Below are 115343 nucleotides of genomic sequence, written 5' to 3' on the forward strand. Positions count from 1 at the left end.
TTGTATCGCTTTACATTAACAAAGTTAATGTGGCAGTTTCACTCGTTGTTCAGTTTTCAAAGAACAATTTCTCTTACTTGCGTTTCGTTCGTGTCTGCCGTATGTCTCAGCGGCGACTCATATAATATATCACGGGTGCCTATACCATTGCAAGTGTTTTTTTCAAAAAATATCATTTCTTTTTTAAATAGTATTTTTTCATGTTGATGAAAGCCCTGAATCCCTTATATATAAAGGGATAAAGCCGCCCAGAGCTAACTCTGGGCGGCTTTATTTTACTATTACATTTACGTTTTGACGACCTATACTCTCAATGATAGTAGCTTTATAAGGCTTAATCTATCCCGTCTCTACTTAGGATGGAATAACCTCATTGATATGCAGATGCCGCTCTACCGTTAAGTTAATAATAGATCCTTCAATAGAAACCCATGGTCTGGTTGGATGCACATGATCAGAAAACACGATCTCTCCTACCCGTTCATCACTAAGCCTAACCTTTGTTCCATTATGGAACTGCGTAACCTTCTCAACAAACACTCGAACATAAGTCGGATCAAGCTTGCCGAAAGCGTCGCTTTGGATCTGCTCTAGAACTAGATAAGGCGAGACCGCCTTACGATAAGACTTGTTCAAGGTCATAGCGTGAAAAATATCAGCAATAGCTACAATCTTCCCGTATGGATGGATTTTAGCCGCATCAATGCCAAGCGGGTATCCTGTTCCGTCTACCCGCTCATGATGCTGAAGAGCTGCCAGCTTGGCACCATCGTTCAGAGATGCTACATTTTTGAGCATTTGGTAGCCCAGCACGGTATGTCGTTTCATCTCTTCCAGCTCTTCTACCGTTAGCGCAGTCGGTTTGGAAAGAATTGAGCGATCAATACGCGTATTCCCAAAATCATGAAGCAAGCCGCCCAGAGCAACTTGCATCCATTCTTTTTGAGGAAAGCCGTTCCACTGCGCAATAAGATAAGAGGTGAGCGCACAAGCAATGCTATTATGAAGCAAATAATCACGCTCCATAAAACTGCGCGGCACAAACGTCAAAATCTGATAGTTCTTAATATGCTGCAGCAAATTCTCCATCTGATTGCGAATATCCATAATAGGAATGCCTTGCGGCGCTGCATGATCGTTAAAGACTTGTCTCAGCAGCACCAGCATCTTGTCATATTCATCATGCAGGGAAGAAGCAGCAACCGGCTTATCGTCCACTTGTTTCGAGGCAGCGCCTGCTTTGGCATCCTCTGACGGTTTAACAGGAGCTGCTGGTCCATCAACGGCCACGCTTGAAATAATGAATGCTCTCAAAATTTCAAGCTCGCGGCCAGTAATAACCTTGCCTTTTTGAAGTAGTACCCTTCCTAAAGGGGTAAGGACATCTTCACTAATCTTATCGCCTAACTTCACTTGTGATAAAGTCACCGTTGGCACAACGGTTCCCTCCCCATGTCCTGGATTCCCCTGATATTAAAACTATTCGTTCTCTTCGCTGTCTGAAGGCTGTGCAGCATCAAACTCAGTTGCTTCGCCTTCTTCAAGGTCATCGCTCACTTCTTCACTACGGGCAATACGAGTAACCGTTGCTACTGTATCTTCATCGCGGGTATTAATCAATTTAACGCCCTGCGTGTTGCGTCCCATCGTAGAGATGCCTTCCATGCTTGTGCGAATCAATGTTCCTGATGCGGTCATAATCATCAGATCCTCATCATTTACAACGACCTTCAAGCTGACGATTGGCCCGTTCTTATCCGTAACGTTAAGCGTCTTAATCCCTTTACCGCCACGATTTTGAATGCGATATTCGCTCATTGGCGTCCGTTTGCCATAGCCCTTGGACGTAACGATCAGCACATCATTATCATTCATGACGATATCCATATCAATAACAGCATCGCTGTCGTCAAGCTGGATACCCTTCACGCCTGTTGCCGAACGGCCCATAGAGCGCACATCATTTTCAGAGAAACGAATCGACATGCCTTCCGCCGTTCCCATAACAATCTCCTGTTGACCGTCTGTCAGCTTGACGCCAATCAGATCATCGTCTTCACGCAGCGAGATGGCAATGAGGCCAACTTTGCGAATGTTGATATAGTCATCGAGAGGCGTTTTCTTCACGACACCTTGACGGGTTGCGAAGAACAGATAATGGTTCGGGTCAAAATCCTGTACAGGAATTACCGCATTAATCGTCTCGCCCTGCTCAATTTGAATTAAGTTAATAATCGGCGTACCGCGGGCTGTCCGGCTGAGATCAGGAATCTCATAAGCTTTCAGCTTGTATACCTTGCCCTTATTGGTGAAGAAGAGCAAGTAGTGATGCGTATTGGATACAAAAAGATGCTCGACGAAGTCATTATCCTTCGTATCCATGCCAACGACACCTTTACCGCCCCGCTTCTGGCTCCGATAAGTCGTAACTGGCAGGCGCTTAATATAGCCGCTGTGTGTGATGGAAATAATAACATCCTCACGAGGAATCAAATCCTCATCCAGAATTTCCTCATCACTAGCCGTGATTTCCGTACGACGCTCATCGCCAAAACGATCTCTAATCTCATTGAGCTCTGTGCTAATAATTGCAAGCACCAGTTGCTCATCAGCGAGAATCGCTTTGAACTCGGCAATTTTCTGTAGAAGCTCTGTATATTCTGCTTCGATCTTATCGCGTTCCAAACCTGTCAGGCGCTGCAAACGCATATCGAGAATCGCCTGTGCCTGCTCGTGGCTAAGATCGAATCGAGTGATCAAGCCTTCACGAGCAATTTCAGCTGTTTGGGAACCGCGAATTAACGCAATAACCTCATCCAGATGATCCAGCGCAATCCGATAGCCCTCCAAAATATGAGCGCGAGCTTCGGCTTTCTTCAAATCGTATTCTGTACGACGACGGATAACCTCGATTTGATGCTGCAAATAATGATAGAGTACTTCGCGCAAATTCAGCGTCTTCGGCTCGCCATTAACGAGAGCCAGCATATTAATGCCGAAGTTGGACTGCATTTGCGTCTGTTTGTATAAGTTGTTAAGCACAACGCTAGGATTCACATCACGGCGAAGCTCGATAACAACCCGCATGCCTGTACGGTCAGACTCATCACGCAAATCCGTAATGCCGTCAATCTTCTTCTCCCGAACGAGCTCGGCAATTTTCTCAACGAGACGGGCTTTATTTACTTGATAAGGCAGCTCATACACGATAATACGCGCTTTGTTGCCATTCTCTTCAATCGTTGCCCGCGCACGCATGGTCACCGTTCCACGACCCGTCAAATAAGCCTGACGAATGCCGCTTAATCCCATAACAATACCTGCCGTCGGGAAATCAGGACCTTTTACATAATCGATCAATTCAAGCGGTGTAATATCCGGATTAGCAATAAGCGCCTGAACACCGTCAATGACTTCCCCCAAATTATGTGGAGGAATATTCGTTGCCATACCTACAGCTATCCCTGTTACACCATTGACTAGCAAGTTAGGAAAACGCGCCGGTAATACCGCAGGCTCCTTCTCTTCACCGTCATAGTTCGGAATGAAATTCACGGTTTCCTTGTTAAGGTCACGCAGCAGCTCCATTGCAATCTTCGATAGACGAGCTTCCGTGTAACGCATGGCTGCTGCCATGTCACCATCAACCGAACCGAAGTTGCCGTGTCCATCTACCATCATGTACCTCATTGAGAAATCCTGTGCCATACGCACCATGGACTCATACACAGCCGAATCACCATGAGGATGATACTTACCGATAACTTCGCCTACAATCCTTGCGGATTTTTTGTGAGGCTTGTCCGGTGACATCCCAAGCTCCGACATTGCGAATAAAATCCGGCGATGAACAGGCTTGAGTCCATCCCTTACATCGGGCAATGCGCGACTTACGATAATACTCATCGCATAGTCCATAAAGGAATCGCGCATTTCCGTGCCAATATCACGGTCTTTAATCTGCGAATATTGTTCTTCCGCCATGCTTTACCTCCCTGACGTCTATCTGCACACCTGTAAACATCATTGTCTCTCTAGTTCTTTCTTAAATAAGACGATACTAAACCTAAATTCCACGAACATAGACGAAAAATAGGTTAAACACCGTATTCCGTTACGCTCCGATTGCCATAAACTAAACAAATCCAACTTTTATTATACCACTCATTCTAAACTCTGTCTCCTGCCGGAATAAGAATCAATAGGCTCAGGCAGCGATTCAAAGAAAGGGGAATTAAGCTTGTCGATACAGCGCGTTACCAGCAAATGGGCTAAAACGCAGGTGCTCCTGCGCTCCGAACATTTGCGTGAATACATGCCTGCTACCGGGCTGTTCAGCAAAGAAAAGCTGCTCACAATGCTCACTGAGTACAGCATGGTTTATGTTAAGCCCGTTAACGGCACCTTTGGAAAAGGGGTCATTCGGGTCGAGAAGTACGCCGCTCCTGGCCGAGGCTTCCGTTACCAGATCGAGACCAGCGTTCGCACGTTCGCTAGCTTCGACCAATTGTATAACAGCCTATATCGCTATCAAGTAGGAAAACGCTACCTCATACAAAGGGGGATATTCCTGCTCCGCCATCAGAAACGGCGCTTTGATATCCGCGTAATGGTTCAGAAAAATCCGCAAGGCAGCTGGGAAGCGACGGGCATCATTGGCCGTCTCGCCCATCCTGCAAAAATCGTCACCAACTACCATAGCGGAGGCACGCCAATGCCATTCGAACAGCTTATGAATGGTCATTTGTCAGCATCTGAACAGCAAGCGTATAGACAGCGTTTGAACAAGCTAAGCCTATCCATTGTCCATCAGCTGCAGCAGGCTTATCCCAGAATTAAGGAAATCGGTGTCGATATCGCAATCGATACGAGGCTGCGGCCATGGATACTAGAGGTCAATACTTGTCCCGACCCGTTTATTTTTCGCAAGCTTCCCGACAAGTCCGTGTTTCGTAAAATATATCGATACGCCGTTGCCTATGGACGGTACAAAAGAAAATAGCCGCCACTAGTGCATATCCTCATACTGCGCACATGGCCAAGTATAAAAACGCATTCTAGAAACGGCTATTTATCAATTCAAGCGGCAAGCTATGCCGCTGTACTTAAAAGATTCAGCGAGTAATGAATCAAAGAAAAATTAAATATCGAGATTTTTAACGCTTAAAGCATATTGCTGGATGAAGTTGCGACGCGGCTCAACGTTGTCGCCCATCAGCGTATCAAAAATCGTATCAGCTTCAATCGCATCATCAATCGTTACTTGAAGCATAGAACGGCTTTCCGGATCCATCGTGGTTTCCCAGAGCTGGACAGCATCCATCTCGCCCAAGCCTTTGTAGCGCTGAATGGTAATTTTGCCGGTTTGGCCGAACTCAGCAATAATTTCATCACGTTCCTTCTCGTTCTGCGCGTAACGAATGACCTTGTTACGCTCGACCTTATAGAGCGGCGGCTGGGCAATATAAATATAGCCTGCTTCGAGAATTTTGCGCATGTAGCGATAGAAGAACGTCAGCAGCAGCGTACGAATATGCGCGCCATCAACGTCGGCATCGGTCATGATAATGACCTTGTGATATCGCGCCTTCCCCAAATCGAAGTCCTCGCTGATGCCTGTTCCGAGCGCCGTAATAATCGCCCGAATTTCTGCATTTCCGAGAATCCGGTCGAGTCTTGCGCGCTCAACGTTCAGGATTTTACCACGCAGCGGCAAAATCGCTTGGAAGTGACGGTCACGGCCTTGCTTAGCCGAACCACCGGCCGAGTCACCTTCTACGATGTAAAGCTCGCTGATCGCCGCATCCTTGGAGGAGCAATCCGCCAGCTTACCTGGCAGCGAGCTGACTTCAAGCGCACTCTTACGGCGCGTCAGTTCACGCGCTTTGCGCGCTGCTTCCCGTGCTCTGGCAGCTTGAAGGCCTTTTTCTACAATTTTGCGAGATACAGCCGGGTTCTCATCGAGAAACTCCTGAAGCTTCTCTGCAAGCAGCGATTCGACGATACCACGAACCTCGCTGTTTCCTAGCTTTGTCTTCGTTTGTCCTTCGAATTGCGGCTCAGGAATTTTGACCGAAATAATCGCTGTCAAGCCTTCGCGCACATCATCGCCGGAAAAATTGGAATCATTGTCCTTCAGCAAGTTCGTTTTGCGGGCGTAGTCGTTAATAACCCGCGTGAGCGCACTTTTGAAGCCGGACTCATGCGTTCCGCCCTCATGGGTATTAATATTATTCGCGAACGAATAAATGTTTTCACTATAGCCGTCGTTATACTGGAGACCAAGCTCAACCTGAATATGATCCTTGGAGCCCTCCACATAAATCGGCGCTTCATGCAGCGCTTCTTTATTGCGGTTCAAAAACTGGACGAATTCATTGAGGCCGCCTTCGTATCTGAACGTATTGGTCATCCCTGTACGCTCATCCGTCAGCGAAATCTGAATTCCTTTATTTAGAAAAGCAAGCTCCCGAATCCGGGACTGCAAAATATCGTATTCATAAACTGTCGTCTCCGTAAAAATCTCTGGATCCGGCTTAAAGTTAATCGTCGTTCCTGTATCTTCTGGCGATGTCTCGCCAATGACATGAATGTCCGATTCTGGGGCTCCGCGGCGATACGCCTGCTGATGGATCTTCCCTTTAAGCTTGACGGTTGCTACTACGCGCTCCGACAAAGCATTTACGACAGACACGCCAACCCCGTGCAAACCTCCGGAAACTTTATAGCCTTCTCCGCCAAATTTACCACCGGCATGAAGCACGGTCATGACGACTTCAAGCGTCGACTTCTTCAGCTTGGCATTCTCGCCGACAGGGATACCACGTCCATTGTCGACTACGGTAATGCTGTTATCTTCATGAATCGTGACATCAATTTGATTACAATAGCCAGCAAGCGCCTCGTCGATACTGTTATCGACAACCTCCCATACGAGATGGTGGAGTCCCTTGCTGCTTGTGGAGCCAATATACATACCAGGGCGCTTGCGGACGGCTTCCAGTCCCTCTAGCACCTGGATCTGACTCTCGTCATACGTATGCTGCGGATTCAAAGACATTAATGCTCACTGCTCCTCTCAACTGCTCTTGCTACACGTTATTCTGGCCCTTGTCAGCCATTCGCTACAAAATGATGAGCCCGCTTCTTCAAGGTGGAGGATGAAATTGGCGAATAATAGATTTTCTGCTTCGTCACAACGATGGATTTCGGCTCCTCTTCGCCAATCGTCTCCACGTCCTTGCGCTTGCGAGCGCCTGCAACGAACTGCTTGGATAACTTGGAGGATTGCTCTATGGATATATCGAAAATGGCCACCAGCTCGGCAGCCCGAATAATTTTCTCGCCGCCCAAATGGATATACATGCTCCCCCGCCTCCCGATCGTTTGCGCTTACCCGCGCGTCACTTGGCCTTCACGCACATTATAGATACAAGCGTCCTGCAGCTTGCTAATATTGACGCTCTCAAGCCCGGTTGTCGTGATGAACGTCTGCACCTTGCTCTGAAATGTTTCTATGAGCTGCGTCTGCCGGTGCTGGTCAAGCTCAGACAGAACATCATCAAGAAGCAGCAGCGGATATTCCCCAATCTCCTCAGCAATCAGCTCAATTTCTGCCAGCTTTAGCGAGAGTGCGGTTGTGCGCTGCTGTCCCTGGGAACCATATACAGATGCCTCTTTGCCGTTAATAAAAAAGGCCAAATCATCGCGATGAGGCCCGACGAGCGACATCCCTCTGCGAATCTCCTGCTCTTTCACTTGTGTTAACTTTATCATAAATTGCTCAAATAAAACAGATTCATCTTCCGGCTCGCCGCTGCCGAGCGATGGACGGTAGGTAATTGTGAGCTGTTCGCTGCCAGCTGTAATGCCAGAATGGATCTGCTCAGCCCAGCGCTGCAGTTTATGTATGAAGTGTTCCCTTTTTTTCATAATTTTAACACCTAGCTCGGCGAGCTGTGTATTCCATACATCCAGCATCGTCTGCTGCATGGAGCCAGGAGAAGCTGACTTCAGGTAGTTATTGCGTTGTACAAGCACCTTGCCGTATTGCTGAAGGGTATGCAAATAACCGGGCTGCACCTGACCGATTTCCATATCCAGAAACCGTCTGCGTACACCCGGCGTGCCTTTTACAATTTCGAGATCCTCCGGCGCGAACATGACCACATTCAGCGACCCGATGAAGTTGCTCAGCTTGCGCTGCTCGAGCCCGTTAATTTTCGCTTTCTTCCCCTGCGACGACAGCAGCAGCTCAAGCTGCGCCGTACCATAGCGCTTATCTACCATGCCTTGCAGGCGAGCTGAATCCGCTTCCCAGCCAATCAGCTCCTTGTCCTTGGACGTGCGGTGCGATTTGGTGAGGGCAAGCGCAAATATCGCTTCCAGCAAATTCGTCTTGCCCTGAGCGTTCGGACCTACGAACAGATTGACCTGATTACTCGTCTCCAGCTCAAGCTGTCCGTAGTTGCGGTAATTTTGCAAATGAATATTTTTTAAAAACACGTCTGCTGCCCCTCCCGGTCCTTAGCTAATCGTTATGAACCGGTAACAGTAAAGACGCCAAAGCCTTCTACTTCGACACGGTCCCCGACATACAGCTTGCGTCCACGTCTGTTATCCGTCTCGCCGTTGATCGTAATCTTGTTCTCCTGCAGAAAAAATTTAGCTTGTCCACCTGTGGATATACAATCCGATAGCTTTAAAAACTGCCCCAACGGAATATATTCGGTGCGAATGGCAACTTCCTTCATCGTGGCTTGCCCACCTTCCTCTTCTCGAGCTCTATCCAAATCTTTCGCTAGCCTTCTCGCGAGGCTGCTACGTTGTTGTCCGGTAAGGCAAAATAACGTACATGTTGTACGAGTGATCGGTTGGCTTAATGATAATCGGGCTCATAGCACCTGTAAAGCCGATGAAAATTTGCTCGCTGTCGATTACTTTGAGCACATCGAGCATGAACTTGGAGTTGAAGGAAATGCGCAGCGGCTCCCCTTCAAATTTCTTGGCATCAATCTGCTCGGTTACGCGGCCAAGCTCGGTCGAGCTTGAAGAAATTTCGATCGAATTGTCATCAAGCGTAATCAGGCGCACGATGTTCGTCTTCTCTTCACGCGACATCAAATAAGCACGGTCGATCGCATCCATCAAGTTTTTGGTATCGACGACAAGTTCTGTTTTGTACGTTTGCGGAATAATCTTGGAAGTGTCCGGGTACATGCCATCAAGCATACGTGTATAGAACAGCACATTGCCAAGCTTGAACATGACCTGGTTGTCGGCGACGACAATATCCACGAGGGCATTTTGCTCAGGGACAAGCTTGGACAGCTCGACTAGTGTTTTTGCAGCAATAATGACATTGGAGAAGCGATATTCCGGATCGGTTTCGGTATGCGCATTGCGACTTGCCAGACGGTGGCGATCTGTTGCTATAAATTTCAGCTGCTGATTGTTAAGCGTCCATAATACGCCCGTCAATACGGCGGTTTGCTCATTGGTAGAAGCGGCTAGTACCGTTTGGCGGATCATCGTTTTCAACAAATCGCCTGGCATTTGAAATAAGCCATTTTCTTCAATAGACGGCAAAATGGGAAATTCCTCAGGATCAAGACCGACCATTTGGATGTCGGAGGAGCCGGAGCGGATCATCGTCTGGAACTGAGCGCCAACCTGAATTTCAACATTATCGGAAGGCAGCTTTTTAATAATTTCAACAAAAAATTTAGCAGGGAGAACGACACTTCCCGGTTTATCCACATGTGCAATAAATAAATTATCACGTTCTACCGGGATGAAGCTTTGAATAGATATTTCAGTATCGCTTGCTGTTAGGGTTACACCTTGGTGGGTGACATCTATTTTGATTCCACCGAGAATCGGAATGGCTGGTCTGGAGGAGATTGCTTTCGCTACCTGCTGGATCGCATCGTTTAATTCATTTTTTGAAATCGTTAATTTCATAATTTCTCTCCTATATCCGCAGGGAGACATAGCGAATCATAGTAGATGTTCCGCGACTGTCTTATTCCGCTTATGGATGATGTTTTTTTAAAGATTTTTAGTAGTCGTAGTAGTAGGGGCCCTGAATATGTGGATAAGCGGGACAAGTGCTGATAGATCAAGCCTATCCACATGTGTATAGACTGTGCATAGGCTTGTGTTCGTTTTCCGTATAAAAGTGGATAACTTTTCAGCGCAAATGGTCCTGCTTAACGGCTTACGTATGATTTTTGATTTTTTCAGTCAGGTTTTGCAAAATTTTGTACAAGTCCTGATCAATTTTAAGCTGCTGTGTAATTTTCTCATGGGCATGAATGACCGTCGTATGGTCCCGTCCGCCAAATGCTTCGCCAATCTTCGGCAGCGAGTGGTCCGTCAGCTCGCGAGAGAGGTACATGGCGATTTGCCGCGGATAGGCCACAGCTTTCGTCCGTTTGCGCGCTTTAAACTCCTCAAGCCGCAATCCATAAAACTCCCCGACTTTCTGCTGGATCTCGTTGATGGTAATCAGCTTCGGCCGGCTCGAAGGAATAATATCTTTCAGCGCTTCAGCTGCCAAATGGGAGGAAATATCCTGATTAATGAGCGAGGAGTAGGCGACAACCCTGATCAGGGCACCTTCCAGCTCACGGATATTCGTATCGATCTGGTTAGCGATATAAACCATCGCTTCATTGGGAATATCGAGATTTTCGGCCTTCGCCTTTTTGCGCAAAATGGCAATTCGCGTCTCCAGGTCAGGCGCTTGGATGTCGGTAATTAGACCCCATTCAAAGCGGGAACGAAGGCGTTCCTCCAGGGTCGGAATTTCCTTAGGCGTGCGGTCGCTGGAGATGACGATCTGCTTGCGCTCTTCATGAAGCGCATTGAAGGTATGGAAAAACTCCTCCTGCGTCCCGTCTTTACCAGCCAAAAATTGAATATCATCAATAAGCAGAACGTCGATATTCCGGTATTTATTGCGAAAGCTTTCCCCACGGTTGTCACGTATCGCGTTAATAAATTCATTGGTGAATTTCTCCGACGAGATGTACATGATCTTCGTATTGGGGTTGTGATCCTTAATATAGTGGCCGATCGCATGCATCAAATGCGTTTTTCCAAGGCCAACGCCGCCGTAGAGAAACAGCGGATTGTAAGCTTTGGCCGGTGCCTCGGCCACCGCAAGCGATGCCGCATGGGCAAAGCGATTGTTGGCGCCGATAACGAATGTCTCGAACGTATATTTGGAGTTCAGCACATGCGTATGGCTTTCTTCCTGTACGACGGGCGCATCCATTGCTCTGGGCGGCATCATAGCTGCCGGCTCAGCACTTCGCGCCTCTTCAATGGAAAAACGCACATCGACCTGTCTGCCCAGAAATTCAAACAGGGTTGTGCGAATTAGTTTTGTATAACGGCCTTCCAGCCATTCAGCTGCAAATGTTGTCGGTGCCGTAACTTCAAGCAAAGTATCATTCACGAACGAAGCTTTAGTTGCCTTAAACCAAGTATCAAAACTTGGCTTGCTCAGCTTCGTCTGAATAATTGACAACACTTGCTGCCATATATCATAAGCATGGCTGTCCACAGACGTCACTCCTTATCAAAATCGCCGAAACGGCGCAATTAAGCCATATTCTGTCGAATGAATGTCATTTTTCCAAGGAAAACATCCACAATATGAAGAAATGAAAACGGTTGAGTTATAAATAGGGGATTAACTTGTTCACATTTTTATCCACAGGCTGTTAATAAGATTGAGGATAAAGGGAAGGTATCCACATATAAAACATATCCATCATAGCAAAAGATCCCTTGTATTTCAACGGATTCGAAGATTTTATCCACATATTCAATAGCTTGTGTATAAAAGTTGCACACAACACTAGATATTGTTTATATCTTGTTAAGATTTCGACAAAGTTCGTAAGACGGCTGAAAAAGTTGTGCACAGCTTATTCATTTTCTGCAAAATCGGTGATTTCATTCATTTATCCACAGCTTTCGATTTCTTGTCTGAAAGGCGCAGGGTGAGTTGACTTTCCGAAGGGTACGTGCTTTAATTGAACTACCTGTTTTTTTTAAGAAGAAGTACGGGAGGTGCAGAGTAAATGAGACCTACATTTAGACCGAATGTTAGCAAACGTAAAAAAGTGCATGGATTCCGCAAACGGATGAGCACGAAAAACGGACGTAAAGTTTTGGCGGCGCGTCGTCAAAGAGGCAGAAAAGTTCTTAGCGCATAAGCAAAAGACCACGTCGGGTGGTCTTTTTTTTTGCCTTGTCGGCAATACTTTTGAACATAATAAGGAAAGAACGGTGAAATGGAGTCGTGCAAAGAAGATTGCGTCTGCGTAACCGTAGCGACTTTGGCCGGGTCTACCGGGGAGGCAAATCGTTCGCCAACGGGCAGTTCGTCGTATATTGGTCGAAGCAGCCTGTGGCGGAGCCTTTCCGACTGGGCATTTCAGCAAGCAAAAAAATCGGCAATGCGGTTGTTCGCAACCGGATGCGCCGTGTCATTAAAGAAATCATCAGGTTGAATGAGGCACGGATCGTTCCAAAGGTCGACTTCATTATTATTGTAAGAAAGCCTGCGGTAGCGATGGAGACGAGCCAACTGGAAAAAAGCATTATGCATGTGCTAAGGAAGGCCGGGCTCCTTAAACGCTAAGCGTAGAGGGAGTTATTGTCCTTTGGAAACCGTCCGTTTTGCGTAGAAAAAGAAGCTCCTGAATAATAGAAATGGTTATCCCTGAAGATATTGAAAAAACGGTTACATAGGTACCGAAAATACCTCACGCCATTCCTTTCTTTTGTCCTACCAATTATGGTATAGTTTAAAGGATGAGAAGGTATAAGAAATATGTCTGTAACGATGCAGATTTATCTCATGCGAAACTGCGTAGTTTGTGCTGAATGGCGACGAAACCGTTTATGCTGGATAGGCGAAGCATCGGCTCTCAAGAGAGGAGTTTTCATGTTGTTTCGGAAAGAAAACCGTAAATGGCTTTTTGTTTTAGGCATGCTAATGGCAGTGGTAGTCATTGCAGGCTGCGGTTCGCAGGTAGCTCAAACGACGAGTACAGAGGATTTGCTTAAGGGAAACTTCTGGCAGAAAAATGTCGTTTATTATTTTGCGCTTACGCTTGATACGTTCGCAGATTGGTTCGGCGGTGCTTATGGCGTAGCCATTCTGCTCATTACCATTATTGTAAGAACAGCCATTTTGCCGCTGACGATTAAGCAATATCGCAGTTCGAAGGCTATGCAGGCTTTGCAGCCGCAAATCGCTGAGATGAAGAAGAAATACAAGGATGACCCGAAAAAGCAGCAGGAAGAGACAATGAAGCTGTTCCAGGCCAATCAGGTAAATCCGATGGCAGGATGCTTGCCGCTCATTGTACAGATGCCTGTATTTATCGCGCTCTATAATGCGATATACATGAACCCTGAGGTGCGTACGCATGCTTTCTTGTGGTTGCAGCTAGGGGAGAAGGACCCTTATTACATTCTTCCCGTTATCGCCGCGGCGACAACTTTCATCCAATCAAAGATGATGCAGAAGCAGCAGACGCAAACAATGCCTGGTATGGGAGCGATGCTTGCCATTTTCCCAGTGTTGATTTTCGTCATGGCGATTAATTTCCCAGCAGCTCTGCCGCTTTACTGGATTTACAGCAACATTTACACAATCATTCAGAACTATTTCTTGTATGTGCGCAATGCTGACAAAAAAGGCAATGACGATACAGGCACCAACGATAAACAATCTAAAGGTAAGGGTAAACGTAAGGGGGCCCTCGCGAAATGAAGAAAATCGTTGCATCAGGGAAAACGGTAGAAGAGGCTGTACAAAGTGGTTTGACACAATTAAATGTGGCTGAGGATCGTGTGAGGGTAGCTGTTCTTGAGCAGCCGTCCAAAGGATTCCTCGGTTTGATCGGCGTGAAAGAAGCGAAAGTAGAACTGGAGCTTATTCCTGATCCAACAAGTGAAGCTGAGCAGTTCCTTCTGGAAGTGGCGAGCACAATGGGATTAGATGTATCCATTGAACGCAAGCAGACGAGGGAAGGCACGCAGCTTTCGATTTCAGGCGGGGGAGATCTCGGCATGTTAATCGGAAGGCGCGGGCAGACGCTCGATGCATTGCAGTACTTGGTTAATATTGTGGCAAACCGCTATTCGGACAGTCATCTTCGTATCGTACTTGATGCAGAGGATTTTCGCGAGCGCCGGCGCAAGACGCTGGAAGAGCTGTCAGAGCGCCTTGCGGGCAGAGTGATTCGCACGAAAAAAGAGGTAGTGCTGGAGCCGATGTCTTCCCATGAGCGGAAGGTTATTCATTCCCAACTGCAAAATCATCCTCGTGTGAAAACATACAGTAAAGGTGATGAGCCGCATCGGCGGATTGTCATTGCACTGAAGTGATAAAGGTAGAACAGATTCGCAGCAATGGCTCCCATGGTCATTGCTGTTTTTCCATTTGAGAGGTGCTGAACACAATGATACAAGATACGATAGCCGCGATTTCAACCGCTGTTGGAGAGGGCGGCATTGCCATTATCCGCATTAGCGGCCCGAATGCTATTGCGGGGACAGCTGCGCTATTTCAGAGCCGAACGGATCTGCGTGAAGCAGACAGCCATACCGTGCATTATGGGCATATCGTTCACCCGGCTACTGGCGAGCAGATTGAAGAGGTGCTGGTGACGCTTATGCGTGGGCCGCGTTCTTTTACAGCCGAGGATGTTGTGGAAATCAATGCTCATGGCGGCGTAGTGGCGGTTAAGAAGGTGCTTGATGTCGTGCTGATGCAGGAAGATATGCGATTAGCTGAGCCTGGCGAGTTTACAAAGCGGGCCTTTCTGAACGGGCGCATCGATTTAATGCAGGCGGAAGCGGTCATCGATCTTATTCGTTCAAAGTCGGATCGCGCTTTCTCCATTGCGCGAAAGCAAGCGGAAGGCTTGCTTTCGAAGCGGATTAAAGCGCTCCGGCAGACGGTCATTGAGCTGCTGGCGCATATTGAAGTAAATATCGATTACCCCGAGCATGATGTCGAGGAAATGACGACTGCTTATATTCGTGATCAAAGCCAAATTGCGCTGGACGAAATCGCTAAGCTTTTAAAAACAGCAAATGAAGGCAAAATATTAAGAGAAGGTATTATGACGGCAATCGTCGGCAGGCCGAACGTAGGCAAGTCATCATTGCTTAATATGCTGGCACAGGAAAATAAAGCGATTGTGACCGATATTCCCGGCACAACGCGTGATGTCATAGAGGAATATGTCACGCTTAATAACATTCCACTGCGGCTGCTTGATACGGCGGGCATTCGCGAGACGAGCGATCTCGTCGAGCAGCTTGGGGTGGAGCGGTCGCATACGGCGCTTGCGGAAGCCGATCTTATTTTATTCGTGCTGAATTATAATGAGCCACTGCATGCCGATGACCGTGAGCTGTTGGGCCGTATGGCGGGACGCCAAGTGGTATTGGTCATTAATAAAACCGACCTGCCCGGCAAGCTCGACATGGAAGAAATCGAGAAGCGTTTCAGCCCAGAAGCGATTGTCCGCATGTCGGTCCTGCAGGAAGCGGGCCTGGATCATTTGGAGAAGGCGATCAGCGGAATGTTTTTCGAAGGCAAGCTGGATTCCGGCGACTTGACCTATGTCAGCAATGTGCGGCATATTGCTTTATTGAAGCGGGCGCAGCGTTCGCTGCTTGATGGTATTGAGGCAGCGGAGTCAGGCATTCCAATTGATGTAATGCAAATTGATGTGCGCTCTGCTTGGGAGTCACTCGGTGAGATACTCGGAGATGCAGCCAACGATTCATTGATTGATCAAATCTTTTCACAATTTTGTTTGGGCAAATAATAAGCGATCAATAGCCTCTGGACGAACATCCATCAGGCTAGCAGCGCTTTGGGAGGTACTTGGAATGGGATACGAAGCAGGGCAATATGACGTTATCGTCATCGGTGCGGGGCATGCGGGCAGCGAAGCTGCGCTTGCGGCAGCACGTATGGGCTGTGAGACGCTATTGCTGACGATTAATTTGGATATGGTGGCCTTCATGCCATGCAATCCGTCGATTGGCGGACCGGCGAAAGGGCATGTCGTACGTGAACTGGATGCTTTAGGCGGAGAAATGGGCCGCAATATCGACAAAACCTTTATTCAAATGCGGATGCTGAATACAGGCAAAGGGCCTGCGGTTCACGCGCTTCGCGCACAGGCGGATAAGTTCGCCTACCAGCATGAAATGAAGAAGACGATTGAGGAGACGCCAAAGCTGACACTGCGCCAAGGAATGGCAGAGGAACTGATGGTAGAGGAAGGCAAAATTGTAGGGCTTGTTACGAAAACAGGTGCGATCTATCGGTCGAAGACGATCGTGTTGACAACAGGCACCTATTTGCGCGGCAAAATCATTATGGGCGAGCTGATGTATGAGAGCGGCCCGAATAATCAGCAGCCTTCGCTGAAGCTGTCTGCAAGCCTGAAGGAGCATGGCTTCGAGCTGGTGCGATTCAAAACCGGCACGCCGCCACGGGTGCACAAGGATACGATTGATTTTACAAAGACAGAAATTCAACCGGGCGATGAGCAGCCGAAATTTTTCTCACATGAGACGGTTTCTTCTGATAATGAGCAGCTTCCATGCTGGCTGACCTATACGTCAGAGCAAACACACAAAATCATTAACGATAATTTGCATCGTGCGCCGATGTTCTCGGGAGCAATTGAAGGCACAGGCCCAAGATATTGCCCATCGATCGAGGATAAAATTGTACGTTTTGCCGATAAGCCAAAGCATCAAATTTTTCTGGAGCCGGAAGGTCTGCATACGTCGGAGTATTATGTACAAGGACTTTCCACAAGCATGCCGGAGGATGTCCAATTGGGCATTTTACGATCAATCCCAGGTTTGGAAAAAGTTGAAATGATGCGCAATGGCTATGCGATTGAATATGATGCAGTCGTGCCAACGCAGCTTTGGCCTTCATTGGAGACAAAAGTCATTGACGGGTTATTCACAGCTGGACAAATTAACGGAACTTCCGGTTATGAGGAAGCGGCTGGTCAAGGTGTTATTGCAGGCATAAACGCTGCTCGTAAAGTACAAGGGAAAGAACCGGTCATTATTGCACGCTCCCAAGGCTATATTGGCGTAATGATCGACGACCTTGTCACGAAGGGGACGAATGATCCTTATCGGTTGCTGACCTCCCGTGCAGAATATCGCTTGCTGCTTCGCCACGACAACGCTGACCTGCGTCTGACGCCAATCGGCTATGAGATTGGTTTGATTTCGGAAGAGCGTTATGAAAGCTTTTTGAATAAAAAAGCATTGGTTGAACAAGAAATTGAAAGATTGCGCACGACAAAAGTGAAACCAGAAGAAGCGCTACCCGTATTAAAAGCTGCGGAATCAGCTGAAATTCCGTTTACGGTAGATGCGTTGTCGCTGCTGCGCCGTCCGGAAATTACGTATGCGATGCTGGAAAGCATTACGCCTTCAGAGCTTGCTTTGACAGAGGAAATGAAGGAGCAGGTTGAAATTCAAATTAAATATGCCGGATACATTGAGAAGCAGCTGTTGCAGGTTGAACGACTGAGCAAAATGGAGAAAAAACGGATACCGGATGATATCGACTATTTTGACGTGCAGGGGCTTGCTTCTGAAGCGAAGCAAAAGCTTTCGGACATCAGGCCGTTGTCTATCGGTCAGGCTTCCAGGGTAGCTGGCGTAACGCCGGCCGATATTTCCATACTGCTCGTTTATTTGGAGCATTATAACCGCGTTGTAGCGGCGAGAGGATAGAAGAACAAACGATGGAACAGACGATACAGTGGTTTCCAAAGCTGATGCAGGAGCGGGGGATAGCCTTATCCCAGCATCAGCTCGATCAGTTTGATACGTATTATCGCTTATTGGTCGAATGGAATGAACGCATGAATTTGACCGGTATAACAGAGCGTGAAGCCGTATATGAAAAGCATTTTTATGATTCGGTTTCCCTTTCTTTTTTTATCGATATGAAAGCAGTCAGCAAAATAGCGGATATCGGGTCCGGTGCAGGCTTTCCGAGCATTCCGCTTAAAATTTGCTTCCCGCATTTGAAAATAGTGATCGTTGATTCCTTGAATAAACGGATACAGTTTCTTAATGCTTTGGCAGAGGAGTTGGGTATTGCTGATGATGTGAGTTGTGTTCATGGGCGTGCCGAGGATATCGGCAGACTGCAAGGTCATCGGGATGCCTATGACTTAGTAACAGCAAGAGCTGTTGCCAGGCTGAATGTACTGAATGAGTTTTGTTTGCCCTTTGTACGCAAGGGCGGTCTGTTCGCAGCGATGAAGGGTTCACAAAGTGAGGAAGAGGTTCGGGAAGCGGGGGCAAGCTTGAAGGAGTTGAAAGCTGCTGTCCGTTCCGAGCACAGCTTCACATTACCATTCGAACAATCCGAACGGCATATTGTGCTGATTGAGAAACGTGAAGCAACTCCGCGCAAATATCCCCGTAAAGCGGGAACACCGCTAAAACAACCTATTTTATAAAGAAGATTTAAATGATCCATTTTATAGATTTTAAGATTGAGGCAGATAAATGGAAATGGTAAGTTTAGGATGTTTCACGTGAAACATTTCTCACTATTTCCAAATTTCTGCTTGTATTTTTATTTGGCATTCAAGTCTGTCAAGCAGGAAAAACTTAGGGTGAAGTAGAAATAATAGAGAGAACAAAAATAGAAGGCGGCGCTGTATTTTTGCAGAGCAACACACATTTATTAGAAAATAAGCAGGTATAAGGTTTTGCTATATGCTGCTATATTTCTCGGGATGAAACGCGTCATGCTTCCAAAGGGTGGAGCCAGCCGTATCACCTTAACCCTCGAAACGGTAGCTTTGCTGTCAGGGGACGGCGATAGCCGTTTAAGGTTGTATTCAAAATCATTTGTAGCCTTCTGTAACCATTTCCGATAGTCTCTATTGAAGTGGAACAGAATACAAGCAAGACTGTTATTGGGCAGCACATCTTTGAAGCTGGCTCTGCTAATGTTATGGAGCCGTTTCTTGATCGGGTGGTAGTGGATAAATGAAAGAACAACTTTCTCGTTTGTTTGGTTTGAATGACCAACGCAGCAACAACAATGAAGAGGTTAAACAAATTCCGGTTAATGAAATCGACACGAGTCCATTTCAACCAAGGTCGATATTTGATGATGAACGAATTGATGAGTTATGCCAGACGATTAAGACCCATGGCATTATTCAGCCTATCGTCGTGCGGATGCGGAATAACCGCTATGAAATTATTGCGGGAGAACGCCGCTGGCGTGCTGTAACGAAGCTTGGTTATGATACGATACCAGGTATTATTCGCGAGTTTAATGACTCGCAAACGGCATCAATCGCGTTAATTGAAAATTTGCAGCGGGAAAATCTAACGGCTATTGAAGAGGCTGTTGCTTATCAGAAGCTGATTGAGCTTCATCAATTGACGCAGGAAAGCTTGGCACAGCGATTAGGGAAAAGCCAATCAACGATTGCCAATAAGCTAAGATTGCTGGCCCTTAATGAGGTAGTTAAAAGCGCGTTAATGGAACGGAAAATTACTGAGCGTCACGCACGGGCATTGTTGGCTCTGCCAACTGAAGAGCTTCAGCTTCAAGTGCTGGAAGAGATTATTTCCAAAGAACTCAATGTAAAGCAAACGGAAATTCGGATTGCATTTCTGAATGAAACGGTTAAAGCAAAAAAAGCGAAGCGAGTATCTTTTACGAAAGATGTTCGGCTTGCTCTTAATACGATAAGACAGTCTATTGAGATGGTGTCAGGCTCTGGCTTGCAAATTAAGACAAATGAGAAGGATCATGAGGATCATTATGAAATAGTGATTCACATTCCTAAACGTTAAGCGTATGATTCGTTAAAGGGACTCGTAAATCCTCATTTGCATGTAGATACTATTAAATGCGATAATAGATTTAACTGCTGCCGTCCTCGCTGCTTGCTGAGGGCGGCGAATCCATTTATGCTAATATTACTACTAGGCGATGTCCCGCTACTGGACGTTTACCGCTTGTATTGCTTCTTGGTTAATAGCTTTTACACAGAGTATAGAGGTGAAAGACTTGTCTAAAATTATAGCAATAGCGAATCAGAAGGGTGGCGTCGGCAAAACGACGACATCCGTTAATTTGGGTGCTTGTCTGGCGACGCTTGGCAGACGAGTGCTGCTTGTTGATATTGATCCGCAAGGCAATACGACTAGCGGAGTAGGTATTAATAAGGCAGATGTTGAAAGCTGTATTTATGATGTGCTTGTTAATGATATTGATCCACATGAAGCGATGGCGGATACGAAAATTCCTGGTTTGAAAATTATCCCTGCTACCATTCAACTTGCTGGGGCAGAGATTGAATTAGTCCCAACCATTTCCAGAGAAGTTCGATTAAAGAAAGCGCTGCATTTATTAAAGGATCAGTTTGATTATATATTAATCGACTGCCCGCCATCTTTGGGGTTATTAACGATTAATTCCTTGACTGCTGCTGATTCGGTCATTATTCCAATTCAATGTGAATATTACGCCCTGGAGGGCTTGAGTCAACTGTTGAATACGGTGAGATTGGTGCAGAAGCATTTAAACACAACGCTGCAAATTGAGGGCGTTTTGCTTACGATGCTTGATGCCAGAACGAATCTAGGTATTCAGGTTATTGAAGAAGTGAAGAAATACTTTCAACAGAAGGTATACCAGACGATTATTCCCCGTAATGTACGCTTAAGCGAAGCACCTTCTCATGGACAGGCGATCATTACGTATGATCCCAAATCGAAGGGTGCAGAAGTATATCTTGAACTGGCGAAGGAAGTGATTACGTATGAGCAAGCGGCTAGGTAGAGGTCTGGATGCGCTTATTCCATCGCTTTCGGTGAACGATGATGATAAAGTCATTGAGGTTGCAATTGCGCAATTGCGACCAAACCCTTACCAACCACGGAAAACATTTGATGAGCAGTCGATAAAAGAATTGGCCGAATCGATTAAGCAGCATGGTGTCATTCAGCCGATTATTGTTCGTACTGTAATGAAGGGCTACGAGATTATTGCGGGTGAACGTCGATTCAGAGCATCACAGCTTTGTGGCAATACGACCGTTCCGGCAGTTGTCAGATCTTTCTCAGATCAACAAGTTATGGAAATTGCGCTGATTGAAAATTTGCAGCGTGAAGACCTGAATGCAATAGAAGTGGCGATAGCTTATCAGAACCTCATGGACAAGTTCAAGCTGACCCAAGAAGAGCTTTCTATGAAAGTAGGTAAGTCCAGATCGCATATTGCTAACTTCGTGAGATTGCTAGCATTGCCAGAGTCGATTAAAGACAATGTTTCACGTGGAACAATTTCCATGGGACATGCCCGTGCGCTCGCGGGCATTAAAGATTTAAAGGTGCAGCTGGAATTGGCCGAACTCATTATTAATCAGGGCTGGAGCGTACGTGAGCTGGAGGAAGCGATTCAGAAACTGGAGTCGATTAAAGATGAGGACAGCAACGACGGCAAACAGGCCAAAGGCAAAACGAAGAAACGTGATCCTTATATTGAAAGCTTAGAGGAGTCGCTCAGAGAACGATTCAAAACAACGGTGAAAATTAAGCAGCAAAAGGATAAAGGGAAAATCGAGCTTCAATATTATAATAAACAGGACTTGGAACGGCTTCTGGAGATGCTTCAATACATGGCGTAGTCTTGATAAGATAGCATACCCGAGGTGTAATCTTTGATCCTGAAGATTAAACTAAGGTATGCTATTGTTATGAGAAGATTCGTTTGTGATGGTGGGAGTGGATGGATAATGAATACTAATGGTGAAAAAGTCATTTACTTAGATCATGCTGCAACTTCATGGCCGAAGCCTAACTCGGTTATTGATGCAGTGCATCATGCTATGCTGCATGATGCTGCTAATCCGGGGAGGGGCAGTCATCGCATGGCTGTTCGTGCGAGTCGTGTGTTGTTTGATACACGAAAGCAGCTAGCTAAGTTATTTAAGGTGAGAAACCCTAATGATATTGCTTTTGCAGGGAATACAACAGGCGCTTTGAATATGGCGATAAAAGGGTATATAAAAGAAGGCGATCATGTAGTTGCTACTGGGATTGAACATAATTCCGTAAGACGGCCGTTGGAATTTTTGAAGCAGTCTCTCGGGATAAAGGTTACCTATGTTGAGGCTGATGAACAGGGGAATATAACGGTTGATCAAGTGCGGGATGCGCTTATACCACAGACGACGCTGGTTATTGTAAGTCATAGTTCAAACTTGCTTGGAACCATTGTTCCTTTAGCTGAGATCGGCGAGCTAACCCGCCAAAGAGGTGTGAAGCTGCTAGTGGATGCTGCTCAAAGTGCGGGGATTTTGGAAATTGATGTTGAAGCAATGGGAATTGATATGCTGGCTTTCCCTGGACATAAAGGATTGCTCGGCCCACAGGGCACAGGGGGCTTGTACATCCATCCAGAGCTGGACCTTGTCCCAATGCTGCATGGAGGCACCGGAAGCCAATCTGAGGCAGCTGAGCAGCCTAGTGTGCGTCCAGATCGTTATGAAGCGGGGACTCAAAACACACCCGGTCTGGCAGGCTTGAAGGCAGGCGTAGAGTATGTTCTGAATGAGACGATTCATAAAATCCATACTAAGGAATGGGCACTTACCCAACAGATGATGGAGGGGTTATCCACGGTAGAAGGAATCAGGCTGCTTGGGCCGAAGCTTGGCGAGCAGCGGACCGGCATGGTTTCTTTTGTGGCGGATGGCGTGGATCCTTCGGAGATGTCTTTTATTTTAGACCAGCATTACCAGATTGCTGTACGTGCGGGTTTTCATTGTACGCCGCTTGCCCATGCAAGCGCAGGTACGATGGCAACAGGAGCGGTTAGAGCGAGTGTGGGTTATTTTACAACGGAGGCGGAAGTGAGTGCTCTCGTTGATGCGGTGCGTGAAATACGGACTCAATATAAAATTTGATTTGTTTCTGGGGGCGGAAAGGTTTACATGAATGATTGGATGAACAACCCTTTATATGGTTTATTGGCATTGCTGGTACTGCTGCTTTTTATTATTTTAATTTGGGTCATTTCTCTGGGGAGAAGGCTTAAAAAACTACGCAAGCAGTACGTTGAGGTTATGGGTAATACAGGTGTGGCGAATATTGAAGAAGTCGTTATTGGGTTGAAGCAGGAGATAGCCGAGCATGCAAGGCATTCGAGAGCAGTAGAGGCGCAACTGGAACAACTGGAACGGCGCCAGCTTGAGGAGAAGGGACGCTTAGGTGTTATTCGCTATAATGCGTTCTCGGAGCAAGGAAGCGACCTTAGCTTCTCCATTGCGATTGTAAATGCGGCGCAAGACGGAGTCGTCGTGTCGAGTATTCATAGCAGGGATAGCGCTTATGTGTATGCCAAGCCGTTAGAGGGTGGACAATCAGCATATCCGTTAACACCGGAAGAGCTGCAGGCAATTGCGAAAGCGAAATAATAAGGATGAGCATAAAGCTGAAGGTTGCATCATTCGGCTGAAGCGGCTTGCTCTCTAGCCTGAAGCATGACACGATTGCTGCCCATTATAGCCGAGAAAAGCCCGAAGGCAATAAGGTCAGCCATCTTGATAACAAGATGCAGCCGGGTATTTTGCAGCACGAAATATTCCATAAAACCACCCACATTCACGATGCCGGTAATATGCATATCACCGACTGGTGGGAGCTCCTTATTAACACCGGCCCCAGGGCGTACCGGACCTGTCCCGATATGAACGGAGCCAATGCTGGATACTTGTCCTAAACAAGCATCAATGCCAATGATAAATGGGTTGTAATGGTTTTGATGAATAAGTGCCAGCGTATCGGTTAGGTTCATCGCGTGAACAGGCTCTTCCAGCGTGCCGTATAAAGCAAAGTAAGGGCTGTTGTATTTTGCGAGAGAGGTCCCGATGATGGGGCCAAGCGAATCGCCCGTTGAGCGGTCGGTGCCCACGCATACGATGATGAGCGGTCTGGTGCCTGAGAGCTCATTGAGCATAAGGGAGAGGCGGTTTACGATTAACGTCATGGCGTTGGTATCGGTATGCGGAACTTTCAACGGTACATCTTTCATAAAAGAAAGTTTCATAGAATCCCTCCGTTATAGCTAATATGTTATCTAGTATATGGATAGGACAACCATTTTATACGTCATAAACCCACTGATTACGTTGTGTAAAAAGAGGGAGAGGAGAAAAGTGACTTATGTTGATTGCTTTTGATTCCACACAGCAGGCGTTGCGCGCTGAAATGCTGCTCGAATATGCGGAGATTGAAATAGATATTTGTCCGACCCCTAAAGAGATTACGGCAGGCTGCGCCTTGTCCATTCATTTTCCAGAGGATGATTTGGAGATGGTGCAGCAGGTCATTGTGTCTGAGAAGGTTGAAATTAGAGGGATTTTTAAACCTATTCATTCGGGATATGAACAAGTGAATCTGTAGGAGGAAATAGCTCTTGAAAACACTAAACATGTACAAAAACTTCATGGAGTGGTTGACGAATGTAGAGACATGGCAGCGTTTTGGCGAATCAGCGATTCGGATAGCGCTCATTATTGTTATTACGCATTTGCTTATATGGATTGTCAATAAATCAATTGATCGTATATTATCTAACAAACAAACGAGTCGGTTGCCGATGCAGGCTAGAAGGATGGTTACGGTAGGACGGCTGCTTAAAAATATCGTTATGTACGCCTGCTATCTAATTGGCGGCATGCTGTTGATGTCGGAGCTGGGCATTCAGTTGGGGCCGCTGCTCGCAGGTGCCGGAATCGTCGGTTTGGCTATTGGGTTTGGCGCACAAAGCTTAGTGAAGGACATTATTACGGGCTTCTTTATTATTTTGGAGGATCAGTTTGCCGTAGGCGATGTCATTCAAGCCGGACAGTTTAAAGGGACGGTCGAAGTTATCGGATTGCGTACAACAAGGCTGCTGAGCTGGACAGGGGAAATATTCATCATTCCAAACGGTATGATAAATGAGGTAACGAACTTCTCCTTGCGCAACTCTGTAGCTGTCGTGGACGTTGCGATCGGCTATGAGGAAGATGTAGATCGGGCGACGAGCATTATTCAAGCAACGGTAGATAAGCTGGAGGATGAAAATCTTGCGAAGCCGCCGGAGGTGCTCGGCATTCAGTTGATGGGCGCAACGGAAGTGAAAATTCGTATTATAGCGGAATGCTTGCCTAATACCCAGCATGCGCTGGCCAGGAAGATTAATTTGCAGGTGAAGAAGGCGCTGGTTGAGAACGGTATGGATACGCCGTATCCACGCATGGTTACCTATCATCGCGATGAGAGGAGCGGAGAAAGAAATGGAGCGTAAGCAATTTGAGCTTGGTGATGTTGTCCAGATGAAGAAGCAGCATCCTTGCGGTTCGAATGAAATGGAAATAATTCGAATGGGTATGGATATTCGTATTAAATGCGTAGGCTGCAAGCACAGTGTATTAATACCTCGGGCGAAGTTTGAGAAAAATATGAAAAAAGTACTTCGTTCCACCGTTTCTGCTGATGGCGGGCAAGCGCCGGCCCAGACTGAGCTGGACCCCATTTAAGATCGTTAAAGAGATGAATGATAAAAGGAATGAATGACCTCCAGCCTTATCGTTAAGGGCGATGGAGGTTTTTTGTTGTTTTCCGCCATTTTCATTGTTTACAGCTTGGAAACAAGGTGAACGTCTTTCGGATACTTTTGCTCCGTATAGTATGTTTTGACATTAGAAATACTATGTCTTAGCATCAGGAGAGAGTGGAGGAAAGAAGCCGATGTGTGGAATTTCCGGAATCATCCGATATGGCAATGGAAGTGATCCAACGGATAGGGAGATCAGCAGCATGATGGAGCAGATGGGACATCGAGGTCCTAACCAATCCGGCATACAGCTTATGGATAGAGCGGCATTAGGCTTTAACAGGCTTTCAATTGTAGATATTGAAGATGGCTCCCAGCCGATGACCAATGAAAATGGACAGGTTTGGCTTATTTTTAATGGAGAAATATATAATTATAAAGAGCTGAGACTCATGCTGCAGAGCAAGGGCCATCAGTTTCGCAATCGTAGCGATTCAGAGATCATCGTGCATCTCTATGAGGAATACGGTATAGACTGCGTGCACCATTTGAGAGGCATGTTCAGCTTTGCCATTTGGGATAGGGCGGAGCAGCGCCTGTTTGCTGCGCGGGACCATTTTGGGATAAAGCCGTTTTATTATGCGCAGGAGGAGCACCAGTTTCTTTTTTCTTCGGAATTAAAAGGGCTCCTGGCTGTAAGCGGGCAAGCGCCGAATGTGGATTATGCCAGTATGATGCACTATTTGACCTTTCAGTACGTCCCGCAGCCACAGACGATGTTTGAAGGGATTCAGAAGCTGGAGCCGGGACATTTTATGCTTGTCGATCGGGAGGGCAGGGTAACCAAGCGGCGATATTGGGAGCCTGCTTTTGAACCGGAGCAGCGGCCGATAGGCACGTTTATCGAGGAAATCAGAGCCGTGCTGTGCGATTCGGTGAAGCTGCATCGCCAAGGGGATGTACCGCTCGGCAGCTTTTTATCAGGGGGAATTGACTCGTCGGCGATTGCAGCGTTATCGATGCAGGAGCAGTTAACGAAAACGTTCTCGGTAGGCTTTGCAGGAGAGCGTAATGAAAATGAGTATGCTCGGGCAGCGGCAAACACGATTGGGTCCAAGCATTATGAGGAGGAAATCACGCCTGAGCAATTTTTTGCAAATACGCAGAAGGCCGTATGGCATATGGATGAGCCCGTTGCCGATCCATCAGCCATTGCGTTATACAGTCTTTCTCAGCTGGCCGGAAATCACGTAACGGTCGTGATGTCAGGGGAGGGGGCGGATGAGCTGTTCGGCGGTTATGGCATCTATGGCGAGCCACGCTCGTTGCGCCCAGTATCGTGGCTCCCAAACGGCATGAAGTCTCGGCTGCATCGCATGGTAGAGCGGGTTCCGCTCGCTTTTCGCGGGAAAAACTATTTGCTGCGGGGGTTCTCGCCGATTGAACAGCGTTTTTATGGAAATGCAAAGCTGTTCAATGAAGCGGACAAGCGACAAATCGCGCTGCTTAGTCCCGAGCTTTTGGAGTCGATGCAGCCCTCGGCTTCACTGACAAGCGACGTTTATTATAACAGCCGCCATCTGGATGATCTGACTCGTATGCAGCTGATTGATATGAACTTCTGGCTGCCGGGCGATATTTTGATGAAGGCGGATAAAATGAGTATGGCGCATTCGCTGGAGCTGCGCGTTCCTTTTCTCGATAAAGAGGTGTTTGAGGTGGCCCGCAAAATTCCAGCCGAGTACAAGCTGGCAAACGGCACGACCAAATACGTACTGAGGGAGGCGATGCGAGGCATTCTTCCAGAGCCGTTATTGCAGCGGCCTAAGCTCGGTTTTCCGATCCCGCTGCGCAAGTGGCTGCATGGCAAGATCGGGGATCAAATGCTGGAGCAAATTAGCCTTGTGCCGCAATGGTTTGATGTCCATGCTGCCCGTCTCATGCTGATGCAGCACCGGGAGGGCAAGGGCGATTATTCACGGAAGCTGTGGGCGCTTTATATTTTCGCAGTGTGGCACTCCACCTTTATTGGTGAATATCGCTATGGGCAAGCACACTCGCAGCCAATGAAAATAGGATCGAATCGGCTGCATGCAAACGGCATAAAAATATAAGAGGCTTTAGTTGCATCGGGTCGGCAAATATGATATGATCTTCTTATATGCGGAGAGGTACCCAAGAGGCCCAAGGGGGCTGACTCGAAATCAGCTAGGCGTGTCAAAGCGTGCGTGGGTTCGAATCCCACCTTCTCCGCCATTCTCGCACATATGCGCTGTTACGGCGATTGTAATACTATAGTGTTACCTAAGAACAAGCTGATTCCTGCTTCAAACGGGAATCAGCTTTTTTTGTTGTGCTTATTATGAAATGAAGCCAGTCACTTAAGGAGCTGGCTTCGCTTCCATCGTTTTTTTTGACAGAATAATAATGATTGCAGCTGTTACGGATAACAGGGTACAGCACGTAAACATGGCAGGGTAGGAGCTGCTTTGCAGTAGAATGCCCATGGCGAATCCGCCAAGGGAAAAACCGAGATCGTAGGACGATAAAAAAATCGCCATCAGCACATAGCGGCTTTTCTCTGGCAAAATAAAGGAAAGATAGGTCGTCAGCGTTGGATAGAGCAGCGCAACGGCGAAGCCATTAAATACGGCAGATACGTATACAAGAGCACCTACGATGTCCAGCATAGCGAGCAATTGACTCCCAAGCGCAGCAGACAGCAGCATCCCAGCCATGAGCCATGTATTCCAGCTGCCATTGGACGGGATTCTTTTGCGCAAAACAAAGCGGCAGGTGATGACGACCAGACCCTGTATCGTTAAATATACACCGGCATCCCCTGAGCCGGCTGCTAACATAAACAGCGGAAGAAAGGTCGCGGTTGCCCCAAACACGCAGGAGGCCAGCAGCATAATGATGCTGCTAATGAGCAAGGGTGGACTCGTCCAAATCGTGCCCATGGAAGCAGCCATATCGCGAAGCGTATAGGTTTTATCCTGTACAGTTCGTTCCGGAAGCGCCGCGCGGTAGAAGACGAGCAGGGGACCGACAGCTAGCACGATCATCAGCAGGGCGAATAGCAGTTGGCTGTTGCTTTGCCATATTTGTAAAGCGGCGATCGGAATAACGAGTGACGGGACCATTGTAAACAAGGTGTACATGGACAACCCCTGAGCCCGATCTTTATTATCCAAAGATTCAACAATTCCTACCTGCATGGTCATGGAGAAAAAAGCCGTGATAGCCCCCTGCAGCGCTCTGAGCCAAATGTATTGCTCCGTTCCGCTAACGGTATAAATGAGAAGAAGGACAGCATGGGCACAAAGCAGCCATTTCATAACGGAAAGAGGGCCAAAACGGCCAATTAGCTGTGCGGCAAAAGGTCTGAGGAGCATGCATGTAAACATATAGGCTCCCATAATGAAGCCGATCTCCGCCTGATTCATGAGGGCCGCCTCGCTTCGGAGCGGCAAAATAATCGTTAAAGCTGAATTGGCGGCGAAAAAGAAAAAGGCCAAAACATACAAGCGAATAAAGGAAGCAGAGGAAGGATGCTGCTTCGCCGTTGCAGAATGCAAGATAATACCCACCTTTGTGCAAATCAATTGCTGTCAATTTTAATTCAAACCCTAAATGCTAAACCTTAATTTCATACGACATACTTGATTACTTTACCATGTAACGAGAATTTTTTTTAATGAAAAAAATAAGAATACAAAAAAGGAGCTCTCGCGAGCTCCTTTTTCGGACGGTGTTTGATCGATTGAGTACATTTTCACACTACTTTGCAACAGAAACATGGGAGCAATCACTGTTCAATCAGTACCAACGTTTCCGCTGCTGCGTATTCGTTAACTGACCTGTCCATTCTTTTGGCAGGCGGCATATACCGCTTTACTTTTGGAGATGGACAAGTGTGCGTGTGTTACGGACATTGTCTTTGGCACAACCCTCCGCTTCTAAAGCTCAGTGGACAAATTCCTCTTGTAGCAGCCCTTGCACTATGAAGTCCAACGGAACCACACCTCTCTTCACACCGTCATAAATTAGAATGCCCACGCTGAGCGAAAGCTATACATGCGGCTTGAAATTTAGTGGCCCATTCGCTTCCATTTGCGTTCATGGTTCGTGTTGTCCGGGAAGCGCTCGCCTTTGCTTAGCTTCACCTTCTGCGGATTTTGAATGCCTTGGTGAAAGGAATTGACGCCATCCTCGATGTATGTGCCATCATTCGGCGCCTTATCGCCAGCGGAAAACAACGTTCCTTCGCCCATCGTAAATTACCTCCTGTATATGATGTAGATTGCCACTTAAGCAGTTATGCTGTAATGGCATAAGCCTGCAAGCAGAATTAGTTCAGCTGCCCGCTACCTTAATATGAGCCGGGGGACGGACGTTCATGAACACCAGATAACGGGAGGAAATAGAAGCTTGTTTTTGGACTATATATTTGGTATAGTTAGAGGATGCGAGTAAGAACCTCGCTCCTTGCTCCATTTATGGGGCCGTTAGTCCAAAAGGAGGTGAAACATAATGCGCAAATACGAAGTGATGTACATTGTTCGTCCTGATGTTGAGCAAGAAGCTCTTCAAGCTGTCGTTGAGAAATTTAATGGCATCATCTCCAATGGTGGAGAAGTTACGAAACAAGATGTTAGCGGTAAACGCCGTCTTGCGTATGAGATCAACAAGATTCGTGAGGGATACTACGTTCTGGTTCATTTCAACGGAACTACGGAAGTCGTTAACGAACTTGACCGTATCCTGAAGATTACGGATGAAATTATCCGCTTCTTGGTCGTCAGAGACGTAGCTTAGTTGAAGCCAAGGATTGATCGATTGGGAGGTCAGAGACGATGTTGAATCGTGTAATACTTATTGGTAGATTGACGAGAGATCCAGAATTGCGTTACACGCCTGCTGGCGTTGCAGTAGCGCAATTTACAATAGCAGTTGACCGTCCATTTACGAGCGGTCAGGGCGAGCGTGAAGCGGATTTCATTCCGGTAGTCACGTGGCGTCAGCTAGCCGAGACATGCGCCAACTACTTGCGCAAAGGCCGCTTAACGGCGGTTGAAGGTCGCATTCAGGTTCGGAACTACGAGAACAACGAAGGCAAGCGCGTCTATGTGACGGAAGTAATCGCTGACAACGTCCGTTTCTTGGAATCCAACAAGGATGCGGGCGGAGCGCGTGAAGAGAGCGGTGCCATGGGCGGCGGAGGCGGTTCTTTCGGAGGCGGTTCTTCCTACGGTAACGGTGGAGGAGGCGGAGGCGGCTATAACAGCAACAACAACAGTAATAACAATAGCGGCCGCTCCAGTAACAACTCACGTAACGACAACCGTGATCCGTTCTCGGATGATGGTCGACCGATCGATATATCTGAGGATGATTTGCCATTTTAATTGAAAGGATGGATTCGAATGAGCTTTAAGCCAAGAGATGGCGGAGACGGAGAGCGTCCAGAACGCAAATTCGGCGGCCGCAAAGGCGGACGTAACAAACGCCGTAAAGTTTGCTTCTTCACCGTGAACAAAATCACTAAAGTTGATTATAAAGACACGGACCTGCTTAAAAAGTTTATCAGCGAGCGCGGCAAAATTTTGCCACGTCGTGTAACTGGAACAAGCGCGAAGTACCAACGCCTGCTGACTGTTGCGATCAAACGTTCGCGTCAAGTAGCATTGCTGCCGTACACTACAGAATAGATTTTTCTATTCGAAAGAAGCCTGCCCGAGATTCGTCTCGGCAGGCTTTTTTTTATGCTTATTTACGATTACTGATTCGAGCAAGTTGAAAAACAACAAAAAATAGACCCACAGCGTGGGTCTAAACATTTATATTAATTAAAAGGGGGGTTGAGTACTAGTATAGAGGTTGTTTATTAAAGCAAGATGAAGAGAACTTTGCAAATACATTACTAATCATTGCAAGTCATTTCACTTCAACTCAAGTCTGTGGAGTGACACTAGGAACGGATGCTGGCTCGCGGTTGCTGGTCAGCTTGCGTGAAAGGACTATCAGAATCACAGCGAGCATCACGCCGAATGCGCCAATCCACGTAATGCTAGGCAAGGAAACTTTGGCGACGATTAGTCCGCCTGCGCTTGCCCCAACTGCCATAGCGAGCTGCAGCACAGAAGTGTTCAGGCTCAGCATAATGCTCGATGCGTTTGGAGCAAGCGTCAGCAAATTGTATTGCTGTGTAGGCCCGGATGACCAAGCAGCAAATGACCACAGCATAAGCAGCGGGAAAACAATCGCCGAGGAGCTGGCACTGAAGGAAATGAGCAGCAGGGCAGCGGTATGAACGAGCATGCCTCCCATTAACGTACGCTTCACGCCCCATTTATCTGTGCTGTAGCCGCCTAGCTTGGAGCCGATCAGGCTGGCTATCCCAAATCCGAATAAGGCAATGCTTAGTGTATTTTCGCTCATAGTGGTCACTTGCAGGAGGTAGGGCGATATATACGTATAGGGAATAGAGTAGCCAACTATCCATAGAAAAGTGACGCCTAAAGCAGCAGCAATTTTTGGTGTTTTGAGCAAGGCTAGCTGCTCTCGCAGCGGTACAGAAGGCTCGCCATCGTATCGCGGAATGGCAAACACAATCATGATGATGGCAAGCAGTCCGAGCACGCCAATGCCACCGAAGACGCTTTTCCAGTCATAAGAAGCGGCTACCATACGGCCGATCGGAATACCGATGATAAGCGCGGCAGTAAACCCGGTGACGACAGTGGCGATCGCACTGGCCTGTTTGCCGGGCGCGGCCATTTTTGCAGCAAGCGTTAGTGAGGTTACGACGACGACGCCTGCTCCAAGCGCCATAATGATGCGCGCAGCGACGAACAAGCCGAAGCCTGGCAGAGCAATGGCAAGCAAGTTGCCAAGCACAAAGACAACCATCGCATAAAGCAGCAGCTTGCGCCGTTCAATCCGTCCCGTCAAGGCCATCAGAATAGGTGTGCCCAGCGCGTAAGTAAGCGAGAAAAAGGTAATGAGCTGGCCAGCGGCACTGACCGATACGCCAATATCCTCCGAAATTTTATCCAATATCCCCGCAATGACATACTCCGACGTTCCAACCAAAAAACTAATTAAGGCAAGCAAATAAATTTTCAATGTGTTCGACAGCATAGTGATAGTCCTCTCTACTTATAATTTTATATTTCTAAAAATATAGAAATATAAACTAAAAAAATTACGCCAGCAAATAAGGAGCGTATTTCTGTATAACGTCCATATCCGGGCTGTAGTAAATAAACGTGCCTTCCTTGCGCATTTTTAACAGGCCGCATTCTGACAGCTGCTTCAAATGATGGGAAAGCGTAGAGCTTGCAACCATCTCTAATTGCTGTCCAAGCGTACTGCAGCACTGATCAGGCTGCTTGGCAAGCAGTTGGGCGATTTTGAAGCGGGTCGGTTCTCCGAGCGCTTTATAAACTTTAACGGCTGCTTGAATGGCTTCCTGCTCCTCCATGCGTAGTCCCTCCTCCATTGCTATTTCTATATCTGTAGAAATAAGGCTAACATACTGGCCCCTGATTAGTAAAGCTTTAATTTCAGGATAGGCTGAGATGAGATTTTCTTTGCAATATCCCCCATGGGGGGATATGATGAGGGAACTAAGCTTAAACAATCAGGAGGCTAGGATGCGATGCTGGAAGCTCATCAGGCCGGAATGACAACACGGCGGCAAAAAATAAAAATTATATTGGCGCTTGCTGTGCCGACAATGATTGAGAACTTTTTGCTAACGATAGTTGGATTTATCGATACATTATTTGTTTCTAGAATCGGTCTGAATGAAGTAGCTGCCGTTGGGGTGGGCAACACGGTTATAGCGGTCTATATTGCGCTATTTACGGCTTTAGGAATTGGCACCTCTTCACTAATAGCCAGAGCAGTAGGCGCTGGGGATTTCACTAAAGCTAAAGCCATTGCCAGGCAGTCGACATGGATATCGGCGTTTACAGGCTTAGCATTAGGCATTGTAAGCTTATTTTTTGCGGAGTCCATTTTGCGTTTAATGGGGGCAGCTCCAGATGTTCTGGCACAGGGGGTAATTTATTTTCAAATTGTTGCGGTGCCTTCCTTGTTTATATCGCTTATGGCGATCTTCGGCAGCATTTTGCGTTCTGCGGGCAATACAAGAGCGCCGATGATTGTTGGCATATGGGTGAATCTCATTCATATCGCATTGGATTATGTACTCATATTCGGCATTGGGGGCTGGGAAGGCTGGGGAATTGCCGGAGCAGGCTGGGCGACGTCCATAGTCCGCATTATTGGAACAGTGGTGTTGTACAAATACATACAGCAATCGAAGCTTTCTTTTTCCCTATTGAAAAAACAATCTGCGCAGAGCTATACGTATCCGCTTTTAACCTTATCGTTGCCGACGGCCGCAGAACGGCTGATTATGCGTGTCGGACAAATGTTTTATTTGGGGCTTGTTATCCGGATTAGTACCGAAGTATATGCTGCGCATTTAATAGGAGGCAATGTGATTGCGCTGTCTTATCTGCCTGGTTATGGCTTGGCAGTAGCAGCTACAACGTTGGTTGGCCAGCAATTGGGGGCGGGGCGAACGCGGGATGGCTATGAATATGGGCTGCTGACGGCATGGATAGCCGTAGTATTTATGACCATAATCGGCATCATATTCTGGCTTGGCTCAGGAATAGCGGCAAGCTGGTTTACGGACGACATCGTCATCGTAGAAATGGTCCGTACTGCGCTCGGCATTGATGCGTTTGCCCAGCCTTTTCTGGCGATGAGTCTAGTCCTTGCAGGAGCTCTTCAAGGGGCAGGCGACACGAAGAGTCCAATGTATAGTACAATCATTGGTATATGGGGAATCCGAGTGATCGGCATTTATGTGCTGTGCTTGCATTTTCAGATGGGCATCGCAGGCGTCTGGCTGGTCAGCGCGATAGATCAACTGATGCGCTCCGTTTATTTGATGCAGCGCTTCAAGTCTCGGATGAATGCGAAACAGACGATCGCTCAAGGCGAGTAGAGGAGGATGTGCATTGGAGCAGGATCATATACACACGCATACACATACGCATGAGCATAAGCATCGCAAACAAATTATTAATCGATTGGCCCGTATTGAGGGGCATGTTCGATCCGTGAAGGAAATGACGGCTGACGGGCGTGACTGCTCTGATATTTTGCTGCAGATTGCAGCGGTGCGCAAGGCGCTCGATAATGCGGCCAAGCTGCTGCTGAAGGATCATCTGGAGAGCTGTGTGGTGGATGCCATTCACCATGGGGAGAAGAAAACGCTGGAGGATTTGAATAAGGCGCTGGAGCATTTTATACGCTAGATAAAGCTTGCTGCAAAAGGTAAAAAAACAAGCCGTGTTTCTCTGCTGCAGAGAAGCACGGCTTGTTCTATGCTTGTTTATTCTATACGGCTACTCGGTCTTCCTGCGGGTGAGCGCCAGCATAAGGAAGGAAATCAGAACGATGGCAATCGTCCATGCCCAAGCCATCGCCATGTTGCCGCCGTCTACAGCGACGTAGATCGCGGTTGGCACCGTCTGGGTAACACCCGGAATATTGCCAGCAATCATGAGTGTTGCACCGAACTCGCCGAGCGCTCTGGCGAAGCCGAGTATATAAGCGCTGATGAGAGAAGGCCATACAAGCGGCAGCGTAATGTAGTGAAAAACCTGCCATTCATTGCCGCCCATGGAGCGGCCCGCATCCTCTAGATTACGATCTACCCCTGAGAAGCCAACCTTCATCGTCTGGTAGACGAGGGGGAAGGCAACGACTATGGAGGCGATAACCGCAGCCCACCAGGTGAAAATGACCGGAGCATGAAACACCCATTCGATCATCTTGCCCATCCACCCTCTGCGGCCGAGCAGCACAAGCAGCAGAAAACCTACGACCGTCGGCGGCAGTACAAGCGGCAGCATAAATAGCGTCTCCAGCAGCAGCTTGCCTTTGAACTTTGCTTTTGACATCCATCTTGCAATAAGGACTCCAAGCAAAAGGGTTACGACACTCGATAGTAAGGCAACCTGTAGAGAAAGCCGGATCGGCGTCCAAAATGCGGGCCAATCTATGTCTGCCCCAATCATTTCGCCGCGGAGAACCCGTATTTAGTGAATACGTTCATGGCATCTTCGGTTTGCAGGTAAGCGTAAAAAGCTTCCGCTTCACTTTGATGCTTCGTTTCTTTCACAATACCGATTGGATATACAATTGGCGTATAAGTTGCTGGATCAACAGCAGCGGCGATTGTCACTTTATCGGAAGTCAAAGCATCTGTGCGATAGACGAAACCAGCGTCTACATTTCCTGTTTCTACATATTGCAGCACTTGGCGCACATCTTTCGCTTGGACAAGCTTGGATTGCAGGCTGTCCCACAGCTTAGCGTTCGTTAAAGCTTCCATTGCATAGTTGCCAGCAGGCACGCTCTCTGGAATACCGATTGCGATTTTGCCAAGGGTATCTTGACTGAGATCGGCAATAGCGGCTACTTTTACTTTGCTGTCAGTTCCCATTACAATAACGAGTTCGTTAGCCAGAAGTTTCATTTGCTGGTCTTCCGCAATAAACCCTCCTTCAACGAGTGCTTTCAGGTTTTTGGAAGAAGCAGAGAGGAACAGGTCAGCCGGAGCGCCTTGTTCAATTTGCTGCTGCAATGCGCCGGATGCACCGAAGTTGAAGTTTAAGGTGATGGATGAATTCGCAGCTTCATAGGCTTGCTTGAGTTCTTGAAGGGCATCGGTCAAGCTGGCAGCAGCAGAGATCGTTAAATCTACTTTCTCGGCAGGTGCAGGAGCTTCGCTCGCTTGCGGCGATGCCGATTCTACAACAGCAGCGCTAGGACTGCTTGTGCTTGTGTCTGAGGCAGCCGTTCCAGTATTGTTCGCCCCACACGCCGAGCATACAAGCAGCACAGCCAACATGAAAAATAGTACAGCAGGTTTCTTGAAAGGTGTAAGCATAAACTCTCCTCCAAATATAGTTTATTATATCTACTTATAACTAAATATCATTATAAACTGGTGACAATTCGACTGTAAAGTGAGATGGGAGGTTTGAAATAGATTATGCTACAATTAAAGGTATGAAAATAATAACCGAATTCAACCTGCGACCTGGGCTGAAAGAGGCTAAGGAGATCCCATATGTCCGCTGACATCTCATATACAACTGAAGAAATTGCCAAGCTTCTAAAGATTTCCAAACTAACCGTATACGATCTGATTAAAAAAGGAGACCTGCCCTCCTACCGGGTAGGCAAGCAGATGCGAATTGACGCTTCCGATCTGGAAGCTTACAAGCTGCGGGCAAAAGGCCTCCAAGCCAGTGCGCCTGCCGGCAAGTCAACGGCTCCCCAGCAGCAAGGGGCTCCATACGCGAACGCGCTGGATTTATCGGACAGAAACGCTGCCTTGTCCACTGCTGGCGGGGGACGCCCAATCGTTATTACCGGACAAGATATGAGCCTGGATATTTTGGCCAAGCATATCGAGCGGGAGGGACTCGGCTTGCGCCCGCTGCGCTCCTATGTCGGCAGCATGGACAGCCTGATATCGATGTATAGAGGAGAATCAGATATCGTCAGCACGCACTTGCTGGATGGCGATACAGGGGAATATAACGTTCCCTATATTCGTAAACTATTGATTGGGGCGCCTTATATCGTTGTTCATATGCTGACGAGGAGTGCAGGGTTGTTCGTGCAGCAGGGCAATCCGCTTAAGCTGGCAAGCTGGGCCGATTTGGCGAAGCCAGGACTTCGCCTCATTAATCGGGAGCGCGGAGCCGGTGCGCGCGTGCTGCTGGATGAGCAGCTTCGACTGCACGGTATTCCGGCAGCTTCAATAATGGGCTATGACCAGGAGCAGACGAATCATCTTGGAGTAGCGGCGCAGGTTGCGTCAGGTGAGGCTGATGTGGGTATTGGAACGGAGAGGGCTGCAGCGATCGTCTCCCGCCTTACCTATATTCCACTCATTCAGGAGCAATACGACCTGGTTATGCTGAAGAAGCCGGACAATCAACTATTCATTGATGCGGTTATTCGCATTTTACGGTCGCAAAGCTTCAAGCAGGAGCTGGGAGCCATTGAAGGGTATGACTTGACCCATACGGGGGAAATCGTTGCAGAAAGCTGAGAACATCATAAGCGGGAAGAAGGAACAGCGGATGGACCATTTTAAAACAGGAAAAGAACGATTTGTACAGTTTATTTTAAATAATAAATTCGTCATATTTTTGCTCGTGCTGCTTCTGGTTAGTGTGAATATTTTTGTGATGAGCAAAATCTCCTACGTATTCACGCCGCTCGCTGTATTGTTCAAGACGGTGCTGCTGCCGATTATTTTGGCGGGTGTAGCTTATTATTTGCTGAATCCGATTGTAGATTATTTGGAGACGAAGAAGGCTCCGCGTATTTATTCCATCTTTGTGATTTTTGCGGTTATTTTAGGGCTGCTTACGATTTTGCTGACGGTGGTCATTCCGCTTGTAACCACACAAATCGTCAGTCTGGTCGATAATTTGCCGGGTTATGGGGATCAGCTGCGAACGAAGTTTGATGAGCTGATGCACAGCGGCGATCTGCGGGATATTGAGCGGTGGCTCAATGTAAACCCGTCGGATTTGAGCGGCAATATTACGAAGCGGGCGACTGAACTGCTGAATGGCGTATGGCAAAGTTTAGGTTCATTCGTGGGGGCGCTTAAAGATGTTGTGCTTGCGGTTATTACACTGCCATTTATTCTGTTCTATCTATTAAAAGATGGCAAAAGACTGCCGGAATATATTGCTACCATATTGCCAACGAACATGAGAACGCACACGAAGCGCATTATGGGTGAAATGAACGGACAAATCAGCAGTTACATAAGAGGGCAAATTATTGTAAGCTTCTGTATTGGAGTGCTGCTGTATATCGGATATTTGATCATTGGGCTTGAATATTCGCTGGTGCTGGCGCTGATTGCCGCATGTACAGCTATTATTCCATATCTGGGCCCAGCTATTGCGATTACGCCAGCGCTCATTGTCGCGATGGTAACCTCGCCCGTTATGCTGCTGAAAATGCTTGTGATCTGGACGATTGTCCAGCTTATCGAAGGGAAGTTTATTTCTCCTCAAATTATGGGAAAAAGCATGCATATTCATCCCATTACGATTATTTTCGTCATTTTGACCGCTGGAAATTTGTTTGGCTTGGCGGGCATTATTTTAGCCGTTCCAGGTTATGCGGTGCTGAAAGTTATTGCGACGAATTTCTTTCATTGGCTGCAGGCGCGTTCGCCGCTTTACGCAGCGGAGGAAGTGAATGCGGATAATGATTTTAAGCTATAATATAAGCATTATAAAACGAAGGGCTGCTTGCAAAAGTAGTCTTTTTATAAAAATATAAGGATATATAATCTGGATGCATAACATTTTCCACTATTTCAACGCTTAACGGCAGTGCCTTCAAGGGGCTGCAATGGCGTATACGCTTGAACTTTACACAAGTAACTAAAAGTTGTAATTGCAGTTTTTGTCGCAAAGGAATAAAATGAACATGAGTGTGGTCAAGTCCCTCTAATGATGCATCCTTATTGTGAAACATTTCACAATTTCGGGCTTTTTTCAGAGGCGGCTTGCAGTTGTAACGGCGTTTAACTAATCATGCAACAATCAACGCAAGGGAGGCATTTTTCGTATGTCGGAAACATTAACAGAGCAAGAAGTACAGACGGGATCTGTACGTAGTGAACTGGACGTTCTGGAGCAATTGCTTAAACCGGAAATCCAAAGCTCGCTGAATCAGCTGGTAGAAAGCTTGCCTAAGCTTGCTGAAATGGTTACTTTGATGACCAAAGCTTATGATGTGGCAACAACTGTAGCGAATGACCAAGTGCTTATGGGCGACATGAAGCATGGTATCGAGGAATTTGTTAAGCCTATTACGGACAAGGCTAAAGGCATTGCATCGGCTGCTGTAGAAGCTAATGATCGTGCACATGCAGAGCCTACGACAATCGGTCTGTTCGGCATTCTCAAAATGCTGAAGGATCCTCAGGTTCAACAAACATTGCGTTTCGCGCAATCGTTCCTGGATGTATTGGCAGAGCGCAACAAACAGCGTTAAGATCGGATCAGAATGAGAACGGAGGATCAGTATGTCTAAGCATATTTTGATTTTGGGTGGCGGTTATGGCGGTTTGCTGAGCGCATTGACAACTCGCAAATATATGTCCCCCGAGGAAGCAAGCATTACCGTTGTTAACCGTATTCCATCGCACCAAATCGTAACGGAATTGCATCGTCTGGCAGTGGGCGGCGTTCATGAGAACAACGTTGCTTTGCCGCTGACGAAGCTGTTTAAAGATAAATCCATCAATTTGGTTATCGACACAGTCGACAAAATTGATCCGGACCAGAAGCAAGTTCACCTTTCCAGCGGTGCAAAAACTTCCTACGATACGCTTGTTATCGCTCTTGGCGGCGAAACGGCATTTTTCGGCATCCCAGGCCTTGAAGAGAACAGCCTGACGCTGAAATCGGTTGAGGAAGCAAACCGCGTGAGCGCGCACATTCAAGAGCGCCTTGCTGCGTATGCAAAATCCAAAGACAAAGCTGACGCAACAATCGTTGTTGGTGGCGGCGGCCTGACTGGCATTGAGCTGATCGGTGAAATTGCCGACATGCTGCCAAAATGGTGTGAGCAGTACGGCGTTAACATCAGTGAAGTATCGGTTTACAACGTTGAAGCAGGCCCGTCGATTCTGGCTGGTTTCCCTGTGGAGCTTGTTGACCGTGCGAAAGCAAGCCTTGAAAAACGAGGCGTTCAATTGCTGATGGGTATTGCGGTTACAGAAGTAAAAGGCAACGAGGTTATTTTGAAAGATGGTCAAACGCTTGTGGCTAACACATTCGTATGGACTGGCGGTGTTACAGGCAACCCTGTCGTAGCAAATTGCGGTATTGAAGTAAACCGTGGCCGTGCTACAGTCAATGAGTTCCTGCAATCGACTTCGCACCCTGAAGTTTATCTGGCTGGCGACAACGCAGTTGTATTTAGCCCAGACGGCCGTCCATATCCGCCAAGTGCACAAATCGCATGGCAAATGGGCGAAGCAATCGGCTACAACCTGTTTGCGCAATCCAAAGGCTTGCCGCAAAAATCGTTTACATTCGTTAACTCCGGCGTTCTTGCGAGCCTTGGCCGCAAAGATGCAATCGGAACCGTTGGCGCAAGCCAGCTGCGTCTGAGAGGCACTACAGCTTCCCTGATGAAAGAAGCAAGTAACGTTCGTTACCTGTCGCATGTTAACGGCTTGTTCTCGCTCGTTTACTAATTTAATTAATCAATAACCATAATAAGTCCTCGTTTAAACGGCAGCAGCTGTTTGGGCGAGGACTTTATTTTTTCATATATTGGCATTTTATAAGTATCACACTTATAATGGGCTTATATTTCAACGCGAAACGATAGCTTTGCCGCCAGGGGACGGTTTCATCCGTTTACGCTTGACTAGAAGATGGTACGATAAGGAAAAAGGGGGACAACGGCAATGGAGCATTATATTAAATATTGCCTGGGCAAGAAGGGCGCTTTCAAAGACTATCCTTTCGGACCGGAAGCGCTGGTTATGAAGGTTGAAGGGAAAATGTTTGCTTTGATCGCAGAAGACGACCGGAAATCGATATCTCTCAAATGTGACCCTATCATTGCTGAAAATTTACGCGAGCAGCATGCAGCGGTCATCCCTGGCTACTATATGAACAAGAAGCACTGGAATACGGTGCTGCTGGACGGCAGCCTGGAGCAAGAAGAGGTCGAGAGCATGATTAACCACTCTTATGAGCTGGTGGTAAAGTCGCTTCCGAAGACGGTACGCGAGAGCTTGAGCGGCAGTTAATGGGCGTTGCTGGCATTATCAGAGCATTCACTGCGGGGCGCTCTGCCGCAGGCTTATTTTACCCCGGTCGTACTCGTTATTATGGTGACAACGTTAGTCACGCCGCCGCTCATAAGCAGCTTTTTAAGCTGGAGCAGCCAGCTGACTAATGCGAGGGAGTAGGAGTTTCATTGTATTCTCTATGATTTCAGGGCTTCATCGTACGTGGTTTCTGTCATGAGGCCAGGGTCAACAAAACATTCGAAAAAACGGGGCGCCTCTCATATAAGAGATGCACCCCGTTTTTATTTTATTTGCCTTAGGCCGTTGTCTCGACCTGAGCATCTATTTCATCCGTTTCGATAATCAGCTCAACCTTCTTAATTCGGTGCTTGCCGATCTCACGAATAATAAATCGCATGTTATGGTGATGAAGCTCTTTGCCGATGCGCGGATCTTGAATTTCGCTGTACAGCCAGCCGCCGACCGTATCGACTTCCTCATGCTCCAGGTTGACCCCCGTAAGCTCGCTCAATTCGTCGAGTGATACTTTACCGTCAAGCAGGTAGCTGTTGTCAGCAAGCTTCTCAATGTCCTTGCGCTCGTCAGCATCAAATTCGTCACGGATTTCGCCAACAATTTCTTCTAAAATATCTTCAATCGTAATGAGGCCTGACGTCCCGCCGTATTCATCCATCAAAATGGCGATATGCACTTGCTCCTGCTGCATGCGCTTGAGCAGCGTCTTGACAGGCAGCACTTCGGAAACCGTAAGTACAGGATGGATCAGCTTTTTGAAATCAAACTCTTTATTATGATGAAATTGCAAAAACATTTGCTTCGTATTGATCATGCCGATAATGTTGTCTTTGCTGTCTTGAGCGACAGGAAAGCGCGTATATTGTTCTTTATGAATGATTTCCATGTTTTCAACTAACGATTTATTGGAATACAGACAGATCATATCGGTGCGGGGCACCATAATCTCCTTCGCAAGCATTTCGTCAAAAGCGAAAATGCGGCTCACGTAGCCATACTCCGTGTTATTGATTTTGCCGCTCTGGTAGCTGTCATTCAGAATAATCTGAATTTCTTCTTCGCTATGAGCGTCTTCATGTTCTTTAACGGCCTTCAGACCGAACATACGCACAAGCGCATTAGCAGAACCGTTCAGTACCCAGATGAAAGGATACATAACTTTGTAGAACAAAATGATGGGCTTTGCTACAGTAAAGCTGATAAATTCCGCTTTTTGAATCGCCCATGTCTTCGGAGCAAGCTCACCAATAACGACATGCAGGAAGGTTACAGAAGCAAAAGCAATAATAAAGGACAATACGTGACTGACTTCAGTGCTTATACTAAGCTGTTGAAAAAGAGGGAACAGGATTTTCTCCACTGTCGGTTCACCTAGCCAACCTAACCCGAGAGCTGTAATGGTAATACCAAGCTGACAGGCCGACAGATAACCATCCAAATTGCTTGTAACCTGTTGTACGGCAAGAGCGTTTTTCTTGCCTTCAAGCACTAATTGATCGACTCGGCTTGCCCGGAGCCTGATAACGGCAAATTCCGTTGCTACGAAAAAAGCAGTCATCACAATTAATAATGCAATCAATAACAGATTAAGTCCTATACCCATGTCTACTTTTCACTATCCTTTTTAAATGAATTTTAAGTTCTTATGAACTAATATACCGAACTCAAGGGTCAATATGCAATCTCGCCATTCGTTGTTAGCAGGCCATATGAGGCAAATTACAGGCAAAAAAGCGAAAAATGTTGATATTATTGGCTATTATCTCATCTTTACATTCCTATATCGCGGGCGTATGATAAGTTCATTCGAACTTGAAATGGTTCAGTACAAGTAGGAGGAAAGCGATATGGAGTCATTCACGCTTACTCGAAAAGAAATGGCTTGCCTGCTAATGGCGCTGGATGGACAGGATGGACATCGTCCCTTGCAGGTGCTGCAGGATGCCTGGAAGAAGACGCACCGCAATGCAATGGAAGCTGGAGCTTCTCTGCCTGCCTTCTTATCCACGGCCCTTCCCCCCATTCTGGAGAAGATGATAAAAGGCAATGAGGTGAGAGGCTTCTCACTGCAGGAAATCGCTACGCTCGGCCATATGGTGGAGTATTCCAACATGTCTATTACCTCTATGCAGAATTGGGTGAAGCGCGATTTTAAGGCGTATTTCAATTGTCCAAAAATGGGCAAAAAATATTCGCTGAATCAAGCGGCGCTATTGTTCGTCATTGATGATTTGAAATCGAATCTCGATTTTGAGTCGATTCGCAAGCTGCTAGAGATTTTATTCATTAAGCCAGAGGATGAATCGGCTGATCTGATTGGCCCGCTCGAGCTATACGCATCTTACTCGGCCATGTTTGAAGAGCTGGATGCGAATAATGACCAGCTTCTGGATACCTTCGGCCATGTGAAGGGCGGCAGCAAGCAGGATGCATTGACGGAAAATGCGATTAGGGCGTCGGCGGACCGCTTTGCACGGAAGCTGCCGGATTTGACGAACGACCAGTCGGAGGCGCTCCGCAATATTTTGTTCATTGCGGCGATTTCGATCCAGACGGCGTATTTCCACTCGCTCGCTCGCCGCTATTTGAATGCTACCCTGTTTCTGCATCGGTGATGATGCAGCAGGGGACCTGTCCGATTAGGCTGGCTGTGCAGGTGGTACGCCAGGCGGGAAAATAATAAGGCTCCTATCCTTGAGTGGATGGGAGCCTTATTTTTGATGGCGACAGATGTTTCACCCAATTTACTTGAATTGTGCAGCTTGTTTCTCGGCGATATCGCCAACGTAAGGCAGCTTGAATTGCTTGCCTTGGTAAGCCTGGAGCATCAGGAAGATCCAGAGTGCGAAGCCAAGAATACCAAGCAGGGCGCTGATCAGTGACCCGATAAACGGAATAATGTTCAGCACCATCATAACCACGGTTAAGCCGCCGAACGTAATAATCGATTGCATCGCATGAAATTTTACGTACCGGCTGTTTTTCTCCAATACAAGGAAGATGATTCCGGTGATAAAGCCCAAAACATAACAAAGCAGCGCTGCGACCTTAGGATCGAGCCCAGTTGAGGATTGTTCAGGTTGATTAAATTGTTGCATTTGTGAGGGTCATCCTTTCTGATTCAAAAATGAATGTTGCGTTACACTATATTCTTCCTTACCCTCTATTATTCCTGCCAAAACTCGCTAGAATACATCATTTGGTAGCAAAGTCTTGTAAAAGTTTTGTAACTTATGGCTTAGTGATGTCGTTTATGATGGTGAGTGTGCTTCTTGAGCACTATAATCTTACTAGTTAGGAGTTAGAGCAATGTCTAAATGGACAAAAAAGAAGAAGTGGATATATACGCTCTGCGCAGCGGTGCTTGTGCTTGGAACGGCGGGTTATCTCAATCGTGGAGCGCTTGCTATGCTGGGCTTCAACTGGTTTCTCTCCGATCAGGTAGCTACCCAGCTGGAGCAAACCTATAAACCAATAGAAGGCCGCGAACCTATTCAAGTCGGCAATATGAATACGAATCCGTTCGCGCTTATGCTGCTTGGCGTCGATCAGCGCGGCAAGGAGACGGGAAGATCGGATACGATGATTTATACGGTCATACGTCCGAAAGACGGCGCTATTCTTATGGTTTCCATCCCGCGTGATACGTATACGGAAATTATGGGTAAAAACAAAGAGGACAAAATTACGCATGCGTACGCATTTGGTGGAGCCAAGATGGCGATCGAGACGGTCGAAAATCTATTTAACCAGCCAATCAACTATTATGCCGCTATTAATTTTCAAGGGTTCAGAGATGTTATTGATGCAATGGGAGGGATTTCCCTGCCGATTGCAGAAGATATAGTAAATAAAGATCCCGATCACGAAAAGTTTGTCGTGAAAGGCGGTCAGGATGTATATAATGGCAATGATGCGCTGAATTATGTTCGTTACCGTGAAGATGCCGGAGGCGATATGAGCCGTACGGGAAGACATCAAATTTTTCTGAATCAGTTGCTGGATAAAGCATCAGAGGTTGGTCAATGGAGCAAAATTCCTGACCTGATTGACATTATGGGTGAAAATTTCAGTACGGACATCCAGCCTGACCAGATGATCAAGCTGGCGCAGCAGCTGCTGCAGCAGGATAACCGCACGATATACAGCCATACGCTGAAAGGCGAGGGTCATAGGCTGACGAACGGCGGCGCATGGTATTATTTCGCAGATAAAGACGATTTGTCCAAGACGCAGGCGATGATTGGCAACTGGCTGAACCCCGATACGGCAAAGCAGGATTTAATCATGCCGGATGAGTACGCATCGAAAGTGCAGAAGCCGGTTGGCTCATTGTCCAGCGCAAGCGACGCCGAGTAGACTGCAGGCAGTCTCATGGCGGTAAGCGAAGGAAGAAATGGAGTTGAGTGACGGATGAACATTGCGTTTTTTCTGCTGCCCAAGCAGGAAGTCGTAACGGTAACGCATGACGCAACACTTAGGCAGACGCTGGAGAAAATGGAGCATCACCGTTATACAGCCGTACCCATTATTAATGCCGAGGGCGAATATGCAGGTGCTGTCACAGAAGGCGATTTATTATGGTTTATGAAAAATAGGCCGGAGCTGACTTTCGAAATGACGAATAAAGTCAAGCTGGCGGACGTTCCGCTGCGGCTCAATCACCGCTCGGTTCGAATTGATGCGAACATGGAAGACCTTATAATGCTGGCGAAGGTGCAGAACTTTGTGCCAGTCGTCGATGACAGCGAGCATTTTATTGGCATTGTGCGGCGCAGTGAAATTATTGATTATTGTCAGACGATTATGCAAAGCGCGATTGCGATTGAAGCATAGTCTATTTCAAGGAAGGCGGAGAGCAGCGGCTCTCCGCCTTTTATCAATGTAAGGCCTCTGTTGCTGAGATCAAGCAGTTCGGGAGGCTCACTCCATTTTTGACGGACTGAGGTTCCGCTATTCTGGCTTTTGATACGGTTTCTGGCTGTAAGCGGACAGGAAAGCCGTTATTGTCTTCATTATTCCGTCAATATGACAATTCGCAGCACATTAGCGGCTCCTGAGTCCGCAAGCTGTACCCAAACCTGCGATTCTATTGAAATAGCGGCTGCTGTGTCCGCCAAGTTTATCTTTTTTTAGGATGCAGAGGCATAAAGCCCTAAATGAAGAGTACGTCGCTGCCTTTTGTTACGTGGATTCACATTCATTTCACCGCGAAACGAGCATTGTCTACAAAGTAAGCCAATACCGTTTACGCTTGTTGGATGCGGTGAAGCTTATTTATGATATAATGGGGTCTGGCAAGCATGGCGGCTAGAATTACGAATATACATGTGCAAGAGGTGAACGGTTTGAAGACCGGTATGAAATCTGTTTTATGGAGCGCGGCAGCACTGCTCCTGTTATTGTCCATAGCTGTACCTGTTCTTAATATTTTGACCATATTGTTTCTTATGGTCCCTTATGTGGTGTTGTACACAGCGCTTCCTGCGCGTGGGTTCATTCTGCATATGCTGCCGGTATGGGTGCTGTCCTTCCTTATATTAGGACCTCCAGCGTTAATTATCGGTTTGTTTTTCCTTGTTCCGTCTATAGTGATGGGGCATATGTTCAAGAAGCAGATGCCTGCACATAAAGTGCTGTCAAGAACGGTTATTACGCTGCTTGTACTGTTTTTGATGGAATTTGCAGCCTTTGAAGTGATTTTAGATTTGTCCCTGACTAGCGAAATGGGCAATTTTGTTCGCTCCGTATTTAATGATCCACAATTGCAGCCGTTGCTTCCTGTGGAATGGAGCGATGAGTATACCGAGATGCTCATTCAAATGATGCTGAATACGATTCCGCTCGCTGTTATTAGCGTATCGTTCTTCTACTCTGTTGTTACCCAGTATATTTCACGGCGTGTGCTTGGTACTTCTGGCATCGAGGTGCCGAGAATGCCGCTGGCGAAAGATTGGATGCTGCCGCGGGTTTTAGTCATTTATTATGTGATTGTTTACATTCTCAGCCTGTTTGTCAGTCCTGACAGCAAGTCCTTCATTGGAGTAGCCGTGCTTAATTTGCTGCCATTGCTGAGGCTGGCTTTTGCAATCCAAGCCGTCGGTTTCTTCTTCTATTTGGCTCATGAACGCAAATGGAACCCAGCTATCCCGGTGCTTATTGCAATACCTGTACTGATTTTCTCACCGCTTAGCTTAATCGGTGTGCTTGATGCTGCTTTCCCCATCCGCAAGTCATTTACGAAGAAATCCTAGCACAGGAGCGATCAGGAAATGCCAAAGTTTTTAGTTGTTCGCTGGCATGGCATGCATCAGTTGGTGGCTTTCGCTATTATGGCGGTTATGACGACAGCCCTTGCTTGGTTCGAATGGCGAATCGGGCTTGTTGCTCTGCTGTTTATGATCGGTTTCAGCGTATATGGTTTTCTGGCGGAGCGGGCGTTCCGCAAAGATTTAAAGACGTATTTAGGTACGATTTCTTACCGGGTAAAGAAGGCTGGCAATGATGTGATTAGCGAGCTTCCTTTCGGTATTATATTGTATAATGAAGACAAGACGGTTGAATGGCATAACCCTTATATTGCTGAAATTTTGGGCCATGATTCTGTCGTGGGCCAGACCATCGCAGAGCTGTTTCCCTCCTTGCACCAGTCGAAGGACAAGGAACGCGAGGCAGAGCAGCAGGTTATAGTGGGGAACTATGTTTTTCAACTGATTTTCAAGCCGGAAGAGCGCATTTTGTATGTGAAAAATATTACGGAGCTCTGGCATCTCTCCAAGAAATATGAAGAAGAGAAGCTGGCGCTTGGTATCGTCATGATTGACAGCTTGGATGAAGTGACACAGGGCATGGACGATAATCAGCGTTCGGCGCTGCTGTCCAAGGTGACGACAGAGATAACCGAGTGGGCGCAGCGCTATCAGCTTCATATTAAGCGGCTTACCTCAGACCGGTTTATGCTCATTACGGATCTCAAGACCCTTAGGCAGCTGGAGCAGTCTCGGTTTATCCTGCTCGACGAAGTTCGTGAGCTGACCTGTGATCAGAAAATCCCAACAACGCTCAGCATCGGCTTTGCTGCTGAGGCAGAGAGCATCGTCGAGTTGGGCCAGTGGGCGCAATCCAGCCTTGATATTGCCCTTGGGCGCGGCGGGGATCAAGCAGCTGTCAAAATCGGCGGCAGGCAGTCCTTCTATGGCGGCAAGTCCAATGCGGTCGAGAAGCGGACCCGCGTTCGGGCTCGCGTCGTGGCGCATGCGCTTAGAGATTTGATTAAGGAAAGCGGCAATATTATTATTATGGGCCATAAGATGCCGGACATGGATGCAATCGGCGCGGCTATTGGGATTACGAAGGCGGCGCAAATGTTCGGCAAGGAAGCTTTTATCGTGCTGGAGGGCATTAATCCTTCGATTCAGAAAATGATGGAGATGCTGCGCGAGGATGAGCGTTTCTCCAAACGGTTCATTACGCCGGAGCAGGCGATGTCCATGACGAACAATAAGACGCTGACGATTGTCGTTGATACCCATAAGGCATCGATGGTGAAGGAACCGCGGCTCATTGGAGCGCATGGGAAAATCGTCGTCATTGACCATCATCGCCGTGGCGAGGAGTTTATTGCGAATGCGCTGCTGGTTTATATGGAGCCGTATGCGTCCTCGACTTGCGAGCTCGTTGCCGAGCTTCTGCAATACATTGCGGATCGGATCGTGCTTGATGTCCGGGAAGCGACCGCGCTGCTCGCTGGCATTACGGTAGATACGAAGAGCTTCTCGCTTCGTACCGGTGCCAGAACGTTTGAGGCGGCATCGTTCCTGCGTCGCAATGGCGCGGATTCAATGCTGGTGCAGCGGATGCTGAAGGAAGATTTGGAAGAGTACGTCCGCAAGGCGGAAATTATTAAGCATGCGAGCGTGCATTATGAGCATATCGCGATTGCGGTTACCGAGCCGGGCCGCAAGGTTGGCCAGCTGTTGATTGCGCAGGCGGCAGATACGCTGCTCAATATGACCGATATTTTGGCATCGTTCGTCGTTGGCGAGCGCACAGACGGCCTAATCGGTATTAGTGCGCGTTCGCTTGGCGACATGAACGTGCAGGTCGTAATGGAAAGAATGGGCGGAGGCGGGCATTTAACGAATGCTGCCGCCCAGCTTGAAGGCACCGTTAGTGAAGTAGCGGAGAAGCTTAAAGCGGTACTAAAAGAAATTGATAAGGAAGAGGGGTTATTTGAATGAAAGTAATTTTTTTGGCAGATGTTAAGGGACAAGGGAAAAAAGGCGAGGTTAAAGACGTATCCGAAGGTTATGTGCGTAATTTTTTACTTCCTAAAGGACTGGCAAAACCGGCATCAGACGGCAATCTGAAGACGCTCGAAGTGCAAAATGCTTCCGAGCAGAAGCGTAAAGCGCAGGAGAAGGAAGATGCGAAGACGCTTGCGAAGAAGATGGAGGAAATGACGATCGTGCTGAAGACGAAGGCTGGCGAAGGCGGCCGTCTGTTCGGCGCCATCACATCCAAGCAAATCGGCGAGCAGCTTGCTGCACAAGGCGTTAAGGTCGACAAACGTAAAATTGAGCTGGAAGAGCCAATTCGCACGCTTGGCATGACGGAAGTGCTTGTGAAGCTGCATCCTGAAGTGAAAGCCAAGCTGCGCGTTCAAACAACGGAGGAATAATAGTTATAGGGGGAAATGATGAGTACAGAGCTGAAGTTTGATCGCGTTCCGCCGCAGAACATGGAGGCGGAACAAGCCGTTATCGGTGCCGTACTGCTGCAGGCGGAAGCGCTGATTACAGCTATGGAGCGTCTTCGCAGTGAAGATTTTTACAGCGGCCCCCATCAGCGCATATATGAAGCGATGATTGAGCTGGCTGAAAATAATCAGCCGATCGATCTTGTCACGCTGACTGCACATTTGCAGGATCAGCAGCTGCTTGACGAAATTGGCGGCGTATCTTATTTAGCACGGCTGGCCAGCTCCGTTCCAACGGCAGCGAACGTCGATTATTACGCGCAGATTGTAGAGGAGAAATCCTTGCTGCGGCGTCTGATCCGTACGGCTACGAATATCGTAACCGAAGGTTATGCCGGAACAGAGCAGGTGGGTGCGCTGCTCGGCGATGCGGAGCAGAAAATTCTCGAAATTTCCAATAGGCGTTCCAGCAGCGGGTTTATATCTATCCGCGACGTGCTGATGGAAGTGTTTGAGAAGGTCGAGCATTTGTATATGAACAAAGGCGGTACGTCAGGCATTCCATCGGGCTTTGTCGATTTGGATAAAATGACGTCCGGCTTCCAGCGCAGCGACCTTATTATCGTTGCTGCCCGTCCTTCCGTTGGTAAGACAGCATTCGCGCTGAATATTGCCCAAAATGTCGGCGTTCGCGCACGCGAGACGGTCGCCATATTCAGTCTGGAGATGTCGGCTGCGCAGCTTGTGCAGCGGATGATTTGTGCGGAAGCGAATGTGGACGCGGGCCGGATGCGGACAGGCTTTTTGGAGGGCGACGACTGGGAAAAGCTGACGATGGCGATTGGTGCTTTATCCGAGGCGCAAATCTTTATTGATGATACGCCCGGCATAACGGTCGCCGATATTCGTGCAAAATGCCGTCGTTTGAAGAAAGAGCGCGGGCTTGGCATGATATTGATCGATTATCTCCAGCTTATATCTGGCCGTGGCAAGGCTGGGGAAAATCGGCAGCAGGAAGTATCGGAAATTTCCCGTACCCTGAAGCAGATTGCCCGTGAGCTTGAAGTGCCGGTTATCGCGCTCTCGCAGCTCAGCCGGGGCGTTGAGCAGCGTCAGGATAAGCGTCCGATGATGTCCGACCTTCGGGAATCCGGTTCAATTGAGCAAGATGCTGACATTGTATCCTTCCTTTATCGGGATGATTATTATGATAAGGAATCGGAGAAAAAGAATATTATCGAGATCATTATCGCCAAGCAGCGGAATGGACCGGTTGGTACGGTTGAGCTGGTGTTTCTGAAAAATTTCAATAAATTCGTAAGCTTGGACCGTTCTCATGAGGATCCATCGCAGGCATCCTAATGATATCCGAACAATTGTAGAGCTCTTACTACAATTGTTCGTTTTTTGTTTGACTTCTATTTCGGGTACTGCTACACTAATATTGCTGTCTTCGTGCGTCACCCGTTGTTCTCGTAAGTAAGGGAAAACCGGTGCAATAGAAGAACAGTAAATTTCGGTGTGTCTATACACCGGACGGGGGTATGTTTATGTCTACGGTTGTTGTGGTTGGTACGCAGTGGGGAGACGAAGGAAAAGGCAAAATTACCGATTATCTGGCTGAAGGCGCCGACGTCGTCGCTCGCTATCAAGGCGGTAACAATGCCGGACACACTATTCTCATTGACAATAAGAAATATAAATTAACGATGGTACCTTCGGGAATTTTTAATCACAATAAAGTGTGTGTCATCGGTAATGGTATGGTTATTAACCCTAAAGCGCTAATTGAAGAAATTAACTATATTCAGGAAAACGGGTTCTCGACTGAAAACTTGAAAATCAGCGATCGTGCCCATGTTATTATGCCTTATCATATCGTTCTTGATGCATTGGAAGAAACTCGCAAAGGCGATAATAAAATTGGTACAACGGGCAAAGGCATCGGTCCTTGCTACATGGATAAAGCCGCTCGCAACGGCATTCGGATCGCCGATCTGATGGATGCTGAAGAGTTTGAGCAAAAGCTGCGCCGCCTTGTTGTTGAGAAAAACCAAGTGATTGAGCAAGTATTCGGCGGCGAGCCGCTGAATGCAGACAGCATCGTTGAGGAATACCTCGCTTATGCTGAAGTGCTTCGCTCGTATGTAACGGACACGTCCGTTGTATTGAATGATGCGATTGATGCTGGAAACAAGGTGCTGTTCGAAGGCGCGCAAGGCGTTATGCTGGATATTGACCAAGGTACATATCCATTCGTAACTTCGTCCAATCCATCCGCTGGCGGCGTATGTATCGGTTCTGGCGTAGGCCCATCGAAAATCCAACAAGTTATCGGCGTAGCTAAAGCCTATACAACACGTGTTGGCGATGGTCCATTCCCAACGGAGCAAAACAATGCAATCGGCGACTTGATTCGCGATAAAGGCCATGAGTACGGTACGGTTACTGGCCGTCCGCGCCGTGTAGGCTGGTTCGACAGTGTAGTTGTACGCCACGCTCGTCGTGTTAGCGGAATCACTGGCTTGTCGCTTAACTCGCTCGACGTTATGACAGGCATTGAAACGGTTAAAATTTGCACCGGCTACAAATATAAGGGTGAAATCATTACGCACTATCCAGCAAGCCTGAAAATGCTTGCGGATTGCGAAGCGGTATACGAGGAGCTTCCAGGCTGGTCCGAGGATATTTCTGGCGCAAAAACGCTGGATGATCTTCCAGTGAACACGCGCAATTACTTGAACCGCGTATCGGAGCTGACAGGTATTCCGATTGCGATTTTCTCCGTCGGCCGCAACCGCGAGCAGACAAATCCGGTTGTAGCTATTTACGAATAGACGAATCCGTTAGTCGGATAAAGATTAGGAAGACAGCTGCGAATGCTGTCTTCTTTCTTTTTTTTCATAATAATTAATGAAAAGGGATGATGAGGAATGAAGAAGGAGATTCAGCTTTTGGCCATTTCGGGGAGCTTGCGTGAGAAGTCTTCCAATACTACGCTTATGAATGCTATTATCGCGCTTGCTGCGGAGCATGTAGGTTTCAGCGTTTACAGCGGGCTGGTCGAGCTGCCGCATTTTAATCCGGATTTGGATGTAGAGGAAGGGCCAGCAAAGGTTGAGGAGCTGCGGAAACAGCTAAAGGAGGCCGACGGCGTCCTCATCTGTACACCGGAATACGGGAATGGCGTTCCAGGCTCCTTGAAAAATGCACTCGACTGGATCGTGTCCTCTGGTGAATTCGTCAACAAGAGGGTAGCGGTCGTCACCGCATCGCCATCTCCAATGGGCGGGGATAAAGCCAATGCTTCGCTGCTGCTCACGCTGAATATGATTAATGCGATTATCGTAGATCACGGCGTAGTGATGATTCCGCATATCACTCTCAAGATGAGCAAAGAAGGCGCCATTACGGATGAAGCAACGAAGCAGCAGCTGCTCGCTATGCTGGCTAGTCTGGAACAGCCCCATTCTGTTGAATAAAAGGGCCTCTCAGCACTGAGCAGCGGTTATGTGCCCTTTCTCTTGTCCATAATGGTAAAAGAAACCATTGTATAGACGGGTCAAACGGGAAGGGCAAGGTGGAGAGCATGTGGAAGATGACGGGCTGGCTGGCGAAAACGGTGGCGGCTGGAATTATTATAAGCTTTTTGTCGATTTGGACGACGGGCTATATTGTGAGCAGTTACTTGGATACGATTTTGAAGCAATATAATTTGCCGCTGGAAGTAAAGCCGATGGCGCTAACTGGATTATGGGGAAAAATGTGGGGCGCTGATCCACTGATGGCGGATACAGGCGGCTCCAAAGGGCAGTCTGGCGCCTCGCAGACTGGAAAGGATGGCTCAGGGGCAAGCGGCGGCAGCTCAGCTGAGCAAGGAGAGACGGGGGCGCAGAAGCCGGATGGAGCGATTTCCTCAGGCGAGGACGCAGCAGCAGGGGAAGATTCCCCGCTGGCCATCGATGCTTTCGGGCAGCAAACGGAGCCGCCGCTTACCGATATTGGCATTGGTGGCGGGACGAAAGCGGATAGCGGCGCGGCCTCAGGCATAGGAGCGGGCAGCACAGAAAGCGGTACTGAAGGCAGCACGGCGAACGGGGATGCGGAAGCGGTGGATGGAGAGCAGCCTTTAGCGGAGTCAGAATCCGACACAGACAGCTCCTCCATTGACGGTACGGAGACAGCGGTTACGACGGATCAGCTGAACCAGGTCAAAAGCCAAATGAGCGACACGGACAAGACAGAGCTGTTCGGATTATTAATGACCAAGCTGCCCCAAGAAGCTTGGCAGACGATATCCGGCTACATGGAAGATGGCCTTACAGATCAAGAGCTGACCCAGCTTCAGCAGGTCATTGCCCAGCATTTGAGCAAGGAAGAATACGGGCAAATTATGAGTATTCTGAAGAAATATTAATATTAGGCGGTATTCGGAGAGGTTGCTCCTCGTATTAAGGCTATGTTAAAGTAATATTCGGGTGTTCTGACGGGACAAAGGGCCCTGATGTAATTCGGAAGACCTAATTAAGATAGCGGCATTAAGGCGAGAAGGAGAAGATCATGACCGATTTTAGGGCAACGGATCGGATCCGAAAGGCGTGGAATACCTCCATTCAGTTCTTTCGGCAATTCCGAGCACAAGACTCGAAAGGCATCAATCAACAACCGACCGCAGCAGTGCAGGCAACATTGACATCGACATCAGCAGCTACTAACTATAAAAAACCTATCATCCTTGCAGGCGGAATCATCGCAATTTTGGCAGCAGTCGGAATTGGCGGTATACAATATGTGAAGGCTAACACGAATGACTACTATCACTTATATATGAACGGCACCGAAGTAGGAACGATTGGCAGCCCGCTGGAGGTTGGAGCGCTGCTTGAGCAGAAGGCATCCGAAGCACAGCAGGCAACGCCAGATATTCCAATCATGGTGGAATCAGGTCAACTTACATATACGAGTACAAGTGCTTACAAAGGCAGCCCGGATACGCAGCAGACGCTTGCGAAGCTGGAAGGTCTGCTTACAACCCACGCAGTTGGCGTAGAGGTGAAGGTAAATGGCAAAGTAATCGGTATTGTGAAGAGCCAGGCAGCAGCAGACGCCGTACTCGCACGTGTGCAGAGCAAGTATGCACCGGAGGAGAAGACGGAGAAGGAATCAACGAAGGTTCGCGCACTCGCTTTTTCACCAGAGGAAGTAGAAGTGGACAAGAATACACCTAAGGCAGGCAAGGAACTGACGGATGTCGCTTTCGTAGAGAAGGTGGAGACGGGGGCGGTATCAACTTCGCCCAGCGATATCGTCTCTGATACGGATATGTACAAGCTGCTCGTAGAGGGCACGATTAAGCCAACGAAATATAAGGTACAGCAAGGCGATTGCGTCGGTTGTATCGCGCAGAAATTTGATATTTCACCGCAGGTGATTTACGAGAATAACAAAGGCATTGAAGATGATATGATCAAGGTTGGAGATGTGCTTGATCTTACCGTTCGACAGCCAGAGCTGTCGGTCCGGACAACCGAGAAATTGACGGAGATCGTGACGATCGACCCGCCAACCGAGGTTCAGAAAAACGACGAGATGCGTGTTGGAGAATCCAAGCTGATCAGCGCAGGCGTCAGCGGCTCCAAGAGCCTGACCTACAAAATCGTGAAAGAGAATGGTTACCTAATCAGCGAAGAGCTGGTAGACCAGCAGGTCATTAAGGAAGCTGTTCCAACGGTCATGATGAAGGGCACGAAGGTCATTTTGGGCGAAGGAACGGGCGTATTCTCCGCTCCCGTATCGGGCTATTCGGTGTCCAGTACGTTCGGAACGCGTTGGGGCCGGTTGCATAAAGGGATTGACATGACGGGCGGCAAAACGATTACAGCAGCCGACAATGGGATTGTTATTTTTGCAGGCACGAAGAACGGCTACGGCAATGTAGTCATTATTGATCATAAGAATGGATATGAAACGCTGTACGGGCATCTTGACTCGATAAGCGTCAGCGTAGGCGATATATTGGAAAAAGGCGATACACTGGGTATTATGGGCAACACGGGACGTTCTTACGGTGTCCACCTTCATTTTGAAATTCATAAAGACGGAGAGCTTCAAAACCCGTTGAAATATTTATAATCGGACTTATACCATCTAGGGGGAGTGCAGCCGAAGCGAAAGCTTGCGGTGGCGCTCCCTTTATTATTTTAAAAATATTTCATTCTTATATCCGCTTAGAATTCTAGGGCAAAGCTCTTCGCTCGTCCCAGAAAGACGACGAAGTCGTTTTTGCTTGGCACCAGGCGCATGAAGGAACTTTAATTGGGAACTAGGTATGGCAGTATGGTAAGATAGTATTGCTATGCGTATCAAGTTTTACCCTAAAGTATAGGAAGATTAAACAGATAAGAATTAGGAAGCGACAGGCGGTGTGACGATGCACGGTAAAATTTTAGTGGTCGACGACGAACAGCCGATTGCAGATATATTGAAGTTCAACTTGGAGAAAGAAGGCTACGAGGTCATTTGTGCTTTTGACGGCGGACAGGCTGTGGAGCTTGCTTTCGCAGAGAAGCCGGATTTAATGCTGCTCGACTTGATGCTTCCGGTGAAGGATGGCATGGATGTGTGCCGCGAGGTTCGCGCAAAGCTGCATATGCCGATTATTATGCTGACGGCGAAGGATACGGAAATCGATAAGGTGCTGGGCCTTGAGCTTGGCGCCGATGATTATGTGACGAAGCCGTTCAGCACCCGCGAGCTGCTGGCAAGGGTGAAGGCCCATCTAAGACGGCAGCAGAAATCGGCGGAGGCTACGGTAAGTGCGGCAGGCGTGCACGGTTCGGATGGCGGACAGGACGCGCAGCAGGAGAAGCAGGGCCTGCGTCTGTTTAATTTGTTCATTGATACCGACATGTATGTTGTCTACAAGGACAATCAGCCGCTTGATTTGACGCACCGGGAATACGAGCTTGTGTATTATATGGCGCGCAACAGCGGGAAGGTTATGACGCGTGAGCATTTGCTGCAGGCGGTATGGGGCTTTGAGTATTTTGGCGATGTGCGAACGGTGGATGTGACGATCCGCAGGCTGCGTGAGAAGATCGAGGACGATCCGAGCAGGCCGGAGTTCATTATGACACGGCGCGGGCTTGGCTATATGATGCGAAGCACGAAGCCAGGAGGTTACGGTTACGTATGATGGGGCGGCGATTTTTTCGCACGATCCAAGTGAAGCTGGTCATTATTTATTTGCTGCTGATTTTGGTAGCGATGCAGTTGATTGGCGTTTATTTCATCAGCACGGTTAAGACGTCGCTGACGGACAGCTTCACGAACAACCTCAAGGAGCAGGCCGATATATTGTCCAAGCTGGCGGCGCGCCACTTATCGATCAAGCCCGGCGGGGATCTGGATACGAATGTGGAAAGCGCGGAAGGGCTCAGCCTCGTCGTTCGCAACTTGTTCAGCATTAGCGGCACAGAGGTGCAGGTGCTCGACGCGAACGGCAAAATCGTTGCGACATCCGTTCAGGTGCCGGAATCGTATGTAGGCAAGAAAAACCCGTCGCTCGCCGTGAGCCGGGCGCTGGTGGGCATTCCAGAGAATGAGGAAGAGATCATTGACGAAAATAATGTCCGGAAAAAGATCATTGCGCTGCCGGTAACGGATAACGACAATGACAATGTGCTCGGGGCGGTCTACATGGTGGCGTCGATGGACAGCTTGTATGACACGGTGAACCGGGTCAATCAGATTTTTTTCTCGGGAACGCTTATCGCATTGGGCCTGACGGGGGTGCTGGGCATTTTGCTGGCTCATACGATCACGAACCCGATTCAAGGACTGACCCGGCAGGCGGCAGCAGTTGCTGAAGGCAAGTTCGATCTCAAGGTGCCCGTGCTTGGCGATGATGAAATTGGGCGGCTCAGCATGGCGTTTAACGATATGACGATCCGGCTCAAGGAGGCGCTGTCGGTCAATGAGGAGGAGAATGAGAAGCTGAATTCCATTCTCTCCAATATGAGCGATGGCGTTATTGCAGCGGATGAGCATGGGAAGGTCATCGTCTGGAATCGGCGGTCGCTGGAAATGCTTGATCGCAAAAGCTGCGAAAATTGCAGCCTGACCGAGCTGCTGTCGCTGCCACAGCAGCGCTTGGACGAGCTGCGGCAGGGCAAGGAGCAGACGCTCATTCTCGACCGGGGCGAGGAAGCGGAAAAGGATGAGGCGGAAGGGATAATGCGCGTCACCTTTACGCCCATTCATCGCCGGGATAAAGGGACGACCGGCACTATTGTCGTCCTGCAGGATGTCACCGAGCAGGAGAAGCTTGAGCAGTCGCGCCGGCAGTTCGTTGCGAATGTCTCCCATGAGCTGCGGACACCGCTGACGACGATCAAGAGCTATGCAGAGGCGCTGAATGACGGAGCACTAGCAGAGCGGGAGCTGTCGGAGCGATTCGTTGGCGTCATCAGCAATGAGACGGAGCGGATGATTCGTCTCGTAACCGATCTGCTGCATTTATCGCGGCTGGATTCCAATCAGGCGCCTATGCGGCGCAGACAGACAAACATCCACGATATGCTCGATGAGGTGGCAGACCGGTTCTCGTTCCAGCTGCGCCAGAAGTCGATTCGGGCTTCTATTCAGGTCGATAGCGAGCTGACGGAGGCTTGGCTGGACCGGGATCAAATTGATCAGGTGCTGGACAATCTTTTTTCCAATGCGATTAAATATACGCTGGACGGCGGCAAAATTCAGCTGAGCGCCCGCAAGCAGGAGCAATCGCTAATTGCAATCAGCGTCAAGGATACGGGGATTGGCATTCCGAAGCGGGATTTACAAAAAATCTTTGACCGCTTCTACCGCGTAGATAAAGCGCGTTCGCGCAATATGGGCGGAACGGGGCTCGGCTTGTCCATTGCCCGGGAAATCGTCAAAGCACATGGCGGCATGATTTCGCTTGATTCGGAGCTGAATGTCGGGACGACGGTTACGTTCACGCTGCCGATGCTGGAAGAGGACGGTGAGCGGAGCTAATGGAACGGGCGAAAACGATGATTTTAATTTTTTTGGTCGCCTTTAGTCTCATGCAGAGCTATTTTCTCGCGTATAGTATGCCAGGACTTGGTGCTACGGTACGCACAGAGCAGGACTACATCAATGCCGAGCCGCTTGGCGAGGAGACGACGGTGGAAAACGTTATTTTTCCCGATGAGCTGATTATCCACTTTGGCGGGGACAAGCACACGGTGCTGTATCCAGGCATGACCTTCTATAACATGATTCTCAAGGATCGCATACAGGGCCGCGAGTTTAAAGGGTTTCAGCGAAGCCCGATTGATGTAATGGATTGGGAGCAGGTGCGGAAAAAGGATGCCGGCGTTGAGCTGCGCTTCCAGAATGGCGTGCCTGTTGATCTGCTGCGCAAGCTGCTTAAGGTACAGGGCGACATTATGTTTCTAAATGAGACGATTGACCGTATCTGGATTTTCAAAACGAGCAATACGGAAGAGGTGCGGACCTTCTTCTTTAGCGCGGATGGCGATATCGTCTATGAATCGGTTCAGGCCGACTTGACGGTTCGTGATGTGCAGGATTACGTCGGGTTCGGGGAATACCAGACGAATTACCAGTATGCGGACGGCGATCTGTATATCCCGGATAAGCCGCTGCAGTCGGTGGAAATGGTTTATCCGTATACGGTTTATTCCGCGGATGTGGTGCAGCGCAATCTGTTCTTTGATCCAGGAACGACGAAGGCGCTCAAGGATCGCAGCGGCGCACAAATCTATACCGATGGCAAACGCGGGCTTCAAGTGGAGCAGAGCGGCAACTGGATGATTTATACCGATCCGGCAGCGTCGAAGAGCGCGGACAATATTTTGAGCGATAATATGTATGCCGCAGTGGAGTTTGTGAATCAGCATGGCGGCTGGGATGGCACGCATCGCTTCGTTAATCCTGTTCTGGATGCGGACAGCAAGCTAGGCAAAACAGTGCTGTTTCAGCAGTATTTGGAGCAATATCCGGTTCTGGAGACGGCAGGGTTTCAGTATGGCTGGATTCGGCTGATTTTGCAGCAGGGCGTGGTGACGGAGTACAACCGTTCGCTGATTACGCTTGGCAATCAGGCAGAATCGCGGGTGTCGCGTTATTTGCCGGGCGGCGATGATCTGCGGGGTGCGCTCAAGCATTATGCTAAGCTGTCCGAGGTCGCTAGCTTATTCCCAGCGCTTCAGGCGGTGCCGAAGGAAGGCAGCAAGCTGGATTTTGTCCCCGTATGGGGTGTGAAGCTGACGGATGGCACGCAGGAAGTGTTGATGGAGGCTTATCCAACGGGCTACGTTCCGCTGGAAGCCACGAACGGTGCTGAAGGAACGGCTGGAGCGGCGAAGTAGGAGGTGAGAGGCGTTTGGATTGGAGCAGAGCGAAAAGTGTGTTGATCGGCAGCTTCCTGCTGCTTAATATTTTGCTTGGCTATCAGGTATGGCTAGAGGTGCGGGAGCAGCTGGACATCAACAATCACTCCGCGGAGCTTCCGCCGGATACCGCCCTGGTCATGAAGCAGAAGCGCATCGAGCTGAACGCCAACTTGCCGCTTGAAACGCCAAGCATGCGTGATTTAACGTACCAGCTCCAGACGCAAAGTCTGGAGGAGCAGGAAGTTGTGAAGCTGGAGACGCCAGTGGATAGACGAATTGTATTCTCGCAAGCGGATTTGCTGACGGCCTTAGGCGATCAAATTCCAGACATTGAACAGTACGCTTTCGATCCATTGGGCAGCAAGGCAGGTGTATTCGTCTTGTACCGGATGGTCGATAACCGGCCGTTGTTCGAGGTCAAGCTGGAGCTGTATTACAGCAATCAGAAAATTACAGGTTTTAAACAGTCGCGCATTGAGGTGCTGGAGAGCAATGATGCGAAGCAGCAGACGGTGCTGCCTGCAGCGAAAGCGGTAGCGCCGTTCATTGAGCGGAATTTGCCGGATGGCTCGGTCATTACCGATATCCAGCTTGGCTATCATGGACAGACGTTCGATACGGAGATGCAGGTATCCGCGCCCTATTGGCGTGTGCTGGTGGAGGATGCGGACCGCCCTTATTATATCCATGCGGTAAGCGGTGAGGTTGCCCAGGATAAGGAGCAGTAGGAGAAGGCGCAGAGTTATTCAGCGACAGGCTCAAGTGGGAGAAAGGATAGGACGAGGCGGAAATGGGACTATGGTTTACAGTACTGGCAAGCGGTTCAACGGGGAATGGCACAATTATTAATAATGGCGACAAGATGGTACTCGTCGATGCGGGGCTAAGCGCCAAAAAAATGGAGGAGCTCATGAAGGAGCGCGGAGTGTTCGGCCATCAGTTGGACGCGCTGTTCGTCACGCATGAGCACTCTGATCATATTAAAGGGCTCGGTGCGTTTGCGCGCAAGCATGAGCTGCCTATTTATGCGAATGAAGCGACTTGGGGCGCGATGGAGCGGCATGTGGGCAAAATCGATGCCGATAAGCGCATTGTGATCGAGACGGGAGATACGCTTAACTTCGGTTCGCTGCAAATACAGTCTTTTCCGATTTCGCATGATGCTGCGGAGCCGGTGGGCTATACCTTCGTCGATCAGGGCGTTAAGCTGAGTCTGGCGACCGACCTTGGTTATATGAGCGATAAGGTGAAGCAGGCGATCATTGATTCGGATGTGCTGGTGCTGGAATCCAATCATGATACGGAGATGCTCCGGATGGGGCGTTATCCATGGAATACGAAACGGCGCATCTTAAGCGACGTCGGACATTTATCCAATGTAGCGGCTGGGGAAGCGCTCTGCGAGCTGCTGACGGACCGGACAAAGCGGGTGTATTTGGCCCATCTTAGCCTTGATCATAATTTAATGGACTTAGCGATGCTAACCGTTAATAATATATTAGAAGACAACGGGATTTTCTTCAAAAAAGAGGACTTCCCCCTGCGGCACACGTATCACGACAAGCCTACTGAATGGGACGAAGTGAAGAAGAAATAAGCTTGTGCAGCTGTTCATCCATTTGATTGTCAAGCTGACTAGTCTTGGCTTGTAATTCCTCTACTGTAACAATGCCTTTCTCTAGCAGAAGCTCTAGCAATGCGCTTAAGGTTAGAACGGTACGATAGTGCTCCTCTTTCAGATCTGCGAGCATCGCGCCGAGCTGCACATGCTCCCAGGCGGAGGGGATGGAAGTAGGTTTTTTCATTAAAATCAAGCTCCTTTGGCCATGGAATGGAAAGCAAATCATCTTTTAATAAAAATTTTCTCTAGCTGCGAATTGTAATCTATTATTATTGTAGTCCAATCTTCCGAAATTATTCCTAGCAGCATTAATTTGGATTGAGAGATATACCAAATAGTCTTGATGTCGGCCGGATATCGAGAGGAGAGATAGATATGGGATTATTCGATGACGATTTCTATTCGACGAAAGTATCCAGACGCACACGCGCCTTCAGCAAGGAGCGGCGCATCTTGTCAAGCAAGCAGACGAGGCGGAATTGGTCCAGTGTGCGCATTGCCTTTATCTCTTCATCTACAAGCGCAATAGCGGCTGTGCTGCTGTTCGGGCTGTTCTTTAATGGCGGAGTTGGCGGCAGCGCCAACGTGCAGGCGGTTTCTACGGCGAAGATGTCGGATGACAGCGAATCGCTGGAAATGAAGACGATTCAGGCTTCGGCGAAGGTCAGGCCGGCTGTCGTCAGCGTTATTAATGAGCAGCGGCAGGTTTTCAGCATGGGTGTTCCGAATGATGAAGGCGATGGCGGCAAGAGTGAAAGCAAAGACAGTATAGAGAAGAACAGCTTGCAGCAGGCCGGCGTTGGTTCAGGATTTATTTTCAAAAAAGAAAATGGCAAAGCCTATATTATGACAAACTACCACGTCACCGTCGATGCGGATGCGCTTAAGGTTACGCTCATTAGCGGCGAGGAGCGCGCGGCGAAAATGATTGGCGAAGATCAAATTTCTGATCTGGCTGTGTTGGAAATCGACGACAAGGGCATTGATACCGTTGCGGAAATCGGTGATTCCTCTGCCTTGCAGCCGGCTGAATTCGTCATTGCCATCGGCAATCCGCTCGGGTTGGGCGATTCCTTATCCATGGGTATCGTTAGCAAAACACGTCAAATCGTGCCTGTATCGCTGAATCAGGATGGCAACTATGATTGGGAGCAAGAGGTTATTCAGGTGGATGCGTCCATCAACCAAGGCAACAGCGGCGGCCCGCTCATTAATCTGAATGGTCAGGTCGTCGGCATCAACAGTATGAAAATTGCAGATATCGGCGTGGAAGGTCTCGGTTTCGCTATTCCGACGAACATTGCGATGCCAATCATAAATGATTTACTGGAAAAAGGCTATGTGCCGCGTCCGTATTTGGGCGTGTACACGATGGACCTGGCGCAATATTTTGCACAGCAGGGCGGCAGCGCTGGCGGGAAAGCCGGCAGTTCGAAAGATGGCAGCGACGATGAGGCTGAAGGCGCGGCGCAGCTTATTTTGCCGGAGGAGGTCCGGGCGGGCGTCATTGTGCTGGAAGCGGTCGGTCCAGCGAAGCAGGCGGGTCTCGTCTTCAACGATGTGATCGTCAAGCTGGATAAGCAGGCCGTTGGCAGTACGATGGAGCTGCGGAAGTACCTGTACTCCAAGAAGCACATCGGCGACAAGGTGGAAGTGACCTTCTACCGGGACGGCAAGCTGACGACGGCGCAACTTTCGTTAACCGATAAGGTGGAAGAATAAAAATCGTCATCCTATTAGGGAGAGCGGTCGTGGACAGGAGGAAGCCTGTTGCGGCGGCTCTTTTTTTCTTTGGACGAAAAGGTGCGGGCTTCACAATATGCAGGTTGTTTGTTATGCTAACGGAAGGCAAAGGGACAACACCCTGATTAAATCAAGCAGAAGAGGAAGCGAACCAACTATGTATTGTGTATGCAAAAAACACGTGGAGCTAGCGATCGATAAGTTCGTTGATGAGTACGAGGACGCACCGGATATCGTAGATTTGAAGGAAACGGAATTTGCAGACTGGGACCCGCCGCGCAAATGCGATTTATGCGAGGATGGGGCACTGTTTCTTGTCGTATAAGGGAAGAACCGATAATAAGAATAGCTTTAATATATCGCTGGGCGCATCCATATGCCCAGCGATTTTTTGCGGATTTTAAAATGTGTTGCTCAGCGTGTTATGATGTCGGTCAATATTAACATTGACATGAACCTGACAGCCCGATATATTGAAGTTAACTTGTTGCAGGGGCGAAAAAAACTTGAATTCCGCTTATGCGGATTCGTTAGTGGCGCACTCTTTTTCGAAAGGGAGTGTGTTTTTATTTGTCCGAATTTGATACTTAGGAGAATGAACGTGGACAGTGGAAGTAAGCAGCAGTTTCAGCGAAAAATGCAGGCGCGGCATATCGTTATGCTCTCGCTTGGCGGTGTGATTGGGACGGGCTTGTTCCTAAGCTCTGGTTATACGATTCAGCAGGCGGGGCCGTTTGGCGCGATTTTGTCCTATCTGGTTGGCGCCATAGCGGTATATCTCGTTATGCTGTGCTTGGGCGAGCTGTCGGTACATATGCCGGAGACGGGAGCGTTTCACAGCTATGCGGCAAAATATCTCGGTCCCGCTACGGGCTACACCGTCGCTTGGCTGTACTGGCTCACCTGGACGGTGGCGTTAGGCTCGGAATTTACGGCGGCGGGGCTGCTCATGCAGCGCTGGTTCCCATCGGTTAATGTCTGGATTTGGAGCGCGTTATTCGCTGCGTTAATATTTGTCTTAAATGCACGATCGGTACGTTTTTTTGCGGAATCGGAATTTTGGTTCTCATCTGTAAAAGTTTTAACGATTGTGCTGTTTATTGTTATCGGAGCAGGAGCGATGTTCGGTATTGTGCCAATGGCGGATTCGGCGCCAGCGCCCTTTTTAACCAATATTACGAGCGCAGGGTGGTTCCCGAATGGGGCCTTTGCGATTTTACTGACGATGCTGGCGGTGAATTTTGCTTTCTCCGGCACGGAGCTAATAGGGATTGCAGCGGGAGAGTCGGTGAATCCCGAGAAGACGATTCCGAAAGCGATTCGCACGACGCTGTTTCGTCTCGTTATTTTTTTCATTGGAACGATTGTTGTGCTGTCGGCCTTGCTGCCCATGTCGGAGGCGGGGGTTACGGAAAGTCCCTTCGTGACGGTAATGGAGCGAGTCGGCGTGCCGTATGCGGCTGATGTAATGAACTTTGTTATTTTGACAGCGATTTTGTCGGCGGCGAACTCGGGCTTGTATGCGTCTTCGCGGATGCTGTGGTCGCTGGCTGACAAGAGGACCATTTCGCCTATGTTTGCCAAGCTGACAAAGCATGGCGTTCCGCTGAATGCTGTCATTCTGAGTATAATGGGCGGCGGGCTTGCGCTGCTCTCCAGCATTGTTGCGCCCGGCACAGTTTATATTGCTCTAGTGTCGATATCGGGGCTTGCGGTTGTCGTCGTATGGATGAGCATTAGTGCTTCGCAGTTTATGTTCCGCAGACAGTATCTCCGCGAGGGGAACTCGGCGGACAAGCTGGCGTATCGGACGCCTTGGTATCCTTTTGTGCCGATTGCTTCGTTCGCGCTCTGTCTGGCGTCCTGCATCGGTATTGCGTTTGATCCGACACAGCGGATTGCGCTGTATTGCGGGGTTCCGTTTATTGCGCTGTGCTACATTAGCTATTATGCGTTTTATCGTGTGAAGAAGTAGCGAGTGAGGCAGGACGTAACGTGAAGTGACTTAGAGTGACTTGAAGTGACGGGAAATATAGTGCTGAAAAAAAAGGGATTGATAGATAGTAGGAAAAGGGGAGGAAAAACGTTATGGGAAAGTCTAACGGGAATGCGCACAATGTATTAGAAGATATTTTGCAGAAGCATGAGATTATGGTGCTGGATGGCGCAATGGCGACGGAGCTGGAGCGGCATGGCTGCGATCTGAATGATTCGCTTTGGTCCGCGCGCGTGCTGCTGTCACAGCCTGAGCTGATTTATCAGGTGCATCTGGATTATTACCGCGCAGGAGCGGATTGTGCGACGACGTCGAGCTATCAGGCGACGGTAGATGGTTTTCGCAAGCGCGGGCTTAGTGAAGAGGAAGCACTCAAGCTGATCAAAAGCACGGTGGAGCTGGCGCGGAAAGCACGTGATGATTATTGGGATCAAGAGGGTGCGGGTGCTGCTAAGGAGGGTAATGGTGATGTTTCTTCGGGGACTGATGCTCTTGCCACGAATAGACCGAGGCCGCTCGTTGCTGCTTCCATTGGTCCATATGGCGCTTATTTGGCGGATGGCTCGGAGTATGTCGGCAACTATGGGGTGACGGATGAGGTGCTGACAGAGTTCCACCGACCAAGAATGGCCGCTGTTATTGAAGCTGGTGCGGATTTATTGGCGTTCGAGACGGTTCCTTCCCTACAGGAGGCCAGAGTGCTGGATGCTTTATTGAAGGAATTTCCGGGCGTTTACGCGTGGCTGTCGTTTTCATTGAAAAATGAAACGGCGATCAGCGAAGGCACTTCGCTGGCGGAATGCGCGGCTGCCTTCGCGCAAAGCGAGCAGATTGCCGCGATCGGCATGAACTGCGCCCCCGGCGCTGTCGTGACGGAGGCGATTAAGGTGCTTCGCGCTCACTCGCAGAAGCCCGTTATTGTTTATCCGAATTCCGGGGAAAGCTATAATCCGGAGACAAAGACTTGGCATGGCGAGGGCAGCTGCCCAAGCTTTCTAGAGGAAGCAGAGGGCTGGTATGAAGCCGGCGCCCGTATTATTGGAGGCTGCTGCCGGACTTCGCCGCAGCAGATTGAAGCGATCGCGAGGAAATGGCGAGCTTGAGAAGTTTATTTGAGAAAGCCGGAGTCTGATGGATATTAGTGAGTAATAGAGCCAATTGGGCATGCGGGGATAATGTTTAGATTTTTGAATCATAAGGTCAGCCAGATAGGGTCTGGTTGGCCTTTTTTTCTGGGCTTATAAAAGTGTTTTTGCCGCGGACGGATGGTAAGATGGGTACTAATAGGACAGGCCGATAAACAGGCTGCAAATAAAGGAGAAGTTGTCAGTGCAAATACAGATTATTTCAGTGGGCAAGCTGAAAGAGAAATATTTAACGCAAGGGATCGCAGAATACGCTAAGCGCTTGGCTCCGTATGCGAAGCTAACGCTAGTTGAGGTAGCAGACGAGAAAGCGCCAGAGCAGCTTAGCGCGAGTGAAGAGCAGCAGGTGAAGGCTAAGGAAGGCGAGCGGATACTGAGCCATATTAAGCAGGATACGTACGTTGTCGCAATGGCGATTGAAGGCGAAATGTGGACGTCAGAGCAATTGGCGAAGCATGTCGAGGAGCTGGGCACGTATGGGAAAAGCCAGATCGCTTTTGTCATTGGCGGAAGCTTGGGACTCGCTGATGAAGTGCTGCGCCGCGCTAATATGAAGCTGTCTTTTGGAAGGATAACCTATCCGCATCAGTTGCTGCGTCTTGTGCTGACCGAGCAGGTGTACCGGGTGTTTAAGATTGTGCGGGGGGAACCTTATCATAAGTGACTGCGAAATTTTTTGCAGTTAGGGTGATAAAGAAAATGCATAAACGGCGAAAATGATGTTCTGGTGAGTCGTCGATGAGCACATAGTATGTAATGCAGAGCCCAAAGAGATGGGTTTCTATGGACTGCAACAACTAGGGATTTATATAAAAAACTTAAATTTGCGGTAGAATAGAGAAAATCTGAATATTATGCCGAGAAAGATGGGATTGGATGAATATACATAGAACGGTATTCTATACAACTCTTTTTTCTGCATTGATTTTCATTTTATTATCTGTATGTATCGAATACAGCCTAATCAAAATTGAAAATGTACATGTAGGGTTTATAGGGAATATATTGATTGGACTTTTTACAAGTAGTTTAGTTTCTGTTATTATTTCATTATCATCGTATTTAAAGGAAAAAAGAAATCTTGATACAAGGTATTATGTTATTAGTTCAACATTACTATCTAGCATTCTATGCGTAATTGAATATGTTGAAGAAAACAAAAAAATCGATGATGTTTTCAGTCAAAATTTACGTCAATACGATGAAAAAAGGCTAGAACTGATGTATTTATTAAACACAGAAAAATATCTATTGAAAAAAAGTAAATACAGTAAATTTGCTGAAAGTGTATTGACAAGAACTCTTAAGACTCTAATGCTTATTAACGAAATGAAAGCTCTCAGAGAAAGTAATAGTGATAATTCGAATGCCATACTACAAGAATTTAAATTCGAAATTTCTAACAAAAATAAAAAAAGTATTAATGAACTTGTGAAAATACATAAAGAAAGCTTAATGAAAAAACGTGAAGATAGGAAATTCATTGATTACTACGAGAAATAGACTGGACCAAGTCATTTATGGTGGCTCAGAATAAACGAGAGGTCAATGCTAAGCCTACACTTCTGAAATTATAGAAAAACTACTTGCAGATATTCGGAAATTTGTACTGTAGAAAGGGGGAAGATTCAATTAATGTATCGCCCACCATCCTCTCCCGCGCCGACGGGCTGTCCTTCGACCGCATGACTTACCCGCTCGAGATGATGAAAGTGCTGGTGCTGGAACGGGGGTATCGGATTTTTAAATTAATCGGTGGAACAGTGTCGCAGGTGACGGAGATGTATTGGGTTTTGGTTTTAATATTGAAGGAGATTCATACCACAAATAACCGTTAAAACTATTTTGGGAAATAATCCAGCAGGATAAAACGGATATTTTAAAGAATTTATTTATAAAAGACATGTTTGTCGTTGATTTAGAGACGGGAGGTAGGTGCGAGGGTATGGATAGATTAATGCAGGATTTGGCTATACGTGGTGAAAGTATACAGAGGATATATGATTACTTTATTGGTGAGCGTTTTTTAGTAAATCGAAGGTATCAAAGAAAATTAGTTTGGAGTATTGAAGAAAAGAAAGCATTTATTGACTCTATTCGTAGTGGCTTTCCTATACCGCTTATATTAGTAGCCGAGGTTAACTTTCATGATCAAAAAAACTTTGAAATAATAGACGGTATGCAGAGATTAAATGCTTTGATTTCATTTATTGAAGGTGAGTTTGATTTAGAAGGTGAGTATTTTGATCTGGAAACAATGGCGAAAACAAAGTTATTATTAGATAGCGGTGATTTAATTCAAAAATTCCCTAGAATGGACAGGAAAGTGTGCACCCAGATAGCTGGGTATAATGTACCATTATCTATCTATTCCTTTGAAGGGATAGACAAGATTGATGAGATTTTTAGAAGGATTAATTCGAATGGTAAACATCTTTCTAAACAAGAATTAAGACAAGCTGGAGCAACGGGTCATTTTGCGCAGCTTGTTAGGCATATATCTAGTAAGGTTCGTGGTGATGTTTCTGCACATGACACACTCCTGCTTAATGAAATGAAAAATATTAGTATCACAAGCCGCGACTTACCTTATGGGATTAACGTTGATAGTGTGTTTTGGGTGGCTGAGGGGATACTAACAAGAGAATACGTTAGGCAATCACGCGATGAGGAAGTGATTTCTGACATATTGGCGTATATGGCGTTAAGTATAAAACCTCCTTCAAGTTCTGATATTCTTGATGAGTACTACGGAATTCCTAATGTTGAAGGAGAAGGAGATAGTAGGTTTCAGGAAATTGAATCAGCAGTTCTTAAGGTTACGCCAGAGGTCTTGGGTCAACAGTTCTTACATGTATATGATGAACTAAGAAAAATTTTGAACCACTCTGGACAAACCTTCAATAGATTACTATTTGAAGATGCGGGACCACGACTCCCCAGATATTTTCAAATATTATTTTTAGCATTATATGAACTTTTGATACTAGAATCTTTAACAGTTGCTAATTATAGGGGATTAATTGATCTTTTAAATAATATGGGTAGTAGAAACATGAATTTAGGAGGCGGGGGTGGACGTTGGAGCGCAAGAGAACGTCAAAGTAATGTGGCCGCGGTAGCAGGCATCATTAGAGGTGTTTTTGTCAAGAAAGAAAGAAGAGATCCAGCAATAGATTCTTGGATAACTCAATTCGAAAATATCTTAACTCAGTCTTTTACGGAGCAATCTTTATATGATTTTAAACAAGGATTCCATAGGCTGGGGGGAGATTTCGAGTTTGATGATGCGCTTTTCCAAAAAGTGATTCTAACACTTACAGCAATGGCCAACTTAGGGCCAAATACAGTAGGTTATGTCATTGTTGGAATTGCTGATGATCAAGCTGCGGCCGATAGGGTTGAATCAGTTTATGGTACAAGTTCAATAAAATTTAATAAGTTTGATATTACTGGTGTACAAGGTGAAGCTTCAAAATATAAAGCTGGTCTTGATGGTTACTTCCAGTACATCATTCAAAAAATCTCCCTTATGCCTATTTCAGAAGCAGATAAAAATCAGATATCAAGAAATATAAAACTAATTAGTTACTATGAGAAATCGATACTTATATTTCAAATTGAGAGTAGAAATGAACCGTCTTTGTTTGATGGTAGATATCATATACGTAAAGGGCCAAACAACGAGCCAATACCTCCCGAGGAATATCCAAATTTGTTCAGAAGATTTTTTAAATAATTATTTGACGAAGCAGTCCTCACAAAGTCAGAAATACTTTAGAGGGCAGCTTTTTTAAGCAGGCTCCACCACGCTAAACCAAAGGAGAACGTCCATCACAGGCGTTCTCCATTTATTTTCCTAGCGTCACCTATCCACACTCCCCCACGCTTCCATTTGCTCATATGCTTCACCAAGTCCAATCGAGCGGAAACAATCACGAGTTGCCTGTTCCATGCGCTCCATAACCGCAGAGTGTTTGTTCTCCGGCACTAACTCCATAATTGCCGCTGTTCCAGTTCCCTTCCGAGCTTCGTTTCTGCATCCCCAAACTTGCGTTCTGAGCAATCTGTTTCCGCTCTATTTGAGCAATAGCGCAAATCATATGTACCATAAAGTGCCCTGTGCTGAATTCGTTTCAAGTGGCTCAGTCAAGCTCACCCAGCCAATATTGTGCTGTTTGAATATTTCCAGCATCTTGTGTTGATCTATCAAGTTACGTGCTAAGCAATTCAATTTCCATATGATGACGCTTTGAAATCGTTCTCGCTTCGCATCTTCCAGAAGTTCCAGCATGACTGGTCTTCCTTCTATGGATTTACCGGAGTATCCTTCGTCCACGTAATCACGATAGATGGATAGGCCATGTTCAGCAGAATAAGTGCGTAGTTCCTCAAGCCGCCTTTAACCTATTCTTCTGACAATAATCGGACGTATAAAGCTATCGTATTGACCACACCTCTTGAAAGGGGAATGATGGACAATACGAAGATCATAAGCGCAGCTTGTTAAAGCTTCAAACCGCATATTCATGGACTTATTGCAGGGTTAAATCCCTACTCTTTTTTCGTTGTCGAAGTCTCCAACGGGGGGAACCGTATCATAAATAGGGCAGGTTTAAGTTGTAAGAGGTAAAATCCCCCAAACGTCGTAATACTTTCACCCTGTTGGCATGGGGGCAGGTATGGGATGATGGGTACATCAAAGGTTTGGAGTTACGGCTTCTGAACGTTGATCTTTAGGCTATTGCGATCCTTCCTTCTACATCATTGGCGAAATTAGGGTCGCAGCTTTCCTAATGTACTTCAATCACGAGAGGAGGCGTCCAGGCTATCATATTCCTTCCTGCCTTCCTTTTACCCATATGATATTAGGGATATGGCTTTCATGGACACTTTGTTTGATGAACAATACCATCTATCTGCGCAGAGCAAACAAACTGATTGTAGACGAAGGCGAGAGGCTGGATCGGCTCCCGAAGGCTTATTTGGCAACAGCCCTAAAAAATATCGAAGTTCTTGGATTTACGTTCTCACCGTCCTTGATGCGCGCTTTGTACACTTTATCCGAAGAGCAGTTTAAAGCTTTGTATGATGAAATGATTGCAGCTTTAAAGGCAATGGTAGGCGCACATGTGAAGTACTGTCCGATGTACCCCGATTTCCCGATGCAGGTGATGCAGGCGGATGATGTGGAGCTGTATCTGAATGCTATGGATCACTACCATACCTTAGATTTGCCTAGGTATGAGACGGCCGACAGACCTCCATTCTTGGATAGGGTAAATCTGAAAGTAATCGGTCTTGGAAGCAAAGCGGGGCTTCACACCATGATGCGTCAGCTTATACAGGCCAAAGGATCGATCTCCGATACAGACAAAAAGGACATCGATACAGTTCTGGAGTTCACAGATCTGGAGGCAATACATGAGATTCTTCCGTCCGAGATTCCATTCAAGGAGAATGCCGGATTCGTAGTTGCTTCATTACTGAAGCATGAGAAGGCTAATCTAGAACAAATCGGGCACTATTTCACAACCGCTACGGATGTGCTTCGTCTGGCTGTGGCTTGGTCAAATGGCGATGTCAGTCTGGCTAAAGCGACAAGGTTTCGTAAATTCAAGCGGCGTGAAAGACGGTTGCTACTCGGAATCCTGGAACGCTGTTACCCTATTACAGAGGATATGCTGAGATACAAGGAACGCTGGATACGGTTAGGAGAAATCCTGCACCCCTCTGAATATAAGCACCGGTATATACGCTGCGAGGAAGCGTTTGATATTTTACGCAATAATAAACCCTTTACGACCTTTAACGGAAGTGTAGAGCTCGCATTCAAGTATCGTCAGATCTGGACGCTGATCGATCTGTTGCTGCAGCGTCCGGGTGAATTTGCCAGAAGATTGGATCAATTATTGCGGTCAACCGAACACACGGAGTATGTCGTGCTGGCCTTTGGCGAAGTGGCCAACCAAGTATCGACGCCTGTACTGCTTCAAGTGAAGAATCATTTTACCCGTCGCCATGAGCCGCATGAGCTGCGTGTCTTTTTCCCAAAAGGAAGTGTTGCCAAGGCCTTTGCTATTTCCGATACCCTCCCGGAGATCGATAAAGCGGCATGCCAAGACATTGTGCAAGGTTGTGAACGGGTGCTTATAGAGCGGTTCTCCTTACTCCCGTCTCTGGGAAAGACATATGTCGATCAACGATTGCAGAATTATCTTGTGCCATTCTCCCAAAGATCGGCAAGCAAAGCTCTGCATACGATAGTCCGGGGGAGCCGTGTACCGATGATGGAAGGGGACACCATCCGCTTCTTTAGCTGGTGGAAAGAGGGAATGGTGAACGATACGCCTACAGGCCGAGTGGATATTGACCTGTCCGCTGTCTTGTATGATCACAATTGGCAGTATGTTGAGCATATCTCTTACACCAATCTGCGGTCCTCCAAATATAAAGCCGTCCACAGCGGAGATATTGTATCGGCTCCTCAGGGCGCATGCGAATTCATTGATCTGCATATTCCCTCCATCGTGGATTATGGCGGACGATATATTGTGGCGACTCTCCACTCCTTCACCAACCAACCCTACTGTAACCTGCCGGAGTGCTTTGTGGGCTGGATGATGCGCAAGAAACCCGGTTCCGGCGAGATCTTTGAGCCTTCTACAGTCAGCAATAAAATCGACGTTACCGCTGACACGGAAATTGCCGTTCCCGTTATCCTGGATCTGGTAGAGCGCAAGATCATCTGGACCGATTTGTCTCTGACTAGACATCCGCATTACTACAATAATGTAGAGGGAAACCAAAAAGGTATGGTTTTGATAGGTAAGGCTATGACGGATTTACGGAAACCGAACCTCTACGATTTGTTCAACCTCCATGCCAAGGCTAGAGGGGAACCGGTTGATACAGCGGAACAGGCCGATGTGATATTTTCGGTAGAAAAAGGCACTACACCATTCGATATCGCGCTGATTATGGCTGATTATGTGGTTTGAGCGCAACGAGCTCAATCAAACTTTTAGAGATATAAAAATACTTAGGCTATCAAGCTTATGCTTGATGGTCTTTCTTCATAACATGCCGTTACAGTCAGCGCGGGGAACCTTATCATAAATAGTGATAAAATATAGAGCGAATTTAATGGTGATTTTAAATAGCAAAGAACAAAGATACGACTGGAGCGCAGCACACTGAGCCCAGTCGTATCTTTGTTAATATTTATGAATTTAATCTATAGAATTATGTAATAAATGAGTCTAAATTATTTTTTGCATATTTTTGAAAGCGGTTTACCATTATAATAGAACTTTAATCTATCTTTTAGGAAGGAGGGTTGAAGATGACTGGTTTTTTAGCAATTTGCTCTATGCGAAGTCTACACTACAAACAACGGCGGTTGTTGTATAGAGCGAACGAATCATTTACCGCCTGACATCATAGCATGATGAAACGATTTGTAGTATAGACTTTGCTTCCTTAAAACTTAAAAATCATTTTAAGGGGCAAAGCTATTATGAAATATGTAAATGCCGATAGTATCCTTCCTGAAAGCTTGCTAAAGGAAGTGCAGAAGTATGTCCAAGGTGGAATGATATACATACCTACTCCTGAGCAGTCACGTAAAAAATGGGGCGAATGCTCCGGGGGCCGAACATACTTGAACCAAAGAAATGACGAAATACGTAGAAACTTTTCAGCTGGTGCAAAAATTGATCAACTATCCGAACAATTTTGCCTTTCTTGCGATAGCATTAAGAAGATCGTGTATTCAAAAAAATAATCTCACAAAGTCACATTGGAAGGAATTCCTGTGTGGCTTTTTCTTTTCCCTATATAAGCTAAAAATGAGAAACACATATAGCAGCCCATCATTCAGAAGCCCTTATGCAATAAATGGTTTTTAAGTGTCTATTATCTATGATTAAGCTTCTGGCATGGTTACTATAGGGATAAAAACAAAGTAATTATTACTTGATCTACAATAAGGAGATTTTTCAATGATTGATGTTTTTGCTGTGGCGGACATTATTGTTAAACATATAAAGACCTATTACCCGGAGGATGTTGCAATTGTCGGCTACTACGGATCATACCTGCAGGGTCGAGCGACCGAGCGATCGGATTTAGATTTCTTCTTCATTCCGGCTACAGCCAGAGGGAGACAAGCAGGATGTCAGTTTATAATCGACGGCATTAGCTTTGATTTCTGGCCAATCGGATGGGATCGTGCGGAGAGAATGGCAGCATTCGAGGAGTGGAATACGACGATTATAGCGGATTGTGAGCTGTTATATGTTCGATCAGAAGGTGATCTTGCCAGATTCATGGAGCTTCGTGAGACCATATCCAACATGGGCAGTGAATCCAAAGCAACTGAATTGACCATTAAAGCCGAATCAGTAGTAAAGGATTGCTTTTTCCATATGGCTAAAATGCAGCTTGTTGGCAACTCACAGGAGTTGTCCTATTGTCGAACACAGGCTCAGATGATTATGGTTAAAATTTTTAAGTCGCTTGGCTTCTTGAACCAAATTTATTATAAGCGCATGTGGGGTCACTATCGCGAGCAAGTCAGAAGCCTCCCCATTAAGCCGGACCAGCTGGATCAATATCTTGATACCATCATGTTCAGCCGTACTCCGGATGAAGTTATATTAGCTTGTGAAAAACTAATTACGGATACACTTTGCCTGATATCGGAGCGACAAAATAGTCAAAAAAAGGTTCGCTCTTATAGTGGGCAAATGAATGGGTACTATGAAGAGGAAAAGGGGATGCTGAATAAACTTTTAACTGCGTGTGAGAAAGGCGATTACGAAACAGCCTTTTTCGTTGCTATTGGTGTGCAGGACGGGCTAGCCCGAAATTTGTATGCAGCAGAAAAAGGATGTTGGCCTGGCAATGTTGACTTAGGTGAGCATCGCGAGTTTTACGTCCAATATGGGTATCCAGATCTTGTTGCACTTTTGGATCCAACAGATTTTGAGCCGTTGCGATTAGCCGTTCTACAGCTTACTGAAAAGTTAGAAAACCATCTTAAAACAGAAGGTGTACCTTTGAATCAGTTCGACTCTGTAGCTGAATTCGAGTCATTTTATAAAAACAAAGTAATGTCAAAAAGGGGGATTTATAATGAGGCTTCGCAATAAGGTTGTTTTTGTTACCGGTGTTTCGGGAACCGCAGGGGACAAGATTGTCACAAGGTGCTTCGGAGAGGGCGCAAGAGTTAAAGGGCTTATAAGAAACAAAGAGCAAGTTCTCCTTTGTAATAATCTAGGTATTGTCCCTATAATCGGAGACCTAACGGATAGAGAAGTTATAAAGGAAGCTCTTGCAGATGTAGATGTCATTATTCATGCTGCAGCGTATCTCGGTGGCGATAGGGCCACTGCTGAGAAATCTAATATTCAAGGGGTCCAAAGTCTGGTTGATGAATCTATATCGGCAGGAGTTAAACGCCTCGTACATATTTCCACTGTATCCGTTTATGGTCATCTTGAAGGAGAGGTAGAGCTGAATGAAGCCAGTGAATTAGCATACGGTCACTCTGAGGTGTACACATCAACGAAGTGCGAATCGGAACGAATTGTACGAGCTGCAATGGTTAGAGGGTTAGACTGCGTCATTTTGCGTCCAGGCATTATATGTGCCGAAAATAACTCCCACTGGGGCGACAGGCTGATTGCAAAGCTTGCTGCGGCAGATAATATAGATTGGATTCATCCTGACGATTTAACACCTTGGGTGCATGCGGATAACTTAGCTGAGATGTGCGTATTAGCGGCAACGCATGCTGCGGCAGTAAATCAGACCTACAATGCGGTGGACGGAAACTATACAGAAAGTGAATTTAGTATACGTATTGTGCATGCTCTAAATAAAACGCTCATCATACCTGATGGTAGCCCAATAAGAATGGTGTATAACTACAATAAAATAAGAAACGAGTTGGGCTACCGACCAATAAAAAAGTTTGAAGAGACAGTTGCTCAATTAGAGGAGCAAGCTCAAAGCTGGCTTCTAGCGCTCAAGGAGCAATGAATTACACAAAGAATGGTCCTATAACGGCGATTTGAACTATTTTGCTATATAAACAAGGCGTTTGCCGCTACTGGGTCAAGTGTCCCTACATAAGCTGATGAGAAAGGCTTATGCCATGAACAGGGATGGTGTGAAGTGGATGACACAAAACCGGAAAAAGAGAGGAACACGATTAACAGGGAGGCTCGTATTCCCGGGCAATCCGTCATATAATGCCGCCAGAATGGAGTTCAATAGGCGATTTTCCAAATTTCCTAAGGTCATTGTTTTTTGCAGACGAACTCAGGATGTAATCAACGCAGTCAAATGGGCTCGTGAGCATGGCGTAAGGCTGCGAGTGCGCAGCGGGCGGCACAGCTATGAAGGTTTTTCGGCTGTAAATGGCGGTATTATTATCGATGTAAGCGAGATGAATAAGGTTAAGGTTGATCGAAAAAATAGGGTGGCCATTGTACAGACGGGAAATCCACTTGCCCGAGTGTACAAAAAGCTGTGGAATAAGCGTATGGCACTTCCGGCTGGGACAGCGCCCGACGTAGGCGTAGCCGGGCTTACCCTGGGTGGAGGCATTGGACTTCTGTCCCGCAAATATGGACTTACGTGCGATAACTTGAAGCAAGTGAGGATGGTCGTAGCTTCGGGGCGGTATGGAGCAAAGACGATTGTGGCAAACAAGAGGAAACATTCCGATCTATTGTGGGCATCGCGAGGCGGCGGGGGAGGAAGCTTTGGCGTTGCTACAGCCTATACTTTTCGGGTTAGACCCATTTCAACGGTTTCTATATACAGCGTCAAGTGGAAATGGAGTGATTTGGAGAAGGTGTTACCAGTCTGGCAGCGCTGGGCCCCATCTGTCACGAACCGCTTAACCTCAACCATTGAGGTGGCCGCCAGGCAGGTAGGAACTATCGTATCTACCGGTCAATTGCTTGGCGGTGTTGAAGAGCTGCGTCGATTGATTAGACCGCTCTTGCGAGCAGGCACTCCAGTAAAGGTGCTGGTGAAGACAGTACCTTTTATTGAAGCCACCAAATTTTTTGCCGAATCGGATCTGAATTTGGAACCCAAGTTTAAAATAACCGGAGCTTACGGGTTTCAACCTTTGCCTCGTGAAGGAGTACGAATTATTCGTGACTTTTTATCTAATGCACCCAACAGGCATTCCAGCGTGTGGAGTCAAAGTTTAGGTGGTTCAGGAAGTGCCGTGAGTCGAGTATCGCCTACTGCAACGGCCTATCCTCATCGGAAGGCGGAGACCATCTACGAATTGTCAGCCCGCTGGAGAAACAACGGGGAGCAGCAGCGGAACATTAAGTGGGTGAAAAGGTTCCGTAGAGCTTTGCGTCCCTTTGTTAAAGGGGATTATGTGAACTTTCCCGATTTGCAGATTAAGAACTGGCCCAAGGCGTATTATGGTGTGAACTTTGGTAGACTGAAGCAGGTGAAACGAAAGTACGATCCTCATAATGTGTTTCGTTTTGCTCAGAGCATTCCAGTGAGGAAACAGGTCAGAAAATGATAATACCCCATCAGATTTAAATTGAAGCAAAGGAGCTGGCAGCGACAGCTCCTTTAACAATTTTCGCCGATAGACCCGTAATGCTGAACCGTATCATAAGTAATAGTAAAGCAATATCGTTGTTGCTCCTAAATTAGGGAAACTGTCTGACAGAATCGGGGCAAACGTGAAGGCATCAAGGACAATGCAACAATCCTCGCGAATTGTTCGAAATCGCCGTTAGATCCGCAACGTAGAGTTAAGTCAACTACCTTCTATTTTAAAAAGGGGTCAACCAAATTTCGAGGCCACTGAAAAAGTATACCAAATGTAAAGGCACAGACGCTCTATATTTTGAGGGCGCTGTGCTTTTTTTCTTGTATCCTTTAAGGAAAACGTTGGAAGGGTCAATTCTAAGATGTTGAAGGTTAGGTTGAACTCAAGTAGTCGCTACCGGGTCTTTTTATAGGATCGAATCCTGGTATTTGTCGATATACAGCGTCCCATCTAATTGGAGCTCTGCGTAAAATACCTGATCCAAAGAATGAATGCTGGCTTTCTTTAATTGTTGGTTGAGCCAGGCAAAGGAGACATCCATTTTCACAAGATTTTTTTCTACGATTTTGCCATCAATGATAAGCTCAGTCGGGATTCTTTGAATAGGCGTAAGGGCTGCTTTTATATCTTTTTTTGTTGCAGGCAGTAGTTCTTCTTTTCTCAACACACTGAGTTTGCCGTCAGGTTCCAGAATTGCAAATTCGACTTCTTCGGGTGAAAAGACATCCTTGTTCCGAAGCAACATGATTAAATCGTCGATGTTGAGGTGCTGTTTAGTCAATGTCTTCTCCAAAATTTCTCCTTTTTTGATGAGAATCGTAGGCTGGCCGTCGAGAATCTCACGAGCTTTGACGGAGTGCAATCCGGTCAATGCGATGATGAACGCCAAGAGCGACCATAAGACCAAGCTAGATATTCCTTGCAGCAGCGTGATTTGTCTGTTGACGATAATCTCGGCAGTGGTGGAGCCGAAGGTGATTCCTGTCACATAATTGAAGAACGTTAGATGTCCGACTTGTTTTTTACCGAGCAGACGCGTCAAAACGAGTAGAACAACGAAGGATGTTGCCGTACGAAATAGAATTTCTCCATACGTCATGTGCTGAGCCCCTTCTATAACAGATAGTTTTAGATTGGCCTTTGTTTCCATCTCCTATACTTGTTAAGTGAAAGGAATCTAATGAACATGAACGGTTGGACAAAAGAGCGAGTTAGTATGTTGCTTGTGCTAGGCAATTTCCAGACCCGCAAGAAACTTGTCGTTAGGGCGAATGTCTTATCTGCATCAGGGTCGCATAATCAACCGTCCGACGGGGCGTACTTCCCCACGTCCGGCTCGAATGTCGCTCCACTCGCCAGGTCCAGCTCCACGTGGGTGGTTCCGCGACCGTCGGTCAGCACGATCATTCGCGACCCGACGATGGGAACGCGGTCGGCGCTGGTGCGCATGTGTGCTGAGACGACACGAGGAGCACCGTCAACGATATAATTTACCTCAACCGTGAACAACGGGAAATTAAAGAGCCAACTGTTAGTAAAATTCAAGGCGGTCAACGTCCCGGTGCATGACGAACCCTCCACGCGGAGTCGCTCGATGTCCGCCTGACGCCGCCGGGCGTGGGCGATAGAGCCGGGCAACCGCAGGAGCGTAATGGCGGCCCAGAGGGCGAAGCAAGCTCCGACGACTGCGCCGAGCTCTAGCGGGATCGTCGGCGATGTCGCTATGGCCTCGAGGTCAAAGGGGCGCGACAGGTCGCTTGTCAGCGTCCAGAGCAGGAGGACTCCCGCGACTGCTGCGAGCCCTCCTGTGACCGATAGCGTCGCGAACAGGCCGGCCACCCTGGTCTGTCCGAACTGCTCAATCGCTCGCGAGTACACCCCGCCGGTCGTACCAATCGCGACGAACAGCAGCAAAACGGCGACGCCCACTGTGATCGGATGACCGAGGAGCATGCCGATTGACGGTGTCGGCGCCATGCCGAGCAGTGCGCCGAACGGCACGGAGCCTGTCAGCGACCATAGTGCAGCAGCTGTGAGCAGCCACGGCATCAACGGAGCCGCGCGTCCGACGCGATGTCCCAGCCGGAGCATAGTCATCCGTCCGTTCTTATCCGTGGTGGAGAACAGCGGTAGCATCTCGATATGTGCTTGCTGCCCGTGCTTATGCTGACCCTCCGCAGCATCCTTCATTGGCATCGCCCTCCCGAGGAAGATACTCGCACCCTGAGCAGCGGAGGGGGATTCCCCGTGACACGGTCGGGACGATCAACTATAAAATGGAGGAGCTTTTCCCCTTTCGCTTCCTTATTATTGAACGTTTTTTTGTAGGTATAATGATATTCTAGGTGCCGTAATAAAAAGTTCAACTTCCTACTATCTTTGTACTCAGCCATACACACCTTCACCCCCAAAATGTCTTATCTATATTTTACCACTATAAGGTTGCCCACTGTAAGGCCCAACCAAGTCGACATGCATTTACGGAAGGTGTACCTTTGAATCAGTTCGACACGGTGGCTGAATTCGAGTCATTTTATACAAACAAAGTCTTCGTCATTGCCCGTTAAGACCGATACGGAATAATTCACCTCCCCTGCCGTTATGACCCGCGATTTTGACATTTCCTTTCGTATAATAACCATTCATATAAAGGAAAAAATGCGATATGAGAAAGCCATTATTGCAATCTATATTTGAAGCATTAAGGTCTATAAGCGGTTGTTCTTTTATTGAGAATTGCAAGAGGAAGAAAATTCCTTACATTGTAGAGATTTTGTAGAGACTAGATTTTTAAACTAAGAAAGAAAGTGTCGAAATTTGGTTGAAAGCATATCAGTAGTTTCGGGAATGGAGGAGAAGTGTGTCTTGAATCGAAAACGCAGCATAGGTAAAGCAATACTATCTTTCTGCCTGGCAATTATGCTTGCCTTGCAGACGGTGGCATTCTCTGTCCCTGCATATGCAGAAAGCGCGCCAAGCGCGGAAGAACCGCAATCAGTAACTGATGCGGTTTACGATGTGCCGAGCAATTCCATAATGATGGCGGCAGCCGTGACGGACAAAACGGTGGTGTTTATGGATGCTAATGCAATCTTTCCGCTGAAGGTGACGCAGGGAACTGACGTTGCTCCAGGCGGTATGATCCAGGGACGACAGGCATTTACCCTCAAATCAGAGGGCCTCAAGGTGCCGGTGAAGGGGGATTATGCAAATACGCCGGATGAAAATGACACGACCAAGTACATTCAGAAGGGAGACTCGATCGAGCTAGCAAGGGATCCCTACTTCAAGGAAGTGGTGCTGCCAACAGCTACCAAAACCTTGATGGCCACAACTGATTTTGGAGTGAAACAGCTTGGCACCGCTTATTTCACCCCAAATAGCATCAAGCTTGTTTTTAATGGCGACGATTGGTTTTTCAATGGGGTTGGAAAAGCGGTTACCTTTGGCTTTGAAACCACTGCCAATTCGGATGTAACGGGCATGCAATACGGCGATACAAAACCTATATCGATTTTCGGGGGAGCGTATGAGCTCAAGAACCCGGATGTTACGCCAGCTTACAGCATCAACTTGACAGGAAACAACTGGCCCAAAAATGGTAGCTGGACTTGGTGGTATGTGACCGTACCAGCCTATCAGGATGGTTATTTGACCATCCAGTCTACCCCAGCCTCTTTTGATGTGCTGGATCCAGCGATCAAGTTGCCGCTAGATGGGATGACGTTCTATACAAAGCCTGCCGATTACCGTATGGTCTATGTACCGGGCTCCTTCAAGGTAAACGGCACTACGTTAGAGCCAACCATTGATGCAGATGGCGGGCTGAGCTACATTTTCCCAGCGGGAACTGGGGTGGAACCGAAAGTTGAATATCAAGCGTGGTTTAACAAGGATATGTATTATAAAGAGTATCGGGGCGTGGCACTCGATCCCGGTCGATCTGGCGGACAGCGTTTTGATCCAAAGGTTGAACTGAGGGATGGGAGTGCTAGTGTAAAAGCCAGCGCAGTGCGGGAAACGTGGGTAGCACCCGACTGGATTCAAGCGTCCGCCTCCTATGACCATCCAAATGAAATGATTACATGGAAGGTAACGGTTAACCAATATAACAAAAAAGGGCTAAAGGACTTTACCATAACAAATGTATTGCCTGCTGGGCTGGAATTCGAATCCGCTACATGGCAGACAACGGTAAATGGTACTGTATCTGAAGCAACACAAATTGCACCAGATTCGAACGGGGTTTATTCCTTTGGGGAAATTAACGGTAAAGTGGAATTACTCATTAAGAGCAAGGTGAAAAGCGGTTCCAGCTTTAGAATCGATCCTCGTGCCAACTGGAATTTGGATACACCAAATGGCGTACAGAACAACGATGTCATAACTGGTACAAGACCTAATGCAGTAACTGACGAGGCCATTGTTACTATCGGGGCGCACACTTTTACAAAAACAGGCGCTATTACGATGGAGGATTATAACCTGGGCAGCATTACATGGACCGTTAATCTAACGCCACAATATGCCTTGCCAAATGCTGCGGTATACGATGTACTGGTTCATGGCGGAGATTTGAACGTCTTGGACAACGCAGTGGATGAAACAGGCGAAGTTAGTGCGGAAACCATTGCGAAAATCAAAGGGAATGTGAACTCTGCACAGCTTTGGAAGAAGTATCGGGCGGGAACCCTGAAGACCAATGCAACCGGCCTGACTATGAAGAATATTCCTTTAACCGTAGACGGTAAAGTGGTGGCGGATTTGATCAAGGTGACCGGATACACGGACGCAGCTGCATCCTTCAGCTTCCGTGCCCTTGAGACCAACCTGGACATCCTCTTCAGGCAGGATAATAATGCAGGGAAAATAAGCTGGAATCGGGCTTTGCTCATTGACGGCGAAACCGTAAAACAAGCACAAAACAACGTCAGCCTTCACCTGCGTATGCTGAACAAGGATATGCTTACGGCATCCTACCCTATTAAGGGGGATGGGACGGCTGACACCTGGTATATTCCGAACAACGTTCAACGCTATATCGGTTTTGACAGCTCATCAAGCGGCGATGAATATACGATGGCTGGTTATGACCGGACAACCAAGACGGTCACCTTCCGCCTAGGTATCAATATGCCGGGCTATAACACAGTCGAAATGGCAAAAGACGGTGGAAGTCGGGTTATCACCAATGTGAAGCTGGTGGACACCTTGCCCGAGGGTTGGGAGTTCGTTCCTTATGGAGATGGAAAGGACTATGAGCTTTATAAGGGCTACTCGGATAATGGTAGCGGCACTGGCTATGGGGTTCGAAACAACGCCGTGTCAATCATTGAGCCAAACGACCCTGCTCATGTGGCGAGTTTCTCCCATAGTGGCAACGAAGGCACCTTCACCTTCTCCAAGTTGGAAAGCCCTTATGTCATTTTGGTGAAGGCAAGACCTTCCAATGCGGCACTGGAGAAATATTTAGAGGAATACACCACTATCGGCACAGACAAGCAGGTGCTGTATAACAAAGCCGACCTACATATGACATGGGGCGGAGAAGAGAAGGTTCTCACCGAACAGCGCAAAGTGATTGTACCGATTCAGACTCTGGGCAAGTCGGTAACTAAACCAGTTCCAGGGGTGCTGGAATGGACGGTGAACTATACCCCGCCATTCAACATGGAACAGGGCGTTTATTTACAAGATACTCTGGGTGCAGGTATGAAACTGCGCTATGAAGGAAACGGAAAGCTTGTGCTGACAGCGCCTAGTATGGCAGTCTATCCTGCTAAACTGACTGCCAGCGGTGCTCTGGAACGAGACGGTGCCGCACTGAATCTCAGCGATCCGAATTCAGAAGTTCGGGTGGAAGCCGGTCCGGGTGCGGGCGGCACCACGGTTCTATTATTCAAATTGGACGACCCTAATAAGTTCTACCAGTTTGTATACCAAACCGAGGTTGATCCTTCTACAGCGAAAGCTGGCGACAAAATGGGCAACGAGGTAAAGCTGATGGGCGATGATAAGCTGAAATCTGTCAGTGCCAAAAGTGAAAGCACGCTGGACAATTCAGACGTAGCCGGCAGTTCAAGCTCCAATGCCCTGCTGCCCCTGAAAAAGGTAGATCCGGACAACAATCCGCTAAAAGACGTAGAGTTCACGCTCTATAAGAAAGACGGCGGAGCTCAAGTCGCTAAAGGAACAACCGATAGCGGAGGGAAACTTAATCTACTATTCCCAGATCCAGGGTATTATGAGCTGAAGGAAACTTATATTGACACCACAACATGGTTGCCAACTACAAGAATATATCAGGTTTACGTAGGGAATACGCCTGGAAAGCCTATCTGGGTAGACGGCGTGAAAGTAACCTCTGATATTCCGCTGGTCGTGCCTACGCCGGCGCAAGGAAAGCTGACCATTAGCAATAAGGTGGAAGGAAACGGCAGCGACTCTTCCAAGGATTTTGAATACACCGTGACCTTCACTGGCGAAGGCAAGGATGGAGAGTACATCTATCAGAAGTCAGATCATACGTCTGGCACGATCAAGAGCGGAGACAAGATTACCCTCAAGCATGGGCAATCTGTGACGTTCCCGGCATTGCCCGCGGATATGGGGTATACCGTAACCGAGGCCGATTATACGACCGTTGATGGTTATATCACCACGCCGGAGACGAGAGAGCTGCCTGGCACAATCGTGAATAAAGGCGACCACAAGGCGGACTTTATTAATGAGCGAACCGTTAACAAGCTGACCGTCAGCAATACGGTCATGGGCAACGGCGCCGACAAGACGAAGGAGTTTGAGTACACCGTCATCTTTGAGGATGCAGGCAAGGATGGAAGCTATTCCTACTTGAAATCGGGCGGCGGTACAGGTACGATCAAGTCTCATGATACCTTCAGGCTTAAGGATGGGGAGACACTGGATATTTTGGGTCTGCCTAAGGGTCTGAATTACACGATTACTCAGAAGGACTACACAGCCGATGAATATGTGAACATTCCTGAGGAAGGTTATTATACCGGAGTCATGGATGGCAAAGATGAGGATGCCCCATTTACGAACTTGCGAGTCTTAAAGGGCGGCCTGCTTATCGGCAACACGGTTAAAGGCAAAGACGAAGACAAAGAAAAGCTGTTCAAGTATACGGTCACCTTCACAGGAGAGGGAGCAAGCGAATCCTACTCTTATGAGAAGTCGGACGGCAGCAAGGGCACAATCAAGAGTGGAGAGACCTTCGAGCTTACAGATGGCCAGACGCTCGTCGTGCAAGGACTTCCGACGTATCTCCAGTATAAGGTGACCCAAGATGATTATACGAATGATGGCTATGTGACGGACCCTGAAAGTCTCGTTCGCACAGGCACTATTCCGGAGAAAAATGTGGCCGAAGCACACTTTGTCAATACCCGCCCTTATCTGGAAGGCGTGCTGCGTGACAACAACACAGGGGCAGTCATTCCGAATGCGCCCATCACGGTAATCGATCTGAAGACAGGCAAGGAGCTTCAGACGGAGACGAATGAGAAGGGTGAATATTCGGTCCCAGCTACAGCGGATACCGACTATACGATTACGTATACGAAGTGGTACCAGGTAGGCGGGAAGGGTGTTCCTGTCGAGTTCACACAAAAAGCAAATGTGGACGGCAGCGTGACAGGCGAGACCGTTCCGGCGGACATTACGGCGGTAGGGATCGTTCTGTTCAAGCAGCTGGACGGAGTAACAGAGCTATTCAACGCTTCGTTTACCAGCCAGATGCATATCTATTTGAAGGATCAGGACGGCAATTATATTAAGGAAAACGGTCAACCCAAGGCGTTTCCAATGGCTGCGAACGGAACCTTCTCCGTGGAGGGGCTAAGCGAGCAGAAGTACACAATGGAAGTTCGCTATAAAGCTGAGACAGGCGAGGAACTGCTCCTCAAAGTGACGCAGCTGGACGTGAAAGCTAACGGAGAATTGAACATTTCCGAGGAATTGGTTGACCCATACGGTACGGTTTATGATGAAACGACAGGAGATGCCATTACTGGCAAGAAAATTGACGGAGCTAAAGTTACACTGTATTATGCGGATACGCAGCGGAATAGAGATAAAGGCCGCATTCCGGATACGAAAGTAACGCTTCCTGCGGTTCCAAACTTTCCGCCGCACGATAACGAGAGCCCGGAGCAGGATAGCGACGCAAATGGCTTCTACGCGTACATGGTGTTTCCTGAAGCAGATTACTATCTGATCGTAACGAAGGATGGATATGAGACGCACAGGAGTGAAACGATTTCTGTCGATTATGACATTGTAAAATACGATGTGCCAATGAAGCCGGTCAGTTCCGGTGGCAACTCCGGCAACGGCGGCAACGGCAACAGCGGAACCGACAACGGCAACACCGGAACCGATAACGGCAACACCGGAACCGACAACGGCAACAACGGAACCGACAACGGCAACAGCGGAATCAGCAACGGCAGCAACGAAGCCGTAAATGGCAACAGCGATGAGCTGGACGATGCTCCGAAAACAGGAGACGACAGCGTACCGCCAATCTTCTATATGGCTTTGGCGCTGATGTCCCTGCTGACGATCGGATTCTGTCTACTCGGGAACAAGAAGAAAAAGCACATCCAGTGACCGGAAAGGCGGTAAGAAAATGAGCAAAACTAAGAAATTTCTTATCGCCGTTTCCTTCCTTGTGTTGGTTTTTTCTCTTGTTAGTGCTGCGAGAGCTCTCCTGCAGGATTATACTGAGCAGCAGAAAATCGAAGAGCTGACAAAAGTTTGGGAGGAAGGTTCGGACAAAGTTGGAGGGGATGCATTCCCCTCCCTTTTATTCAATAAGGTGAATGAGCCGGTCATGCTTCCCCAATTTCAAGAGCTTTACGAGAGGAACCCGGACATCGTCGGCTGGCTGAGGATTGACGGCACCCGAATTGAGTACCCAGTCATGCAGAATCTACAGGATGCGGAGTACTACCTCAATCATGATTTCGATAAAAAGGAAAACAAAGGCGGCCTCCCATTTTTGGACGGGCATAGTCGGACGAATGGTTCGGACATTTTGCTGATTCATGGACATCACATGAAAAGCGGCTGGATGTTTAAAGATTTAATGAAGTACAAGAACGAAAGCTTTTATAAAGAGCATGCTGCATTCCAGTTCAGCACGCTTTACGAAAAGGAAGAGTATGAGATAGTTGCCGTTATTCTTTCAGAAGTTTATCGCAAATCGGACAACGTCTTTAAATACTACCAAATTGAGAATGTAAGTACGCCCGCCGAGTTCAATTCGTATGTACAGAACATCAAAAAACTCGCTCTTTATGACACTGGCGTAACAGCCCGGTATGGCGACAAGCTTATTGTGCTGTCCACGTGCGAGTACTCGACCGAAAACGGCCGGTTAGCAGTGGTCGCCCGAAAGCGCTAATGACGTTGTAGAAACACGAAATCAGTCTGCAACATATCGCGTTCTCCACTTGGAGGACGCGATTTTTTTGCCTCCGAAACTCTGTGGCGTTATATCCTTGTCCTTACAATGCCCCTGCATCTCTAGCCGAATAGAACGACGGGTAAATCGGTCGATATTGTAATTCCTTTCTGATACGTGTTGTACCTGATGCAGTGCTTCCGACAAAATTTCGCTATTATGAAGCTGAAGCAACCCTGCAATGGAAATCGGCGTATCGTCGAGGGCATTGTAGATACGACCATTAATACCAGGTATGGAAGCTGCGATTATCAGCATATGTTCCATTTTTCAAGAATTATATAGTTATAATCAAAGGGATTTCCTGGTTCTTGTCGAAATAGGTTGGATTATGATGACAAAACGAAAAGTGGTCCTTATTACAGGGTCAATCTTTATCACCTTAATCCTGATTCGAATCATTTGGGCTTTTCTTCTGACGTCACCGGATCACCCTCATGCGGTTCGGGGCGAATTGGATTTGCGCGGCTTCGAATTCACCGATAATCACACGATTACACTAGACGGAGAGTGGGAGTTTTATCCCGGCAAGTTTGTGAAACAAAACGAGTCAAGCACAACCTCATCCCGAGAAGGGAGGATGTTCATTGCGGTTCCTGGAAAATGGGATTCGTTATTATCCGCGAACAACTCGCCATATGGCTATGGCTCTTACCGTCTGCGCGTCAAGGTGGACCCGGATAACGAGCTAGCCTATGGCATCCGCGTTCCGAATGTGGCTACATCGTCCGAGTTATACGTAAACGGTCGTCTAGTGGCAAAGAATGGGCAACCGGCAAAGATCAAACTGCAGTATAGAGCCCGAAGCACGCCCTATACTGCTATTTTCAAGGCCGATACTGACGAAATTGATATTGTCGTACATGCCGCGAATTATGACAACAGCATAAGAGGCGGTGTGACCGGATCGATCAAGTTCGGCAGTGAACGAGCGGTGAAAAAAGAAGTAGGGTTTTCCGTTAGCATGCAGATAGTCGTATTTGTCGTTCTGATGATTCATGCCTTGTATGCCTTGATTCTGTACGTGATCGGAACACGGAATAAATCATTGATCAGCTTTTTTATGCTCGTTGTTAGTACTATTGTCATGACACTGCTCGACGACGATAAACTTTTGCTGGTATGGCTGCCAGCCCTCAGCTACGAGTGGTCCATTAAACTCATCCTTCTGTCCTTTATTGGAGTAGGCGTATTCCTGCTGCAGTTTGCCAAAAGTCTCTTGCCGGAGCATGAGGAGAACAGGGTGTTCCGATGGTTCCCCTTGCTCTGTGAGATTGCTGCACTGGCCATTGTACTAGTGCCAGCGGGATACGCGCTGAGCGCATTGGCTGTCATTTACACCATAGATTTGATAGCTTGTTTGTACTTTCTGATGTTCTCGCTGCGTACAGCCCTGATAAGCGATAAGAATGCCATTTATTTGGTCTTTGGTCTAACCTGCATTTTGACTAATATTATTGGAGGTTATCTTAAGGGTCCGCTCGTTATGGGTTATTATCCGATCGACCTAATCATTGCGTTCCTCGCTTTTGCGTCTTTCTGGTTCAAACGTTATTTCCACGTTACCGCCCAAACGGCAAAGCTCGCCGAGCAGCTGCTGAAAGTGGACAAGCTGAAAGACGATTTCCTGGCAAACACCTCCCATGAACTGCGAAATCCGCTGCACGGCATACTTAACATCGCCCAAACCGTTATGGATACCGAAATTAATGATAAAGATGATAAAAACAGAGAGAACATGAAGCTGCTTATTTCTGTAGGCAAGCGAATGTCATACATGCTTAACGATTTGCTGGACATGAGACGACTTCAAGAAAATGGGGTTCGCCTGCATATAGGGATTGTCAGCGTTCAGGGAGTCGTATCCGGTGTAACCGATATGCTGCGTTTCATGACGGAAGGCAAGCCGGTTCGTATCGTCAACGACATTCCGGCCCACTTCCCTAGTATCATGGCCGATGAAAACCGGCTTACGCAAATTTTGTTCAACCTGCTTCACAATGCGGTGAAATATACAGATCAAGGACAAATCACAATAAAGGCTGAGGTGAAGGACGGTAAGGCTAATATTGTCGTCGCCGACACCGGCATGGGGATAGATCTGGAGACACAGCATAGGATGTTTGCGCCCTACGAGCAGGGGGACTCTGGCATAACGGCGATTGGAAATGGGCTCGGGCTCGGGTTAAGCATATGCAAGCAGCTGGTGGAGCTGCATGGAAGCATGTTGGAGGTTAGCTCCATTCCGGGCCAAGGTACAGTATTCAGTCTGGCCTTGCCGTTCTCCGATGTATCGAGCAGGCAAAGCGAGACTGCAATGACTGCACCGATAACAGCCGTTACTGCTTCCTCGGGACCTCGCGTCGACATTGCCAAACTGGAATCGGCGGCCGTTACGGATGGGCCAAACATTCTGGTCATAGATAATGATGCCGTCAATTTAAATATATTGAGCAATCTCCTTGCTTCAGAAAAGTATAATGTCGTCACAGCTGTAAGTGGATCTGAAGCACTTGCCATTCTGGATACCAGAGAATGGGACTTGATCATTACTGACATTATGATGCCGCATATGTCTGGGTATGAATTGTCACGTTTTATTCGTGAGCGATTTTCCGTTTCGGAGCTGCCCATCTTGCTCCTGACCGCTCGTAGCAGACCGGAAGATATAGATATGGGATTCTTGTCTGGCGCCAACGATTACGTGACGAAGCCGGTTGATTCGATGGAATTGAAGTCCAGGGTGCGGGCATTAACTGAATTGAAGCAATCGGTGCGTGAAAGGCTGCGAATGGAAGCAGCATGGCTTCAGGCCCAAATCCAACCGCATTTTCTTTATAATACGCTCCATTCAATAGCCGCTCTCAGCGAAACCGATAATGATAAAATGAGTACGTTGCTTGAAGCGTTCGGCCACTACTTGCGGGCAAGCTTCGATTTTCGGAATTTGGAGCGGCTCGTTTCACTTGATCAGGAGCTTGGTCTTGTCCGCTCATATCTGTATATCGAAAAGGAACGTTTTGAGGATAGATTAAACATTCACTGGGAGGTCGACTCAAGGCTTCATGTGCAAGTCCCCCCGCTCAGCATCCAGCCTCTTGTCGAAAACGCAATACGACACGGACTGCTAAGTCGTGATGAAGGTAGAGAGATTCATATCCGAATTATTGAAAAAGAACATGGTGCGGAAATTTCGGTTGCAGATAACGGTTTAGGTATGGATGAGGAAACGGTGAGGCGCATCCTGGACAATCGGCTGGAAGGAAGGGCGGGAATCGGCTTGTCCAATACGAATCGGCGATTGAAACAAATATACGGCAAAGGATTGCAAATTCGAAGTGTACCGGGCCAAGGCAAAATTATCAGTTTTGTAGTACCAAAAATTAGGGGGAAGAACGGCTAAACCTAAATCCGTAAATGGATCAAACATAGATATAAGAACACTCGCTAACACTAGCGTTAAGAACAAGTAGCTTCGGAACTGGCTGGATACAAGGATGCGCCAGACGTATCTGCTTGGGCCAAAGCAGACGTTGCCCAACTGATCATAGCGGAAATTATTCAAGGTAATGGCCCAGAGGTGCTCAGTCCGAATACACCAATGACGCGTGCGGAGGTCACATGGCAAGAATGTTGGAAATAACGGACATTATTGATAAGTAATATTGTAGATCATATAATTAATACATCTATTTTTGCCGTTAGATCCGTTTAGCTGAACCGTATCGCACTCTACGAAGCAGAATTTGAGTTGTTTGGGCGAGAGTATTGTAGTAGTTGGGGTCCCTATGTCCCGAATAATGAACGATGATGTCCCCATCAGGAACTCCGCATAAAGTAATGCTATTGGAAAAACCATAAAATTTAGATGGGCAAATTTAACATACTATCCGCGAAAGTGGCGAAGTAACAGAGAGATTGCAAAGTAAAGCGCTGGGAGGCGAACTGAGGTTGCAGGAATCAGATAAAACTTACAACACTGCGGTGGAAGCCACTCTTGAAGTGATCGGAGGTAAGTGGAAGCCGGTCATTTTGTTTCACCTCTTGTTCGGTAAAAGGCGCAATGGCGAGCTGATGCACCTGATGCCTGCTGTAACGCAAAAAGTGCTAACCCAGCAGTTAATGGAACTTGTGAAGGATGGAATAGTGTCTCGTATTTCTTATAACCAAGTACCGCCGAAAGTCGAGTATGAGTTGACGGAGTATGGCTGGGGCCTGAAAGATATCCTTCATCTCATGTGCAGATGGGGCGATCGGTTCGATTGCATTGACCACGTTCACAAGCATGGTTAAGTTGGGTGGAACCAGTTCGGCCCAAGTAGGGCGATCTTGATAAGCAGCGTAGAAGATATGGGTGACTTCGGATAAATTGCCCAGCTTCTCTCGGGCATCCTCTTCATTAAGGAGATCGATTGCCACATACCGCACCTGGCGGGAGTCCCCTCCGCCACGTCGAGAAACTCCAATAATATCCCATTCGGGGAGCGTCATCAAATATTCGATGAGATTCCGTCCGATTACTCCGTTAGCTCCAATGACAAGAGCGGTTTTACATGATTTGGTTTCATCTGGTTTCATAGTGTTTTCCTCCTCTTGTTATAATGGCTATTATGAGATAGAAGAGGGAATTTGAGTAGTACGCACTTTGAACTCATATAAGCACTTGAAAGTAACGTAGGGCATAGAAGCTACTGAAAGCGCTTAGGCTAAGACTTGGTAGGCAAAAATTGCTGTTACAGATAGCGCGTAGAACGGTATCATAAATAACAGCAAGTCTTTTTGGAAATAATAAAATAAAAGGAGAGATGGAAATGTCCTATATCGTTGATTTTAACAATGTGTCTACCGTTGGTTTAGAGTCTTCACCAGTAGTAGAAGCGCTTGCTGGATTGCGTGCTAATGAAGCCCGTTACTTCATGAACAAATACAAGCATGAATTTACGGTTGTACAAGCTAGTGAAAGCCAAGATACTCTTGATTATGTAAACCGAATTTTGAAAGAAGAACGTGATATTGAGTTTGCGGCCAAACCATTAGAAACGTCACAGTTCCAAGTGGAAAATATCAAATTTGCCTATGTCTTCTATGAGGATGGTCTTGCGATTAACGTCATGTATACAGTTGATGACCCTAAGAAGCGGGCTGTTGGCTTTAAGCTTTCTGAGGGGATGGAGGTGCCAAAGGAGTTAGAAGAGAAGTTTAAGTTTGCCAGGCAGAAGTCTAAGCTAGCTGGAACCATTCGGGGTTCGTTTTTTGTAATTAAAAAAGAATATTAAGAGAGCAAAGTAGCGGATACGCAAAAAAAGCTGGACGGAAAACAAAACGGTTTTCGTCCAGCTTTCACTTAAAGGGCTTACAAAGCAGTCCTATAGGCTTATGCCACGTAAGAGGTGCGCAATCGCAATCGTATTAATTACTTAAAGATGCGTTGCGAAAATTGATACAGTCCGCTGCTCCAAACTTTCCCTTCATGTCCGCCCACATCTAGATACCACATGTGCGGGACATTCATGGTGTTCAGGCTATTATGGAAGTTTTGGCTGATCCACAGCAGGCCGTCCGATGCGCCGCATGATAGCCAAAGCAGCTTCAGTTGGCTGGCAACCTGAAGCGGATTGGAAATGAGCTGCGATGCCGATTTCGTATTAGGAGCAGATGAGAACGCGCCAATCCAAGCGAATTTGTTTAGATGGGTAAGTCCAAAGTTCAGTGTTTGTCCGCCTCCCATCGATAAGCCGGCTAAAGCGCGATTCTGCCGATTTGTATACACCGGAAAATGGGAGTCGATGTATGGAATGAGATCATTGATCAGATCGAACTCAAATTTTTCGAAGGCGGCTACCTTGTCCGGAGCATAAATATCACCTATTGGACGATCATCCCACATTGCGCGGCCGTTCGGGAATACTACAATCATCGGCTCCAGTTTGTTCTCAGCGTACAGGTTGTCGAGAATATTCCTCGGATTCATATTATTGAGCCATTCATTTTGATCCCCGCCAATGCCGTGCAGCAAGTAGAGGACGTTATAGGTTTTTGAAGTTGAATAGCCTGGAGGCGTGTACACCATCGCATTTCTCGACTTGCCTACTGTTGAGGAATAATAGGAAATCTGCTGCACGTTCCCGTGCGGAATATTTGGGCGGTAATTGGTATATCCCTGCGGAGCAGGGATTACAGGTCCGCTTGTAGCCGTGAGAGCAGAGCTGCTCTGGTTTTGTGTCTGTGACGCAGCATAAGACATCGTCGGCACCATCAACGCAGTGACCAAAGCCAAACTAAGAATGCGAGATAAGGTTTTCTTCATTTCAATGATCCTCCTTGAATAAATTTGTGAATTCTCTTGGCCTTGCTAGTTCGAGTGGACCCTAATTCACTCTGTTTTGTTACTCTCTTAGAAGCTACTCTCCTTTTACTATTTGATTGTAAACCCCTTCAATATGGATTGGCCTCCCCCTCTCTCGACACGTAGCAGCATCCAAACTTGATAATCAAAGCAATGCTCAGTCATAAATGTAAACGCATTCAAGGTGATGGTACCATATTTAGAATATTATGTAAATCGTAATTTTCACAAATATTTACTAGATATACTTGAAACTTCATGGGGCGAACCGTACCATCCAAAAGGTGAAATGGTTGGCTAAATATTTTAACAGCAGCAACAGCGTTAAGCATGTAGGATTATGTTTGTTATTGTCGAAATAGTAATCATTCGAAATCGACTGTCGTTGTAAGAGGGTGTTACAAAATCTAAATGAAAGCTGTCTTCGGATCTGTAGAGTGGATATAGAATTTATCGTGGAGGGTTTCCAGTTGATTGTTCAAACGAAGCTATTTATACCTCATGTACATAACCCTTTAGTGCTTCGACCTAGGCTGATACGCATGCTCGATGGGGGTCTGGAAGCCAAGCTGACGCTGATTACTGCTTCGGCTGGTTACGGGAAGACGACGGCGTTAAGCGAATGGGCGAGACAAATTGGTGTTCCCGTAGCTTGGGTATCGCTGGATAAACAGGACGATGCCTGGATTCCCTTTTGGAGCTGTGTAACGGCTTCGATTCAGGAGAAGGTTCCCGGTTTCGCCCAAACGGTTGGGCCGCTTCTGGAAAAAGGGCCCTCGGCGTCTTCTGTGTCCTTGGAGCCTGTAATCTCAGCCATGCTGAATGCGCTGGATCAACACTCCGGCGAGCTGGCGATTGTTCTGGACGACTACCATCTCATCGAGCATCCCGATATTCAGAAGTCATTGACTTATATGTTGGAGCACATGCCTTCTCATATTCATCTCTATATCGCGAGCCGTACCGAGCTCTCCATTCCAACCGCAAGGCTGCTGGCCAAAGGAGAAATGCTGCGAATTACGGTACAGGATTTGCGGTTTCATATGGAAGAAGGGCTGATATTCTTCCGAGATACGACGGATTTGTCGCTATCCGGGGAGCAAGTGGCGGAGCTATTCAATCAGACAGAAGGCTGGATCAGCGGATTGCAGCTCGCAGCGCTTACGTTGAAGAGCAGCGTTAACATCGCGGAATCCATAAGGCAATTCAGTGGTCATCAGCATTATATTTCCAATTACTTGTTCGAGGAAGTATTCCGTGATCTTCCAGAAGACATGTGCACTTTTTTGCTCCAGACATCTATTTTAAGCCGCATGAATAATTCCCTATGCCAAGCCGTTACGGGGCATTCGAGCAGTCAGGCTTATTTGGAAAAATTAGAGCAGTTGAATTTGTTTACGATCCCGCTGGACGATCATAGGCACTGGTTCCGTTATCACCCATTATTGTCCGATTTTTTGCAGAGGCAGTTTTCCCGAACAGCTCCCGAGCTATGGGCGCAAGCCCATGTTCGTGCGGCGCAGTGGCAGGAGTCTCACGGCTTTGAGGAGGAGGCAGTCGAGCATTACTTGGAGGGGCGTCAGTACGATGACGTCGTTCGGATAATCGAAAAAAATCTTCAAGATTTTCTGCATAAAAAGGCTGAAAAAGTAAGCGGATGGGTTTTGCAATTGCCGGAAAGCGTCCTTTCAAAGAGGCCCATGGTCGAAATGTTTTATTTATCCTTCTTAATCGGTATTCGGCAGTGGGAACCAGCCGCTCGAAAAATAGAGCAGGCGAAAATCCGCTATGAAGCCATGCGAGGGAGCATGGACGACGCGGAATGGAAACAGATAATGGGCAACATGTACTTCTTGTGTGCAAGCGCGAGTTATTTTCAAAAGGATTTGGAGGGGATATCAAAATATTTTGCGCTGTCGGAGTGCGTTGCGCCCGAAGGCAGTCTGTTTGAATCCATGGGGGATAACAAATATTACGGTTACGATGAATTTGATGATCATATGTCCTATATTAACGATTATCATGCGGCCGCCGCATTTATGATCAAGTGGATTCAACATTGGGGACAATGTAAAACCCATCCGTCTGCCGCCATATTTCAAGCTTCTTACAGTACAGTGCTCTATGAATGGAACCGTTTGGAGGAAGCCGAAGCTCTTATTGATCAGTTGTTGAAGCCGAGTGGCAAGAAATACAATACGCGGAGCTTGTTGCAGATATACGTCAGCGCCTCGAGAATTCAGCAAGCGTCGGGAAATCAGGAACGGGCTCTAGAGCTGCTAGAGGAGCTGAAATTGCGGATCGAATCACCTGAATATGGACGGTTTTTGCGGAAAATTGAAGCGGAGCAGGCTTGTTTGGCTGTGCGGCAACGGTCCATGCCATATGCACTCGAATGGTTGGAACGGTGCGGGATAGCTGCTGCGGATGAATTATCGCTTAATGGTGTAGCTGAGTATATGGCATTGGCGAGAGTGCTTGCTGCATGCGGGCGCACGGACGAAGCTATATTTTTATCGGAAGCCTTGCAGCGGTTGTTCTGGAAGGAGGATCGGCTTCGGGATCGCATTAAAATGGTTATCCTGCAAAGCGTGACGCTGTATCACACCGATCAAACGCAGAAGGCGCTCAGCATGCTGGACACCGCTTTACGCTTGGCAGAGCCGGAAGGATTCATTCGCAGCTTTGCGGATGAAGGGCATGTCATGGTGGAGATGCTGTCCGCCTATTTTGGAGCGCATCAGGAGCACCGTCCAGAGCGAGTATCTTCGGTTTTGCCGGGTTATGCAAATCGCTTGCTTCAGACCTTGAACAATCCGCATGAGCAATCAAAAACACCGATGAGTATCGAAGTGCGCTGCTTTGGCCGATTCCATGTGCGTACGGGGCAAGCAGATAAAGACGAAATCAAATGGCGCACCTCCAAAACAAAGGAGCTTATGGCGTATCTTATCCACCATAGAGGAGAACCCATTGATAAGTATCGAATCATAGATGCTTTATGGAGCGATTTTGATGCAAAACGGGCAGTCGCTCAGTTAAACACGACGGTACACTATCTTCGGAAGCAGTTGGAGAGTGCCGGGTTAAACGGCAGCATCCATTATGTCAAAGGCTATTACAAGTTGGAGATGAATCGTTTGGACTGCGATTACGATGCATTTCGTCGATTGGTATCAGGCGGTATCCCGATTGCGACTGAGGAGGTCAAAGCCTATGAAAAAGAGCTGGCGAACGTCTATCTTACGGGCTATCTGGAAGACAGCGCTTTTACGTGGGCTGAGCAGGCGCGAAGCCGTCTGGAAAGCGAATACGTAGGTCTTTTGCTACAGATTCATGAGCATTACGTACAGGAAAAGGAATTTTCTGCTGCCAGCGCGATCTTGAAAAGGGCGCTTGCATGCGACCCGTTCAACGAGAGCCTGCATACGAAGCTGATTCGCGTCTATGTGCTTGCCGACGACCGCATCTCGGCAAAGAAGCAATATGATTGGCTGCATCATATGCTTCAAACCGAGTTTGGAGTAGAGGTCGGGAAGGAAGCCAAGCAATGGATGGACATTCATTAGACCATTAAAGTCGCTATCGAAAGCATTAGCGCGTATCCGATGCCCCTTATCGACAAGGGATTCGGATGCGCGCTCTTTTTTTTGACGAAATTTAGCGATTTCTGTTGAGTGTTTGTTGAGTCTTTGCAAAGTGACTCATTGCTATTATTTAGAAGGAGATTGAATCCTGTTGAAGGAAGAAAGGGAGAAACCGCAATGAAACGTTACTTATCTCTGGTTTTGGCAATGCTCTTAGTAGCGGGTCTCATGCCCGCGTATAATTCCGCGTATGCGTCAACTGCGCTGGACAACTGGGCGGCGAGAACATCAGGCTCTACGGACACGATGTATGGAGTCGCTTACGGCAATGGTGTGTTCGTGGCAGGAGGAGACAAGATCGTCACCTCTACCGACGGCGTAACGTGGAGCACCGTGACTTCTCCTCCGGGTTTTTCGTTCTTGGCGAGCGTCAGCTACGGTGGCGGCTTGTTTATCGGAGTCGGCTGGTCGGGCAATTTGTTCACTTCTCCGGACGGTACTACGTGGACGGGGCGGACTTCAGGCACATCAAGCGTGCTTCGGGATGCCGTATACGGGAACAATTTGTACGTAGTTGTAGGGGATAATGGGTACATTCTAACATCCACGGATGGCGCAACCTGGACGAGTCGGGCTTCCAGCACCTCGTATGCGCTTAATCGCATCACTTACGGCAATGGAAAGTATATGGCGGTAGGTGATCAGGGTACAATTGTCACTTCGACAGACGGAATTAACTGGGCAAGCAGCACCTCTGGCACGACTAATCAGCTTTACGGTGCCGCTTACGGCAATGGGGTATTCGTAGCGACGGGGTATGAGGAGCTTATTCTGACTTCTGCGGACGGCGTGACCTGGACGCAGCGTCAAAGAATACCAGGGACAGATCCGATGTTCCCGATTGCTTATGGATATTATCGGGCCATGTATGATAACGGCCTATTTATTGTGGTAGGACAGTCGGGCAAATTGCTAAGCTCTTCCGATGGCATCAACTGGACGAGTCATAACAGCGGTTACTCGGGATGGTTATGGGGTTTGGCAGCTGGCGCTGGCACCTACTTAGTGACCGGTGGTCAGGGGATGATCCGGCAAACAGCGGCGATGACAAACGCCGAAGCGCCGAGCATCAGCGGACAGCCAGCGGATCAAACGGCGAACGTTGGGGATACGAGCCCGACGCTGTCCGTCACCGCGACGGTGAGTGATGGCGGTATGCTGAGCTATCAGTGGTACAGCAATACGACTGACAGTAACAGTGGCGGCACGCTGATTGACGATGCGACGAATGCGACGTATGCGGTGCCGACAGCTAGCGCAGGTACAACGTATTACTACGTCGTTGTGACGAATACGAACAATGGCGTGAACGGTGTGCAAGCAGCCTCAACTGCGAGCAGCCCTGCGGCAGTAACCGTAAATGAGCTAGTAAACGCCGAAGCGCCGAGCATCAGCGGCCAGCCAGCGGATCAGACGGCGAACGTTGGGGATACGAGCCCAACGCTGTCCGTCACTGCTTCGGTAAGCGATGGCGGTGCGCTGAGCTACCAGTGGTACAGCAATACGACAAGCAGTAACAGTGGCGGCACGCTGATTGACGATGCGACGGACGCCGAGTACGAAGCGCCGACGGCAAGCGCCGGTACAACGTATTACTACGTCGTTGTGACGAATACGAACAATAGCGTGAACGGTGTGAAAGCAGCCTCAACCACGAGCGCCCCTGCGCCGGTCACCGTAAATGCGCTGGTAAACGCCGAAGCGCCGAGCATCAGCGGCCAGCCAGCGGATCAGACGGCGAACGTTGGGGATACGAGCCCAACGCTATCCGTCACTGCTTCGGTAAGCGATGGCGGTGCGCTGAGCTATCAGTGGTACAGCAATACGACCAACAGCAACAGTGGCGGCACGCTGATTGACGATGCGACGGACGCTGAGTACGAAGCGCCGACGGCAAGCGCCAGTACAACGTATTACTACGTCGTCGTGACGAATACGAACAATAGCGTGAACGGAACAAAGACGGCGATAGCCACAAGCGGAGTCGCTAAGGTAACGGTGAACATGCCACTGACCTTTACCGTTAGCTTCGACAGCAGCGGAGGCTCGTCGGTTAGCAGCCAGACGGTGAGTGATAATGGCATAGCGACGGAGCCAAGCTCTCCAACGAAGGCAGGCTATACATTCGCAGGCTGGTACAGCGACAGCAGCTTTACCCATGCTTTCGATTTCAATACAACCATTACCGAAAATACACTGCTATATGCGAAATGGGAGTCGGCGGAGACATTGCTGTCTAACCTGTCAACAGCTGAAGGAGCTTTGACCCCGGTATTTTCAGCAGCGGAATTTGACTATCGCATTGATGTAGCGAATACCGTCACGAGCCTCCATCTGGCTTTGACCAAAGGAGACTCGAATCAATCCCTTGTGGTAACGGGCGCACAATATGCGTCGGTAACGGACAATGTATATTCTTATTACGCCTCAAATCTGAGCATTGGATTAAATCAGATTCAAATTGAGGTAACAGCAGAAAATGGTACAGCAAAAACCTATACGCTGTCCGTGAATCGCGCGAGCAGTGAAAATGCAGATCTGAGCGAATTAACGCTGTCAAGCGGCTCTCTAACACCAGTCTTTACATCCGAAGCTACTTCGTACAACGTTAGTGTAGGCAATAGTATAACCAGTACGACTGCAACGGCAAGCGTATCCGATAGCCATGCAACAATAACGGTGAATGGGACAGTGACCGCAAGCGGTCAAGCCAGCCAAGCGATTGCTCTTAACGTAGGCAGTAATGTTATCAGCATCCTTGTGACGGCGCAAGACGGCACAACGAAGCTTTACACGGTAACGGTAACGCGGGCAGGAGCATCCACTTCGACTAGTGGCGGCAGCGGGAACGGAACAACGTCAAGCCCCGTCGTTATACCGCCAACGCCAAGCCCGACTCCAATTGATTCAAAGGTTAATGCTTTCCGTTCAGAGGTGATTAATGAGGAGGCCCTAATCAAAGCTGTCAGCGACTCAATCGCTGCCGCTAAGGATGAGAATGTCTCTTTTAGTGACAGCTCCAATCATTGGGGAAATAAGTCGATCTCTATAGCGGTGAAGCTGGGTATTGTCGACGGCTATCAGGATGGCATGTTCCGCCCTGATGAATCGGTGACGAGAGCGGAGTTCGCGGCGATGATTTTCCGTGCTTTTGCACTAAAAACAGATAGCCAGACTTCCATCTCCTTTCACGATACAGCCTCAAGCTGGGCATCCCCCTACATTAACACCCTAGCTGCCAAGGGAATTGTAAATGGATATGCAGATGGAAGCTTTAAACCGGATGGAACGATTACCCGTGCGGAAATGGTAGCGATATTAGCGCGTCTGCTTGATCTGGGCAAGCTGTCAGCAGGTGATCCCGCTAGCTTTGAAGATGTTAACAGCAGTTATTGGGCCAAGGATGTTATTGAGCAGGCCTCCGCTGCCCATCTGATTCAAGGTGTATCTGCCCATACCTTTGAACCTAATAGCAGCGGCTCTCGCGCCGAAGCCTTAACGATCATCATCCGTGCTTTGGAGAGCAACAGCTCGATTAAGGAATTGATTCAAGGAATGGAATAGCCTACTCGCATGAGTGAAGGCGCAGCAGGATAAATAATTCCAAGTCGTTTTCTGAAAACTCATATCCCCCAATCATGAGTAAATATCCCCCTTATCCCCCAATTGGGGGATATTTTTTTGAAGGTTAGCGAGATTAATTCACTTTCATAAGCATCGTTTAGAAACCGCTCGCTCATCCTATTATTGAAACAATAACATTCAAATGGATGTGGCCCATAATTTTGAAGTTACAGGCTGCATAGGGAACTCCACCACAACAAAACAGCAGCCTTTTCCGTTTATATTCGGATGGGATGTTGTTTTTATTTGATAGAGCTACTACCTAAAAACGACTGATCGCAACGAATACAGCGACCGCGAAAAAGACGATGTTCACGCTGATTTCTCGATATTCCTTACGCTTTATGTGAAAGAGGGCACCGAAGAGAACGACTACGGCAAGTGCTGTTGCGGCTATTGGCGTCAGCACTGGTGAGATATTTGTCGCTTGAGGCAGAATGATTCCAATTGCGCCGAGCAGTTCTGCTAATCCAATAAAAACAACGAACCCTTTTGAAACGTCCTTTACCCATCCCCAAGAAGCTTTGGCTTTTTCATACTGAAATGCTTTCAACCATCCTGAGTAAACAAAACCCAGTGCTGCTAGTCCTTGAACGATCCATAACGCGATATTCATGAATAAAGCTGCCTCCTAACTACTTATTTGCTACTTGCTACAGGTATAATAGACCTTAGTTAATGATTTAAGGAAGTAGGCACTTTATCTAAACATAGTTAACAAAAGGTTACCTTAACCAAGCATAAGGAAATGAGGAAATGGGGGGCTTTTAATGAAATCATATTGCAAGTTTGAATCGGCACTGGATATTTTAGTGGGGAAATGGAAGTCGGTCATTCTGCTTCAGCTTATTTCGAACGGCATCATGAGATTCAGCGAGCTGCAAAGAGCAATACCGGATATCAATAAAAAGATGCTCACGCAGCAATTAAGAGAGCTTGAGTATAACGATATCGTTTATCGCAAGGTGTATAACCAAATTCCGCCGAAAGTGGAATACTCCATTTCAGAATACGGTAAAGGCTTAAGTACGGTGTTGCAGGCACTTAACGATTGGGGAGAGACCCATAGCCAGCATATGATTGAGCTGCACGGGGAAGATCGTTCAGGGGATTAATTTGGGTGAAGATTGTGGGAATCGGAGCTTATTGCTGATATTGGCCGTCATGGGTAGAGCGCGTCAAGCGAAAATGTATAGTTAATAGGAGTTGAAGCGTCGAAGCACAATGATGTGTCTTTGACGCTTTTTTTGAAATATAGGAAAGAATATGATTTTTCCGTCCTTTCTCTATATTTCTCGGACTGAAACGCGCTGTGCCGCCAGAGGACGGCGACAGCCTGTTCACTTTGGTCTTTATTTTTATAGAAGGCGGTTCTACAGCAGGATGGATAGGAAATTTTTTACATACAGGCTTACCGCTGGCTCATTAGCTTTTTAGCTTCAAAATAAAGCACTTGAATAAATTTCTTGGTATTTTGCCTAATCAAGCTGGCGGAATCCGCTTCTTCATTCTCCAAGTCCTTCATCCGTTTGCGGATATCGCTCAAATCAAAAAACTTATTCGCATATTGCTCGAATTTCGGGTTGGAGTAATCAATTAATCCCAGGGAGGCTAAGTGGGTCAGCGCTTGGTTCACTGTCCGCCGTACCCGCTGCTCGGCGGCTTTTCCCTCCTTTTTTAAGTCGCTCTCAGAAGCGTTGGGGCCTAGCCTTTTCAAGGCGAGCTGCTTGTAGGTTTCTTGAAGCGGAGGGAAGCCCTGCTCCAATGGGTGTTCGCTATCGTAACGGAACAAATAATCGAGCATCTCCAGCAAGTCCTTGCAGCCAGCTTCGCCGATTAGCCCAAGGTCGGATAGCACGTAGTTTCCGCAGGTGGTGATGCTTTTATCATTGGGAGCGGCTTCTTGCTTCGTTAACTTGCCATCTAAACCTAAGGCGCTAAGCGATTTTTGAATATCCCGAAGCGATTGATGCAAGCGCAGCAGCTCGGAAACCTTGCGAATAACCGAAATAAATTCCAAACGGTTTATAGGCTTGGTGATATAATGTTCAATTCCGAAGGAATAGGCTTTGCCAATCATGTCCTTCGACTCCACTTGAGACAGCATGACGATTTTTCCTTTGAAGCTGCCCGCAATTTCTCGAACGGTTTCGATGCCATCGCGAATAGGCATCAGCAAATCAATCAGAACGATATCCACCTGCTTGAGGTCAAGCAGCGTGTTATCGACATGCGCCCCGTCTTCGGCTTCCCCTACAACACTTCCTAAATCCTCATCCTCAATCATTTGCTCCAGCATGGAGCGTACGGCCGGATCGTCATCGATTATAAAGAAACGCATGATGCTAATCCTCCTTTCCTATTTGACCCACAGGCAGTGTGATCGTGAAAATAGTGCCTTGCTCGCCGCTGCCGGCCTGAACCTCGACGGTTCCAAGCAGACGCTCCGTCTCTTGCTTGACATAAGCCAGGCCAATTCCCGTAGATGGGTTGCCGGATTTATCGTATTTTGTCGTATATCCGGGTATGAAGATTTTCTCCCGATACTTGGGTGCAATTCCTGGGCCATTATCGGCTACGCGGAAAACGACAGCCTCCTGCTCCCGTTTAACCTCCATTCGGATAGACCCCGCTTCATTTAGTGCCTCGACCGCATTCACGACCAAGTTATTGAGCAAGGACAATGAAACGTATACGTGACACAAAGGAAAGACACCCTCCGTATGCAGCGAAAAATCGATCTGCTTGCCGAGCGAGCGGGCATATTTCTGATTCGATCGTAGAACAATATCAACTAATGCCTCCAATGGCATATAGTCGCTTTCGTGGGATATTAAGCCGGACAGCCCGGCATAAATGCGTTGATTGTCCTTTTTGATATCGTGAACCTGTCCAGCAATTTGTAGAGCCTTTTGAGCTAGCTCATCAAGCGGCTCGGGTTGTTCAGCTTTTAAAGATTGATATAACCCGTAGCTGTCCCGGTCGATATTCTCCGCATTGTGCAGCGTTTTCTTCAATTGAATGGATTCCTCGTACAGCTCCGAGATAAGGAGAAGCATCTTCTCGTTTTCCTTACGCGTCAGCTCCTCGGTCGCTTTCGCCTGCCTCAATTTGACCAAATTGAAAAATCCAAGAACAAAGAAGCTTCGAAAACAGGCTATGAGAAAAATTTGATTCCAGGTGGAGAGGCTAGTCATCTGCTCCGTTATGGAATAGCGAATAAGCAGCTCTGCCGTCGTTGCAGCGAGTTCAACCGTCACGCCTAATAAGCCGAGCAGCAGCGGCCGATTATGGTAGCGGTTCATTCGAACGGCTCTAAAGGCTAAGGCATAGGTCAAATAATAAAAGAAAACCGGATAGTGGTGCTGAAAAGCAGCGTCCCAGCTCCAAAGCGGCCCAATAGCGACCTCAAGTCCCGTGCGAAAAAAAGTAACTGCCGCGCCAACGATGATACCGGAGACAAGTGGGGAGGGGGACCGGAGCCAGAGCAGGAAGAGGAAAAAGGCCGGCGTCCCCAGACTGACCCGGAAATCATTGTGAAACGGGTAAAAATTCAATTCTCCTGCAATAGGAACCGAAATGACCATCAGCGTGAATAGAAACCATTTTTCTTTCAATGCAGCTTTGCAGCCTCCTTTCTTGCACGACGTAACAGTCATTCGACATCATTTTCCATATTCCTCTGTAAAAAGCTTTCTTTCTTCCTCCTCATTATGCCGAAATTAATAAATTCTTATAACGAATATGTAGATTCAAATAGATTTGTGTAGCTTGCCCGTACAATGAAACCATTCAAAGAAATAGCGAAATTAAACAATATGAAAGCGCTTAATAACCTACAGAAAAGGGGAAGCATGATGAAAAAATTTGGTTTGGCTTTTCAAATTTTAGTCGGCCTCGTATTAGGGGTAGCTGTAGGGGCTATCTTTTATGGCAACCCAACCATCGAAAGCTACTTGAAGCCGGCGGGGGACATTTTCATACGATTGATCAAAATGATTGTCGTTCCCATTGTCGTTTCCTCTCTGGTTGTCGGAATAGCTGGTGTTGGAGATATTAAAAAACTCGGCAAGCTGGGCGGGAAGACGATTCTTTATTTTGAAATCGTGACGACAGCAGCCATTGTTTTCGGCCTGCTTATCGCGGATATTTTTCAGCCCGGAGCTGGCGTTAATATGACGGGGCTAGCCAAGTCGGACATCTCGAGTTATGTGGAAGCAACGGAAAAGGTGACCAGTCATAGCTTTATCGATACCTTTGTAAATATTGTTCCAAAAAACATTTTCGAATCATTAGTAGCTGGCGATATGCTCGCCATCATCTTTTTCTCGGTATTTTTGGGTCTGGGCATTGCCGCTATCGGTGAGAAAGGGAAGCCGGTTCTGGCTTTTTTCCAAGGCCTTGCCGAATCGATGTTTTGGGTAACGAATCAAATTATGAAATTTGCTCCGATCGGCGTTTTTGGATTAATCGGCATGACGGTATCTAAATTCGGGATTGCCTCGCTGCTTCCTTTGGGAAAGCTAGTATTGGCCGTGTATGTGGGCATGATTCTGTTTGTAGTGCTTATTCTTGGCCTGATTACGAAGCTATGCGGAACTAGTCTTATATCGATCATTCGCATATTGAAAGATGAACTCATACTCGCATATTCGACAGCAAGCTCCGAAACAGCGCTTCCCAAGATGATGGAGAAGATGGAGAAGTTCGGAGTTCCGAAGTCAATTACCTCTTTCGTCATCCCGGTCGGATATTCGTTCAATTTGGATGGGTCTACCCTGTATCAAGCAATAACGGCATTGTTTATCGCGCAAATGTACGGCATTCACATGCCGATCAGCTCTCAAATTATGCTGGTGCTTGTACTGATGCTGACCTCAAAAGGAATTGCCGGGGTGCCGGGCGCTTCATACGTCGTTCTGCTGGCTACTCTTGGGTCTGTCGGCATTCCGCTCGAGGGGCTTGCCTTTATCGCGGGTATTGACCGCATTTTGGATATGGCCCGTTCAGTAGTCAATGTCCTTGGAAATTCCATCGCTACGGTTGTAATGGCGAAATGGGAGAAACAATATGATCAGAATAAAGGACAACAATATTTGGAGACGCTCAAAAAAAGTTCGTAACACCATAACAAGGGGGAATGTTCAATGTCAGCTCATTTTAGAATTGAAAAAGATTTCCTTGGCTCTAAAGAAGTGCCGGAAGACGCCTATTATGGCATTCAAACGATGCGAGCAGTAGAAAACTTTCCAATTACCGGCTACCGCATTCATGAAGAGCTGATCCGTGCGATGGCTATCGTTAAACACGCGGCAGTTGAAGCGAACATGGAGATTAGACAGTTGAACCCGGAAACCGGAAAAGCCATTATGCAAGCGGCGCAGGAAATTATAGATGGAAAATGGCAGGAGCAATTTATCGTTGACCCGATACAGGGCGGAGCAGGCACGTCCATTAATATGAATGCCAACGAGGTCATTGCCAACAGGGCGATCGAAATTCTTGGAGGAACGAAAGGCGATTATTTTAAAGTTAGTCCCAACACGCATGTGAATATGTCCCAATCGACTAACGACGCTTTTCCGACAGCGATTCATATCGCCGTACTCGTTTTAATTGATAAGCTGCTGGCGACGATGGAGGAAATGCTGGCGGCGTTTCGGAAAAAGGCTGTACAGTTCGATGGCATTATCAAGATGGGGCGGACGCATCTTCAAGATGGCGTACCGATCCGTCTTGGACAGGAGTTCGAGGCCTACAGCCGTGTTCTGGAGCGTGATATTAAGAGGATCAAGCAAACCCGCGGCCACTTGTACGAGGTCAATATGGGGGCAACGGCCGTTGGAACGGGCCTCAATGCCGATCCCCGCTACATTAAGCGGGTCGTTGAATCGCTTGCCGAGCTTAGCGGCTTGCCGCTGATCAATGCAGAACACTTGGTCGACGCTACGCAAAATACGGATGCTTATACGGAAGTGTCTGCAGCGCTCAAAGTATGCATGATCAACATGTCCAAGATTGCCAATGACTTGCGTCTGATGGCTTCCGGGCCTCGTGCCGGATTCGGGGAATTGAATTTGCCTGCCCGCCAGCCAGGCTCGTCCATCATGCCAGGCAAGGTCAATCCGGTTATGGCGGAGGTTGTCAATCAGGTGGCGTTCCAGGTCATAGGCAATGACCATACGATTTGTCTGGCTTCTGAAGCCGGGCAGCTTGAGCTTAACGTCATGGAGCCAGTACTCGTATTTAATTTGCTTCAATCCCTCAGCATGATGAATCAGGTATTTAAAGTTTTTCGCGCTCATTGCTTGGAAGAAATCGAAGCGAATGTCGAGCGCTGCAAAGAGTATGTGGAGAAAAGCGTCGGGGTTATCACTGCGCTCAACCCGCATCTTGGCTATGAGGTCGTAGCCCGAATTGCGCGCGAAGCGATTTTGACAGGCCGTCCGGTTCGCGAGCTATGCCTGCTTTACAACGTGCTGACGGAAGAGGAGCTCCAAATCATTCTTGATCCGTATGAGATGACGAACCCGGGCATTGCGGGAGTCGAGCTTTTGGACCAGAGATAAAAAAGCCTTTTTCATAAATAGAGTGACCAAAAAAGGAGAGAGCGAGATGTCCGTAACAAGTGGTGCCAGCACCTATATGATATTTCGGCTGCAAATTGATAAAGAACTAACTTCTCTCGGCGATATCGCTTCTGCAATTGAAAGGACAAGCGGGGATATCGTGGGAATTGACGTTATCTCGTCGAGCCGTACGAGCACCGTCCGCGATATTACCGTTAACGTATCCGATCAGGCGCACAGCAAGCTGATTGTCGAAGCGCTTCAAAAGCTGCAAGGCGTTAAAGTCATTCATGTCTCGGATCGGACCTTCCTTGTGCACTTAGGCGGGAAAATCGAGATTGCCTCCAAAATACCGGTGAAAAACCGCGATGATTTGTCACGGGTATATACCCCGGGTGTCGCCCAAGTTTGTACAGCAATTGCGGAGCAGCCGAATAAAGCCTACTCGCTGACGATAAAACGTAATACGATTGCCGTCGTGTCTGACGGGACGGCTGTGCTCGGGCTTGGCGATATCGGTCCGATGGCGGCCATGCCTGTCATGGAAGGCAAGGCCATGCTGTTCAAGGAATTCGCTGGTGTGGACGCCTTTCCGATATGCCTGGATACGAAGGATGCCGACGAAATTGTCCGCATCGTAAAGGCAATCGCTCCGGCATTCGGAGGCATCAATTTGGAGGACATTTCGTCACCGCGCTGCTTTGAAATCGAGGAGCGTTTGAAGCGGGAGTTGGACATCCCTGTGTTTCACGATGACCAACACGGAACAGCCGTGGTCATTCTGGCCGGGCTGCTCAATGCGCTCAAAATTACAGGAAAGCAAATGTCTGATATTAAAGTCGTTGTAAATGGCATCGGCGCAGCGGGCATTGCTTGCTCGAAGATGCTTCTGGCTGCGGGCGTGCGCAATTTAATTGGTGTGGACCGCGAAGGCGCCATTAATCGGAACATCTCGTATGGCAATCCGCATTGGACGGCGTTTGCTGAGCTAACGAATCCGCATTTGGAGACAGGCAGCTTGTCTGAAGTGATCAAGGGAGCAGATGTATTTATCGGCGTGTCGGCTCCGAATATACTCAAGGTTGAAGACGTTCAATCCATGGCGAAAGATCCAATCGTCTTTGCAATGGCGAACCCGGTACCGGAGATCGATCCAGAGCTGGCCGAGCCTTACGTTCGAGTGATGGCGACAGGGCGGTCCGACAAGCCGAACCAGATCAATAATGTGCTTTGCTTTCCAGGCATTTTCCGCGGCGCCTTGGATTGCCGGGCGAGTGAAATCAATGAAGCGATGAAGCTTGCAGCCGCTCAGGCGATCGCATCCGTTGTGACGGATGAAGAATTGAGCGAAACGTATATTATTCCGAGCGTATTCAACCAGAAAGTAGTGGAAAAGGTAAGAGAGGCCGTTATAGAAGCAGCCTATCGTACCGGAGTTGCCCGAAAAAAATTGAGAGACTCCAGTAAAGAGTAATTTTAGTAATCGCCTTCTCATCTATTGAGGGGGTCTTTTTTTGTGGAAAAATACACTCAAAAAAAGGGCTGCTGGAACCCCCCAGCAGCCCTCTCCTCCCGAAATTCCTCAAAACGAGCTTAAAATCATTTTAGGCTTGATTCCCCTTAGGGCTGTTCAGCCACTTGTATACAGCAACGGCCAGTACCGAGCCGGCAAGCGGAGCAATAAGAAACACCCACACTTGGGATAGCGCCTCACCGCCAAGCAGCAATGCTGGGCCCAAGCTTCTTGCCGGATTGACAGACGTTCCGGTTAAGGCGATGCCAAGAATATGCACAAAAGCGAGCGTCAGCCCGATAACGAGGCCCGTCACATTTCCATTGCCCTCAGTGGAGGTCACACCCAGTATCGTATAAATAAATACGAAGGTTAAGATGATTTCGACGATGAATGCCATCAGCGCTGAAATTCCGATTCCGTACCCAGGGCCAAAACCATTCTGACCGAGCCCCGTTGTGGGCATGCCAGCGGAGACGATAATCGCGTACAAAATGGCGGAGCCTGCAATAGCGCCCGCGATTTGCGAAACCACGTATCCGATGAAATCCGCCCCCGATAGCTTCCGGCTGATGAGCATGGCGAGTGAAACCGCCGGATTGATATGGCACCCCGATATCGGACCGATGACGTAGGCCATCGCCACAATAGACAGCCCGAATGCCAATGCGATGCCCAAATAGCCAAGCTCAGCTCCTGCTGTAGCCGCACTGCCGCAGCCGAATAGAACAAGGACGAATGTTCCAATAAATTCGGCAGCATATTTTTTGAATGACGCGTTCATAACTTACCTCCCAAGAATTAAAAATCTTTTTGATTATAAAAGAGGCATATCTACAAAAACTGAACATATTTTGTAATGGGGGAATATGACTTTATGACTTCATCCCAAGCAGCTCGGCAATATTTTGACAGCATTGAAGCTGAACACAAGGAATTCCTGCCTTATGCGGAATCGGCGCATTACCGCAATATGAAGAAAAGGAATGTTTTGTTAAGTGGATGTCGGATACCTTTCTAGAGTAGAAAAATAACGAATAGGCTCCCCTTACAGCAGACAGGTTTGTCATAGAACCTGTTGCTGTAGGGAGAGCCTATTCACCTTCTCATATTGAAAGCACAGTATGGCTGGTCTTGGCGGCCTTGCTATAACGTTTAGCCTTTGACCGCACCAGCGGTCAAGCCTTTCATGAACGTTTTCGAACCAAGAATAAACAGAATCAGCACGGGTATGGTTGTCATCGTAAGGGCAGTCATTCGCGCTGCGTAATCCGTCCGGTGAACAATACCCAGATTCGAGATAAAGATTGGAAGCGTGTACCACTCGGACTTGTTAATTGTGACGAGCGGCAGCAAATAGTTGTTCCAGGACCATAGAAACACCAGCGTCGCCAGCGTCGCCAAGCCCGGTTTCATTATCGGCAGTACAATGCGAATTAAGATGCCCGGCTCGGAGCAGCCGTCAATACGCGCGCATTCCAGTAAATCGGTTGGAATCGAATCGCGCATGAATTGGATCATAAAAAATGCACCGAACGGGAAGGCTGCCCAGACGAGAATGACCGGCCACAGCGTATTGCCGACACCGAGATGTCTCATTTCAATAATATAACCGATTAATCCGACCTGGGTCGGTACCATCATCGTAATAATAACGAAGGTCTGAAGCAGCTTGCGGCCACGGAATTCAAACTTCGCCACGGCATAGCCGATAAGCGTGCTGGTAAGTGTCGCCAGCAAGACAGATACAACGGATACGATCAAGCTGTTTCCGTATACTTTTAGAAAATCGGCCTGCAGGACGGTCTTCAGGTTTTCTCCCAAATAGTTGCCCGGAAGAATCGGAATTCCCTTGAATAGATCCTCGCTATAATGCGTTCCCATCACGATCATAATATAGAACGGAAAGAGCGAAAGCAGGGAGATGACAATTAGACAAAACCACATGCTGGCTGTTTTCATCGTTTGTCCTCCTTAGGTGCTGTGAGTTTGTAGCTGAGAATGGAGAATAATACGATTAGCAGGAACAGCGAGTAGGCAATGGCTGAAGCATAGCCGAAACGTGTATTGGAACCGAATGACTCATCCACAAATTTCCAAATAATAGTAAGAGCTGTATTGTCAGGACCGCCTACCTGTGCGGAGCCCGACCATCCGCCGTAAAGCAGCTTTGGCTCATCGAACAATTGCAATCCGTTAATAACGGAGGTGACGACGAGAAATACGATAATATTTCGCAGCAAGGGCATTGTAATTTTGCGGAAGGTATGAAGTCCCGTAGAGCCGTCCATCTTGGCCGCTTCGTATACATCTTGCGGAATGACCGTCATGCCGGCCATGAAAATAATCATAAAATACCCGAGATTGCGCCAAATGACCATTAAAGCGATAATGGCCCGGGAGCCCCAGGGGTCTTGAAGCCAGTAAAAACCTTCTTCCAATAGGCTGAATTTTGTAAGGAGCAGGTTCACAAGACCGGTCTGCCAGTCAAACAAGTAGGAGAAAATAAAGCCGATGGCTACCGGTGTCGTAATATATGGCAGTACATTAATGGTCTGAAATAATCTCTTGCCGCGCGTCAAATGGAAAGTCCAATACGCCAGCGTGAGCCCTAAAATCAAGGTTACTGGAATAAACATCGCCATCATAATCAGGGTGTTCCACAAGGACTTAATGAACAAAGGGTCATTCGTCCAAAGCTGCACATAGTTTTTTAAGCCGATAAACGTCTTGTCGCCTATGCCGTTCCAGTCATGCAGACTGAGCACGAACGAGTAAAGGACTGGATACAATTGAAACGCCGCATACGTCAGCACGAAAGGCAGGGCGAAAAGATAGGGCCACATGCGTGGCCCCCATCTGCGTTTGCTGGATGCGGCGGAAGTCTTAATTATGCGTTCCGCATTCACGGTCATCCCTCGTTTTCCCCAAATTTACTTAATGGTCGCGTCGGACGCTTTGTTTTTCGTTTCCTGGATGAACTTTTGCAGTGCGGAGTCGGCGGTGACCGATCCATCCTTCATCCATAGCGGATACAGAGCGTTAAACACAGAGTCTACGACGGAATCGTATTTGGACTGTGCTTCGCCTTTCATATCCGGGACGATATTTTCGACGAAGTATTTCGCAAGATTTTGACCACCGAAAAATTCATCGTAAGGCCCCGGCGCGTCGATGAGCGCTTTTTGGGTTTCATAGAACGACTTGGAGCTGGTCATGTTGCCGAACGTCTTAAAGTTGAAGGCTGAGCCTTCATCGGACAAGTAAGCGTATTGGATAAACGCCCAGGCAGCATCCTTCACTTTACTGTCCTTGTAAATGCCGATCGCCGTTCCACCGCGAGTGAATCCGCCTTCTGGCGCTTTGAGAAGACCCCAGCGTCCCGATCCGTCCGGATCGTTCGCGGATATATGCCATTTGGCTCCCCATGGTGCCATGGGATAGAACATGAACTCACCTTTCGCCATGGAAGCAGACCAGGCTGGCGTCCACAATTCATTTTTGCCGATAATGCCCGCATCACGCATCTCAAACAAGCGGTTCAAAGGCTTTTGCAGCTTGCTCGTCAAATCGATTTCTGTGCCGTTGACGTAGGAAGCAAAGTTTTGACCTTTCAAAGCGAGAAAGGCGTCGCCCAGACCAGGGAACATGAGCACCTTGTCGGCACTCTTCTCTTTAAGCTCCTTGCCAGCAGCGATGAAATCATCCCAAGTGGAAATCTTTTTCTCTAGCTCAGCTGGATCATCTGTGCCCCAGTATTGCTTAGCCAAATCTCTCCGGTAAGCGAAACCTGCAGGCGTAAGTGATTGATCGACAGCAATGACTTCGCCCTTGGAATTAGAGACGTAAGGCACAACGTAATCTATAATGGTGCTTTTATCGAAGTTATAAGGCGCCGCTTCCAGATTATCGAGCACCCCAAGGTCAAACAGCTTGCCGCGGTAGGCCGACTCCCCAAGAATGACGTCCGGAACGTCAGAGCCGGAAGCGATACCGCTTTGCAGCTTCTGCAAGTAATCGTTCGGATTAACGACCGTTACTTCGACCTTGATGTTCGGATATTTTTTATTAAATTCTACGATCATGCCCTTCTGAAACGCTTCATCCCAATCCCAGACTTTAACGGTGCCGCTAATCTGTGTTGGATCGGTGCTGGCCGCAGTCGACGCCGCAGGAGCAGCAGTGCCTCCGTTGTTGCCAGTACCGTTGTCTCCAGTGGTGTTGTTGCCGCCGCAGGCTGCGAGCAGCCCAGTCAGCATCAGCACAGATACGAAACCGCCCACCCATTTGGCCTTCTTTTTGATGTTCACGTTGGTGAGTCCCCCTAAAATAATTTTGTAAGTGCTTACACTGCTATCGTAACCTAGGACCCTGCTACGCGGTAATCAGCCAAAACGGCGATTTCGTATAAAATCCGGTGATCAAGTCGATTTCACCCACGAAACGGTAGCTTTGCCGCCAGAGGGCAGCGTCAGCCGTTTACGCTTGTTCGATCCAAGGAAGCTTAATTCGTATCAGGGTGCCCGCTCCCCATTCACTAAATACTTCCAAGCGCGCCGAAGCGCCAAAATGGGTCTGCAGCCGCTCCTGAATGTTGGACAGACCGATTCCCCTCGTACGCTCCGGCTCTTGTCCCACCTGTCCCATTTGCATCCTCCAGCCTTCTTCGGGCACCGTCATGCCTTGCCCGTCGTCCTCCACTTCCAAAACAAGCTGTTCCCCGTCCCGGTAAGCCCGCACTATAATCGTGCCCTCCTCTAAATCCGACGGAATGATGCCGTGCACAATCGCGTTCTCCACGAGCGGCTGAAGCGCCAGCCGGGGAACCGAACGGTCAAGCAGTGCTTCGTCGAGCTCCCAGACGAGCCGGAATTGGCCGGGATAACGCGTCTGCTGAATGACCGTATATTTGTCGATGATCCGCTTCTCCTCCGACAGAGGTGCGCGCACAGCTCCCTCCCCCGTCTTGATTGTATTTTGCAATATAGAGATGAGCGCCTGTGTTACTTCAGCCGCTTCTACCCCGCGATTGGCATGGGACAAGTAAATAACCGTATTTAGGGAGTTGTACAAAAAATGCGGATTGATCTGGGCCATCAATAAATCGATCTGCATTTGCCGCTTCACCGTTTCGTTCTGGACGGCAGTGTCCATCAGGCTTTTCAAGTCTCTGACCATCCGATTGAAGCCTGTTCCTAAAATTTCAAGCTCATCCCCGCTGCGAATGTGGACGCTTGTCCCGAGATCGCCGACCGCGACGCGCTTCATCGCATTCGTCAGCCGGATCAATGGCTTCATTAGATTGACAATGATAGGAAGCATGACGAT

General features: G+C 47.7%; 99 protein-coding genes, 1 tRNA gene and 2 pseudogenes (1 of these 102 running past the window's edge). 71 read left to right on the forward strand and 31 right to left on the reverse strand.

Annotated elements, in window-relative coordinates; translation table 11 throughout:
- Positions 1-354: 354 nt before the first annotated feature.
- The gene (locus tag ABEW34_RS23065; RefSeq protein ID WP_430161771.1) at positions 355-1437 is read right to left on the reverse strand and encodes an HD-GYP domain-containing protein; all 1083 of its coding nucleotides are present in this window, start codon (positions 1435-1437) and stop codon (positions 355-357) included.
- Positions 1438-1479: 42 nt separating this feature from the next.
- Positions 1480-3984 carry a DNA gyrase subunit A gene (gene gyrA / locus ABEW34_RS23070; protein ID WP_056035993.1) on the reverse strand — a complete coding sequence of 835 codons (2505 nt, stop codon included), beginning with the start codon at positions 3982-3984 and terminating at the stop codon, positions 1480-1482.
- A 256-nt stretch (positions 3985-4240) separates the two neighbouring features.
- Between gyrA and ABEW34_RS23075 the strand changes: the two genes are divergently transcribed.
- A complete protein-coding gene (locus tag ABEW34_RS23075) occupies positions 4241-5002 on the forward strand; it encodes a YheC/YheD family protein (protein WP_430161773.1) in 762 nt (253 codons plus the stop codon).
- A gap of 138 nt (positions 5003-5140) precedes the next feature.
- On the opposite strand, the gene gyrB is transcribed toward ABEW34_RS23075, so the two are convergent.
- From gyrB to dnaA, 6 genes are all read right to left on the reverse strand, one after another.
- On the reverse strand, positions 5141-7060 hold the full coding sequence (gene gyrB, locus ABEW34_RS23080; protein ID WP_430161774.1) for a DNA topoisomerase (ATP-hydrolyzing) subunit B: 1920 nt from the start codon (positions 7058-7060) through the stop codon (positions 5141-5143).
- A gap of 53 nt (positions 7061-7113) precedes the next feature.
- Positions 7114-7365, reverse strand: coding sequence for an extracellular matrix regulator RemB (remB, locus tag ABEW34_RS23085; protein ID WP_028608695.1), 252 nt, complete (start codon positions 7363-7365; stop codon positions 7114-7116).
- 27 nt (positions 7366-7392) lie between these two features.
- The gene (gene recF, locus ABEW34_RS23090; RefSeq protein ID WP_430161776.1) at positions 7393-8505 is read right to left on the reverse strand and encodes a DNA replication/repair protein RecF; all 1113 of its coding nucleotides are present in this window, start codon (positions 8503-8505) and stop codon (positions 7393-7395) included.
- A gap of 32 nt (positions 8506-8537) precedes the next feature.
- The gene (yaaA, locus tag ABEW34_RS23095; protein ID WP_046234561.1) at positions 8538-8753 is read right to left on the reverse strand and encodes a S4 domain-containing protein YaaA; all 216 of its coding nucleotides are present in this window, start codon (positions 8751-8753) and stop codon (positions 8538-8540) included.
- A gap of 67 nt (positions 8754-8820) precedes the next feature.
- The gene (dnaN, locus tag ABEW34_RS23100) at positions 8821-9963 is read right to left on the reverse strand and encodes a DNA polymerase III subunit beta (protein ID WP_046234562.1); all 1143 of its coding nucleotides are present in this window, start codon (positions 9961-9963) and stop codon (positions 8821-8823) included.
- A 256-nt stretch (positions 9964-10219) separates the two neighbouring features.
- Positions 10220-11572: a chromosomal replication initiator protein DnaA gene (gene dnaA / locus ABEW34_RS23105; RefSeq protein ID WP_430161778.1), complete on the reverse strand. Its 1353-nt coding sequence runs from the start codon at positions 11570-11572 to the stop codon at positions 10220-10222.
- Positions 11573-12095: 523 nt separating this feature from the next.
- Here dnaA and rpmH point away from each other — a divergent pair.
- The 12 genes from rpmH (at position 12096) to ABEW34_RS23165 (ending at position 23546) form a co-directional block, all read left to right on the forward strand.
- Complete coding sequence (rpmH, locus tag ABEW34_RS23110) at positions 12096-12230, forward strand: 50S ribosomal protein L34 (protein WP_074904820.1); 135 nt, start codon at positions 12096-12098, stop codon at positions 12228-12230.
- Positions 12231-12316: 86 nt separating this feature from the next.
- The gene (rnpA, locus tag ABEW34_RS23115; protein ID WP_056036007.1) at positions 12317-12658 is read left to right on the forward strand and encodes a ribonuclease P protein component; all 342 of its coding nucleotides are present in this window, start codon (positions 12317-12319) and stop codon (positions 12656-12658) included.
- A gap of 306 nt (positions 12659-12964) precedes the next feature.
- Entirely contained in the window at positions 12965-13798 is an 834-nt protein-coding gene (gene yidC / locus ABEW34_RS23120) for a membrane protein insertase YidC (RefSeq protein WP_430161781.1), read from the forward strand.
- Positions 13795-14415: an RNA-binding cell elongation regulator Jag/EloR gene (jag, locus tag ABEW34_RS23125; protein ID WP_046234566.1), complete on the forward strand. Its 621-nt coding sequence runs from the start codon at positions 13795-13797 to the stop codon at positions 14413-14415. Before yidC ends, jag begins: the two co-directional genes overlap by 4 nt.
- A 74-nt stretch (positions 14416-14489) precedes the next feature.
- Positions 14490-15869 (forward strand): tRNA uridine-5-carboxymethylaminomethyl(34) synthesis GTPase MnmE, encoded by a 1380-nt coding sequence (gene mnmE / locus ABEW34_RS23130; RefSeq protein WP_430161783.1) that lies wholly within the window; start codon positions 14490-14492, stop codon positions 15867-15869.
- A gap of 64 nt (positions 15870-15933) precedes the next feature.
- Positions 15934-17820: a tRNA uridine-5-carboxymethylaminomethyl(34) synthesis enzyme MnmG gene (mnmG, locus tag ABEW34_RS23135; protein WP_430161785.1), complete on the forward strand. Its 1887-nt coding sequence runs from the start codon at positions 15934-15936 to the stop codon at positions 17818-17820.
- A gap of 11 nt (positions 17821-17831) precedes the next feature.
- The gene (gene rsmG / locus ABEW34_RS23140) at positions 17832-18557 is read left to right on the forward strand and encodes a 16S rRNA (guanine(527)-N(7))-methyltransferase RsmG (protein ID WP_430161787.1); all 726 of its coding nucleotides are present in this window, start codon (positions 17832-17834) and stop codon (positions 18555-18557) included.
- A gap of 538 nt (positions 18558-19095) precedes the next feature.
- Positions 19096-19917, forward strand: a complete 822-nt coding sequence (gene noc / locus ABEW34_RS23145) for a nucleoid occlusion protein (RefSeq protein WP_056036035.1) — start codon at positions 19096-19098, stop codon at positions 19915-19917.
- 217 nt (positions 19918-20134) lie between these two features.
- The gene (locus ABEW34_RS23150; RefSeq protein ID WP_341280282.1) at positions 20135-20908 is read left to right on the forward strand and encodes a ParA family protein; all 774 of its coding nucleotides are present in this window, start codon (positions 20135-20137) and stop codon (positions 20906-20908) included.
- Entirely contained in the window at positions 20889-21755 is an 867-nt protein-coding gene (locus tag ABEW34_RS23155) for a ParB/RepB/Spo0J family partition protein (protein WP_430161789.1), read from the forward strand. The genes ABEW34_RS23150 and ABEW34_RS23155 overlap by 20 nt, the downstream gene beginning before the upstream one ends.
- A gap of 108 nt (positions 21756-21863) precedes the next feature.
- Positions 21864-23036 carry an aminotransferase class V-fold PLP-dependent enzyme gene (locus ABEW34_RS23160; protein ID WP_430161791.1) on the forward strand — a complete coding sequence of 391 codons (1173 nt, stop codon included), beginning with the start codon at positions 21864-21866 and terminating at the stop codon, positions 23034-23036.
- Positions 23037-23063: 27 nt separating this feature from the next.
- Positions 23064-23546, forward strand: a complete 483-nt coding sequence (locus ABEW34_RS23165; RefSeq protein WP_430161793.1) for a DUF4446 family protein — start codon at positions 23064-23066, stop codon at positions 23544-23546.
- 29 nt (positions 23547-23575) lie between these two features.
- On the opposite strand, the gene yyaC is transcribed toward ABEW34_RS23165, so the two are convergent.
- The gene (gene yyaC, locus ABEW34_RS23170; RefSeq protein WP_430161795.1) at positions 23576-24178 is read right to left on the reverse strand and encodes a spore protease YyaC; all 603 of its coding nucleotides are present in this window, start codon (positions 24176-24178) and stop codon (positions 23576-23578) included.
- Positions 24179-24294: 116 nt separating this feature from the next.
- Here yyaC and ABEW34_RS23175 point away from each other — a divergent pair, with 116 nt between their 5' ends.
- The 5 genes from ABEW34_RS23175 to ABEW34_RS23195 all read left to right on the forward strand — a co-directional run bounded on the left by ABEW34_RS23175 (position 24295) and on the right by ABEW34_RS23195 (position 27928).
- Positions 24295-24534: a DUF3343 domain-containing protein gene (locus ABEW34_RS23175; protein ID WP_430161797.1), complete on the forward strand. Its 240-nt coding sequence runs from the start codon at positions 24295-24297 to the stop codon at positions 24532-24534.
- Between the two features lie 13 nt (positions 24535-24547).
- Positions 24548-25423, forward strand: coding sequence for a mechanosensitive ion channel family protein (locus ABEW34_RS23180; RefSeq protein ID WP_430161799.1), 876 nt, complete (start codon positions 24548-24550; stop codon positions 25421-25423).
- Positions 25413-25655 carry a DUF951 domain-containing protein gene (locus ABEW34_RS23185; RefSeq protein WP_430161801.1) on the forward strand — a complete coding sequence of 81 codons (243 nt, stop codon included), beginning with the start codon at positions 25413-25415 and terminating at the stop codon, positions 25653-25655. The genes ABEW34_RS23180 and ABEW34_RS23185 overlap by 11 nt, the downstream gene beginning before the upstream one ends.
- Positions 25656-25866: 211 nt before the next feature.
- A complete protein-coding gene (asnB, locus tag ABEW34_RS23190; protein WP_430161803.1) occupies positions 25867-27786 on the forward strand; it encodes an asparagine synthase (glutamine-hydrolyzing) in 1920 nt (639 codons plus the stop codon).
- 51 nt (positions 27787-27837) lie between these two features.
- Positions 27838-27928, forward strand: a tRNA-Ser gene (locus ABEW34_RS23195).
- A gap of 125 nt (positions 27929-28053) precedes the next feature.
- Here ABEW34_RS23195 and cntE read toward each other — a convergent pair.
- Both cntE and ABEW34_RS23205 read right to left on the reverse strand, forming a co-directional pair.
- Positions 28054-29253 carry a staphylopine family metallophore export MFS transporter CntE gene (gene cntE, locus ABEW34_RS23200; RefSeq protein WP_430161805.1) on the reverse strand — a complete coding sequence of 400 codons (1200 nt, stop codon included), beginning with the start codon at positions 29251-29253 and terminating at the stop codon, positions 28054-28056.
- A gap of 513 nt (positions 29254-29766) precedes the next feature.
- Positions 29767-29949, reverse strand: a complete 183-nt coding sequence (locus ABEW34_RS23205) for a YjzC family protein (protein WP_430161807.1) — start codon at positions 29947-29949, stop codon at positions 29767-29769.
- Between the two features lie 259 nt (positions 29950-30208).
- Between ABEW34_RS23205 and rpsF the strand changes: the two genes are divergently transcribed.
- From rpsF to rpsR, 3 genes are read left to right on the forward strand one after another with little or no spacing between them, the layout of a single operon-like run.
- Positions 30209-30493: a 30S ribosomal protein S6 gene (rpsF, locus tag ABEW34_RS23210; protein ID WP_099517873.1), complete on the forward strand. Its 285-nt coding sequence runs from the start codon at positions 30209-30211 to the stop codon at positions 30491-30493.
- Between the two features lie 38 nt (positions 30494-30531).
- A complete protein-coding gene (ssb, locus tag ABEW34_RS23215) occupies positions 30532-31083 on the forward strand; it encodes a single-stranded DNA-binding protein (RefSeq protein WP_430161809.1) in 552 nt (183 codons plus the stop codon).
- 18 nt (positions 31084-31101) lie between these two features.
- Positions 31102-31386 (forward strand): 30S ribosomal protein S18, encoded by a 285-nt coding sequence (rpsR, locus tag ABEW34_RS23220; protein ID WP_099517875.1) that lies wholly within the window; start codon positions 31102-31104, stop codon positions 31384-31386.
- Between the two features lie 241 nt (positions 31387-31627).
- On the opposite strand, the gene ABEW34_RS23225 is transcribed toward rpsR, so the two are convergent.
- Positions 31628-32815 (reverse strand): MFS transporter, encoded by a 1188-nt coding sequence (locus ABEW34_RS23225; RefSeq protein WP_430161954.1) that lies wholly within the window; start codon positions 32813-32815, stop codon positions 31628-31630.
- A gap of 67 nt (positions 32816-32882) precedes the next feature.
- The gene (locus ABEW34_RS23230; protein WP_056036077.1) at positions 32883-33161 is read right to left on the reverse strand and encodes an ArsR/SmtB family transcription factor; all 279 of its coding nucleotides are present in this window, start codon (positions 33159-33161) and stop codon (positions 32883-32885) included.
- A gap of 177 nt (positions 33162-33338) precedes the next feature.
- On the opposite strand from ABEW34_RS23230, the gene ABEW34_RS23235 reads away from it, so the two are divergent.
- Complete coding sequence (locus ABEW34_RS23235) at positions 33339-34703, forward strand: MATE family efflux transporter (protein ID WP_430161811.1); 1365 nt, start codon at positions 33339-33341, stop codon at positions 34701-34703.
- Positions 34704-34716: 13 nt separating this feature from the next.
- Positions 34717-35016 carry a metal-sensing transcriptional repressor gene (locus ABEW34_RS23240; protein WP_430161813.1) on the forward strand — a complete coding sequence of 100 codons (300 nt, stop codon included), beginning with the start codon at positions 34717-34719 and terminating at the stop codon, positions 35014-35016.
- A 90-nt stretch (positions 35017-35106) separates the two neighbouring features.
- On the opposite strand, the gene modB is transcribed toward ABEW34_RS23240, so the two are convergent.
- A complete protein-coding gene (gene modB, locus ABEW34_RS23245) occupies positions 35107-35781 on the reverse strand; it encodes a molybdate ABC transporter permease subunit (RefSeq protein ID WP_430161814.1) in 675 nt (224 codons plus the stop codon).
- Positions 35778-36656, reverse strand: coding sequence for a molybdate ABC transporter substrate-binding protein (gene modA, locus ABEW34_RS23250; protein ID WP_430161816.1), 879 nt, complete (start codon positions 36654-36656; stop codon positions 35778-35780). The genes modB and modA overlap by 4 nt, the downstream gene beginning before the upstream one ends.
- Positions 36657-36839: 183 nt before the next feature.
- On the opposite strand from modA, the gene ABEW34_RS23255 reads away from it, so the two are divergent.
- From ABEW34_RS23255 to ABEW34_RS23280, 6 genes are all read left to right on the forward strand, one after another.
- A complete protein-coding gene (locus ABEW34_RS23255; protein WP_430161818.1) occupies positions 36840-37832 on the forward strand; it encodes a substrate-binding domain-containing protein in 993 nt (330 codons plus the stop codon).
- A 31-nt stretch (positions 37833-37863) separates the two neighbouring features.
- A complete protein-coding gene (locus tag ABEW34_RS23260) occupies positions 37864-39030 on the forward strand; it encodes an AI-2E family transporter (protein ID WP_430161820.1) in 1167 nt (388 codons plus the stop codon).
- Between the two features lie 349 nt (positions 39031-39379).
- Positions 39380-39808, forward strand: coding sequence for a DUF1641 domain-containing protein (locus ABEW34_RS23265; RefSeq protein WP_056036104.1), 429 nt, complete (start codon positions 39380-39382; stop codon positions 39806-39808).
- Between the two features lie 31 nt (positions 39809-39839).
- On the forward strand, positions 39840-41018 hold the full coding sequence (locus ABEW34_RS23270; protein ID WP_430161822.1) for an NAD(P)/FAD-dependent oxidoreductase: 1179 nt from the start codon (positions 39840-39842) through the stop codon (positions 41016-41018).
- 216 nt (positions 41019-41234) lie between these two features.
- Positions 41235-41582, forward strand: coding sequence for an MmcQ/YjbR family DNA-binding protein (locus ABEW34_RS23275; RefSeq protein ID WP_430161824.1), 348 nt, complete (start codon positions 41235-41237; stop codon positions 41580-41582).
- Positions 41583-41588: 6 nt separating this feature from the next.
- Positions 41589-41744, forward strand: coding sequence for a hypothetical protein (locus ABEW34_RS23280; RefSeq protein ID WP_430161826.1), 156 nt, complete (start codon positions 41589-41591; stop codon positions 41742-41744).
- Positions 41745-41880: 136 nt separating this feature from the next.
- Here the strand turns inward: ABEW34_RS23280 and ABEW34_RS23285 are convergent, their stop codons facing one another.
- A complete protein-coding gene (locus tag ABEW34_RS23285) occupies positions 41881-43203 on the reverse strand; it encodes a hemolysin family protein (RefSeq protein WP_430161828.1) in 1323 nt (440 codons plus the stop codon).
- Between the two features lie 244 nt (positions 43204-43447).
- Between ABEW34_RS23285 and ABEW34_RS23290 the strand changes: the two genes are divergently transcribed.
- The gene (locus tag ABEW34_RS23290; protein ID WP_430161830.1) at positions 43448-44215 is read left to right on the forward strand and encodes a DUF1836 domain-containing protein; all 768 of its coding nucleotides are present in this window, start codon (positions 43448-43450) and stop codon (positions 44213-44215) included.
- Between the two features lie 129 nt (positions 44216-44344).
- Here ABEW34_RS23290 and ABEW34_RS23295 read toward each other — a convergent pair whose 3' ends face one another.
- On the reverse strand, positions 44345-44698 hold the full coding sequence (locus ABEW34_RS23295; RefSeq protein WP_430161832.1) for a DUF4870 domain-containing protein: 354 nt from the start codon (positions 44696-44698) through the stop codon (positions 44345-44347).
- 211 nt (positions 44699-44909) lie between these two features.
- Here ABEW34_RS23295 and ABEW34_RS23300 point away from each other — a divergent pair, with 211 nt between their 5' ends.
- The 16 genes from ABEW34_RS23300 (at position 44910) to ABEW34_RS23375 (ending at position 62316) form a co-directional block, all read left to right on the forward strand.
- Entirely contained in the window at positions 44910-45959 is a 1050-nt protein-coding gene (locus ABEW34_RS23300; RefSeq protein WP_430161834.1) for an LCP family protein, read from the forward strand.
- Between the two features lie 54 nt (positions 45960-46013).
- Complete coding sequence (locus ABEW34_RS23305; RefSeq protein ID WP_046232653.1) at positions 46014-46436, forward strand: CBS domain-containing protein; 423 nt, start codon at positions 46014-46016, stop codon at positions 46434-46436.
- Between the two features lie 467 nt (positions 46437-46903).
- Positions 46904-47854 (forward strand): DUF2232 domain-containing protein, encoded by a 951-nt coding sequence (locus ABEW34_RS23310; protein WP_430161836.1) that lies wholly within the window; start codon positions 46904-46906, stop codon positions 47852-47854.
- Positions 47855-47967: 113 nt separating this feature from the next.
- Positions 47968-48105, forward strand: a complete 138-nt coding sequence (locus ABEW34_RS23315; protein WP_430161838.1) for a kelch repeat-containing protein — start codon at positions 47968-47970, stop codon at positions 48103-48105.
- Between the two features lies 1 nt (position 48106).
- Complete coding sequence (locus ABEW34_RS23320; protein ID WP_430161840.1) at positions 48107-49840, forward strand: DHH family phosphoesterase; 1734 nt, start codon at positions 48107-48109, stop codon at positions 49838-49840.
- A complete protein-coding gene (gene rplI / locus ABEW34_RS23325; RefSeq protein WP_056036137.1) occupies positions 49837-50280 on the forward strand; it encodes a 50S ribosomal protein L9 in 444 nt (147 codons plus the stop codon). The genes ABEW34_RS23320 and rplI overlap by 4 nt, the downstream gene beginning before the upstream one ends.
- Positions 50281-50298: 18 nt before the next feature.
- Positions 50299-51660 (forward strand): replicative DNA helicase, encoded by a 1362-nt coding sequence (gene dnaB / locus ABEW34_RS23330; protein WP_430161842.1) that lies wholly within the window; start codon positions 50299-50301, stop codon positions 51658-51660.
- Between the two features lie 188 nt (positions 51661-51848).
- Positions 51849-53135 (forward strand): adenylosuccinate synthase, encoded by a 1287-nt coding sequence (locus ABEW34_RS23335; RefSeq protein ID WP_099517890.1) that lies wholly within the window; start codon positions 51849-51851, stop codon positions 53133-53135.
- Between the two features lie 96 nt (positions 53136-53231).
- Entirely contained in the window at positions 53232-53780 is a 549-nt protein-coding gene (locus tag ABEW34_RS23340; RefSeq protein WP_430161844.1) for an NADPH-dependent FMN reductase, read from the forward strand.
- A 107-nt stretch (positions 53781-53887) separates the two neighbouring features.
- Positions 53888-54715 (forward strand): hypothetical protein, encoded by an 828-nt coding sequence (locus ABEW34_RS23345; RefSeq protein ID WP_430161846.1) that lies wholly within the window; start codon positions 53888-53890, stop codon positions 54713-54715.
- Positions 54716-54858: 143 nt separating this feature from the next.
- On the forward strand, positions 54859-56430 hold the full coding sequence (locus ABEW34_RS23350) for a peptidoglycan DD-metalloendopeptidase family protein (RefSeq protein ID WP_430161848.1): 1572 nt from the start codon (positions 54859-54861) through the stop codon (positions 56428-56430).
- A 298-nt stretch (positions 56431-56728) separates the two neighbouring features.
- Positions 56729-57493 (forward strand): response regulator YycF, encoded by a 765-nt coding sequence (yycF, locus tag ABEW34_RS23355; protein ID WP_430161850.1) that lies wholly within the window; start codon positions 56729-56731, stop codon positions 57491-57493.
- Entirely contained in the window at positions 57490-59334 is a 1845-nt protein-coding gene (walK, locus tag ABEW34_RS23360; protein ID WP_430161852.1) for a cell wall metabolism sensor histidine kinase WalK, read from the forward strand. The genes yycF and walK overlap by 4 nt, the downstream gene beginning before the upstream one ends.
- Entirely contained in the window at positions 59334-60695 is a 1362-nt protein-coding gene (locus ABEW34_RS23365; protein WP_430161854.1) for a YycH family regulatory protein, read from the forward strand. The genes walK and ABEW34_RS23365 overlap by 1 nt, the downstream gene beginning before the upstream one ends.
- A gap of 14 nt (positions 60696-60709) precedes the next feature.
- Positions 60710-61447: a two-component system regulatory protein YycI gene (yycI, locus tag ABEW34_RS23370; protein WP_430161856.1), complete on the forward strand. Its 738-nt coding sequence runs from the start codon at positions 60710-60712 to the stop codon at positions 61445-61447.
- Positions 61448-61509: 62 nt separating this feature from the next.
- The gene (locus ABEW34_RS23375; protein ID WP_056036170.1) at positions 61510-62316 is read left to right on the forward strand and encodes an MBL fold metallo-hydrolase; all 807 of its coding nucleotides are present in this window, start codon (positions 61510-61512) and stop codon (positions 62314-62316) included.
- Here the strand turns inward: ABEW34_RS23375 and ABEW34_RS23380 are convergent.
- Positions 62285-62524 carry a hypothetical protein gene (locus ABEW34_RS23380; RefSeq protein WP_430161858.1) on the reverse strand — a complete coding sequence of 80 codons (240 nt, stop codon included), beginning with the start codon at positions 62522-62524 and terminating at the stop codon, positions 62285-62287. The two genes, ABEW34_RS23375 and ABEW34_RS23380, sit on opposite strands and share 32 nt — an antisense overlap.
- A 191-nt stretch (positions 62525-62715) precedes the next feature.
- On the opposite strand from ABEW34_RS23380, the gene ABEW34_RS23385 reads away from it, so the two are divergent.
- From ABEW34_RS23385 to ABEW34_RS23420, 8 genes are all read left to right on the forward strand, one after another.
- Entirely contained in the window at positions 62716-64062 is a 1347-nt protein-coding gene (locus ABEW34_RS23385; RefSeq protein WP_430161860.1) for a S1C family serine protease, read from the forward strand.
- A 178-nt stretch (positions 64063-64240) separates the two neighbouring features.
- Positions 64241-64408 carry a CxxH/CxxC protein gene (locus tag ABEW34_RS23390; protein ID WP_338553732.1) on the forward strand — a complete coding sequence of 56 codons (168 nt, stop codon included), beginning with the start codon at positions 64241-64243 and terminating at the stop codon, positions 64406-64408.
- Positions 64409-64684: 276 nt separating this feature from the next.
- Positions 64685-66058 carry an S-methylmethionine permease gene (gene mmuP / locus ABEW34_RS23395; protein ID WP_430161862.1) on the forward strand — a complete coding sequence of 458 codons (1374 nt, stop codon included), beginning with the start codon at positions 64685-64687 and terminating at the stop codon, positions 66056-66058.
- Positions 66059-66171: 113 nt separating this feature from the next.
- Complete coding sequence (gene mmuM, locus ABEW34_RS23400) at positions 66172-67182, forward strand: homocysteine S-methyltransferase (protein WP_430161864.1); 1011 nt, start codon at positions 66172-66174, stop codon at positions 67180-67182.
- A gap of 226 nt (positions 67183-67408) precedes the next feature.
- Positions 67409-67888, forward strand: a complete 480-nt coding sequence (gene rlmH, locus ABEW34_RS23405) for a 23S rRNA (pseudouridine(1915)-N(3))-methyltransferase RlmH (protein WP_430161866.1) — start codon at positions 67409-67411, stop codon at positions 67886-67888.
- 212 nt (positions 67889-68100) lie between these two features.
- Positions 68101-68727 (forward strand): hypothetical protein, encoded by a 627-nt coding sequence (locus ABEW34_RS23410; protein ID WP_430161868.1) that lies wholly within the window; start codon positions 68101-68103, stop codon positions 68725-68727.
- Positions 68728-68828: 101 nt separating this feature from the next.
- Positions 68829-69062: a hypothetical protein gene (locus tag ABEW34_RS23415; RefSeq protein WP_430161870.1), complete on the forward strand. Its 234-nt coding sequence runs from the start codon at positions 68829-68831 to the stop codon at positions 69060-69062.
- 107 nt (positions 69063-69169) lie between these two features.
- Positions 69170-70963, forward strand: coding sequence for a GmrSD restriction endonuclease domain-containing protein (locus ABEW34_RS23420; RefSeq protein WP_430161872.1), 1794 nt, complete (start codon positions 69170-69172; stop codon positions 70961-70963).
- 360 nt (positions 70964-71323) lie between these two features.
- On the opposite strand, the pseudogene ABEW34_RS23425 reads toward ABEW34_RS23420, so the two are convergent.
- Positions 71324-71611 (reverse strand): annotated as a pseudogene (locus ABEW34_RS23425) (recombinase family protein); the annotation flags it as partial.
- 514 nt (positions 71612-72125) lie between these two features.
- On the opposite strand from ABEW34_RS23425, the gene ABEW34_RS23430 reads away from it, so the two are divergent.
- From ABEW34_RS23430 to ABEW34_RS23450, 5 genes are all read left to right on the forward strand, one after another.
- Positions 72126-74225, forward strand: coding sequence for a TerD family protein (locus tag ABEW34_RS23430; protein WP_430161874.1), 2100 nt, complete (start codon positions 72126-72128; stop codon positions 74223-74225).
- 518 nt (positions 74226-74743) lie between these two features.
- Positions 74744-75010 (forward strand): CD3324 family protein, encoded by a 267-nt coding sequence (locus tag ABEW34_RS23435; RefSeq protein WP_430161876.1) that lies wholly within the window; start codon positions 74744-74746, stop codon positions 75008-75010.
- Positions 75011-75227: 217 nt separating this feature from the next.
- Positions 75228-76379 carry a hypothetical protein gene (locus ABEW34_RS23440; RefSeq protein WP_430161878.1) on the forward strand — a complete coding sequence of 384 codons (1152 nt, stop codon included), beginning with the start codon at positions 75228-75230 and terminating at the stop codon, positions 76377-76379.
- Positions 76363-77271, forward strand: a complete 909-nt coding sequence (locus ABEW34_RS23445; protein WP_430161880.1) for an NAD-dependent epimerase/dehydratase family protein — start codon at positions 76363-76365, stop codon at positions 77269-77271. The genes ABEW34_RS23440 and ABEW34_RS23445 overlap by 17 nt, the downstream gene beginning before the upstream one ends.
- A gap of 139 nt (positions 77272-77410) precedes the next feature.
- Positions 77411-78790: an FAD-binding oxidoreductase gene (locus tag ABEW34_RS23450; protein ID WP_430161882.1), complete on the forward strand. Its 1380-nt coding sequence runs from the start codon at positions 77411-77413 to the stop codon at positions 78788-78790.
- 442 nt (positions 78791-79232) lie between these two features.
- Here ABEW34_RS23450 and ABEW34_RS23455 read toward each other — a convergent pair whose 3' ends face one another.
- Together ABEW34_RS23455 and ABEW34_RS23460 are read right to left on the reverse strand one after the other, a co-directional pair.
- On the reverse strand, positions 79233-79925 hold the full coding sequence (locus tag ABEW34_RS23455; RefSeq protein WP_430161884.1) for a DUF421 domain-containing protein: 693 nt from the start codon (positions 79923-79925) through the stop codon (positions 79233-79235).
- A gap of 200 nt (positions 79926-80125) precedes the next feature.
- Positions 80126-81016: a hypothetical protein gene (locus ABEW34_RS23460; protein WP_430161886.1), complete on the reverse strand. Its 891-nt coding sequence runs from the start codon at positions 81014-81016 to the stop codon at positions 80126-80128.
- A gap of 675 nt (positions 81017-81691) precedes the next feature.
- Here ABEW34_RS23460 and ABEW34_RS23465 point away from each other — a divergent pair.
- The 5 genes from ABEW34_RS23465 (at position 81692) to ABEW34_RS23485 (ending at position 92609) form a co-directional block, all read left to right on the forward strand.
- A complete protein-coding gene (locus ABEW34_RS23465; protein ID WP_430161888.1) occupies positions 81692-87460 on the forward strand; it encodes a DUF7601 domain-containing protein in 5769 nt (1922 codons plus the stop codon).
- A gap of 19 nt (positions 87461-87479) precedes the next feature.
- Positions 87480-88256: a class B sortase gene (locus ABEW34_RS23470; RefSeq protein WP_430161890.1), complete on the forward strand. Its 777-nt coding sequence runs from the start codon at positions 87480-87482 to the stop codon at positions 88254-88256.
- A 394-nt stretch (positions 88257-88650) separates the two neighbouring features.
- A complete protein-coding gene (locus ABEW34_RS23475; RefSeq protein ID WP_430161892.1) occupies positions 88651-91719 on the forward strand; it encodes an ATP-binding protein in 3069 nt (1022 codons plus the stop codon).
- Between the two features lie 78 nt (positions 91720-91797).
- The gene (locus tag ABEW34_RS23480; protein ID WP_430161956.1) at positions 91798-91959 is read left to right on the forward strand and encodes an S-layer homology domain-containing protein; all 162 of its coding nucleotides are present in this window, start codon (positions 91798-91800) and stop codon (positions 91957-91959) included.
- 308 nt (positions 91960-92267) lie between these two features.
- Positions 92268-92609, forward strand: coding sequence for a winged helix-turn-helix transcriptional regulator (locus tag ABEW34_RS23485; protein WP_430161894.1), 342 nt, complete (start codon positions 92268-92270; stop codon positions 92607-92609).
- On the opposite strand, the pseudogene ABEW34_RS23490 reads toward ABEW34_RS23485, so the two are convergent.
- A pseudogene (locus ABEW34_RS23490) lies at positions 92565-92894 on the reverse strand (NAD-dependent epimerase/dehydratase family protein); the annotation flags it as partial. The gene ABEW34_RS23485 and the pseudogene ABEW34_RS23490 overlap by 45 nt on opposite strands.
- Before the next feature lie 233 nt (positions 92895-93127).
- On the opposite strand from ABEW34_RS23490, the gene ABEW34_RS23495 reads away from it, so the two are divergent.
- Complete coding sequence (locus ABEW34_RS23495; RefSeq protein ID WP_430161896.1) at positions 93128-93592, forward strand: phage tail protein; 465 nt, start codon at positions 93128-93130, stop codon at positions 93590-93592.
- 137 nt (positions 93593-93729) lie between these two features.
- Here ABEW34_RS23495 and ABEW34_RS23500 read toward each other — a convergent pair whose 3' ends face one another.
- Entirely contained in the window at positions 93730-94623 is an 894-nt protein-coding gene (locus tag ABEW34_RS23500; protein WP_430161898.1) for an alpha/beta hydrolase, read from the reverse strand.
- A 509-nt stretch (positions 94624-95132) separates the two neighbouring features.
- On the opposite strand from ABEW34_RS23500, the gene ABEW34_RS23505 reads away from it, so the two are divergent.
- Both ABEW34_RS23505 and ABEW34_RS23510 read left to right on the forward strand, forming a co-directional pair.
- Positions 95133-98231, forward strand: a complete 3099-nt coding sequence (locus tag ABEW34_RS23505; RefSeq protein WP_430161900.1) for a BTAD domain-containing putative transcriptional regulator — start codon at positions 95133-95135, stop codon at positions 98229-98231.
- Between the two features lie 195 nt (positions 98232-98426).
- Positions 98427-101873 (forward strand): S-layer homology domain-containing protein, encoded by a 3447-nt coding sequence (locus ABEW34_RS23510; protein WP_430161902.1) that lies wholly within the window; start codon positions 98427-98429, stop codon positions 101871-101873.
- Between the two features lie 322 nt (positions 101874-102195).
- On the opposite strand, the gene ABEW34_RS23515 is transcribed toward ABEW34_RS23510, so the two are convergent.
- Positions 102196-102549: a DoxX family protein gene (locus tag ABEW34_RS23515; protein ID WP_430161904.1), complete on the reverse strand. Its 354-nt coding sequence runs from the start codon at positions 102547-102549 to the stop codon at positions 102196-102198.
- A gap of 154 nt (positions 102550-102703) precedes the next feature.
- Between ABEW34_RS23515 and ABEW34_RS23520 the strand changes: the two genes are divergently transcribed.
- Positions 102704-103048: a winged helix-turn-helix transcriptional regulator gene (locus tag ABEW34_RS23520; protein WP_430161906.1), complete on the forward strand. Its 345-nt coding sequence runs from the start codon at positions 102704-102706 to the stop codon at positions 103046-103048.
- Between the two features lie 296 nt (positions 103049-103344).
- On the opposite strand, the gene ABEW34_RS23525 is transcribed toward ABEW34_RS23520, so the two are convergent.
- Both ABEW34_RS23525 and ABEW34_RS23530 read right to left on the reverse strand, forming a co-directional pair.
- Positions 103345-104274 carry a DNA-binding domain-containing protein gene (locus ABEW34_RS23525; RefSeq protein ID WP_430161908.1) on the reverse strand — a complete coding sequence of 310 codons (930 nt, stop codon included), beginning with the start codon at positions 104272-104274 and terminating at the stop codon, positions 103345-103347.
- Between the two features lie 4 nt (positions 104275-104278).
- The gene (locus ABEW34_RS23530) at positions 104279-105550 is read right to left on the reverse strand and encodes an ATP-binding protein (protein ID WP_430161910.1); all 1272 of its coding nucleotides are present in this window, start codon (positions 105548-105550) and stop codon (positions 104279-104281) included.
- A 240-nt stretch (positions 105551-105790) separates the two neighbouring features.
- Between ABEW34_RS23530 and ABEW34_RS23535 the strand changes: the two genes are divergently transcribed.
- The 3 genes from ABEW34_RS23535 to ABEW34_RS23545 are packed head-to-tail and all read left to right on the forward strand — an operon-like array spanning position 105791 to position 109976.
- A complete protein-coding gene (locus tag ABEW34_RS23535) occupies positions 105791-107056 on the forward strand; it encodes a cation:dicarboxylate symporter family transporter (protein WP_430161912.1) in 1266 nt (421 codons plus the stop codon).
- A 24-nt stretch (positions 107057-107080) separates the two neighbouring features.
- Positions 107081-108502: an aspartate ammonia-lyase gene (gene aspA, locus ABEW34_RS23540; RefSeq protein ID WP_430161914.1), complete on the forward strand. Its 1422-nt coding sequence runs from the start codon at positions 107081-107083 to the stop codon at positions 108500-108502.
- A gap of 46 nt (positions 108503-108548) precedes the next feature.
- Entirely contained in the window at positions 108549-109976 is a 1428-nt protein-coding gene (locus ABEW34_RS23545) for an NAD-dependent malic enzyme (protein WP_430161916.1), read from the forward strand.
- A gap of 130 nt (positions 109977-110106) precedes the next feature.
- On the opposite strand, the gene ABEW34_RS23550 is transcribed toward ABEW34_RS23545, so the two are convergent.
- From ABEW34_RS23550 to ABEW34_RS23570, 5 genes are all read right to left on the reverse strand, one after another.
- Positions 110107-110799 (reverse strand): MIP/aquaporin family protein, encoded by a 693-nt coding sequence (locus ABEW34_RS23550; protein ID WP_430161918.1) that lies wholly within the window; start codon positions 110797-110799, stop codon positions 110107-110109.
- 371 nt (positions 110800-111170) lie between these two features.
- Positions 111171-111977 carry a carbohydrate ABC transporter permease gene (locus ABEW34_RS23555; protein ID WP_430161920.1) on the reverse strand — a complete coding sequence of 269 codons (807 nt, stop codon included), beginning with the start codon at positions 111975-111977 and terminating at the stop codon, positions 111171-111173.
- On the reverse strand, positions 111974-112861 hold the full coding sequence (locus ABEW34_RS23560) for a carbohydrate ABC transporter permease (protein WP_430161922.1): 888 nt from the start codon (positions 112859-112861) through the stop codon (positions 111974-111976). Before ABEW34_RS23560 ends, ABEW34_RS23555 begins: the two co-directional genes overlap by 4 nt.
- Positions 112862-112948: 87 nt before the next feature.
- Positions 112949-114325 carry an ABC transporter substrate-binding protein gene (locus ABEW34_RS23565; RefSeq protein ID WP_430161924.1) on the reverse strand — a complete coding sequence of 459 codons (1377 nt, stop codon included), beginning with the start codon at positions 114323-114325 and terminating at the stop codon, positions 112949-112951.
- Between the two features lie 169 nt (positions 114326-114494).
- Positions 114495-115343, reverse strand: partial view of a sensor histidine kinase gene (locus ABEW34_RS23570; protein ID WP_430161926.1) — the 3' portion only. It continues 894 nt past the right edge of the window; only the last 849 of its 1743 coding nucleotides appear in the window; the start codon falls outside the window, past its right edge; the stop codon is at positions 114495-114497.

This window comes from Paenibacillus algorifonticola (assembly GCF_050481745.1).
GTDB classification, from domain to species: Bacteria; Bacillota; Bacilli; order Paenibacillales; family Paenibacillaceae; genus Pristimantibacillus; species Pristimantibacillus algorifonticola_A.

What these genes read in the sequence shown, in the direction of transcription:
- gyrA (WP_056035993.1), bottom strand. Translation starts at nt 3,984, where the DNA reads ATGGCGGAAGAACAATATTCGCAGATTAAAGACCGTGATATTGGCACG.
- gyrB (WP_430161774.1), bottom strand. Translation starts at nt 7,060, where the DNA reads ATGTCTTTGAATCCGCAGCATACGTATGACGAGAGTCAGATCCAGGTG.
- remB (WP_028608695.1), bottom strand. Translation starts at nt 7,365, where the DNA reads ATGTATATCCATTTGGGCGGCGAGAAAATTATTCGGGCTGCCGAGCTG.
- yaaA (WP_046234561.1), bottom strand. Translation starts at nt 8,753, where the DNA reads ATGAAGGAAGTTGCCATTCGCACCGAATATATTCCGTTGGGGCAGTTT.
- dnaN (WP_046234562.1), bottom strand. Translation starts at nt 9,963, where the DNA reads ATGAAATTAACGATTTCAAAAAATGAATTAAACGATGCGATCCAGCAG.
- rpmH (WP_074904820.1), top strand. Translation starts at nt 12,096, where the DNA reads ATGAGACCTACATTTAGACCGAATGTTAGCAAACGTAAAAAAGTGCAT.
- yidC (WP_430161781.1), top strand. Translation starts at nt 12,965, where the DNA reads ATGTTGTTTCGGAAAGAAAACCGTAAATGGCTTTTTGTTTTAGGCATG.
- jag (WP_046234566.1), top strand. Translation starts at nt 13,795, where the DNA reads ATGAAGAAAATCGTTGCATCAGGGAAAACGGTAGAAGAGGCTGTACAA.
- mnmE (WP_430161783.1), top strand. Translation starts at nt 14,490, where the DNA reads ATGATACAAGATACGATAGCCGCGATTTCAACCGCTGTTGGAGAGGGC.
- mnmG (WP_430161785.1), top strand. Translation starts at nt 15,934, where the DNA reads ATGGGATACGAAGCAGGGCAATATGACGTTATCGTCATCGGTGCGGGG.
- rsmG (WP_430161787.1), top strand. Translation starts at nt 17,832, where the DNA reads ATGGAACAGACGATACAGTGGTTTCCAAAGCTGATGCAGGAGCGGGGG.
- noc (WP_056036035.1), top strand. Translation starts at nt 19,096, where the DNA reads ATGAAAGAACAACTTTCTCGTTTGTTTGGTTTGAATGACCAACGCAGC.
- ABEW34_RS23155 (WP_430161789.1), top strand. Translation starts at nt 20,889, where the DNA reads ATGAGCAAGCGGCTAGGTAGAGGTCTGGATGCGCTTATTCCATCGCTT.
- ABEW34_RS23160 (WP_430161791.1), top strand. Translation starts at nt 21,864, where the DNA reads ATGAATACTAATGGTGAAAAAGTCATTTACTTAGATCATGCTGCAACT.
- ABEW34_RS23165 (WP_430161793.1), top strand. Translation starts at nt 23,064, where the DNA reads ATGAATGATTGGATGAACAACCCTTTATATGGTTTATTGGCATTGCTG.
- yyaC (WP_430161795.1), bottom strand. Translation starts at nt 24,178, where the DNA reads ATGAAACTTTCTTTTATGAAAGATGTACCGTTGAAAGTTCCGCATACC.
- ABEW34_RS23175 (WP_430161797.1), top strand. Translation starts at nt 24,295, where the DNA reads ATGTTGATTGCTTTTGATTCCACACAGCAGGCGTTGCGCGCTGAAATG.
- ABEW34_RS23185 (WP_430161801.1), top strand. Translation starts at nt 25,413, where the DNA reads ATGGAGCGTAAGCAATTTGAGCTTGGTGATGTTGTCCAGATGAAGAAG.
- asnB (WP_430161803.1), top strand. Translation starts at nt 25,867, where the DNA reads ATGTGTGGAATTTCCGGAATCATCCGATATGGCAATGGAAGTGATCCA.
- ABEW34_RS23205 (WP_430161807.1), bottom strand. Translation starts at nt 29,949, where the DNA reads ATGGGCGAAGGAACGTTGTTTTCCGCTGGCGATAAGGCGCCGAATGAT.
- rpsF (WP_099517873.1), top strand. Translation starts at nt 30,209, where the DNA reads ATGCGCAAATACGAAGTGATGTACATTGTTCGTCCTGATGTTGAGCAA.
- ssb (WP_430161809.1), top strand. Translation starts at nt 30,532, where the DNA reads ATGTTGAATCGTGTAATACTTATTGGTAGATTGACGAGAGATCCAGAA.
- rpsR (WP_099517875.1), top strand. Translation starts at nt 31,102, where the DNA reads ATGAGCTTTAAGCCAAGAGATGGCGGAGACGGAGAGCGTCCAGAACGC.
- ABEW34_RS23230 (WP_056036077.1), bottom strand. Translation starts at nt 33,161, where the DNA reads ATGGAGGAGCAGGAAGCCATTCAAGCAGCCGTTAAAGTTTATAAAGCG.
- ABEW34_RS23235 (WP_430161811.1), top strand. Translation starts at nt 33,339, where the DNA reads ATGCTGGAAGCTCATCAGGCCGGAATGACAACACGGCGGCAAAAAATA.
- modB (WP_430161814.1), bottom strand. Translation starts at nt 35,781, where the DNA reads ATGATTGGGGCAGACATAGATTGGCCCGCATTTTGGACGCCGATCCGG.
- modA (WP_430161816.1), bottom strand. Translation starts at nt 36,656, where the DNA reads ATGCTTACACCTTTCAAGAAACCTGCTGTACTATTTTTCATGTTGGCT.
- ABEW34_RS23255 (WP_430161818.1), top strand. Translation starts at nt 36,840, where the DNA reads ATGTCCGCTGACATCTCATATACAACTGAAGAAATTGCCAAGCTTCTA.
- ABEW34_RS23260 (WP_430161820.1), top strand. Translation starts at nt 37,864, where the DNA reads ATGGACCATTTTAAAACAGGAAAAGAACGATTTGTACAGTTTATTTTA.
- ABEW34_RS23265 (WP_056036104.1), top strand. Translation starts at nt 39,380, where the DNA reads ATGTCGGAAACATTAACAGAGCAAGAAGTACAGACGGGATCTGTACGT.
- ABEW34_RS23270 (WP_430161822.1), top strand. Translation starts at nt 39,840, where the DNA reads ATGTCTAAGCATATTTTGATTTTGGGTGGCGGTTATGGCGGTTTGCTG.
- ABEW34_RS23275 (WP_430161824.1), top strand. Translation starts at nt 41,235, where the DNA reads ATGGAGCATTATATTAAATATTGCCTGGGCAAGAAGGGCGCTTTCAAA.
- ABEW34_RS23285 (WP_430161828.1), bottom strand. Translation starts at nt 43,203, where the DNA reads ATGGGTATAGGACTTAATCTGTTATTGATTGCATTATTAATTGTGATG.
- ABEW34_RS23290 (WP_430161830.1), top strand. Translation starts at nt 43,448, where the DNA reads ATGGAGTCATTCACGCTTACTCGAAAAGAAATGGCTTGCCTGCTAATG.
- ABEW34_RS23295 (WP_430161832.1), bottom strand. Translation starts at nt 44,698, where the DNA reads ATGCAACAATTTAATCAACCTGAACAATCCTCAACTGGGCTCGATCCT.
- ABEW34_RS23300 (WP_430161834.1), top strand. Translation starts at nt 44,910, where the DNA reads ATGTCTAAATGGACAAAAAAGAAGAAGTGGATATATACGCTCTGCGCA.
- ABEW34_RS23305 (WP_046232653.1), top strand. Translation starts at nt 46,014, where the DNA reads ATGAACATTGCGTTTTTTCTGCTGCCCAAGCAGGAAGTCGTAACGGTA.
- ABEW34_RS23310 (WP_430161836.1), top strand. Translation starts at nt 46,904, where the DNA reads ATGGCGGCTAGAATTACGAATATACATGTGCAAGAGGTGAACGGTTTG.
- ABEW34_RS23315 (WP_430161838.1), top strand. Translation starts at nt 47,968, where the DNA reads ATGGCGAATCGGGCTTGTTGCTCTGCTGTTTATGATCGGTTTCAGCGT.
- rplI (WP_056036137.1), top strand. Translation starts at nt 49,837, where the DNA reads ATGAAAGTAATTTTTTTGGCAGATGTTAAGGGACAAGGGAAAAAAGGC.
- dnaB (WP_430161842.1), top strand. Translation starts at nt 50,299, where the DNA reads ATGAGTACAGAGCTGAAGTTTGATCGCGTTCCGCCGCAGAACATGGAG.
- ABEW34_RS23335 (WP_099517890.1), top strand. Translation starts at nt 51,849, where the DNA reads ATGTCTACGGTTGTTGTGGTTGGTACGCAGTGGGGAGACGAAGGAAAA.
- ABEW34_RS23340 (WP_430161844.1), top strand. Translation starts at nt 53,232, where the DNA reads ATGAAGAAGGAGATTCAGCTTTTGGCCATTTCGGGGAGCTTGCGTGAG.
- ABEW34_RS23345 (WP_430161846.1), top strand. Translation starts at nt 53,888, where the DNA reads ATGTGGAAGATGACGGGCTGGCTGGCGAAAACGGTGGCGGCTGGAATT.
- ABEW34_RS23350 (WP_430161848.1), top strand. Translation starts at nt 54,859, where the DNA reads ATGACCGATTTTAGGGCAACGGATCGGATCCGAAAGGCGTGGAATACC.
- yycF (WP_430161850.1), top strand. Translation starts at nt 56,729, where the DNA reads ATGCACGGTAAAATTTTAGTGGTCGACGACGAACAGCCGATTGCAGAT.
- walK (WP_430161852.1), top strand. Translation starts at nt 57,490, where the DNA reads ATGATGGGGCGGCGATTTTTTCGCACGATCCAAGTGAAGCTGGTCATT.
- ABEW34_RS23365 (WP_430161854.1), top strand. Translation starts at nt 59,334, where the DNA reads ATGGAACGGGCGAAAACGATGATTTTAATTTTTTTGGTCGCCTTTAGT.
- ABEW34_RS23375 (WP_056036170.1), top strand. Translation starts at nt 61,510, where the DNA reads ATGGGACTATGGTTTACAGTACTGGCAAGCGGTTCAACGGGGAATGGC.
- ABEW34_RS23380 (WP_430161858.1), bottom strand. Translation starts at nt 62,524, where the DNA reads ATGAAAAAACCTACTTCCATCCCCTCCGCCTGGGAGCATGTGCAGCTC.
- ABEW34_RS23385 (WP_430161860.1), top strand. Translation starts at nt 62,716, where the DNA reads ATGGGATTATTCGATGACGATTTCTATTCGACGAAAGTATCCAGACGC.
- ABEW34_RS23390 (WP_338553732.1), top strand. Translation starts at nt 64,241, where the DNA reads ATGTATTGTGTATGCAAAAAACACGTGGAGCTAGCGATCGATAAGTTC.
- mmuM (WP_430161864.1), top strand. Translation starts at nt 66,172, where the DNA reads ATGGGAAAGTCTAACGGGAATGCGCACAATGTATTAGAAGATATTTTG.
- ABEW34_RS23410 (WP_430161868.1), top strand. Translation starts at nt 68,101, where the DNA reads ATGAATATACATAGAACGGTATTCTATACAACTCTTTTTTCTGCATTG.
- ABEW34_RS23420 (WP_430161872.1), top strand. Translation starts at nt 69,170, where the DNA reads ATGGATAGATTAATGCAGGATTTGGCTATACGTGGTGAAAGTATACAG.
- ABEW34_RS23430 (WP_430161874.1), top strand. Translation starts at nt 72,126, where the DNA reads ATGAACAATACCATCTATCTGCGCAGAGCAAACAAACTGATTGTAGAC.
- ABEW34_RS23435 (WP_430161876.1), top strand. Translation starts at nt 74,744, where the DNA reads ATGAAATATGTAAATGCCGATAGTATCCTTCCTGAAAGCTTGCTAAAG.
- ABEW34_RS23440 (WP_430161878.1), top strand. Translation starts at nt 75,228, where the DNA reads ATGATTGATGTTTTTGCTGTGGCGGACATTATTGTTAAACATATAAAG.
- ABEW34_RS23445 (WP_430161880.1), top strand. Translation starts at nt 76,363, where the DNA reads ATGAGGCTTCGCAATAAGGTTGTTTTTGTTACCGGTGTTTCGGGAACC.
- ABEW34_RS23450 (WP_430161882.1), top strand. Translation starts at nt 77,411, where the DNA reads ATGACACAAAACCGGAAAAAGAGAGGAACACGATTAACAGGGAGGCTC.
- ABEW34_RS23455 (WP_430161884.1), bottom strand. Translation starts at nt 79,925, where the DNA reads ATGACGTATGGAGAAATTCTATTTCGTACGGCAACATCCTTCGTTGTT.
- ABEW34_RS23460 (WP_430161886.1), bottom strand. Translation starts at nt 81,016, where the DNA reads ATGAAGGATGCTGCGGAGGGTCAGCATAAGCACGGGCAGCAAGCACAT.
- ABEW34_RS23470 (WP_430161890.1), top strand. Translation starts at nt 87,480, where the DNA reads ATGAGCAAAACTAAGAAATTTCTTATCGCCGTTTCCTTCCTTGTGTTG.
- ABEW34_RS23475 (WP_430161892.1), top strand. Translation starts at nt 88,651, where the DNA reads ATGACAAAACGAAAAGTGGTCCTTATTACAGGGTCAATCTTTATCACC.
- ABEW34_RS23495 (WP_430161896.1), top strand. Translation starts at nt 93,128, where the DNA reads ATGTCCTATATCGTTGATTTTAACAATGTGTCTACCGTTGGTTTAGAG.
- ABEW34_RS23500 (WP_430161898.1), bottom strand. Translation starts at nt 94,623, where the DNA reads ATGAAGAAAACCTTATCTCGCATTCTTAGTTTGGCTTTGGTCACTGCG.
- ABEW34_RS23510 (WP_430161902.1), top strand. Translation starts at nt 98,427, where the DNA reads ATGAAACGTTACTTATCTCTGGTTTTGGCAATGCTCTTAGTAGCGGGT.
- ABEW34_RS23515 (WP_430161904.1), bottom strand. Translation starts at nt 102,549, where the DNA reads ATGAATATCGCGTTATGGATCGTTCAAGGACTAGCAGCACTGGGTTTT.
- ABEW34_RS23520 (WP_430161906.1), top strand. Translation starts at nt 102,704, where the DNA reads ATGAAATCATATTGCAAGTTTGAATCGGCACTGGATATTTTAGTGGGG.
- ABEW34_RS23525 (WP_430161908.1), bottom strand. Translation starts at nt 104,274, where the DNA reads ATGCGTTTCTTTATAATCGATGACGATCCGGCCGTACGCTCCATGCTG.
- ABEW34_RS23535 (WP_430161912.1), top strand. Translation starts at nt 105,791, where the DNA reads ATGAAAAAATTTGGTTTGGCTTTTCAAATTTTAGTCGGCCTCGTATTA.
- aspA (WP_430161914.1), top strand. Translation starts at nt 107,081, where the DNA reads ATGTCAGCTCATTTTAGAATTGAAAAAGATTTCCTTGGCTCTAAAGAA.
- ABEW34_RS23545 (WP_430161916.1), top strand. Translation starts at nt 108,549, where the DNA reads ATGTCCGTAACAAGTGGTGCCAGCACCTATATGATATTTCGGCTGCAA.
- ABEW34_RS23550 (WP_430161918.1), bottom strand. Translation starts at nt 110,799, where the DNA reads ATGAACGCGTCATTCAAAAAATATGCTGCCGAATTTATTGGAACATTC.
- ABEW34_RS23555 (WP_430161920.1), bottom strand. Translation starts at nt 111,977, where the DNA reads ATGAAAACAGCCAGCATGTGGTTTTGTCTAATTGTCATCTCCCTGCTT.
- ABEW34_RS23560 (WP_430161922.1), bottom strand. Translation starts at nt 112,861, where the DNA reads ATGTGGCCCTATCTTTTCGCCCTGCCTTTCGTGCTGACGTATGCGGCG.